Source organism: Roseomonas acroporae, from assembly GCF_023223525.1.
Classification (GTDB): domain Bacteria; phylum Pseudomonadota; class Alphaproteobacteria; order Acetobacterales; family Acetobacteraceae; genus Roseomonas_E; species Roseomonas_E acroporae.
The window spans coordinates 1-84,989 of record NZ_JALPRX010000035.1; the positions used below are offsets into that span (position 1 = coordinate 1).

Sequence of the window (84,989 nt, forward strand, 5' to 3'; positions counted from 1 at the left end):
GGGCGGCGCGTCCGCCGCGGGCAACGGCCCGCCCGCGGCAGGCCACCGTCCCGGGTGGAACGGCTGCCCGTTGCGGGCGGCCTCGAAGGGGCGCCGACCGGCGCCCCCCCCCGGCCCTCGAAGGGGCGCCGGCCGGCGCCCCCGGCCGATGTCAGAGCCCCGCCTGCGACACGAACTTCGGGTTCAGGTACGCCTCGATCGCCTCCGAGCCGCCCTCGGAGCCGTAGCCGCTGTCCTTGACGCCGCCGAACGGCACCTCGGGCAGGGCGAGGCCCATGTGGTTGATCGTCATCATGCCCGTCTCGACCTGGGCCGCGACGGCGTTCGCGGTCTTGGCGGAGCTGGTGTAGGCGTAGGCGGCGAGGCCGTAGGGCAGCCGGTTCGCCTCCGCCACCACCTCGTCGAGGTCGGCGAAGGGCAGCACCATGGCGAGCGGGCCGAACGGCTCCTCGTTCATCATCCGCATCTCGCGGTTGACGCCCGTCACCACGGTCGGCTCGAAGAAGTAGCCCTTGTTGCCGATGCGGTTGCCGCCGGTGCGGACCTCGGCGCCCTTCTGCCGGGCATCGGCGATCAGCGCCTCCATGGCCGGGATCCGGCGCTCGTTGGCGAGCGGGCCCATCGTGACCCCCTCCTCCATGCCGTTGCCGACCTTCACCGCCTTGGCCACGGCGACGAACTTCTCGACGAACTGGTCGTAGGACTTCTGCTGCACCAGGAAGCGGGTCGGCGAGACGCAGACCTGGCCGGCGTTGCGGAACTTCGAGCCGGCGAGCTGCTTCGCGGCGAGGTCGATGTCGGCGTCGTCGAACACGATGGCCGGGGCGTGGCCGCCGAGCTCCATGGTGACGCGCTTCATGTGCTTGCCGGCCAGCGCGGCCAGCATCTTGCCGACCGGGGTGGAGCCGGTGAAGGTCACCTTGCGGATCACCGGATGCGGGATCAGGTACTCGCTGATCTCGGCGGGCACGCCGTAGACCAGGTTGATGGCGCCCGCCGGCACGCCGGCGTCGACGTAGGCGCGGATCAGCTCGGCCGGCGAGGCCGGCGTCTCCTCCGGCGCCTTGACGATGATCGAGCAGCCCGTGGCCATCGCCGCCGAGAGCTTGCGCACCACCTGGTTGACCGGGAAGTTCCACGGCGTGAAGGCCGCGACCGGCCCGACCGGCTCCTTGACCACGAGCTGGTAGACGCCCGGGGCCCGCGCCGGGATCACCCGCCCATAGGCGCGCCGGGCCTCCTCGGCGAACCAGTCGATGACGTCGGCGCCGGCCAGCACCTCCATCCGCGCCTCGGCCACCGGCTTGCCCTGCTCCTGCGTCAGCAGCGGCGCGATGCGGTCGGCGCGCTCGCGCAGCAGGTTGGCGGCCTTGCGCATGATCTTGCTGCGCTCGAAGGCGGAGACGGCGCTCCAGGTGCGGAAGCCCTTCGCCGCCGCCTCCAGCGCCGCGTCGAGGTCGCCGCGCGAGGCGTGGGCGACGGTGCCGATCACCTCCTCGGTGGCCGGGTTGATCACGGGGATGCTGCGGCCGCCCTCGGCCTTGCGCCACTCGCCGTTGATGTGCAGCAGGACGTCTGGATACATGGGTTTCTCCGTCGGTGACGTGGTCGGGGTGCCGCGCGGGGCGGGGCGCCTTCCGGCCCGCCCGCGCGTTATATGCCAGCCACGCTAGCGCGTCGCCCCCGGCTGCCATAGCAGTTCCGTCGCCTCGCCCGCATTCAGCAGCCGGGAAAGCACGAAGAGGTGGTCGGAGAGGCGGTTGAGGTAGTGCAGCACCGCCGGGTTGACCGCCTCCTCGGCGGCCAGCCGCACCACGCGCCGCTCCGCCCGGCGCACCACGGTACGGGCCAGGTGCGCGTGCGCGGCGGCCGGGGTGCCGCCCGGCAGCACGAAGGAGCGCAGCGGCGGCAGCGCCGCGTTCATCGCCGCGATCTCGGCCTCCAGCCGCGCCGACTGCGCGGCCGCGAGTCGCAGCCGATCCCCTCCCAGCCCGGGCACGCAGAGGTCGGCGCCGAGGTCGAACAGGTCGTTCTGGATCCGGGCCAGGCTCTCGTCGGCCAGCCTGCCGTCCGGGCCGGCGACGTGCAGGCGCAGCAGGCCGATGGCGGCGTTCGCCTCGTCCACCTCGCCGATCGCCTCGATGCGCGCCGCGTCCTTGCGCAGCCGGGCGCCGTCGCCGAGCGAGGTCTCGCCGGCATCGCCGCCACGGGTCGTGATCACGTCGAGCTTCACCATGCGGGTCCACCTGTCGGGCGGGGCGGCACCCGGCCCCGCCACCCAGAGCATCTTCAAACCGAGCGAGCTCGCCCGGCGCCTCGGAAAATGCGAAAAACCAAAAGGCTGGAGCCGTTCCGGGCCGGCACGGTCGGGCCGGCACGGCTCCGGCGCGGCCCGCTTCGTCGGCCGGTCCACGGTGCGCGGCATATCGGTATCCATGGCCGCCGCCGCCACCCCCTGCCACCCGACGGGCCCCGTCTCAGCGCCGGCGCGGCACCGGGTCACGGAAGGTGACGGACCAGGTGACGGTGGAGAAGACCGGGCGCCCCTCCCGCAGGCCGGGAACGAAGCGGCAGCGGCGCGCGGCGCGCGAGGCGGCCTCGTCGAGCGCCGGGAAGCCGCTGCTGGCGGTCACGGTGGCGGCGACCACGTGGCCGTCGTCGGCGACGCGCAGGCGCAGGCTGACCGTGCCGGCCTCGCCGCGCTCCTGGCTCTCGGCCGGGTACTGGATCGCCTGGCAGGTGGAATCGCTCAGGCGCGGCGCCACCGTGGCGCCCTCGGCCATGGCGTAGGCGGCGCCGTTCCGGCCCGCCGCATCGCCGCGGCCGCGCCCATCGCCGAGCATGAGCGGCGGCGCGCCGGATCCCCAGGGACTTGCGGGCGGGTTCACCCCGGCGGGTGCCCCAGGGGTCGCCCCAGGGGTCGCCCCAGGGGTCGCTCCAGGGGGCGCGATGGCGGCGGGTCGGGGCGGCGGGGGCGGAGGCGCCGGCGGGGGTGGCAGGGGCAGCGGCTCCTCGGCGGGAGGCCGGGCGGCCTCCGGCCGGCGCGGCGGGGCCGCGGGCGGCGGGAGCGGATCGACCGGGGTCGGAACCGGCGGCACGGCCGCGACCGCAGGATCGTGTGGCGGAGGCGCCGTCTCGCGGGGCGACGGGGACGCTTCCGCGACGACGGGCGGCGCGACGGGAGACGGCGTGGCGGGAGACGGTGCGGCGGGCGGCGCCGCGTCGGCCGTCACCGGGTCCGCCGGGGCCGCGCCGGCCTCCGGTGCGGCCGGCGGCGCGTCCCTGGCCGGGTCGGAGGCGCCTCCCTCGGGCGACGCGTCGGCCCAGATCAGCGCGACGCCCCGGGCCTCGCCGGCCGTCGGTCCGGACTCTCCCGGCGCGAGCAGCGCGGCCGCCAGCAGCGCGCCGTGCAGCAGGAGCGACGCGGCGACGGCGGGGCCACGCCGCCCGCCCGCCCGGCCGGCCGCCCCCCGCCATGCCGCGCCGCGTCCCTCCCGCCCCTGCCCCGCGCCGCCCCCGGAGGGCGGCCGGGGCGACGGCAGGCGGGGCGGATCGCGGCGGCGGCCCCGCCCGTCCGGGCACGCCGGCTCAGCCAAGCGGGCTCAACCGAACTGGCTCACCGGCCGCGCCCCGCCCGGGGCGTGGTCGTGCTTCGCCTTGCCCTCGGGCTCGACATGGATGCCGACGACCACCTTCGGGATGGCGGCGCGCAGCGCGGCCTCGATGCGGTCGCAGATGTCGTGCGCCTCCGTCACCCGCATCTCGCCGGGCACGACGAGGTGGAACTCGACGAAGGTGACCTGCCCGGCATGGCGCGTGCGCAGGTCGTGCGCCTCCAGCGCACCCATGGCGGTGGAGGCGATCAGGCCGCGTATCCGCTCGATCAGCTCGGGCTCGGCCGCCTCGTCCATCAGCCCGCCCACCGAATCGCGCAGCAGCACGCCGCCCGACCACAGGATGTTCAGCGCCGTCAGCGCCGCCAGCAGCGGATCGAGCCAGAGCACGCCGGTCAGCGCCACCAGCCCGACGCCGACGATCACGCCGGCCGAGGTGATCACGTCCGCCTGCAGGTGCTTGGCATCGGCCAGCAGCGCCGGCGAGCGCAGCGCCCGGCCGCGGCGGAACAGCACCCAGGCCCAGACCCCGTTCACCACCGAGGCGACGGCCGAGACGGCGAGGCCCAGCGCCGGCGCGTCCGGCGCGCGCGGCGCCTGGAAGCCGAACCAGGCCTCGCGCAGGATCAGCAGCGCGGCGAGCACGATCAGCACCCCCTCCAGCACCGCCGAGAAGTACTCGGCCTTGGAGTGGCCGTAGGGGTGGTTGGCGTCGGCCGGCCGGCCGGCCAGGATCAGCGCCACCAGCGCCCCGAGCGAGGCGCCGACGTTCACCACGCTCTCCAGCGCGTCGGCGAGCAGCGCCACCGAGCCGGTCAGCCACCAGGCAACGGTCTTCAGCCCCAGCACGCCGAAGGCGACCGCCATGGTCGACCAGGCGGTCCGCACGGCGCGCCCGGTCGCGTCGTTCTTTGCAGCGATCAAGTCCTGTCATCCCCCGTCTGCCGCGCGGGAACCGTTGCCGCCCGCCCGGACTTTGACGCGGCGCCGGTTATCGCGGGCCCCGCCGGGCCGGGAAAGCGCCGGCGACGCACCGCAGACCCGAGGAGCATGCCCGATGCGCCGCCCAAGGCCTATCTTCCGGTCGCCGTCCGCCCCGCGCCGGGCCCTCGCCGGGGTGCCGGCCCCGGCCTTTCCCCCGGCCTTTCCCCTGGCACTCCTCCGGACCTTCCTCGGGATCTTCCTCGGGATCTTCCTCTGGGCCCTCCTGGCCTGCCCCGGCACGGCGCGGGCGCAGGCGGTCATCGAGGACCCGCTGGTGAACGGCCTGCCGGTGGATCGCTGCGGCGACCGCAACGGCCATGCCGACTGCACGCCGGCGGGCGAGGCGCTCGCCGCCGACCGGGTCTGCAACTACTACCGCTACGCCGGCAGCGCCGCCGCGCCGCGCACGGCTCCCTATGGCGGCCCGCTGTACCGCTGGTCCGGCGTGTTCGCGCCGGACGGTCGGGAGATCTGGGGCGCCTTCGCGCAGCGCCACGGCGGCAGCCGGATCGACGCCGTGGCCTGCCGCTGAGCCGCCGCGCCCGCCCGGTCAGACCGAGAAGTACTTGGCGCGCGGGTGGTGCAGCACGATCGCGCTGGTGGACTGCTCCGGGTGGAGCTGCCACTCGTCGGAGATCGAGACGCCGATCCGCTCCGCCCCCAGCAGCCGCAGCAGCGGCACCTGGTCCTCCAGCCTCGGGCAGGCCGGATAGCCAAAGGAGTAGCGGCCGCCGCGATAGCCCTGCTGGAGCATCCGCTCCATGTCGCGGTCGTCCTCGCCGGCGAAGCCCAGCTCGGCGCGGATGCGCTTGTGCGTGTACTCCGCCATCGCCTCGGCCATCTCCACCGAGAGGCCGTGCAGGTAGAGATAGTCCTGGTAGCGGTTCTCCTCGAACCACTCCCGCGCCACGTCCGAGGCCTGCTGCCCGACCGTCACCACCTGCAGCCCGATCACGTCGCGTTCCGCGTCGTCCACGTCGCGCACCAGGTCGGCGATGCACTCGCCGTCCTGCTTCGGCTGGCGCGGCAGGGTGAAGCGGGCGGCCTCCGTGGTGCCGTCCGGCTCGAACAGGATCAGCTCGTTGCCCTGCCCGGCCGCCTTCCAGTAGCCGTAGATCGCCTGCGGCCGCAGGATCTTCTTCTCGTCGGTCAGCGCCAGCATGCGCTTGAGCACCGGGCGCAGCTCCTGCTTCGCCCAGCCGAGGAAATCCTCCAGGCTGCGGCCCTGCTTGCGGAAGCCCCACTGGAATTGATAGAGGCTGCGCTCGTTGATGAAGGGCACGATCGCCTTCGGCGCCGCCTCGATCACCCGCGCCCCCCAGAAGGGCGGCTCGGGCACGGCCACGCCCTGCTCCAGCCTACGACGCCGCTCCTGCGCGTAGTTCACGTCCACCGGCTGGAACGCCTTCGCGTCCGCCTGCCCCAGCGTGCGGGCGGTGTTGCGCGCCTTGCCGGCGCGCTTGCTCTGCAACGCGGCGAGGTAGCCGTCGAAGTCGTTGCCCATCACCCGGTCCATCAGGTGCAGCCCGTCGAAGGCGTCGCGGGCATAGGCGACGCGGCCGCAGCCATAGGCGCGGACGCAGTCGTCCTCGACGTAGTTGCGCGTCAGCGCGGCGCCGCCGAGCAGCACCGGCACCTCGACGCCCTGGCGGCTCATCTCCTCCAGGTTCTCGCGCATCACCACGGTGGACTTCACCAGCAGGCCGGACATGCCGATGGCGTGCGCGTTGTGCTCGCGCACGGCGGCCACCATGTCGGCCAGCGGCACCTTGATGCCGAGATTGACCACGCGGTAGCCGTTGTTGGTCAGGATGATGTCGACGAGGTTCTTGCCGATGTCGTGCACGTCGCCCTTGACCGTGGCGAGCACGATGGTGCCCTTCTCCTGGCCCGCGATCCGCTCCATGTGCGGCTCCAGCCAGGCGACGGCGGCCTTCATCGTCTCGGCCGATTGCAGCACGAAGGGGAGCTGCATCTTGCCGGCGCCGAACAGCTCGCCCACCACCTTCATCCCGTCCAGCAGGATGTTGTTGATGATGTCGAGCGGCCGGTTGCCGTTGGCCATCGCCTCGGCGAGGTCCTCGTCCAGCCCCTTGCGGTCGCCATCGACGATGCGGTCCTTGAGCCGCCCCTCGGCGGTCTCGGCGCGCTTCTTGCCCGCCGTGTCGGCCGCCTTGCGGCCGGCGAACATCTCCAGCAGCCGTTGCAGCGGGTCGTAGCCCTCGCGCCGGCGGTCGTAGATCAGGTCCTCGGCGACCTGCACCTCCTCGGGTGGGATCTGGTGCAGCGGCTTGATCTTGGAGACGTGGACGATCGCCCCGGTCATGCCCGCCTTCACCGCATGGTCGAGGAACACGCTGTTCAGCACGTGCCGCGCCGCCGGGTTGAGGCCGAAGGAGATGTTGGAGAGGCCGAGGATGATCTGGATGTCCGGGAATTCCTCGCGAATCATGCGGATCCCCTCCAGCGTCCACAGCCCGAGCTTGCGGTCGTCCTCGTTGCCGGTCGCGATGGTGAAGGTCAGCGGGTCGATCAGCAGGTCGCTCTGCGGCAGGCCGTGCCGGTTGCAGGCGAAGTCCACCAGGCGGCGCGCGATGCGCATCTTGTCCTCGGCGGTCTTGGCCATGCCCACCTCGTCGATGGTGAGCGCGATCACGGCGGCGCCGAACTTCTTCGCCAGCACCATGCGGTCGGTCGCATGGCCCTCGCCGTCCTCGAAATTGATCGAGTTGATGATCGGCTTGCCGCCATGGCGCTTCAGCGCCGATTCCAGCACCGGCGTCTCGGTAGAATCGATCACCAGCGGCGCGTTGACGCTGCTGGTGAAGCGCGTGACCACCTCGTTCATCTCGGCCAGCTCGTCGCGGCCGACGAAGGCGACGCAGACGTCGAGCGAGTTGGAGCCCTCGCCCACCTGCTCGCGCCCCATGGCGACGCAGCCATCCCAGTCATGCGCCGCCTGCCGCTCGCGCCACGCCTTGGAGCCGTTGGCGTTGCAGCGCTCGCCGATCGAGAAGTAGCTGTTCTCCTGCCGCAGCGGCACGGCGCCGTAGAGGCTGGCCACCGAGGGCACCCAGTGCACCGTGCGCGCCGCCGGCGCCGGGCGGTGGCGCTCGCCGCCGAGGCGGCGCAGCATCGCGTCCAGCCCCTGGATGTGCGGGATCGAGGTGCCGCAGCAGCCGCCGACCAGCCCGACGCCGTCCTCGGTGACGAAGCGCTCCATCCAGCTCGCCATCTCGGCGGCGCCCAGCGGGTAGTGGGTCCTGCCGTCCACCAGCTCCGGCAGGCCGGCATTGGGCTGCACCGAGACGATCCCCGGCCAGTTGCGCGACAGCCAGCGCACGTGCTCGGCCATCTCCTGCGGCCCGGTGGCGCAGTTGAGCCCGAGCAGCGGCACGTCCAGCGCCTGCACCACCGTCGCGGCCGCCGCGATGTCGGGGCCGACCAGCAGCGTGCCGGTGGTCTCCACCGTCACCTGCACGAAGATCGGGATGTCGCTGCCGCGCGCCAGCTTCGCCGCCTTGGCGGCGTTGACCGCGGCCTTGATGAACAGCGTGTCCTGGTTGGTCTCGGTCAGCAGCGCGTCGGCGCCGCCATCGATCAGGCCGAGGCACTGCTCGGTCAGCGCCGCCTCCAGCCGGTCGTACTCGATATGGCCGAGCGAGGGCAGCTTGGTCCCCGGGCCGATATCGCCGATCACCCAGCGGTGGCGGCCGTCGGCGAAGCTCTCCGCCGCCTCGCGCGCCAGCTCCACGGAAAGACGGTTGATCTCGTGCGCGCGGTCGCCCAGCTCGAACTCGTCCAGCGTCACCGGGCTGCCGCCGAAGCTGTTGGTCAGCACCATGTCGGAGCCGGCCTCGTAGTAGCCGCGATGGATCTCGCGCACGAGGTCGGGGCGGGAGAGGTTCAGCACCTCGGTGCAGTTCTCCTTGCCCCAGTAGTCCTTCTCGACGTCGAGCGTCAGCGCCTGCACGCGGCTGCCCATGCCGCCGTCGCAGAGCAGCACGCGGTCGCGCAGCGCATCCAGCAGGTGCGGTCTGGCCATCTCGTCGGTATTCCCTGTCAGACCTTCTCGGCCACCGCCGCCGGCGCCTCGGCGCGTCGGCGTGCCTGCCAGAGACGCACCGGCAGCACGCCGGCGATCTCCTCGACCCCGGCGGGCGCGCAGCCCGCCGCCCCGAACCAGCCGGCCATGGCGGCGTCGTCGAAGCCCGGCCAGCGATGCGCGTGCCGCTCCAGCAGCGCGTGGCCGGCATGCGGCGCCAGATCGACCACCAGCAGCACGCCGCCCGGCCGCAGCACCCGCGCCGCCTCGGCCAGCGCCGCCGCCGGGTCGTCCACGTAGTGCAGCACCATCTGCATGGTGGCGGCGTCGAAGCCGGCATCCGGCAGCGGCAGCCGGTACAGATCGGCCTGCCGCACCGCGCAATTGGCGAGCCCGTGCTCGGCCAGGCGCGCCCGCGCCAGCGCCAGCATCTCGCGGCTGGCATCGACGCCGAGCGCGCTGCCGACGAGCGGCGCCACCAGCTCCAGCAGCCGGCCCGTGCCGGTGCCGATGTCGAGCAGCCGCTCCGTCCCCGCCGGCAGCAGCCGCAGCAGCGCCGCCTCGATCGCGGCGGCGGGCAGTTCCAGCGCCCGCGTCTCGTCCCACTCGGCGCCCTGGCGCTGGAATGCCTCCGAGGCCTCGCGCGCCTTCTCGGCGGCCAGGCGCACGGCCTGCCGGCGGTCGGCGGCGAGCATCGTGTCGTCCTCGGGCAGCCGCGCCAGGATGGTGCGGGCGAGACCGGCCAGGGCGGGCACCTGGAAATAGGCGTTCGCCCCCTCCGGCGTGCGCTCCAGCAGCCCGGCCTCGACCAGCAGCTTGAGATGGCGCGACAGGCGCGGCTGCGACTGGCCGAGCACGGCGCAGAGATCGGTCACGCAGAAGGCGCCGCGGGCGCACAGGGCGAGCAGCCGCAGCCGGGTCGGCTCGGCGGCGGCGCGCAGCTGGGCGACCAATTCTTCCATGGCACCTAGAAGGACATAAACATATCCTTATGTCAAACGGTGCCGCGGGGCCTTGCCGCCTCCGTGCCGCGGCGGGAGAACCAATCATGGCCCTGCGGATCGATGCCCGAATTCCCGTGCAGATCGTCGCCGACCGCGCGGCGCTGCTCGACGCGCTGCGCGCGCATCCCGGCGCCGCCATCCTCGCCGACGCACCGCTCGACCCGGCGCCGGCGGGCGCGGCGACGCTGCTGGTGCTGGACCCCGCCCCGCCCGCCGGCCTTCCGCACCCCGCCGCCTGCGCCTGCTGCACCGGCCGCGGCCCGGCGGCGACGGCGCTGGACCGGCTGTTCCAGGCCCGCGTGCGCGGCCAGGTGCCCTGGTTCACCCGCGTGCTCGCCCTGCTGCCGGACGCCGAGGCCCAGGCGGCGGTCGACCTCGCCCTCTACATGGACCCGCTGGCGTCGAGCCGCTTCCGCCCGGCCTGAGGGCGGCCCCGGGCGCGACCACCCCACGCCGATCGGCCGGACCGCTCCATCCGCCGCGGGGCGGAACGCTACGCCGGGATGGTGCGGTCGCCCTCGCCCAGCGCGCGCTGCATCGTCACCGTGTCCAGCCAGCGGCCGAACTTGAAGCCCACCGACTTCAGCAGCCCGGCCTGCCGGAAGCCCAGCGACAGGTGCAGGCCGATCGAGCCGACATTGTCGGAATCGCCGATCACCGCGAGCATCTGCCGGAAGCCCTGCGCCTCGGCGCGCTCCAGCAGCAGTGCCACCAGCGTCTTGCCGACGCCCTGGCCGCGCACGTCCTCGCGCACGTAAATCGAATCCTCGGCGGCGAACCGGTAGGCGGAGCGGTCGCGGTACTGGCTGTAGTAGGCGAACCCGACCACCTCGGGGCCCGACGGCCCCGGCTCCTCCGCCACCAGCCAGGCCCAGCCGGCGCCCTGCACCTTGCGCAGCCGCGCCGCCATCTCGTCGAGGTCCGGCGGCACCTCCTCGAAGGTGCCGGTGCCGTGCAGCACGTGATGGGCGTAGATGGCGGTCAGGGCCGGCAGATCGGCTTCGACGGCATCGCGGATCGACATGCGGTTCCTGGCCTCGTCTCACGCCGCATCGGACGGCCCGCCGGGGCTGCCCGACGGCGCACCCTCCGGCGTGGCCCCGGCGCGGTCCCCCTGGCGCAGCCCCTCGACACGGCCCGCCGGCGCGCGCCGCTGCTGCACCGTCTCGCGATGCACCCCGTCACGTCCGGGCGGGCCGTCGGGGATCCGCGCCGGCCGGCCCGGCCTGCCGCCGCGGGTCAGCCCCCGACAGGCCACGCAACCTGCTTAGCGTCTCGCGCCCCGCCGGGGCAAGTTCCTCCCGTCGCCGGCCGCCCGCGGCCCCGGGAAGCGGGCGGCCCGGGCGAAGACGGGATTTGCCCATGCCGGCCGCGTGGATCTGACGCGGCGCCGCTGCATTAAGCGCGATGTTGCATCGGGCATTGCGGTGCAGCATTTTGCATCGCCATGAGCTCCGCCCTCTCCTCCCGGCCCGCCCCCGCCAAGACGGCTCCCTTCTTCCAGGAACGGGTGCTCACCGTCCATCACTGGACCGACAAGCTGTTCAGCTTCACCGCGACCCGCGACCCGGCCCTGCGGTTCCAGGCCGGGCAGTTCGTGATGATCGGGCTGGAGGTCGAGGGCAAGCCGCTGCTGCGGGCCTACTCCATCGCCAGCGCGCCCTGGGAGGAGACGCTCGAATTCCTCTCGATCAAGGTGCCGAACGGGCCGCTCACCTCCCGGCTGAAGCTCATCCAGCCGGGCGACACGCTGCTGGTCGGCCGCAAGCCGGTGGGCACGCTGGTGACGGACAGCCTGCTCCCCGGCCGCACCCTCTGGCTGATCGGCACCGGCACCGGCCTCGCGCCCTGGATGAGCCTGATCCGCGAGCCGGACGTGTACGACCGCTTCGAGCGCGTGGTGGTGGTGCACGGCGTGCGCGAGGTGGCCGAGCTGGCCTACCAGGACTACATCACCCGCGAGCTGCCGGCGCACGAGCTGCTGGGCGAGCTGGTGGCGGACAAGCTCCTCTACTACCCGACCGTCACGCGCGAGGCCTTCCGCAACCAGGGCCGGGTGACCGACCTGATCGAGAACGGCAGGCTGTTCGCGGATCTCGGCCTGCCGCCGATCTCGCCCGAGGCCGACCGGGTGATGCTGTGCGGCAGCCCGGCCATGCTCACGGACGTGACCAGGCTGCTGGAGGCGCGCGGCTTCGCCGAGGGCAGCCATGCCGAGCCGGGCCATTACGTGATCGAGAAGGCCTTCGTCGAGAAGTAGCCCCTCCCTGCCGACACCGGCCCCTGCCGACGCCGGCAGGGCCCGGCATCGGCGCAAGGGCGCCGTGGCACGGCCAACGCGATCCTGAACACCCGCCTCCGCCCGCCGGGCCGGCCTCGGCAGCCCCGGAACGACAGCCGGCGAAGCCGGCCCGGCGGCCACGGCACGCCGGAGTCGCCCCACGGCCTGCCCGGATCCCCGCCCGCGGCACGAACTCACGCCGCCGGAGCCGTCCGCCCCCCGGCGCTCCGCCTCAGCCGGCGATCCGCCGCAGCAATTCGCAGAGCTGATGACGCTCCGCCACCGACAGCGGATCGAGCAGGGCGTCGTTGGTCGCGTGGGCCTGGGTGGCGGTGCCCCGCAGCACGGCGCGCCCGGCCGGGGTCAGGCTCAGCACGACCGTGCGGCGATCCATCGGATCGCGGCTCGAATCGACCAGGCCGCGCGCGATCAGCCGCTGCACCACCCCCTGGATGGTGGCCGGGTCCATGGCGACCGAGCGGCCGAGCCGGTTCTGCGTCACCCGCCCGAATTCCTCCAGCTTCAGCAGCGTGGCGAATTGGGGCGGCGTGATCGACACCTCGCCGATCCGCTCCTGGAACAGAGCCAGGTGCCGCTGCTGCGCCCGGCGCAGCAGATGCCCGACCGAATCCTCGAGGCAGTAGTCGATGGCGGCCGAGGTCGGCGTCGCGTTGGTCGCGATCTTCGCCGGGGCTGCCGGGTCGAGCATCGTTCTCATCACCCCCCCTAAATCGTACACGATCCAATTGATCGCGCGTCTCGCCGCGGGCGTCAATGAAACCGTGCCGGCGACATCATCCGGATTGGAATGAATTTCCTTTCGCGGAGGTCATTTTGCTGCAATTTTCGCTTCATAATATCGCCGGAAACGTACCATGTCCTCAAGCCGCACCGCCGCCCTGGCCAGCCCCAAGGGACAGCCCATGACCCGGGAGGAGCGCAAGGTCATCCTGGGCTCCTCCCTCGGCACCGTCTTCGAATGGTACGACTTCTACCTCTACGGCAGCCTCGCCACGCTGATCGGGGCGCAGTTCTTCTCCCAGTATCCGGAGGGGACGCGCAACATCTTCGCGCTCCTCACCTTCGCCGCCGGCTTCCTGGTGCGCCCCTTCGGCGCGCTGGTGTTCGGCCGCCTCGGCGACCTCGTCGGCCGCAAGTACACCTTCCTCGTCACCATCGTGATTATGGGCGCCTCGACCTTCCTGGTCGGCGTCCTGCCCGGCTCCGAGGCGATCGGCATCGCCGCGCCGGTCATCCTGATCGTGCTGCGCTGCCTCCAGGGCCTCGCCCTCGGCGGCGAGTACGGCGGCGCCGCGACCTACGTCGCCGAGCACGCGCCGAACGGCAGGCGCGGCTTCTACACCTCCTTCATCCAGATCACCGCGACGGCGGGCCTGTTCCTGTCGCTGCTGGTGATCCTGGCCACCCGCACCATCATCGGCGAGGCGGACTTCGCCGCCTGGGGCTGGCGCGTGCCCTTCCTGGTCTCGATCCTGCTGCTCGGCATCTCCGTCTGGATCCGCTCGACGCTGAACGAGAGCCCGGCCTTCCGGAAGATGAAGGAGGAGGGCACCCACTCCAAGGCGCCGCTCTCCGAGGCGTTCGGGCAGTGGCGCAACGCGAAATGGGCACTGCTCGCGCTGCTCGGCATGGTCATGGGCCAGGCCGTGGTCTGGTACACGGGCCAGTTCTACGCGCTGTTCTTCCTCGGCTCGATCCTGAAGGTGGACGGCGCCACCACCAACCTGCTGATCGCCTGGTCGCTGCTGCTCGGCTCGGGCGGCTTCGTGCTGTTCGGCTGGCTGTCGGACAAGGTGGGGCGCAAGCCGATCATCCTGGGCGGCTGCCTGATCGCCGCCCTGACCTACTTCCCGCTGTTCAAGCTGCTGACCGCCGAGGCGAACCCGGCGCTGCACCAGGCGCACCAGACCATCCCGGTGCAGGTGGTGGCGGACCGCTCCCTCTGCTCCTTCCAGTTCAACCCGGTCGGCACGGCGCAGTTCACCAGCCCCTGCGACATCGCCAAGGCGGCGCTGGCCCGTGCCGGCGCGATCTACGGCACCGAGGACGCGCCCGCCACCGGCAGTGCCGCCATCCGCGTCGGCGGCACGACGGTGACGGCCCCCGATCTCCGCGCGCTGGAGCCGGCGCAGCGCGCCCCGGCGCTGGCCGCCTTCAATCGTGAGGTGACGGCGGCGCTGACCGCCGCCGGCTATCCGGCGGCGAACAACCCCAGCGTGGTCCGGATGTCGGGGCCGTTCGACGTGTTCCGCGAGCAGCCGGCGGTGATCATCGGCGTGCTGACCATCCTCGTGCTCTACGTCACCATGGTCTACGGCCCGATCGCCGCGGCGCTGGTGGAGCTGTTCCCGACGCGCATCCGCTACACCTCGATGTCGCTGCCCTACCACATCGGCAACGGCTGGTTCGGCGGGCTGCTGCCGGCCACCTCGCTGGCGATGGTGGCGCAGACCGGCGACATCTATTTCGGCCTCTGGTACCCGATCGTGGTGGCGGCGGCGACGGTGGTGATCGGGGCGCTCTTCCTGCCCGAGACCAAGGACCGCGACATCTTCGCCGACGAGCCCGAGGCCCCCGCGGCCCGCGCCGGCGCCGGCCGGGCCAAAATCTGACACCGGCCCGCACGGGTCCCGACCCGTGCGGGCCGGTATCGTGCCCGGGGTTGGCGGGGCGGCCGCGCGCCGATGGGCGGCCCCGCGCGAGCGCCGGTCCGCGAGGCCGGCGGGAGGGATGGCGCAGGGGGTTTCCATGCCGGGAAGGGTCCGGCGCACCGCGCCGGGCGCGCCCCGGGAAGCCGAGCCGAAGATGAGGGAAATATAATCTCCGTTCCGTATCGAATACTGCTAGTGACTCCAGCAACTACGATGGGGGAGTCACGTCTTTTGGCTCAGCAATCAACAGCCTTCCGGGGGGCGAACCCGGCCGGGCCGACTGCCGCGTCCGTGGCGCCGCCCGCCGACGCCCGCGACGGCGATCCCGCCACGGCCGACGCCGTGACGCAGCGCATCCTGCACAGCCCGAGCTTCCAGGAGCTCGTCCGCACCCGCACCCGCTTCGCCTGGACCATGTCCGGCATCATGCTGGCCATCTATCTCGGCTTCATCTTCCTCGTCGCCTTCGCCCAGGGCGTCCTGGCGGTCAAGGTCGGCACCACGACCTCGCTCGGCATCGTGCTCGGCGTGGTGGTGATCCTCGCGGCCTTCGCGCTGACCGGCATCTACGTCCAGCGCGCCAACGGCCGCTTCGACGAGCTCACCCGCCGCGTGCGCCAGGAGGCAGGCCGATGAGCGGCCCGCGACACGCCCCCCCATCGTCCGCCCCCCTGCCGCCCGTCCTCCTGCCGCCCGCTCCCCTGCCGCCCGTCCAGGCAGGCAGCGGCGCGGCGGGCGCGGCGCTGGCGCGCGCGCCCCGCCTGCTTCCCGCCATGGCGGGCCTCGCCGCCTGGGCCGGCGCCACGGCACTCGCCGGCACCGCCCACGCGGCCGACGCGATCAGCGGCGCGGTGCAGCGCCAGCCGCTGAACTGGCCGGCCATCGTCATGTTCTTCCTGTTCGTGCTGCTGACGCTCGGCATCACCTACCGGGCGGCGCGGCAGTCGCGCTCGGCGGCCGACTTCTACGCGGCGGGCGGCGGCATCACCGCCTGGCAGAACAGCCTCGCCATCGCCGGCGACTACATGTCGGCCGCCTCCTTCCTCGGCATCTCGGCCCTGGTCTTCACCAGCGGCTTCGACGGGCTGATCTACTCGATCGGCTTCCTGGTCGGCTGGCCGATCGTGCTGTTCCTGATCGCCGAGCGGCTGCGCAACCTCGGCAAGTTCACCTTCGCCGACGTCGCCTCCTTCCGCCTCGCGCAGACGCCGATCCGCATCCTCTCGGCCGTCGGCACGCTGGTCGTGGTCGCCTTCTACCTGATCGCGCAGATGGTGGGCGCGGGCAAGCTGATCCAGCTGCTGTTCGGCATGGAGTACCTGCACGCCGTCGTCATCGTCGGCGTGCTGATGATCGTCTACGTGGCCTTCGGCGGCATGAAGGCGACGACCTGGGTGCAGATCATCAAGGCCTGCCTGCTGCTCGGCGGCGCCACCTTCATGGCGCTGGCCGTGCTCTGGCACTTCGGCTTCAGCCCGGAGGCGATGTTCGCGAGCGCCGTCGCCACTCACCCGCGCGGCGATTCCATCATGCGCCCCGGCAACCTGGTGGCCGACCCGGTCTCGGCGATCTCGCTCGGCCTCGCGCTGATGTTCGGCACGGCCGGCCTGCCGCACATCCTGATGCGCTTCTTCACCGTCTCGAACGCCCAGGCGGCGAGGAAGTCGGTGTTCTACGCCACCGGCTTCATCGCCTACTTCTACATCCTCACCTTCATCATCGGCTTCGGCGCCGTCAGCTTCCTGATGAACGACCCGACCTACTACAACGTCGGCGCGGACGGGCTGTACAACAAGCTGACCGGCCTGATCGGCGGCACCAACATGGCGGCGGTCCACCTCGCCAACGCCGTCGGCGGCTCGCTCTTCCTCGGCTTCATCTCGGCCGTCGCCTTCGCCACCATCCTCGCCGTGGTGGCGGGGCTGACGCTTTCCGGCGCCTCGGCGGTCAGCCACGACCTCTACGCCTCGGTCTTCGCCCGCGGGCGCACGACGGAGGCGAGCGAGGTGCGGCTGTCCAAGATCTCGGCGGTGGTGATCGGGCTGGTCGCGATCTGGCTGGGCTACATCTTCGAGAACATGAACGTCGCCTTCATGGTGGGCCTCGCCTTCGCGGTGGCGGCGAGCTGCAACTTCCCGGTGCTGCTGATGTCCATCCTGTGGGGCGGCACCACCACCATGGGCGCGCTGCTCGGCGGCCTCTGCGGCCTCGTCAGCGCCGTGGTGATGGTGGTGCTGAGCAAGGCGGTGTGGGTGGACACCTTCCACCACCCGGCGGCCCTGTTCCCCTACGACAACCCGGCCCTGTTCTCGATGCCGATCGCCTTCGTCGGCATCTGGCTGTTCTCGAAGCTCGACACCTCGCGCCGGGCGAAGCTGGAGCAGGCGGCGTTCGACGCGCAGTTCGTGCGCTCGGAAACCGGGATCGGCGCGGCAACGGCGCACCAGCACTGACCCGACGGGGAGGGCTCCGCCCTCCCCGGACCCCCGCTCCGTCATCGGAAAGGGCTCCGCCCTCCCCGTACCCCTCCGGCCAGGAAGGGCGCTGCCCTTCCCGGACCCATCCCGGCAGGAGGGCGAGGCCCTCCTGCACCTCTCTTCGTCCGGGTCCGGGAGGTCGAAGCAGCCCGGATGTCCCTTCCGGAAAGGGGTTTCCAAAGGGGCTTCGCCCTTTGGTGGGGTGCAGGGGCGAAGCCCCTGCCGGGGTCCGGGGCGGAGCCCCGATGCCCGCACGCCGGCCGCGCAACCCCTGCTTGCCCGACCGAATTCCCCCATGCTAGAGGGGCCCGCGGCTCGCCCGCCTTCATCGCAACCGCTCCGGCCCCTTGTTTCGCCGCATCTTCCGCGAGGCGCGGGCAATGCCCAGGCGCGGCGGCATCCGAGGCCACCCCCGTGACCGACCTGCCACCCCTGATCGCCGTGCTGAACGGCCCGAACCTCAACATGCTCGGCACCCGCCAGCCGGAGCTGTACGGCCACGCCACGCTCGACGACATCGAGGCGATGTGCGCCGAGGCGGCCGAGCAGCTCGGCCTCGCCATCGACTTCCGCCAGACCAACGCCGAGGGCGAACTGATCACCTGGGTGCAGGAGTGCCGCGGCCGCGCCGCCGGCATCGTGATCAACGCCGGCGGCTACACCATGACCTCGGTCGCCCTGCTCGACGCGCTGCTGGCGGTGGACATGCCGGTGATCGAGGTGCATCTGACCAACATGCACCGCCGGGAGGGATTCCGGCGGCACAGCTACGTCTCCAGGGCCGCCACCGGGGTGATTTCAGGCCTCGGTCCGGCGGTCTACACCCTCGCCCTGCGGGCCATGGCCGGCCTGATCGCCGAGGACGACGCCTGAAGCGGCCGCCACCCGACAACCCCGTTGGGCGCCGGCCGCTCCGGGCCCTTCTTGTCACGTATTCTCCGAGCCGCGGGGCGCGGACGCCCCGCTCGGGAACGCTCTAGGAACCCGACCAGATGACCAGTGCAATCCAGTTCGATCCGGAGGCGATCCGGGAGCTTGCGCGCATCCTGCGCGAGACCGACCTGACCGAGATCGAGCTGGTGGAGAAGGACAGCCGCATCCGCGTGGCGCGCCAGCACCCGCCCGTGGCCGCGGTCGCCGCCACCCTCCCCGCCGCCGTCGCCGCGGCGGCCCCGCTCGCCGCCGCCGCGCCGGTGGCGGAGCCGGCGGCGCTGGACGCCAAGCATCCCGGCCTCGTCACCTCGCCCATGGTCGGCGTCGCCTACCTCTCGCCCGAGCCCGGCGCCCCCGCCTTCATCCAGCTCGGCGCCCAGGTGACCCAGGGCCAGACCCTGCTGCTGATCGAGGCGATGAAGACCTTCAACCAGATCCGCGCGCCGCGCGCCGGCACCGTCACCCGCATCCTGGTGGAGAACGGCACGCCGGTGGAATTCGGCGAGCCGCTGGTGCTGGTCGAGTAGCGGCGCCACACCCCGCATGTTCGGCAAGGTCCTGATCGCCAACCGTGGCGAGATCGCGCTCCGCGTCCACCGCGCCTGCCAGGAGATGGGCATACGCACCGTCGCCGTGCACTCCACGGCCGACGCCTCCGCCATGCATGTCCGCCTCGCCGACGAGAGCGTGTGCATCGGCCCGCCGGCGGCGCGCGAGAGCTACCTCAACGTCGCCGCCATCCTCTCGGCCGCCACCATCACCGGCGCCGACGCCATCCACCCCGGCTACGGCTTCCTCTCCGAGAACGCCGACTTCGCCGAGATGGTGGAGGCGCACGGCTTCGCCTTCATCGGCCCCACCCCCGCCCATATCCGCATGATGGGCGACAAGATCGCCGCCAAGACCGCGATGCGCGGCCTCGGCGTGCCGCTGGTGCCGGGCTCGGACGGCGCGCTGGCCAGCCTCGAGGAGGCCCGCGCCGTCGCGGCGGCGGTGCAGTACCCGGTGCTGATCAAGGCCGCCGCCGGCGGCGGCGGGCGCGGCATGAAGGTGGCGCGCAGCGAGGAGGAGCTGGAGGAGGCCTGGCGCGTCGCCCGCACCGAGGCCCGCGCCGCCTTCGGCGACGATTCGGTCTACCTCGAGAAGTACCTCGACCGGCCGCGCCACATCGAATTGCAGGTGCTGGCGGACGGCTACGGCAAGGTGGTGCATCTCGGCGAGCGCGACTGCTCGTTGCAGCGCCGCCACCAGAAGCTCGTCGAGGAGGCCGGCTCCCCCGCCCTCTCGCCGATCGAGCGCGACCGGCTCGGCGCGCTGGTGACGGGCGCGCTCGGCAGGCTCGGCTACCGCAACGCCGGCACGCTGGAATTCCTCTGGCAGGACGGCCAGTTCGCCTTCATCGAGATGAACACGCGGCTCCAGGTCGAGCACCCGGTGACCGAGATGATCACCGGCATCGACCTCGTGAAGGAGCAGCTGCGCGTCGCCGCCGGCGAGCCGCTCGGCTACGGGCAGGAGGCGATCCGCTTCCACGGCCACGCCATCGAGTGCCGCATCACCGCCGAGAATTCCGAGACCTTCGCCCCCTCCCCCGGTCGCGTCACCACCTTCCACCCGCCGGGCGGCATGGGGGTGCGGGTCGATTCGGCGCTCTACAGCGGCTACAGCGTGCCGCCGCACTACGACAGCCTGGTGGCCAAGCTCGTGGTCCATGGCGTGACCCGCGCCGAGGCCATCGCCCGCATGCGCCGCGCGCTTTCCGAGATGGTGGTGGACGGCATCGACACGACGCTCGACCTGCACAAGCGAATCGTCGAGGACCCGGAATTCCAGGCCGGCGACTACACCATCCACTGGCTGGAACGCTTCGTCGCCCGCGGCCGGGGCTGATCCCACGCCCCCCGGAACACCCCGGGGGCGACCCCGCGGACGACCCGCTCCGCGCCCGCGGGCGCGGAGGGGCGCCCGCCGCCTTGTTCCCGCCGGCCGCCGGCCAATATCCGGATGACCGGGCCCGCCTCCGGTACGGGCCGACGGACGAAAGCCGACCGAAACCTTCGTCGCGCCATGCTGTGCGGTCCGGGGCAGCCCGGGCCGGCCCGGCCACCGGGGCCCGGCGACACGCGCCTTCCGGGTCGCGGGGCGTCTCCGCCCCGCCTCGAACATGCCTCAGGGGAAGCAGGATCGATGCAGATCGAGCAGAGCACGCTGGACAACGGGCTGCGGGTCGTGTCCGCGCGGCTGCCGGGCTTCCGCTCCGCCGCCGTCGCGGTGTTCGTCCGCGCCGGCTCGCGCAACGAGCAGGCCAGCAACAGCGGCATCGCCCATTTCCTGGAGCACATGGCCTTCAAGGGCACGGCGACGCGCAGCGCGCTGCAGATCGCCTCGGAGATCGAGGTGCTCGGCGCGCACATCAACGCCTACACCTCCGAGGACACGACGGCCTACTACGTCACCGGCCTCGGCAGCACCGTCGCCGCCTCGGTCGCCATCCTCGGCGACGTGCTGACCGCCTCGGTCTACGACCAGAAGGAGGTCGCCACCGAGCGTGGCGTGATCCTGCAGGAGATCAAGGGCTACGCCGACGACCCGATGAGCGTCGCCTCGGACGGGTTCGGCCTCACCGCCTACCCGGACCAGTCGGCCGGCCGCCCGATCATCGGCTCGGCCGAGGTGGTGGCGAACGCGACGCGCGAGGACATGGTCGCCTTCATCCGCGAGAACTACGCCGCCCGCAACATGATCGCCGTCGCGACCGGCGACGTGGAGCACGCCGAGTTCGTCGATCTGGTGGCGAAGCACTTCGCCGCCCTGCCCGCCGACGCGCCGCTGCCCAGGCCCGAGCCCGCCCGCTACGTCGGCGGCCAGCACCGCAACGCCGAGCGCGACTTCGAGCAGGTCAACATCCTGCTCGGCCTGCAATCCGTGCCGGAGACCGACCCCGAGGCGCAGGCGCACCGCCTGCTCGGCTCGGCGCTCGGCGGCGGCATGTCCTCGCCGCTGTTCCAGGAGATCCGCGAGAAGCGCGGCCTCGTCTACATGGTGCACGGCTTCGCCCACAACCAGTCGGACCATGGCGAGCTGGCGGTGATGGCCGGCACCACCGCCGAGCACCTGGAGGACTTCCTCAAGATCGCCTGCGAGCAGCTCGCGAAGGCCGCCGACGAGATCGCCGAGTCCGACCTGATGCGGGCCCGCAACGCCCGCCTCGTCGGCCTCGCCACCGCCCGCGAGCAGCCCTTCCGGGTCGCGCAGAAGCTGGCGCACGGCCTGTTCACCCGCGGCCGCATCGTGACGCCGGAGGAGGAGATGCGGGAGGTGGAGGCGGTGACGCCCGAGCAGGTCAAGGCCGCCGCGCGCAGCGCGATCCGCAGCAACCCCACCGTCTCGCTGGTCGGCCCGGTGCCGGAGCGCGACTATCACGGCATGGTCCGCCAGGCGCTCGGCCGGAACGCCTGAAGCGTCCCCCGCCGGGCCGCACGGTCCGGCGGGCGAACGATGCATCGGCAGTCTCGCAAGCCGGCCGGGGCCGGGGCATAATCCCACCGTGAGCCGACGTTCGATCGAGATCACGCCCGAGCTGATGCTGCGCGCCTACCGGGCGGGCCTGTTCCCGATGGCCGAGAGCCGACGCGGCGACCGGCTCTACTGGCTCGACCCCGAGCATCGCGGCATCATGCCGCTGGACGGCTTCCACCTGCCGCGCCGGCTCCGCCGCACCGTGCTCGGCGACACCTTCGAGGTCACCGCCGACCGCGACTTCGCCGGCATCATCGCCGGCTGCGCCGCCCCCGCGCCGGGCCGTACCGATACCTGGATCAACCCGGAGATCGAGGCGCTGTTCCTGGCCCTGCACCGCATGGGCGCGGCGCACTCGATCGAGGTCTGGCAGGGCGGGATGCTGGTGGGCGGCCTCTACGGCGTGGCGCTGGGCGGCGCCTTCTTCGGCGAGAGCATGTTCAGCCGCGCCCGCGACGCCTCCAAGGTGGCGCTGGTGCACCTCGTGGCGCGGCTGCGCCTGGGCGGCTTCACCCTGCTCGACACGCAATTCCTGACCGAGCACCTGTCGCAATTCGGCACGCTGGAGATCCCGCGCGCCGACTACAAGCGCCGCCTCACCGCCGCCCTGCCGGTGCCGGCGCGCTGGCTCGCGGCGCCGGAGCCGGCCGCGCTGGAGGCGGCGATCCGCGAGCTGCGGGACTGATCAGGCGACGGGATCGGCCGGGCGGTCCCACGGAGAGGCGGCCCGGATCGGCTCTCCCGCCGACGATCCTTCGGCGCGGGTCCGGGGCGGAGCACCGGACGGGTCGGCAGGCGCCGCCGAGGGCGCGATACCCGCCCGCACCAGCCCCGGCATGCGCCGGCCGGCATCGCAGGATCGGCGGGGGCGGAACCGGCGGGGGCGGGGCGCCCGGGACGCTCACTCGCGCCGCAGCACCTTGTCCAGCAGCGCGTCCGCCCAGGGCCTCGAGCGGAATTCCCGGCGCAGCGCCTCCTCGTCGTAGTCGTCGCGCACCCATTCGAGGAAGGGCTTCGGGCCCGCCCGCGTCGCCGCCTCGTAGCGGTCGAGGAAGGCATCCAGCACGCCGGTACGCCCCTGCCGGACATGGCCGTAGCGCAGCGAGAGCTGCGCCCGCGCCTGGGCGAGCGGCCGGCCGCGCAGCAGCAGCCACAGCGCCGCCGCCAGCCCCGCCCGGTCGGCGCCCGACTTGCAGTGCAGCAGCACCGGCTCCTCGACCGCCTCGAAGAGCTCGGCGAGGCGCAGGATGCGGTCGCGGTGCGGCGCGCCGCGGCTCTCGAAGGGGGCGTAGTGGTGTGCGAGGCCGAGCCGCGCCGCCGCCTCGCGGCTCAGCTCCTCGGAGCCGAGGCCGGGGCGGGTGCCGCGCAGGTTGATCACCGTGCGCAGGCCGAGGCGGCGCCGCGCCCGGTCGAGCTGCCAGGGCAGCGGGTGGTTGGAGCGGTAGACCCGGCCGCTCTCGACCACGCCCCAGTTGCGCCAGCCGAGGCGCAGCAGGGCATGGTCGTTGAACAGCGCGTGCAGCCAGGGTCCGGGGCGGGCCATGCGGTGGGGTATGGCGGCGCCGCCGGCGGGGCGCCAGGGGGGTTATGTGACGGGAGGTGGGCGGGGGATGCAGCCGCGGTGCTGCCCCGGCACGGCCACCAGCCGATCAGACGCCGGCTTCCACCACGGCGACGTCCAGCAGCCTCTCGATCACCTCCGGCTCCTGCGCCCCGGCGATGGCGTGGCGGCCCGCCACCACGAAGCAGGGCACGCCGTTGATGCCGAGCCGGTGGGCACGGAGATTCTCGGCGTGGATCGCCTCGACCTCGGCCGAGCTCTGGAGGAAGCGCCGGGTGGCGGTCGGATCGAGCCCGGCATGGGCGCCGAGCACGGTCAGCACGTCGAGGCTGGCCAGGTCGGCCCCCTCCACGAAATAGGCCACGAACAGCGCGTCCACCACCATGTCGGCGAGGCCGTGGCGCGTCGCCAGACGCACCAGCCGGTGCGCGTCGAGGGAGGCGGGGATGCGGCGGATGCGGTCGAAGCGGAAAGGCACGCCCTCGGCCAGGCCCAGCTCCGTGATGGTGGCGTGCAGCCGTCGCGCCCGCTCCTCGCCACCGAACTTGCGCAGCAGGTAGTCGTGGCGCGGCACCCCCTGCTGGGTGATCTCCGGGTTCAGCAGGAAGGGATGCCATTGCAGCTCGACCGCCACGTCGGGCCGCATGCGCAGCGCGCGCTGCAGGCGCCGGATGCCCAGGAAGCACCAGGGGCAGACCAGGTCGAACACGACCTCGACCAGCAGCCTCGCGCGCGGAGGGGACAGCGCGTTCACGGCAGCATGGCTCCGCGGCCGGTGCCGTCCGCGCCCGTCGAGGCCGGCGGCGCGATCTGCTGCCGGCTGCCAGTGGCTGGAAGGATCATGGTGGACGCGCTTCTCCCGCCGCTATCGAAAGGCCATGCGCCGTGGAATGCAAGGACGCAGACGCCGGCCCGGCCCCGGTCCCTGCCCGGCCAACGGCCGCGATTGCCGGGAGAAGGAAGGTAGCCCCGCGAAATCAAGTCGTTGACGGTCCCGGCCAGAAATCCCGACCCGGAACGTCGTCCCGCCGGGCCGGCATGGTATCGGGCGGCCAGCCTCCGCCACGTCGCGCCCGGGGCCTCACGGGGGCGGCCATGCCCCCACGGTGATCCGTCCCCGCGGCGGATCCCGCCCCGATGGCGACGACCCGCCGGCGCCGGGCCTCCCGCCACGGGAGGGGCCGCGGCAGGCAGGCTGTAGCATGTCAGCGACGTATCAGGACGTAGTTGATGGTGAAGCTCAGGGTCGTGCTGGGGTCATGGTTGCCGGGGGGGAAGGGCGGCAGCCGGTTGCCCTGGAACAGCATCAGCGTCGTCAGGTTCAGCGTCGTCGAGATCGAGCGGCGCTCCATCACCGCCGACTGGATGGTCCCGTCGCGCAGCACCACCATGCGGATGGTGACGGGCCCCTCCTCGTCGTTCTCGGCGGCGCGCGGCGGGTAGTAGGCGCGCTGGCGCACCCAGGCGAGCACGGCGGCGCGCCAGTCGCCGCCGGGGTCGGGACCGTCCAACCGCAGCGAGCTGGACTGGTTGGGCGCCGAACGGTCGCGCACCGGGCCCAGCGAGAAGTCCATGCCGCGCCGCTCGTTCTGCAGCCGGCGCGGCGGGCCGTCGCGCATCGGCGGCGGCAGGCTGAGCGACGGGGCGCGCGACAGGTCGAGCGTGCCGGGAAAGGCGGGCCGGGGCGGGCTCGGGCGCGGCGCCGGCTGCGGTCGCGGCTGGGCCTGCGGCGGCGCGGGTGGCGGGATCGGGGGTAGCGGCAGTTCCTCGGCGGGTGGCGCCTCGCTTGGAGGCGGCGGGGGGGGCGGCGGGGGGGGCAGCGGCAGGGGCGTGGGGGCGGGCGGCGCTTCCGGCGGCGGCGGAGCCGGGCGCGGCGGCGGGGGCGGTGCCGGAACGGGCGGGGGCGGCAATGGCAGGGGCGGCGCCGGCGCCGGGGGTGCCGCGACCGGCGGTGCCGGTCGCGGTGGCGCAGGGGGGGGTGGCGCAGGCGGGGGTGGCACAGGCGGGGGCGGTACGGGGACCGGTGGGACCGGCAGCGGCGGCGCGGGCGGGGGTGCCGGCGGCGGGGGCGGCGCGTCCGGCGCGGGGGGCATGGGGGGCGCGGGATTGGGCTCCGACGGCGCCGGTGCCGGTTCCGCGTCCGGCTCGGAAAGCGGCTGGCCGCTCGGCGACGAATCCTCGTAGACGAGCGGCACCGCCACGGGCGGCGGCGATTCCAGGCGCCGCGCCGGCATCCAGAGCAGGAACAGCGCCGCCAGCGCCAGGTGCAGCAGCAGGGAGCCGAGCAGCAGGCGCGGCAGGCGGTTCCGCAGGCGCCGGCGGCGCAGCCAGGGCACGGCGGCGACGGTGAGGGGCGGCGCGGCGCCCGCCTCCCAGGGAGCGACCGGCGGTGGAACGGTCGGGCGGGGCGGCTCCAGCCTGGTTTCCGGCACGTCGGGCTTCACGGCGTGGCGGCGGAGCCGGCGGGGCGATGGGCGGCACGCGGATGGCCCGTCGCGCCGTGCCGCCGCCCGGCCGGGCCGTGGGCCTCGGGAGCGCGGGGGCGGGGCCGGGCCGGCGGCAGGGTGGACAGGCGGCGGTGCGGCATGACGATCGGGCAGGGCTCCGGACGCGCCCCGGGTTTGGAGCGGCTCCGCGCGGGCTGGACCGCCCGGGCGGCGGGTCGCTCGCGCGGCGGCCGGCGCGCTTCCCCCCTGCACGGGAAGCACCGGCCGCGGCGCGACGGCGCGGCTTAGTCGGGAACGGCGCGGCTGCGCAAGCCAAGCTTTCGGCCGCCGGGAGGGGCCGGGCGCGTCCGGCCGGGCCCTGGTCCACGCCGGCCGGCCTGCTGGCCCGGCCGGCAGGTGGCTGATCCGCCACGCGGTCGCGGGGCCGGGCCCATGCGCCCTGCGGACCGGCGGCGGCCGGGGCCGCCGCCGGTCCGTATCGAGCCGTCACACTTTCTTACCGGCCGTCAGGCAGGCCGGCGTCGTGTGGCCGGCATCAGTGCAGCGGCGTCTCGTCGCGGCGGCGGCGGGAGGGCGGCGGCCGCCGCTCGGCCTGCGCCGCCGGCGGCAGCCGCTCCGGCGCCTCGCCGGCGGCATGCGGCGCGGGGTGCATGTCCGGCGCGCTGGCGGCGACCTCGGCCGCGGCGGGCGCGGCCTCGGCGGCGGAGACGCCGGAACCCGCCTTCGCGGCGGCCTCGCGGAAGATGCGCTCCACCGCGTTCAGCCGGGCCTGCGACCGCTCGCCGAGATCGCCCGCCGCCGTGGCGATGCGGTGCACCGCGGCGAGCCGGCGCTCGATCTCCTCGGCCGAGGCCCCGTTCAGCAGCTTCGGCAGCGCCGTCAGCGCCGCCTCGTGGTCGATCAGCAGCATCAGCAGCTGGTCGCGCAGGGTCTGCTTGAAGGCGGCGAGGGAGATGTCGGAGCCTTCCTCCTCCTGCATCCGGCGCAGCATGGTGAAGCTGCGCTCGTCCGTGGTGCGCTCGGCGAGCTGGGCGTAGAGCAGGGCGCGCAGCTCGGCCTCGCGCGGGCCGCCCTCGGCCATGCGGGCGCGCAGCTCGGCGACGCGGTTGGCGATGAAGGCGCGGTGCTCGGGCTCGTCGCCCGGGCGGCGGCGCGGCGGGTCGGCCTCGGGGCCGAGGCCGACCAGCGCCTGAAGCACCGGCAGGCCGTAGAAGCCGAGGAACGTCTTCTCCGCCATCTCGTCGCGCAGGTCGCGGTAGCGGTCGAGCGCCTCCTCGACCCGCTGCGAGAAATTGCCCTCCAGCGTCACGAAGGGGTTGTCCGGGGCGGCCGGCCGGCGATCGGCGCGCACCGCCTCGGCCAGCGGCGCCATGGCCGCGACGAAGGGGTTGCGGTCGGAGAACATGTCGTACTGCACCCGCAGCGGGTGCATGCGCCGGATCCACTCGGCCACCGGCTCGCTCACCATGGCCCGCACGAAGGGCTGGAACAGGGTGCGGTAGATGGCGAGGTTGACGTTGGACAGGCGCGCCGCGGCGGCGAAGCGCTTCTCGTCGTCCTCGCGCGGCTCCACGATCGCCTCGACCTCGTCGATCGAGCGGCGGCCGAAGCGGAGCACGTAGTTGCCGTCCAGCAGCTCGGGGTTCACCTCCTCGCCGGTGCGGGGGGTGATCTCGGTCTCGTAGAGGCCGGGGGGCAGGACGTCGATGAAGTCGATGTTGGAGGCGAACTCCTCGTGCTCCTTGCGCGCCACGCTGCCGGAGACGAAGATCCCGAGATGGCCGATGCTGTCGTGCAGGGCGTAGACGATGGTCTGCCCGTGCGCGCGGATGTCGTTGACGTCCTTGTAGAGGTCGGTGATCCAGCCCAGCGCCTGGGGCGGCGGGGTGATGTTGTCGCCGCGCGAGCAGAACACGATGATCGGCGACTTGATGTTGCGCAGGTCGATGCGGGTGCCGCGCTTGGTCACCAGCTCGGCCGTGGCGAGCTTGTTGCCGACGAACAGGTTGTCGGTGATGTACTGGATCTCGGCCGCGTTCAGCAGCACGTGGCCGGCCCACCACTTCTCGAATTCGAGGTAGCGCGGCGTCTCGGTGTCGATCTTGCTGAACAGGTTGTACTGCTTGGTCCAGAGCGTGTTGGCCGGGTTGAGGTTCTCGAAATTCTCAACCAGCCAGGTGCCGTCGAACAGGCCGGCGCCGAGGTCGCTCGCGAAGGCGGTCATCCAGGTGCCGCCGAGCAGGCCGCCCGAGTAGCGCATCGGGTTCTTACCGCGCCAGCCGGCCCAGTAGGAGAGCGGCGCGCCGGCGATCACGATCGGGCCGAACAGCTCGGGGCGGGTGGCGGCGGTCATCATGAGCTGCCAGCCGGCCTGGCAGTTGCCGATCACCACCGGCTTGCCCTCGGCCATCGGGTGCATGGCGATGACCCGCTCGAGGAAGGCGGCCTCGGCGTCCATCACGTCCTCGACCGTCTGGCCGTGGACCGGGCGGGGCAGGAAGCCGATGAAGTAGCAGGTGTGGCCGGCGCGCAGCGCGGCGCCCACCTCGCTGTCCGGCTTGAAGCCGCCGATGCCGGGGCCGTGACCGGCGCGCGGATCGACCACCACGAAGGGCCGCTTGCGCGGGTCGATCCGGGTGCCCTCGGGGGGCACGACGCGGGTGAGGCTGTAGTTGACCGGCCGGGGCAGGGTGCGGCCGTCGAGGACCATCTCGGCCTCGAAGTGCAGGACGGTCGGCGCCTCCTGCCGCATCCAGGCATGGTACTGGTTGCCGCGCTGGCGCAGCACGTCCAGCATCAGCACGCCGCGTTGCCAGCGATCGACCATGTAGCTGGCCGCGTCGTTCCAAAGGCCGAACCAGCTCGGCCACGCCTCGGGCGGATTTGTCATACCGGTCCGTCTGTCCTGCTTTCCTGGTTGCGGCGGTCCGCCCTGGCGCTCTGCGCCCGGCGCCCTGCGACAGCATTCCCTGGCCGCTTCCCCGACGGGCTGGTCCCATCGGACCGCCCCGTTGGACCGCACGCATGCCACATGCGGCCCACTGTCACCATATAGGGTGTCCGAAGTTTGAATGTCGCCGGTTCAGATATGACACATTCGCGGAAGATTGTCCCGGCCGCCGGGCCGCCGCCGCGCCGCCCTCGGCCGGCGCGGCGCGGCCCCTGCCCGGTGCGCGGCCGCCGGGAGCGGTGGCATGGCCGGCGGCCGGGCGCCGGGAAGCGGGCCGGAGGCGTGGCGTGAGCGTGGAATGGCAGGCCCCCGCCATCGTGCTGGCCGCGCGCCCGCACGGGGAGACGGGCGCGGTGGTCTCGCTGCTGACCGCGGCCCATGGCCGGCATGCCGGCCTGGCGCGCGGCGGCGGCGGCCGGTCCCAGGCGCCGCTCTGGCTGCCGGGCAACCTGGTGGAGGCGCGCTGGTTCGCCCGCCTGCCGGAGCAGCTCGGCAACCTCGGCGGCGAGCTGATCCACCCCGGCGCCGCCCTGGCGATGGACGACCCGCTGGCCCTGTCGCTGCTCGCCGCCGCCTGCGCCCTGGCCGAGGCGGTGCTGCCCGAGCGCGAGCCGCACCCGCGCAGCTTCGAGGGGCTGGTGGCGCTGGTCGCCGGCCTCGCCGCGCCCGATCCGGCGGTGCTGGTGCCGCACTACGTGCGCTGGGAGGCCGAGCTGCTGGCGGAGCTGGGCTACGGCCTCGACCTCGCCCGCTGCGCCGCGACGGGCGGCACCGAGGACCTCGTCTGGGTCTCGCCGCGCTCCGGCCGCGCCGTCTCGGCAGCGGCGGGCGAGCCCTGGCGGGACCGGCTGCTGCCGCTGCCGCGCTTCCTGCTGGGACAGGGCCCCTCGGCGCCGGCGGACTGGCTGGCGGGGCTGCGCCTCACCGGCCATTTCCTGGAGCGCGACGCCTGCGCCAGCCTGCACCGGCCACTGCCGGCGGCGCGCGGGCTGCTGCTCGACCGGGTGGCGGGCCTGGCGGCGCCGGCCATCGGGGAGACGGCCACGGGGGAGAAGGCCGCGGGGGCGGCGGAGCCGGCGTGATCGTGGCGGCAGGCTGCCCGGCAGGCTTCCCGCCAGCCGCCCCGCCAACCGCCCCGGGGGCATCCTTCCCGGGAAGGAAGCTTCCCGGGGCGGCCTGCCGCCGGAGGGTGCGTTGCCGGACCGGCGGCCCTCGGAATTGCCGCGCCGGCCGCCCATCTGGTACAAAACGGGAACTTGATCCCGGCTCCGCCACCGCCTAATCCGGGGACGACCATGCCCGACGACATCAAGACCCCGCCCCCCGCTCCCGGCGCCGGCCCCGAGGGCGGCAACATCAGCGAGACGCGGCTCGCCGACGCGCTGTCCGAGCGCTACCTCGCCTACGCGCTCTCCACCATCATGGCGCGCTCGCTGCCGGACGTGCGGGACGGGCTGAAGCCGGTGCACCGGCGGCTGGTCTACGCGATGCACCAGCTCAAGCTGGACCCGGCGGCGGGGTTCAAGAAGTGCGCCCGCATCGTCGGCGACGTGATGGGCAAGTACCACCCGCACGGCGACGCCTCGATCTACGACGCGCTGGTGCGCCAGGCGCAGGAATTCGCCGCGCGCTACCCGCTGGTCGAGGGGCAGGGCAATTTCGGCAACATCGACGGCGATAACGCCGCGGCGATGCGCTACACCGAGGCGCGCCTCGCCCCCGTCGCGCAGGCGATGCTGGAGGGCATCGACGAGGACGCGATCGACTTCCGCCCGACCTATGACGGCGAGGAGCGCGAGCCGCTGGTGCTGCCGGCGGCCTTCCCGAACCTGCTGGCGAACGGCGCGACGGGCATCGCGGTGGGCATGGCGACCGCGATCCCGCCGCACAACGCGGGCGAGCTCTGCGCGGCGGCGCTGGAGCTGATCCGCAACCCCGCCGCCACCACGGCCGACCTGCTGCGCCACGTCCCCGGCCCCGACTTCCCGACCGGCGGCGTGCTGGTCGAGCCCGCCGAATCCATCGCCGAGGCCTACGGGACCGGGCGCGGCGGCTTCCGCGTCCGCGCCCGCTGGGCGAGGGAGGACGGCAAGCACGGCACCTGGCAGCTCGTCGTCACCGAGATCCCCTACCAGGTGCAGAAGGCGAAGCTGGTCGAGCAGATCGCCCAGCTGCTGGAGGAGAGGAAGCTGCCGCTGCTCGGCGACGTACGCGACGAGAGCACCGACGTGGTGCGCCTCGTGCTGGAGCCGAAGTCGCGCGCCGTCGATCCGGCGATGCTGATGGAGACGCTGTTCCGCGCGACGGCGCTGGAGCAGCGCATCCCGCTCAACATGAACGTGCTGGACGCCGACCGCACGCCGCGCGTGATGGGGCTCGTCGCCGTGCTGCGCGCCTGGCTCGACCACCGCCACGTGGTGCTGGTGCGGCGCAGCGAGCACCGCCTCGCGCAGATCGCGCGGCGGCTGGAGATCCTGGACGGCTACCTGATCGTCTACCTCAACCTCGACGAGGTGATCCGCATCGTCCGCGAGGAGGACCAGCCGAAGCCCGCGCTGATGCGCGCCTTCGAGGGGCTGACCGAGGTGCAGGCCGAGGCGATCCTCAACATGCGGCTGCGCTCGCTGCGCCGGCTGGAGGAGATGGAGATCCGGCGGGAGCACAAGGGGCTGACCGCCGAGCAGAAGAAGCTCCAGGGCCTGCTGGGGAGCGAGCGGAAGCGCTGGGACAGCATCGCGGCCGAGCTGGAGCGGACGCGGGAGAAATTCGGCTCGGGCCCGCTCGGCGCGCGCCGCACCGAGACCGGGGGCGCGGTGCCCGCCGTGGTGGTGCAGGAGCACGCCTTCGTCGAGCGCGAGCCGATCACCGTGATCCTCTCCGAGAAGGGCTGGATCCGCGCGGTGAAGGGGCATCTGGCGCCGGAGGCCGAGGCCGGGCTGAAGTTCAAGGAGGGCGACCGCCTCTCCGCCCTGCTGCACGCCGAGACGACGGACCGCATCGCCCTGTTCGCCACCAACGGCCGCTTCTACACGCTGAAGGCCGATGCCATCCCGCGCGGCCGCGGCGACGGCCAGCCGGTGCGGCTGATGCTGGAGCTGGGCAACGAGGACGAGGTGGTCAGCCTGTTCGTCTGGCGCGAGGGGCTGAAATTCCTGCTCGCGAGCAGCGACGGGCGCGGCTTCGTGGCGCGCAGCGAGGATCTCGTGACGGATCGCCGCGCCGGCAAGCAGGTGCTGGTGGTGGAGGGCGGCGCCGAGGCGGCGATCTGCACCGCGGCCGAGGGCGACAGCGTCGCGGTGGTCGGCGAGAACCGCCGGCTGCTGGTCTTCCCGCTGGAGCAGGTGCCGGAGATGGCGCGCGGCCGCGGCGTGCAGCTGCAGGCCTACAAGGAGGGCGGGCTCGCCGACGCCAAGGTGTTCGCCCGCGCCGAGGGGCTGAGCTGGCGGCTGGGCGACCGGGTGCGGGTGGAGACGGACCTTCGCCCCTGGCGCGCCAACCGGGCCGGGGCCGGCAAGGCGCCGCCCAACGGCTTCCCCCGGTCGAACCGCTTCGGCGAATAGGCGGCCGGGCCCGCGCCCCCCTGTCCCGCCGGGCTGGCCCCGTCAGCCGGGCCCGGGCCGGGCCCGCCGGACGGCCCCCGCCGACGCGGCGTCCAGCCGACCAGCGCCCGGCCGCGCGTGTCGGGGACGGCCCCGCCCGCGCCGACGTGGCGTCCAGTGTCGCATTTCTGCCCCGGATCCGGGCGCCCGCCCCGCCGCGCCCGCGGATCTGCCCGCAATTCCGGCTGCCAAGCCGGAAGCGCTGTGGCATTGTTCGCTTGCACAGCATATCGGGCCGGCGATGGCGGAACCTGCCTACGATCTGATCGGATCTGCCCCACCCGGCCTGCCCGGTGGGCCGGGTCCGGCCGGGGGGCGGGGTCGCGATCGGGGCCCGTGCCCACGCCCGTGCCCCCGGGGGACGCGTGGCGCGACGGGGGGACCGACATGACGGCATCGAATTCCATCGTCGTGGTCCGGCAGGGCGACGCGTCGTGGCAGGAAGCCGCGGTGGGCTGGATCGACCTGACGGAGCGCAATCCCTGGCTGGTGCTGCGGGACGTGCGCAACGAGCTGATCTCCGCCGTCGCGACACGCCGGGAATACGGCGTCGCCATCGACGCGAAGCGCTGGGTCGTGGACCCGGAAGCGACCGCGGCGCTGCTCATCGAGCTCGCGCGCAACCGCGGCGTGGCGCCGCTGCCGGCGGTCAGCACGTTGAAGCGCCGGGTGATGCAGGTGGTGGAGTAGTACCCGCCCGGGACGCGGCCCTCCGTCCATCCGTTCCAGGCCTTCGATCCGATGCCTGTCCCGAGCCGCCAGGCAGGCACGCCCGGCCGGAAAATGTGCCGAATCAACGGGCTGGAGCCGCACCAGTCTGATGCAGCCAGGCTGGAACGGCTCAGCCTTCTGGTTTTTCGCATTTCCTGGGTCGCTGGGTGAGTACACCCAGCCTGGAAATGCTCTAGAGCCGATCCAGCCTGACTGTATCAGGCCGGAACGGCTCTAGCCTTTGATTTTTCGCATTTTCCGAGCCGCTGAGCGAGGACGCTCAGCTTGAAAATGCTCTAGGCACCGCAGTCGCGGCGGACATAGCCGGCCGCCCGGTCCGCCGCCGCATCCGCACGGTTCGCCAGCGCCGCCGATTGCCGCGCATTCGTGCCGCCATACGGGGCCCAGCCGGCCGCCGAGGCGTTCGCCGCGCCGGCGTCGCGTGCCGCCGAGGCCGCCTCGGCGCGGGCCTGCATGCAGTAGGTGTCGCCCGGCGCTCCCGCCCAGGGCGGCTGGTAGGCGCCGCAGCCCGCGAGCGTGGTGCCGGTGACGAGGAGAAGGGCGGCGGCGGGACGCATGGACGCATTCCTGAAAGGCCCGCCGATAGCGCACGACCGGTGACGAGGGTTCCCGGACCGGGGGCCGCCGGCCCGTGGCAGCGGCGGCCCCGCCGCCCCGGCCCGGACGACGCGCGCCGCCGCCCCCGCGTCAGGCGGCCGGCACGGCGTCCGCCGGCTGCCGCAATGCCGCCAGCAGCGCATCGTGCAGCGCCGCCGCCGCGAGCGGCCGCCTGGCGCCGCCGCCGCGCCGGTCGCTGCGCCAGATCAGGTAGTCGGTGTCGCGGCCGAGCGTCTCCGGCAGGCCGGGCAGGGCCGGCAGGTGGTCGCCGTAGAGGCAGAGCACCACCGGCCGCGCCGCGCGCCGCGCCGCCGCCGCCACGATCCCCAGCATCGCGTCCGCGTCGGCGAGGTGGCGCAGGTAGGTCCCGCGCGGGTCCGCCCCCGGCCAGGGGCCGTGCGCCTGCATGGTGACGGCGAACAGGAATTGCGGCGCCGGGGCGCGGAGCAGCGCCGCGAGGCGCTCGCCCAGCGCCGCGTCCGCGACGTAGCGGCCGACGCGATCGGCGCCGGGGAAATCGGCCTCGGACTCGAAGCGTTCGAAGCCGAGCGCCGGCATCACCCGGTCACGGGCGAAGAAGCGCGGATCGTGCGGGTGCAGGAAGGTGGCGGAGTGGCCGCGCGCCCGCAGAGTCCAGGCGAGCGAGCGGACCGGCCGGCGGGCGAAGCGGAAATAGGGGTTGAAGCGATCGAGCCCGAGCGCGGCGTCGGGAATTCCGGTCAGCACCGCGAACTCGGCCCGCATCGTGTTGGCGCCGAAGCCGGCCACGGCCAGCGGGCCCCGCTGGAGCGACGACGCGCCGAGCGACGCCCAGTGCGGCAGCAGGTCGCCATGCCCGAGCCGGGCGGCGTCGAGGAAGGATTCCGACTGGATCAGCACCAGGTGCGGCGCGGCCCCGTCCCGCGCGGGGTCGGGCCGCGCGACCGCCGGAGCGGCGGGCCGGCCCGCGCGCGTCGGCGGCGGCCCGGGCGGCACGCGGTCGCGTCGCCCCGGCCGCTCCGCCGCGGCGCAGGCCGTCCAGGCGACGAGCGTGGCGAGCGGCCCGAGTCGGCGCTGGTCGGCGGCGGGATCGGCCACCGCCCCGCCATCCGGCATGAGGCGCCGCACGAGCGCCGCCGGCGGCCGCAGCACCAGCCGCCAGCCGAGCGCCGCGCCGATCAGCGCGAGTCCGCGCCGCGCCGCGCCGAGCCCGGCGGCCGGCTCGGCCAGCAGCAGGGCCAGGGCCGCGAGCCCGCCCAGGAGCAGCGCGCCGGGGATCAGGCGGCCGCCGGCGAAGGGCAGGTAGAGGTGGGGATGGCGCGCCACCAGCGGCAGCATGAGCGCGTCGGAGAACAGCAGCGGCTCGCGCAGCACCCGCCGCTTCGCCGCGTCCACCACCATCAGCGCCACCACGGGCGCGGCCGCGCCGAGGCCGGCGAACAGGGGCCGGTCCGTCGCCGCGAGCAGCAGCAGCCAGGCGGCGGCGGGGCCGGCGAGTTCCGCCGGCAGGCCCGGCAGCAGCCGGCGCGCGCCCAGGGCAAGCCGCCAGCCGGCCAGGGGCAGCAGCGGCAGCGCGGCGCCGAGCAGGAGGCGGAAGGTCAGCATGTCGCGACGGGCGGGACGCCGGGCAGGGCACCGGACCGGACGGCAGGCCCCTGCCCCGTCCGGCTTCGGCGCGGCCCCGGATCCCGCGCGAGTGGCCGGCGGCGGGATGGCCGGGGTTCTCCCGTGCCGGGAAGGAAGGGCGGCGGGCGCGATGCGGGGCCTCGTGCCAGGTCCCTGACGCTCCCGGCGCGGAAAAGACCCGCCAGACCGACCCGCAGGCCTCTCAAACAGGCTGTCAGGCGATCGCCGCCATCGGCACCGCGCTCGCCAGCAGCCGCGCCGCCGGGGCCTCCGCTTCCAGCCGCTCCACCGCCGCCGCCACGCCGAGAGCGATTCCCGGCTCGCTGAAGAAGCCGCCGGGGATCAGGCAGCGGGCCACCAGAACGCGCAGGAAGGCGTCCAGCAGGGCGGGATCCGGGGCGGTGCCGCCGGTCCAGAAGCCGTCCAGCCCGGACCCGTCGTCCTGCCAGGTCAGGCCGGGCAGGTCGTAGATCGCCTTGCCGAGCACCGCCACCGGCCGCCCGGCCGTCAGCGCCTGCAGGCCGGCCGTGCTGTTGACCGTCACCACGGCGCGGCAGGCGTCGAGCAGCGGCCCGAAGGGCGCCTCGGCCACGTAGTCCACCCGGTCCGCCACGCCGTTCGCGCGCGCGGCGCGCCGGATCGCCTGCCCCCAGGGGATCAGCCCGTTGTCGAGCGGATGGCCCTTGATGACCAGCCGCGTGCCGGCGGGCGCCGCGCGCGCGAAGGAGGCGACCACGTCGCCGACCGCCTCGCGCACCGAGGCGAAGGGGGAATGCTCGCGGATCTGGTAGTCGCCCTCGAGCTGCAGCGGGAACAGGTGGAACGGCGCGCCGGCCGCCAGCCGCCGCACCGCCCGCCCGGATGCCGCCTGCCGCACCGGCCGGCGCAGGCCGCGCAGCGCCCAGCCGAGATACTCCTGCGCCGGCCGCCAGGGGCGGTGCGTCTCCCAGTGCGGGAAGCGCCAGCGCCCCAGGCCGCAGGCGAGGTTGTAGCGGATGTCGTCCAGGGCGCGCCGGCGGAAGCTCGCCGGCACCAGCCGCGGCGACGGCAGGGGCGGCAGGGCGGCGGCCTCGGCGCGGAACCAGGCGGGGTCGCGCGGCAGCCGGGAGAGGGCGTTCACCCCGTCCCGCTCCAGCGTGATCCAGCCGGGGCGGAGATAGGCCTCCTCGAAGACGTGCACCGCGACGCCGCGGGCCCGCGCGGCCGCGATGGCGGCCCGGTGCGCCGGCCGGCAGTCGCCGAACAGGACGAGGTCGGTGACGCCGCGCCGGACCAGCAGCGAGTCGACCGCGGCGGGCCATTCCGCCGCGGCGCCGCGATAGTCCACCGTGCCCGGGCGCGGCCAGAACAGCCGGTCGCCGCCGTTCAGGTTGATGCGGTGGACGGCGTGGCCGCGGGCGGCGAGCGCGTCGCCGAGGCGGACGAAGAAGGGCGTGGCGAGGTTCTGCAGGAACAGGAAGGAACGGTCCGTGGGCGGGGTGAAATCGCCGTCCCTCATGCCGCCGCCCCCTCGTGATCACCCGGAACAACCCGGCCGACGGGCCGCGTAACACGATTCTTCGCCGCGATGCAGCACGAAAGCCGCGACGGTGCGGCGGGGAGGCCCGCAGGCGCCCCGGCCGGTGCAGCGGTGCAACACCACCGGGGCGGCAACCCCTGGTCGCGGCGCCCGGCCACGCCTCCGACGGCGCCCTCGGCGGCGCCCGGCCGTGCCCCCGGATCAGGCGCGCGGCGCGGCGCCCCGCAGCCCGGCCAGGGCCAGCGCGAATCGCTGCTGCCACCGCCAGAGCGGCGCCGCCCGGACCGGCCGCCAGGCCTCCGGCTGGGCGATGCGCTCCAGGATCACCTCGACCGGACAGGGCAGCTCCGTGACCGGATCGACGTAGCGCGGGTAGAGGATCAGCGTGCCGGCCAGCAATTCCAGCAGCCCCAGCCGCCGTCCCCGGCGTGGGAAGCCCGCGGGCGGCACGCGGTCCTCGGTGAGGCCCCAGCCGGCGTAGAAGGGCAGCCCGTAGGTGGCGACGCGCCGCCCGCGCAGCAGCGCCTCGAAGCCGCTCAGCGAGGAGATGGTGTGCACCTCGTCCACCGCGTCGAGCAGCGCGGCCATCGGCACCCTGTCCAGCACCCGGTCGGCAAGCCGCAGCGCCGCCCCGGGCGGCACCCGGCCGAGGCGCTGGCCGGCCTCGACGTCCGGGTGCGGCTTGTAGAGCAGGAAGGCGTCCGGCGCGGCGGCGCGCACCGCCTCCAGCAGGGCGAGGTTGGTGCGCACGGGCGCGCCGCCCCGGCGGATGGCGGCATCGTCCTCGACCTGCCCCGGCACCAGCACGATCCGCCGCCCCGGCGGCGCGCCGAGCGGCGGCAGCGTGCCGCCGAGGTTGTACTTGGTCACCCCCCGCGCCACGAGCGAATCGCGCAGCGCCGCCGCCCGGCGCAGCAGCGCCGCGTCGAAGCGGGCGGTGGCCAGCAGGGTCTCGAGGTCGCTCGGGCCCGAGGGATCGTAGTGGACCCCGCTCGCATCCACCGCCAGCGAGGCGCCCGGCATGAAAGCGGCGCCGAGGCCGGCGGAGCGGACGAAGCCGTCCTCCACCCGCAGCAGCGGCGTGCCGGCCGCGGCGGCGCCGGCTTCGAGCCCGGCCGGCATCCGCGTCGCCCAGACCGCGACGGCGCCGCCCCGCCGGCGCGCCTCGGCCAACGCCGCGGCGGCGTCGCGCCGGAAGGGCGGCGGCCCGGCCTCGGTGGCGAAGGCGGCGGCGATGCGCCGGCGCTTCCAGAAGGTCATGCCGCAGCAGACGGCGACGCGGCGGTTGGCCGCCTCGACGCGCCGCCATTCCGCGAGCTGCGCGACGGCCTCGGCGAGCGTCCAGGGGCGGCCGCAGGGCTGGCCGGAGAAGGGATCGGCGCAGCGCGTGGCGGCGGCGAGGGCGGCGAACAGGGCCTCGGCATCGCGCCGCGCCGCCCGCCGCGGCAGGCCCGGCGCGTCGATGGTGGCGCCCCGTCCGGTCCAGGGCGCGTCGGCGTGGGCGTGCACCGGCACCCCGGCGGCCAGCGCCGCCAGCGCGGTGTCGTCGGCATCGGCCAGGTGCAGCGCGGCGGCACCCTCGACCAGCGCCCAGGGCGCCCAGGCCCCGTCCTCCGGCGCCTCGAGCCGGCCGATGCCCGCCGGCAGCGCGGCGAAGGCCGGGGCAGCGCCGCGCGGCGCCCGCGGCGAGCGCGCGACCAGCACCGGCCGTCCCGCCGCCGCCGCCTGCACGGCGCGCAGCAGCGCCGCCGGGTCCGGCACGGGGCGGCAGGGATCGAGCAGCAGCACCGCGCCGGCCGCCACGGCGCCCGGATCGGGCCAGCCGGCGGCGCCGCCGACCCGCCCCTGCCGGAGCGCCGCCATCAGCGCGGCGCCGTCGGCGCGCGCGGCCGGCTCGGCGCCCGCCGCATGGTCCAGCGCCAGCGCCAGCGGGTCCGCGCCCGCCGGCGCGGCGAGCAGCGCCACGGGCAGGGCGCGGCCGGCGAAGCGGGTGGGCTGCCAGGGGCCGGGGGCGAGACGCAGGCCGGCGGCGCCGGCGCGGCGCAGCCGCCGCGCCTCCCCCGGCGTGCCGGCCAGCACCGCGAATTCGGCGCCCGCCGGCGGATGCCGCACCGCCTCCGCCGCCAGCACCGCCCTGCCCGGCCAGAAGCCGGCCAGGTGCGGCAGGGCGCGCCGCGTGGGCGCGGCGGCGAGCAGGGGAGGAGCCGGATGGGTGCTCATCCGGCCCCGCCGTCCGGCGCGGGGAAGGCGGGGATGCGGCGTCGGCTCGCGGTCATGGGCTCCCGGCCCCGGTGTCCGTGGGGCGAAGGCTGCCGGCACGGGCCGGCGCGGCCGCGGGGCGCGGCTCCGCCGGTCGGCCTCGTCATAGGGAGGGCCCGCCACGCTGTCACGTCCCCTGGGCACGCTCCCTGGGCACGCCCCCTGGGCCCGCCACGCTGTCACGCCCCCTGGGGAAGAGGGGGCCGCGCCGGGTCCGCCGCCGCCCGGCGCGCCGGTTCCTGCTGCGACGCGACAGAGGTTTTGCTCCCGGCACGCCGAGCCGCTAGATTGCCCGGCATGAGGAAAGCGATCTCGCCGGCGGAGCGCGGGCGGACCATGCCGATCCCGGCGCGCCCCCGGGAACGCGCCGCCCCGCCGCGCCCCGGCGGTCCGGAGAGCCCGCCCCGCTCCGGCCATTCCCGCCCCGGCCATTCCCGTCCCGCCCATTCCCGCCCCGCCGGGATCGCGCTGCTCGCCGCCGGCCTGCTGCTCGCCGGCTGCGACGGCATGCCTTCGCTGCCCGGCCTCAATTTCGGCGGCGGCGGCGCGGCGGCCCCGGAGGCGCCGGTAACCCCCACCGACCCGGTGGCCGCCTTCGCCGCCAGCGCCACGCCGGGGCAGCAGGGCGCGGTGGTGCTGGAGAACGGGGCGCGCGTGCCGGTCCGCCTGCAGCGCGCCTACGCCGCGGCGAGCGGGCGCGAGTGCCGCGAGGTGCTGGTGGGCGGCCTGAACGGCGAATCCCGGCTGGTCTGCCGCCTGGGCGGCACCTGGGTGGCGGCGCGGCCGCTCATGCTCGGGCGCAGCGCCCGCTCATGAGCGGCGCCGCATCGCAGCGCGGCTTCGCCGGCGCGCTGCAGGTGCAGGGACGCGTCATCGGCGCCCTGCTGATGCGCGAGCTGCACACCCGCTTCGGCCGCGAGAACCTCGGCTACGTCTGGCTGTTCGCCGAGCCGGCGATGCTCGGCTTCGCGGTCACCTCGCTGCACCTCATCACCGAGGCGCACCTGCCGAACGGCATCCCGCCGCTCGCCTTCTACCTGATCGGCTACATCCCCTTCTACATGCTGCGCGCAATCATCAACCGCGCCGCCTCGACGATCGATTCCAACCGCACCCTGCTCTACCACCGGCAGGTCACGCTCAGCGACATGCTGGTCGCCCGCACGCTGCTGGAGGGCGCCGCCTGCCTCGTGGTCACGGCGGTCGCCACCCTCTGGTCCGGCGTGGTGGGCGACGGCTGGCCGGAAGACCCGATGAAGATGGTCTACGGCATCGTCCTGATGGTCTGGTGGTCGCACGGCATCGCCATGCTGGTGGCGGCGGGCAGCGCGCTGACCGAGCTGGTGGACCGCTTCGTCCACCCGGCGGTCTACATCTTCATGCCGCTCTCGGGCGCCTTCTTCATGAAGGACTGGATGGGGCCGACCGTGGCCTGGATCCTGTGGTTCAACCCGGTCGTGCAGATGTACGAGATGATCCGCGACGGCCAGTTCGGCGAGCGCATCTTCACGGACTACGACGTCGGCTACATGCTCGCGCACAACGTGGCGCTCACCCTGCTCGGCCTCGCCGCGCTGCGCGCCGTGCGCGGGAAGCTGGTCGGATGATGCGCCTGCTGCGCCGCCCCGGCGCCCTCCCCGGCGCCCTCCCCGGGGACCGTCCCGGCGCGCCCGCCCGGCGCGCCGCGGCCCGCGCCGCGCCGGCCTGCGCGGTCGAGCTGGAAGGCGTCGGCAAGACCTACCGCGTGCACGGCCGCGACCGGACGGTGCTGAGCGACGTCAACGCGCGCTTCCTGCGCGGCCAGGCGGTCGGCATCCTCGGGCGCAACGGCGCCGGCAAGTCCACCCTCACCCGCGTCATCACCGGCGTCGAGCACCCGACCCGCGGCCGCGTGCGGCGGCACCTCAGCGTCTCCTGGCCGCTCGGCTTCTCGGGCGCGGTGCAGGCCAGCCTGACGGGCGCCGACAACACGCGCTTCATCGCCCGCATCTACGGCGCGCCGGTGGAGCGCACCCTCGGCCTCGTCGAGGAATTCGCCGAGCTGAAGGAATACTTCCGCCTGCCGGTCAAGACCTACTCCTCCGGCATGATGGCGCGGCTCAGCTTCGCCCTCTCGCTGGCGGTGGACTTCGACTGCTACGTGGTGGACGAGGTCATCGCCGTCGGCGACGCGCGCTTCGTCGAGCGCTGCCGCAACGCGCTGCTCGAACGCCGCCAGCGCTCCACCCTGCTGATGGTGTCGCACCAGGTCGAGACGATCCGGGCCTACTGCGATTCCGGCGCCGTCCTTCACGATGGAACCCTGACCGTCCATGAAGATCTGGAAGAAGCCATCGCCCATTACCACCGCCTTTGAGCGGGGGCGGTACCAGGAGCCGGCCGACCAGATCTCGGTCTGGGAGCCCGCGCCCGCCGGCGCCCGCCGCGCCCGGCCGAAGGCCCGGCGCGGCGCGCTGCGCGCCCTGATCGGGCGCTACCGGCACTTCCTGCTGCTGGTGGTGCTGCCGACGGCGCTCGCCGCAGTCTACTTCGTCGGCGTCGCCGCCGACCAGTACGTCTCCGAGGCGCGCTACCTGGTGCGCGGGCGGCAGGGCGGCGGCGGCTCGGCGCTCACCGCGCTGCTTCCCGGCATGACCGTCGGCCCGGCGCGGGAGGACGCGCAGGGCGTGCGCGACTTCATCCAGTCCCACGACGCCGTGGCGCGGCTGCGCGAGAGGATCGACCTCGTCGACATGTTCCGCCGCCCCGAGGCGGACCCGCTCAGCCGCCTCTGGTACGCCGATCCGAGCGCCGAGGAGCTGCTGAAGTTCTTCCGCGGCCAGGTGACCGCCTCCTTCGACGCCACGGACGGCATCACCACGCTGCGCGTGCGCGCCTTCCGCCCCGAGGATGCGAGGGCGATCGCCGACGAGCTGCTGCGCCAGTCCGAGGCGCTGGTGAACCGCTTCAGCGAGCGCGCCCAGGCCGACACGCTGCGCGTCGCGCGCGACGAGGTCGCCCGCGCCGAGGCCCGCGTGCTCGCCGCGCGCGAGGCGATCACCCAGTTCCGCCGGCGCGAGCAGGCGGTCGACCCGCAGCGCTCGGCGGTGATCGCGCTCGACACGATCGGCCGGCTGGAGGCGCAGCTCGTGCAGGCGCGCGCCGACCTGCAGGAGAAGTCGGCCTACCTGCGCGCCGACAACCCGCAGATCGCGCAGTTGCGCAACCGGGTGGACGCGCTGACCCGGCAGGTCAGCGACGAGCGCGCCCGCCTGACCACGGGCGACGCCACCCTGGCGCAGCAGATCGCCTCGTACGAGCGCCTGATCCTGGAACGCGAGTTCGCCGACCGGCAGCTCGCCTCCGCCACCACCTCGGCCGAGGCCTCGCGCATGGAGGCGCAGCGCCAGCAGCTCTTCCTCGTGCGCGTCGTCGAGCCGAACACCGCCGAGGAGGCGCTGTACCCGCGCCGGATCTTCATCCTGCTCAGCATCTTCGTGGCGCTGAGCGTCGCCTACGGCGTGGGCTGGCTGATCGTCGCGGGCGTGCGCGAGCACGCGCTCTGAGAGCATTTCCAGGCCGGGTGTACTCGCCCGGCGACCCGGAAAATGCGCAAAACCAGAAGGCTGGAGCCGTTCCGGCCTGACACGGTCAGGCCGGAACGGCCCTGGACGACGCGCCGCGCGGGCCGACATCGCCTGCGCGGGAGCGGCCGGATGCGACGCCGCCGGCCGCAACGGCCCCGCGCCGGATCGCGCGCCGAACCGGGCCGCGCCGCCCCGCGCGGTGGAATCCATCTCCCGGCATGCGTGGCAGGACGCAGACACCCCGCGGGAAATCGACGCGCCGGCGCGGCATCCGGGCGGAATGGGGCTTGAGTGGGCTGCGGCTTGGCGGAATGACGGCTGCCGGATCGGTGCGCCGCCAGATCGGGGCCGGATCGGGGGAGCCTTGCGGGAGGGTGTTGCACGCATGCCAGTGAACGGGAACCGGGGACGCGGCCGGCTGCGGACCGAGGGCGGCCTCGCCCTCCTGCTGCTCGCCGCCACCGGCCTGTCGGCCGGGCTGCCGCCCCTGCTGCTGCCCCTGGCGGCCTCGGCGCAGACGCTCGGCACGCCGGCGCCACTGGACCTGCCGCTGCAATCGCTGCAGCCGCAGCAGGGCGGCGCGGCCGGCACGCGCGTGCAGGACCTGCTGACGCCGCAGCGCCCCGTGGCGCGCCCGGGCGAGGCGACCGAATCGGAGGGCGGCGCCATCGCCGCCGGGCCGCTCGGCGACCGGGACCGCCAGGGCGGCCCCGCCACGGCGGTGTTCGGCGCCAGCCTGTTCACCGGCCAGCCCACCACCACCAGCGACGCGCCGAACCCCTCCTACATCCTCGCCCCGGGCGACCGGGTGAGCGTGCGGGTCTGGGGCGGCGTCGAGGCCGAGACGGTGGCCGTGGTCGACCCCGACGGCAACCTGTTCCTGCCGCAGATCGGCCCGATCCGCCTCGCCGGCGCCCGCGCCGGCGACCTGCAGCGCATCGTCGAGAACGAGGTGCGGCGCATCTACACCAGCCAGGTGCAGGTCTACGCCGTGCTGCTCTCCACCCACCGCATCGGCGTGTACGTGACCGGCTTCGTGCGCCGCCCCGGCCGCTACGGCGGCGCCGCCTCGGATTCGGTGCTCGACTTCCTGGTCCGCTCGGGCGGCGTCGATCCGGGGCGCGGCTCCTTCCGCGACATCACGGTGCAGCGCAACGGCCGCGCCGTGACCACGATCGACCTCTACGGCTTCCTGCTCAACGGCCGGCTGCCGCCGATCTCGCTGCAGGAGGGCGACACCATCCTGGTGAACCGCCAGCGCGCCATGGTCGGGGCCGATGGCGCGGTGCGCAACAACTTCCTGTTCGAGGTCTCCGGCCGCGGCCAGGTCGGGCGGGAGCTGCTGGACCTGGCGCGCCCCCTCCCCGCCGCCACCAACGCCATCGTGCGCGGCACGCGCGGCGGCGCGCCCTACTCGCGCTACGCGACGCTGACCGAGCTGGCCAGCGTCGCCCTGCAGGACCAGGACACCGTCACCTTCATCACCGACGCGCCGGCGCAGACCGTGCGCGTGATGGTGGAGGGCAGCCGGATCGGCCCCTCCGTGCTGGTGGCCGACCGCGACATCCGGCTCTGCCAGCTCCTCGACCACATCGCGGTCGATCCCGGCCTCGCCGACACGCGCTCGGTGTTCCTGCTGCGCCCGCGCCTGGCCGAGCAGCAGCGGCGCTCGATCAACGAGGCGCTGGACCGGCTGGAGCGGCAGCTCTTCCTCGCCGTCTCGGCCACGACCGGCGTCGCGGAGATCCGCGCGAGCGAGGCGCAGCTCGTCGCCTCCTACATCCAGCGCGGCCGGCGCACCCGGCCGGACGGGCGCCTCGTCGTCACCGACCGGCAGGGCCGCTGCGCCGACATCCGCATGGAGGAGGGCGACACCGTCGTCATCCCCGAGCTCTCCTCCACCGTGCTGGTGGCGGGCGAGGTGGCGACGCCGCAGGCCGTGGTGTGGCGGCCGAACATGTCGATCAGCGACTACATCAATGCCGTGGGCGGCTACTCGTCGCGCGGCACCGCCTCGCAGCTCATGATCCGCCACGCCAACGGCGAGATCGAGCTCGATCCGCGCAACCCGCCGCGCGCCGGCGACGAGCTGATCGCGCTGCCGCGCCTCGATCCCAAGGTCTTCCAGATCACCCGCGACGTGCTCGGCCTGTTCGCGCAGGTGGCCTCCTCGGCCGCGACCGCGCTCTACCTGACGCGCTGACGGCCGGCGGGGCCGCGGGGCCCCGCCCGCGGCCGCCGCCGGCGCGGATGCCATCCGCCCCGCCGCGGGGCGCGCCCGGCCCGACGGCCCGCTCGGCGGCCCTGGCGTGAAACCGCGCCGGACGCCGCCTCGCCGGCCGGCCGTCACACCGGCACCGCGAAGGAGGCGCCACGATGCGGCACGCCGCGGCGATACCGGCGGACTGCCGACCCTGCCCGCCGCGATCATGCTCTCCGGCATTCCCTGACGGCGGCCGCGCCGGTTCGTCCGCGGCCGGCCGGACGCACCCGCCCGGCGCGTCAGAGCGCCGGGTCGCCGGTCGATTCCCGGCGCCGCTTCGCCTCCCGTGCCGCCGAGGGCGGCAGGCCGAGCCGGTCGGCGCGCCGCTGCAGCCGCGCCAGCGCTGGCTCGCTCGACAGGGGCGCCTTGGCCGGAAGCTCGCAGCGTTCGCCGCGCGCCGCCCGCAGCCCGGCATAGGCCCGGGTGAATTCGGCGCCGAGCAGGAAGATCTGCGCCGAGTAGTAGATCCAGATCAGGATGATCACCAGCGCCCCGGCCGCGCCGTAGGAGGAGGCGACGGTGCTGCTGCCCAGGTACAGCCCGATCAGGTACTTGCCGAACACGAAGAGCAGCGTGGTCACGACGGCGCCGATGCCCACGTCCCGCCACTCCAGGTCGCAGTCCGGCAGCACCTTGTAGATCGCGGCGATCAGCATGGTGATGAGCACGAAGGAGACCACCATGTTGGCCAGTCGCAGCAGCAGCGCGGTCTCGGGCAGGTAGACGCTCATGTAGTTGCCGAGCGCCGTCAGCGCCGCGCTGATCACCAGCGAGACCAGCAGCAGGAAGCCGAGCGCGGCGACGAGGCCGAGGCTGACCGCGCGCGCGCGCAGCAGCCGCGCCACCGTGTCCCCCTTCGGGCTGGCCCGCCAGATCACGTTGAGGCTGGCCTGCATCTCGCCGAACACGCCGCTGGCCGTCACGACCAGGATCACCACGCCGACCAGGCTGGCGGCGATGCCGGAGTTGCGGTCGGAGGCGCTGCGGATGAGGTTCTGCAGCAGCTCCGCGCTCTGCTCGCCCATCAGCCCGCTGAGCTGGTGGACGATCGCCCCGGTGGCGGCCGCCTCGCCGAAGGCGAGACCGGCGATGGCGATCACGATGATGAGGACCGGTGCGAGCGAGGTGACGACGTAGTAGGCGATCGCCGCGCCGCGGCTCAGCGCCTCGTCCTCGATGAAGCCCACCACGGTCTGCTTCAGCAGCCGCCACGCATTGCCAAGCATCCTGCGGTTCCAGCCGGTCGGAGGTTGCGTGATGAACGAGCCGCGATCCGCGAAGGTTGCGCCGGCCGTTCCTCTCCCGCCGCTTTCCCGCCGCCCCGTGCCGGCGGTGGGGCGGGATGGCGAACCCGGCCCGGGCCGGCGCGTTCCGACTCGCCGCCCGCCCCGCCCAGGTGCGGCGGCGCGGCCGGGAGGGAATCGTATCATGACGGCAACGGGCACGCTCCGCTACGGCGCGCTCTCGGACCGCACCGTGCATCTCTGCGTCGACATGCAGAACCTGTTCGCGGAGCGGACGGAATGGCACACGCCCTGGATGGCGCGGGTGCTGCCGGTGCTCCTGCGCCTCGCCCGGGCACGCCCCGCCGACACGGTCTTCACCCGCTTCATCCCGCCCGCCAGCGCCGACGAGATGCGGGGTAGCTGGCGGCGCTACTACGAACGCTGGGCGGCGATCACGCGCGACCGGCTGGCGCCGCGCCTGCTGGAGCTCGTGCCGCCCCTCGCGGCGCTGGTGCCCCCCGCGCTGGTGATCGACAAGCGGACCTACTCGCCCTGGACCCAGCCGGAGCTGCGGCAGGCGCTGGAGGCGCGCGGCTGCGACACGCTGGTGATCTCCGGCGCCGAGACCGATGTCTGCGTGCTCGCCGCCGTGCTCGGGGCCGTGGACCACGGCTACCGGGTGGTACTGGCGACGGACGCCCTGTGCTCCTCCTCGGACCGCACCCACGACGCGCTGCTGGGCCTCTACAACGAGCGCTACAGCCAGCAGATCGAGGCCGTGCCGACCGGCGTGATCCTGGAGGCCTGGCACTGACGACGGCGCGGCCGGCATCGGCGTCCACGGTCATGCCGGCGCGGAGTGGCAGCGGCGCCGCCCGGTTCCCCGCCGCGTCGCCGGTGAGGACCGGCGGGTCCGCCGCGTCCTGCCGGCAGAGCGACGCCGGCGCGCTGGCCTTCGGCCCCGCCCGTCTCAGCCTCGGCAGCCTCCACGGCATGACGCCCGGCAACCCCTTCCCGATGACCCCGGCCGGGCAGCCGACGGCCTCCGGCATCCATGCCCATTCCATCATCCCCGGGCTCGGCGACGGGCCGCTGGAGACGCGCGGCGACGGCATGGTACGCTGCGCCGGTGCGCATCTCGATCACGTGGAATCCGGGCCGGTCGTCCGTTCCGGCCATTCCGTGCAATCGAACCCCGCCGCCATCGAGGAGGTCCGCCGCATCCCGCCGCGGCAGCTCGCCGGGCCCTGCCCGCGAGGCGAATGCCGTCCCCCGGCGGGCATCCGGGGGCAGGTCGCGCTCACGACGGTCCGGTAGCCCCGAACCGGCCCTGCCACTGCCCTCGACGGACGGCCGGAATCGCGGCACGGCACCAGGATGACCCTGCTGTTCCGCCTTCTGCGCGGCCTGATCGTGTTCGGGGCGGCCGTCTGGGGCGCCCTGGCGCTGCATTTCGACGGACCCGACCCGGTCTGGCTGCGCGAGGCGCTGGCGGTCGGCTATGCCGTGCTGATGGCGCTCGCCGGCCTCGCCCGGCCGGCGGCGGCCGGCAGCCTCGCCCGCGCCGCCCTGTTCGGCGGCGTGCTGGCCTGGTGGCTGTCGATCACCCCCTCCAACGACCGCGACTGGGCGCCGGAATACGCGCGGCTGCCCGCCGTCACGCGCGAGGGCAGCCGCGTCACCATCCGCGGCATACGCGACTTCGCCTATCACGGCAGCGAGGCGGCCGCGACGCCGCGCTGGTACGATGCGACCTACGATCTCGACGAGCTGGAGTCGCTCGACCTCGTCAGCTCCTACTGGGCAGGCGATGCCATCGCCCACATCCTCGTCAGCTTCGGCTTCCGCGACGGCAGGCATCTCGCCGTCTCGATCGAGACGCGGCGGGAGCGGGGCGAGGGCTACTCGACGCTCGCCGGCTTCTTCCGGCAGTACGAGCTGATCTACGTCGTGGCCGACGAGCGTGACCTGATCGGTCTGCGCACCGACATACGCCACGAGCGCGTCTACCTCTACCGGGTCCACCTTCCGCCCGAGGCGCTGCGCGCGCTGTTCCTGAGCTATCTCGACCGGATCGAGGCGCTGCGGACGCGGCCGGAATTCTACAACACGCTGACCGACAACTGCACCACCAACATCCTTGCCCACGCCAACACCGTGGCGCCCGGCATCGCCTACAGCTGGAAGGTGCTGGCGAGCGGCCATGCCGCCGAGTACGCCCACGATCTCGGCCTGCTCGACAGCGGCATGCCCTTCGAGGCACTGCGCCGCGAGAGCCGCGTGCGGCGGCCCGACGGCGCCGTCATCGGGCCGGACTATTCCGCCGCGATCCGGCGCGGCCTGCCGTGACGGCGGCGGGCGGGCAGGCCGTCCCGGCAGAGGGCGGTGCCCGCCCCCCTCCCCCTGACGCGCCCCCTGTCGCGAAAAGCCTCTCCCCGCTGCCGGCGACGGGAACGGGGACCCGCCGCAACCCGCCCCGGCCGGACGGCGTTGGCCGCGCGGAACGGAGGAATGCCGTCATGAGCGAATCCATACGCAACACCGACCCGGGCGCGGGCACCTCGCTCGGCGAGGCCGACACGCCGCCGCTGGAGCGCGCCGAGGCCGACATCGAACGCGTGACGGAGAGCAGCGGCGACACGCTGAACGAGGACGACGGCGAGGAACGCGCCGCCGGCACGGTGGAATCGCCGATCCCGCCCGATCCCGGCCCCTCCGGCGACCGGCACGAGGAAGGCGCCCGGCGCGGCGGGCCGATCGACGTGACGCCGACGCGCGAGGGCGGCAGCATCGAGTAGCCGGGGACACGGCGCCGGGGCGGACCACCGCGCCCCGGCCGCCTCCCCCGTGTAACCCCCCTGGGTATCCCCTGGGCGCCCCCCTACGCGCCTCCCCCCTGGGCGCTTCGCCAAGGCGTCACCACCGTCGGCGCGTGGAACGGGATAGCCTGCGCCGTCGGCGGACCGTCCGGACGGAGCGGCCGGCCCCCACCGGCACCCCACCCGGCCCCCAACCGGCACGAGGAGTCCGGCCGCGATGACCGAGGACCGCAGCCACCACACCACCATCGGCAACCACCGCCTGCGGCCCGAGACGCTGATGCTCGGCTACGGCTACGACCCGGCGCTCTCCGAGGGCGCGGTGAAGCCGCCGGTGTTCCTGACCTCCACCTTCGTGTTCCGCTCCGCCGAGGAGGGGCGCGACTACTTCGACGTGGTGGCCGGCCGCAAGGAGGCGCCGGCGGGCGGCGCGGGCCTGGTCTACTCCCGCTTCAACCAGCCCAACGGCGAGATCGTCGAGGACCGGCTGGCCGTGTTCGAGGGCGGCGAGACGGCGCTGCTCTTCTCCTCCGGCATGGCGGCGATCGCCACCACCATCCTCGCCTATGCCCGCCCCGGCGACGTGATCCTGCACAGCCAGCCGCTCTACGGCGGCACCGAGACGCTGCTCGCCCGCACCTTCGCCCAGTACGGCATCGGCGCCGTGGGCTTCGCCGAGGGGCTGGACCCGGCCGCCGTCGAGGCGGCGGCGGACCGCGCCCTGGTCCAGGCGAGCAACCGGGGCCGCGTCAGCCTCGTGCTGGTGGAGACGCCCTCGAACCCGCTCAACACGCTGGTCGACCTCGCCCTGGTGCACGCCGCCGCCGACCGCATCGCGGCGCGGCAGGGGCACCGGCCGATGCTGCTCTGCGACAACACCATGCTCGGCCCGGTGTTCCAGCACCCGCTGCGCCACGGCATGGACATCGTGCTCTATTCGCTCACCAAGTATGTCGGCGGGCACAGCGACCTGATCGGCGGCGCCGCGATCGGCGCGCGCGACACGCTGCGCCCGGTCCGCCTGCTGCGCGGCGCCATCGGCACGCAGCTCGACCCGCATTCCTGCTGGATGCTCGGCCGCTCCATGGAAACGCTGGCGCTGCGCATGCGCGCGGCCGCCGGCAACGCCGACGCGGTGGCCGAATTCCTCGCCGCGCACCCGCACGTCGCCGCCGTGCACGCGCTCGGGCACCAGCCCGAGGGCAGCGCGGCACGCCGCGTCTACGACGCGCAGTGCTCCGGCCCCGGCTCCACCTTCAGCATCGAGCTGACCGGCGGCCAGCCGGAGGCCTTCCGCATGCTCAACGCGCTGCGCGTGTTCAAGCTGGCGGTCAGCCTGGGCGGCACGGAGTCGCTCGCCAGCCACCCGGCCTCCACCACCCATTCCGGCGTGCCGGCCGAGGTGCGGGCGCGGATCGGCGTGACCGACGGGCTGATCCGCCTCAGCATCGGCATCGAGCACCCGGACGACCTGATCGCCGACCTCGCCCAGGCGCTGGCGACGCTGGACTGACACGGCCGGCGGGATCGCCCGCCCGACGGATCGGGGCCCCGAAGGGGACCCCGGGCCGGCCAACGGGCACCGCCGTGATACGATGCCGGCGTGCGGGAAGGAGCGGCCGCCTTGTTCATGCGCGACGGCGTGCGTTTCGAGGGCCTCCGCGTCGCGACGATCGAGGATGGCGGCATCCCGATCGAGCTGATCCGGACCGCGCTGAGCGACGCGGAGATCTGGGACCGCGCCCGCGGCGGCCGGCAGGCCCCGCTCTACGCCGCCGGGCGGGACGCCGGACGGGCCGAGGGGCGGGCCGACGGGCAGGAGTGACGCGGACGCCGCGCTACAGCAGCTTCTCGATGGCGCCGGCCAGCGCCTCGGGCTTGTCGGCGGGCGCGTAGCGGCGCACCGGCGCGCCCAGGCGGTCCACCAGGAACTTCGTGAAGTTCCACTTGATCGCCTCGGTGCCGAACACGCCGCGCCGCGCATGCCGCAGGAAGACGAAGAGCGGGTGCGCGTCCGGCCCGTTCACCTCCACCTTGGCGAAGATCGGGAAGGTGATGTGGTAGCGCGTCTCGCAGAATTGCGCGATCTCGCCCGCCTCGCCCGGCTCCTGCCGGCCGAACTGGTTGCAGGGAAAGCCCAGCACCGCGAAGCCGCGGTCGCGGTAGCGCTCGTGCAGCGCCTCCAGCCCCGCGTATTGCGGCGTGAAGCCGCACTTGCTGGCCGTGTTGACGATCAGCAGCACCCTGCCGCGATACTCGTCGAGGCCGATCTCGCGACCATCCAGGAGGCGGGCGGAGAAATCGTGGACGCTCGGCATGGTCGGCAACGCACCTTTCCCGCTGGGGCGCCGGCGTCGCCCGCATCCGCGCGGCCGGGCCGCGCGGCGCACGGACCCGGCCTGTGCCGGGCCCGACGCGCCGGGAGCCCGACGTGACGACGCGTCAGGAGGCGGCGGGCGCCACCGGCGTGCCGCCATGCGTCAGCACGCCCGGCGCCGAGAGCGCCTCCTGCAGCTTCTGCTCCTTCTCCGGCGAGAGCGAGGTGCGCAGCACCCGGCCATGCACGCCCTGAAGCTCGGCCAGCACCTTCTCCGGCTGCACCTTGCGCAGCAGCACGAACAGGGCGGAGCTGTTCGGCGCGATGGTGCTGCCGAGCTCCTTGATGAACTTGTCGTCGATGCCGTAGTCGGCGAGCGAGCCCGAGAGCGCGCCCATGCCGGCGCCCAGCGCGCCGCCCACCGCCATGCCGGCGAGCGGGTTGAGGAACAGCAGCCCCACCAGCCCGCCCCACAGCATGCCGGACATGCCGCCCGAGGTCGCGCCGATCGTGGTCAGGTTGATGCTCTGCTTGAGGTGCACCACCCCCGCCGCGTCGCGCACCACCACGACCGCGTCCTCGAGGTCGATCAGGTACTCCTTGCGCATCTCGGTGAGCTTGAGCAGGACGCTGTCGGCTTCGGTCGGGCTGTCGAAGGCGACCGCGATCAGGTCTGACATGGGTCTCTTCCCTTGCATTGCACGGTCCGACCGCCGGCCTCCCCGCCAGCCGGACGGATGGCGTGGCCGGGGCGACGCCGGTCAGCGTGCTTATTACGCGCCGCCGCGGAGGATGTCAGCAGCCGGCCGGACGCCCGGCGCCGGCGCCTCAGTCGGCCACCTCGTAGCCCTCCCCCGCCACCGCCGCCGCCACCGCCGCGCGCGGCAGCGTCGTCTCCGCCCGGACCTTGCCGGCGGCAAGGTCCACCGTCACGGCGGCGCCCGGGTCGCGCTCGCGGATCGCCTGCGTCACGGCCCTGACACAATGCGCGCAGCTCATGCCGCGCACCTCCAGCTCGATCGTCATCGTCATTCCTCCTCTCGGTTCCACGCCGCGCCGCGGCGCGGCCGCCCCGGTTCGGTCAACCCCCGGCACCGTCGCCCCAATTCTGTCATCCCGGTTCTGTCGCGCCGGTTCGATCACGCCGGTTCGATCGTCCCGTTTCGCTCGCCCGATGCGCGGTCCGGCCCCGCCCGGGGTCACGTGCCGCAGCAGTCCGGCGGCGCGGGGGCCTCGCCCGGCATCCGCCCGGTCTCCAGCTCGTCCAGGATCGGGCAGTCCGGCCGGCCGTCGCCGTGGCAGTGCGCGGCGAGGTGGCGCAGGCTGCGCGCCATCGCCTGCAGCGCCGCCGCCTTCTCCTCCAGCGCCGCCACGTGGTCGAGCGCCAGCCGCTTCACCTCGGCCGAGGCGCGGCGCCGGTCGCGCCACAGCGCCAGCAGGCGGCGCACGTCCTCCATCGGAAAGCCCAGCTCGCGCGCATGGCGGATGAAGCGCAGCACGGCGATCTCGGGCTCGGCATAGACGCGGTAGCCGTTCTCCAGCCGCCGCGGATGCAGCAGCCCGATCGACTCGTAGTGGCGCACCATCTTGGCCGACACGCCCGCGCGTCCCGCCGCCTCGCCGATGTTCATGCCCCGCCCTCCTCCGTCGCCCCGGGCGCCGGCCCCGGGCCTGCCGCCGCCGGAGCCGCCGGCCGCCAGCGCGCCAGCAGCAGCGCGTTGCCCAGCACCGAGACCGAGGAGAGCGCCATCGCCGCCCCCGCCAGCACCGGAGAGAGCAGCCCGAACGCCGCCAGCGGCACGCCGACCAGGTTGTAGGCGAAGGCCCAGCCGAGATTCTGCCGGATCTTGCCCCAGGTCCGGCGCGAGACGTCGAGCGCCGCCGGCACCAGCGCCGGGTCGCCGCGCAGCAGCGTCACCGCCGCCGCCTGCATGGCGATGTCGGTCCCCGTGCCCATGGCGATGCCGAGATCCGCCGCCGCCAGCGCCGGCGCGTCGTTGACGCCGTCGCCCACCATCGCCACGCGCAGGCCCTGCGCCCGCCATGCCGTCAGCCGCGCCGCCTTGTCGGCCGGCAGCAGCGGCGCCGCCACCTCGTCGATGCCCAGCGCGGCCGCCACCGCCCCCGCCGCCGCCGCGCCGTCGCCCGACAGCATGGCGGTGCGCAGGCCGAGCCGGTGCAGCCCCTCGACCGCCGCCCGCGCCCCCGGCCGCGGCGCGTCCTCGAAGGCGAACAGCGCCAGCACGCGATGCGTCGCCGGCTCGATCAGCCAGGCCAGCGTGCGCCCCTTCGCATCCTCCTCCGCCGCCGCCCCGGCCAGTACGCCGGCCTCGGCGCCGCTCTCGGCCAGCAGGCGCGGGCTGCCGAGGGCGAGACGGCGCCCCGCCACGACTCCCTGCACGCCGCGCCCCGGCAGCGCCGTGAAATCCTCCGCCGCCGGAAAGGCCGATGGCGCCGCAGCCCCGCGCGCCTCGCCCGGTCCCTCCCGCCCAGCCTCCGGCGGCGCCTCCCGCGCCGCCGCCAGCACGGCCCGCGCCAGCGGGTGCTCGCTGCCGGCCTGCAGGCTCGCCGCCAGACGCAGCGCCTCCGCCCGGCCCACGCCCTCGGCCACATGCAGCGCGGCGAGGCGCGGCCGCCCCTCCGTCAGCGTCCCGGTCTTGTCGAACGCCACCAGCCCGATCCCCTGCGCCCGCTCGATCGCCTCGGCGTCGCGCAGCAGGATGCCGGCCCGCGCCGCCGCCCCGGTGCCGGCCATGATCGCGGCCGGCGTGGCGAGCCCGAGCGCGCAGGGGCAGGCGATCACCAGCACCGCCACCGCGTGCAGCACCGCCGCCTCCACTACCGCGCCCGCCAGCAGCCAGCCCGCCAGGGTGACGAGCGCGATCCCCACCACCACCGGCACGAACACCGCGCTCACCCGGTCCACCAGCTTCTGCACCGGCGCGCGGCTCGCCTGCGCCGCCTCCACCAGCGCCGCGACGCGCGCCAGCGCCGTCTCGCGCCCCACCGCCGTCGCCTCGATCACCAGCCGCCCGTCCAGCGCCACCGTGCCGGTGGCGACGTGCCCGCCCGGCTCCCGGTCCACGGCGCGGCTCTCGCCGGTCAGCGCGCTCTCGTCCACCCCGGCGCGGCCTTCCACCACGGTGCCGTCCACCGGGATGCGCTCGCCCGGGCGCACCACCACGCGGTCGCCCCGCCGCAGCAGCGCCGCCGGCACCTCCACCTCGGCGCCCCCCTCGATCCGCCGCGCCGTGCGCGGGCGCAGCGCCAGCAGGGCGTGGATCGCCGCCCCCGTGGCCCGCTTCGCCCGCGCCTCCAGGAAGCGGCCGACCAGCACGAAGGCGATCACCACCGCGCTCGCCTCGAAGTACAGATGGTGCGCGTGGCCGACCCCGTGCCGCAGCAGCAGCACGGTGGAGAGCGCCCAGGCCGCCGTGCTGCCGATCGCCACCAGCAGGTCCATGTTCCCGGTGCCCGCCCGCAACGCCGCCCAGCCGGCGCGGTAGAAGCGCGCGCCCAGCCAGAACTGCACCGGCGTCGCCAGCACGAACTGTACCCACGGGTGCGGCATCCAGTCCCGCCCGAACGCCATGCCGAGCATGCCCACGAGGAACGGCGCCGCCAGCAGCAGCGCCAGCACCATGTCGCGCCCTTCGCGACCCAGGCCCCAGCCGGTTCCCCAGCCCTCCGCCCGGCCCGCCGCCGGCGCCTCGGCCTCGTCCAGCCCGCGCACCGAATAGCCGGCCCGCTCCACCGCCGCCGCCAGGGTTTCGACCGCCGTGCCCGCCACCACGCGCAGGTGCGCCCGCTCCGTGGCGAGGTTCACCGACGCCTCCAGCACCCCCGGCACCCGGCGCAGCGCCCGCTCCACCCGCCCGACGCAGCTCGCGCAGGTCATGCCGCCGATGGCGAGGTCGAGCGTCTCCTCCGGCACGCCGTACCCGGCCTTCTCCACCGCCCGCACCAGGTCCGGCAGCGCGGCGGTGCCGCTCACCTCGGCGCGCTCGCTGGCGAGGTTCACGCTGGCGCCGGTGACGCCCGGCACCTTCCCGAGCGCCCGGCCGACCCGGCCGGCGCAGCTCGCGCAGGTCATGCCGGCGATCGGCAGGGAAAGGGCTTCGGTGGCGAGCGGGGCTTCGGGCATGGCGTGGGACCTCTGCCCGCCCATGTGGGGGTTCCCATCATGGGAAGGTCAAGGGGAGTGGGTGTTCCATCCACACCGCGCGGGCAACGGGGCGCCGCCCCGTCACCGTCCCCGTTCAGCCGTAAACCGTCCCCTGGCGCGGCGTTCCCGGCGATCCGCGCTACGCCCCGCGCACCCGCAGCCGGTAGAGCCGCGTCGGCCATTCCAGCCGCGATTCCCCGCCATTCAGCATCGGCGTCCAGCCGAGCTGGGCGATGGGCAGCCAGAGCCAGCCATCCAGCGTCAGCCAGGGCGCGTCGGCCCAGCGCAGGCGCGGATCGACGAAGATCGTCTCCATGCGCCCCTCGGGCGAGACGCGCCGGATGGAGCGGTCGTTGACGGCATTGAGGTAGAGGTTGCCGTCGGCGTCGATCGCCGAGCCGCTCAGCGCCGGGGTGTCGACCCAGGGCCGGAGCTGCTCGGCGAGCTGCCCGGGCTCGACGGCGGGATCGGTGAGGTAGCGGGTCTCGATCCGCGCCATGCCGCCGTTGAGCGGCTGGATGTAGAACCAGCGCCCGTCCGGCGAGACCTCCAGCTGGTTGGCGTTGGTGCCGAAGGGCGCGCCGCTGGCGGTGCGGACCACCCGGCCGTCGATCTGCACCGTGCGCTGCGGGTCCATCACCAGCAGCGGGTGGCGCACCAGCAGCCGCCGCAGCCGGCCGCTGGCCAGGTCCAGCATCACGATCGAGCCGACCCCGCTCTCCGACACGTAGGCGTGGCCGCCATGGAAGCGGATGTCGTTGGGCGCGGCGCGCGGGTCGTCCAGCACCTGGTCGAGGGAATGCACCGCCTTGGCCTCGCCGCTGGCGATGTCGAACACCACGAGCTTGGAGCCGCCGGGCAGGCGCTGGCCGCCGAGCGGGGCGCCGGAATCGACGACCCACAGCTCGTCGCCCGCCGGGTTCACGCGCACGGCGTTGACGCTGACCAGCGCCTTGGCCGGGTCGCCGCCGGGCGCCCAGCGGTTCCAGCCATTGCCGGGGAAGGGACGCAGAGCGCCGTCGCGGCCGACCTCGCCGGCGCCGGCGGCCGGGCCGATCCAGTTGGGCAGGGCGACGAAGATCCGGCCCTGCGGCGTGAGCGTGACGCCGTTCCAGAGGATGTTGTCGCTGTGCGCCATCTCCTCCAGCGGACCGGGCAGCCGGCCCGGCTGCTGCGCCATCGCGCGGCCGCCGAGGCCCGGTGCCGCGCCACCCGCGAGGCCGCCCAGCAGCCCGCCCAGAATCAGCCCGCGCCTGTCGGGTCCCGTCATGTCCTTTCTCCTCCCGTCCCGTCCGGCCGCGGCCGTGGGGTTCGGCGCGCATCCTGCCGGCTCCGGCGCGGCGAGACGAGCCCGCAGGGGCGGACGGACCGGCCATGGCGGGGGCGCGAACCCATGGGTGCCGCGCCCGGGCGCCGCGACGGGCCGGGCGGGCCTGCCGGCCCGGGGCGATGCGGGGGAGCATGGCCGCACGGGGTCGGCTGGGCGCGCCCGGTCCCTGCCCGTGGCGCCACGCCGGCCGCCTCTCCCACTTCCCCGCGCGCGGCGCGCGCCCCATCCTGCCGCCATGCCAAGCCGCCCCAGCCCCCGCCCCCACGCCTGATGGACGAGCTCGCCGGCCTCGACCTCAACCTGCTGCGCGTCTTCGACGCGGTGGCGCGCGAGCGGCACGTCACCCGCGCCGCCGAGCGGCTGCACCTCTCCCAGCCCGCCGTCTCCAACGCCCTCGCCCGACTGCGCCAGATCCTCGGCGACGAGCTGTTCCTGCGCCGCCCCGGCGGGGTGGAACCCACCGCCCTCGCCCGCAGCCTGGCCGGCCCGGTGGCCGAGGCGCTGGACCGGCTCTCCCAGGCGCTGGCCATCCACGCCCCGTTCGACCCGGCCGCGAGCCGCCGCGTCTTCACCGTGGCGATGAGCGAGTACGCCGAGGCGGTGCTGGCGCCGCCGCTGATCGCCCGCCTCGCCCGCGAGGCGCCCGGCTGCCTGCTGACCCTGCGCCACGCCGACCGCACCAACTACGAGGTGCTGCTCGCCGCCGACCGCGCCGAGATGGCCGTCGCCGTGATCCTGGAGGAGCCGCCCGCCCTCTACACGCGGCTGCACCTGCTGCCCGAGGCGTTCTGCACCCTGATGCGCCCCGGCCACCCGCTCGCCGCCGCGCCGCTGACTCTGGACGGCTTCCTCTCCGTCCCGCACCTGCTGCACTCGCCCAACGGCTCGCGCGAGGGCGCGCTGGACGAGGCGCTGGCGGCCGAGGGCCGGGCGCGCCGCCTCGGGGCGGTGGTCGCGCATTTCTGCGCCGTGCCGGAGATCCTGCTCGGCACGGACATGCTCATCTCCGTCTCGGGCCGGCTGGCGACGCGCCTCGCCGCCGCCTACGGGCTGGTCATGCGGCCCGTGCCGCTGCCGATCGTCCACACCCGCCAGTCGCTGGTGTTCCACCGCCGCTTCGAGAGCGATGCCGGCCATGCCTGGCTGCGCCGGCTGATCCTGGCGGTGGCGCGGGAGGTGGGCACGGAGACGCCAGGCCCGGAAGCCGGGTGAGCGGGCCGCCCGCCGCCCGGCCCCCGGCCCGACCTGCGGCTCCATCCCCGGAATGCCGCCCAGCCCCTTGTTCCGTCGCCATTTCCAGGCGCCCCGGGCGTTTCCCCCCGGCCCCGAACGCCGCTAGTCTCGCCCGATGAATCGCGCCGATGCCGCCCGCGCACGCAGCCGCGAGGCGACCGGCCGCAGCAGATCCCGCAAGACCGCCCCCGCCGCGCGCCGCGCCGGTGCCGCGCCGCCGCCACGCCCCGCCGGCCGGCCGCCGCGGCACTGGTCGCTGCGCCTGCTCGGCCTGCTGGTCGTCATCGGCATCTGGGGCATGGTGGCGCTCGCCGTCGTGCTGCTCTGGTTCGCGCACGACCTGCCGCGCCCCGAGGCGGCGCTGGCCGCGACGCGCCGCCCCTCGGTCACGCTGCTCGCCGCCGACGGCCGGATGCTCGCCACCTTCGGCGACCTCTACGGCGACCCGGTGCATCTGCGCGACCTGCCGCCCTACGTGCCCGCCGCGCTGCTCTCGGTGGAGGACCGTCGCTTCCGCGCGCATCCGGGCGTGGACCCGATCGGGCTGCTGCGCGCCGCCTGGGCGAATTTCCGCGCCGGCCGCGTCGTGCAGGGCGGCTCCACCCTCACCCAGCAGCTCGCCAAGAACCTGTTCCTCAGCCCCGAGCGCAACCTGCGCCGCAAGGTGCAGGAGGCGATCCTGGCGCTCTGGCTGGAATGGCGCTTCAGCAAGGACGAGCTGTTGGAGATCTACCTCAACCGCGTCTATCTCGGCGCCGGCGCCTACGGGGTGGACGCGGCGGCGCGGCTCTACTTCGGCGTGCCGGCGCGCCGGCTCTCGCTGTGGCAGGCGGCGATGCTGGCCGGGCTGCCCAAGGCCCCCTCGCGCCTCAACCCGCGCGCCTCGCCGGACGCGGCGCTCGACCGCACCTTCACCGTGCTCCAGGCCATGGTGGCGAACGGCGCCCTCACCGCGCGCCAGGCCGCCGACGAGTCCGACCGCATCCGCCTGCCGCCGCCGCCGAGCCGCGAGGCCGGCTGGTTCGCCGACTGGGTGCAGGAGGACCTGCCGGAGCTCACCGCCGCCGGCCGCCTGCCGGGCGACGCCGACCTCGTGCTGCGCACCACGCTCGACAGCCGCCTCCAGGCGGCGGTGGAATCCCGCCTCGCCACGCTGCTCGCCGGCCCGGGCGCGCGGGCCGGGGTGACGCAGGGTGCCGTGGTGGCGATCGACGCCGGCTCGGGCGCGGTGCGCGCCATGGCGGGCGGGCGCGACTACCGCAGCTCGCCCTTCAACCGCGCCACCGAGGCGCTGCGCCAGCCCGGCTCCGCCTTCAAGCCCTTCGCCTACCTCGCGGCGCTGGAGCACGGGCAGCGGCCCGATTCCACCGTGGCGGACACGCCGCTGACCATCGGCAACTGGTCCCCCGGCAACGGCGCCTGGCGCGCGCGCGGCGAGGTGACGCTGGAGGACGCGCTGGCCTACAGCGTCAACACCGCCGCCGTGCGGGTGATGAACGATGCCGGCGGCTGGCGCGCGGCGACCGCGGCGGCGGGCCGGCTCGGCCTCTCCGGCCGCTGGCCGCGCGACGCCTCGCTGGCCCTCGGCACGGGCGAGGTGACGCCGCTGGCGCTGACCGCCGCCTACGCCGCCTTCGCCAATGGCGGCATGCGGGTGACGCCCTACGGCCTCGCCGAGGCACGGATCGGCGGACAGGGCGGGGGCCAGGGCGGCAGCCGCGCCGTCGCGCTGCCGCACGCCATGCCGGAGCGCGCCGTCGCGCCCGAGCACGCCGGCGCCATGCGGCGGATGCTGGAGGCGGTGGTGGCGCGCGGCACCGGCCGCGCCGCGGCGCTGCCCGGCGGCCAGCTCTTCGGCCGGCCGGTCGGCGGCAAGACCGGCACGACGCAGGAGTTCCGCGATGCCTGGTTCGTCGGCTTCATCGACGGGGCCGGCAGCGCCGACCCGCTGGTGCTCGGCGTCTGGCTCGGCAACGACGACGCGACGCCGATGGACGGGGTGGCCGGCGGCACCCTGCCGGCACGGCTGTTCCGCGAGATCCTGGAAGCGGCCGGCCCGGGGCGGCGCTGATCCCGTCCCCGGCCCTGCACCGCCCCCGGCCCTGCACCGTGCCCGGCCGGCCCCCGCCCCGGGCCGGGGCGGCGGGCCAGCCGCGGCCTCCTCGCGGCGCGGCGCGCGGCCATGCCCCGGGCGGGCAGGCCCGGAGTGCCCATCACGTGGAACCCGGATGCCTTCCGGACGATGGATGACCGCCCCGCTGGCCACGACCTGGGCTTGCCGCAGAAACCGGCCTAGTCTTGCCGACAGCGGAACCAATTCGCCGGCCTCCGGCGAGGGGCGACGTCGGCGCGGGCTGTCCGCGCCAGGGCGGGAGCGGGAACAGGCAGGCCATGACCAGACCGGCAAGCCAGGAAGCCGAGCCGCATGCGGCCCGCATGCGGTTGGTCGCCAGCCTGGCCCCGCCCGTGCAGCACGGCCTGAACAACCTGCTGATGGTGGTCTACGCCAACCTCGACGCGCTGGGCCGCAGCATCCCGGAGGGAACGTCGCGCCGGCAGCTCGAACGCATCGAGATGGCGGCCAGGCGGCTCGAGAGCCTGACGCGCGCCATCCTCTCCGTCTCCCGGCGCGGTGTCCCGGACATGGTGTCGATGGCGCCGGACGGCGTGCTGAACGGGCTTTCGCCGCTGCTGGAGCTGACTCTCTCCACGCGCCTGGAACTCGCCACCTCGCCCTGCCCGCCGGTCCGGCTGGACCGGGCGGCGCTGGAATACGCGCTGCTGACCCTGGCGCAGGAGGCGGCGGCGCGGCTCCCGCGGCAGGGCCGGCTGTCGCTGGTCCTCCGCAACCTGCCCGAGGAGCACGCGGTCGAGCTGTGCGTGACCGAGCTCGGCCAGCCGGACGAGGGAGAGGCCGCCCCGCGCGCTCCCTCGGTGGTGGCGGCGCTGCGGGCCCTGGCGCTGGAGGGCGATGGCAGCCTGACGGTCGAGGACGGCCCGGCCGGCCGGCTGCGGCTGCGGCTGCCCCACGCGCCGGCCTGAGCCGCCGGTGAGCGGCGGCCGGCCCGCGCGCGTCATGCCGCCCCGCCGCCGCCTCCCGACGCGCCGCGCGGCGCTGCCGATCCTTCCCTTCCTGCTCTCCGGCCTCCTCGCGCCCGCCGGCAACGCCCGGGCACAGCCGGCGCCGATCCGGGTCGGCTCCAAGAACTTCACCGAGCAATTCGTGGTCGCCGAGATCTACGCGCAGGCGCTGGAGGCGGCGGGGGCGCGGGTGGAGCGCCGGCTGAACCTCGGCGGCACGCTGATCGCCCAGCGCGCGCTGGAATCGGGGCAGATCGACCTCTATCCCGAATACACCGGCACGGCGCTGACGGTGGTGCTGCGGCGCCCGGTGGAGCCGGGCGCGGGCGCCGACCGCCCCGCCCTGCTGCGCCGCCTGCGCGAATTCTACGAGCGGCAATTCGGCGCCACCTGGCTCGATCCCTCGGGCATCGACAACGGCAACGTGCTGCTGGTGCGGCCGGCGCTGGCGCAACGCCTCGGGCTGCGGACGCTCTCCGACCTCGCCGCCGTCTCCGCCGGCCTCACCCTCGCCGCCGGCAACGAGTTCGCCGACCGCGCCGACGGGCTGCCCGGCCTCGAACGGGTCTACGGCATGCGCTTCGCGTACTTCCGGCAATTCGCGGCGCTCGGGCTGCGCTACGCGGCGCTGCGGCACGGGCAGGCGGACGTGGTGAACGGCTACGCCACCGACTGGCAGATCGCCGCCGACGGGCTGCTCGCGCTGGAGGACGACCGCCACCTGTTCCCGCCCTACGACCTCGCCCCCGTGGTGCGCCTCGACGCGCTGGCGCGCTTCCCGCCGCTGCGCGGCCGCCTCGACGCGGTGAACGCCCGGCTCGACACGGCGGGCATGCGCGCGCTGAACCGTGCCGTGGAGTACGACGGCGACGAGCCGGCCGACGTCGCGCGGCGCTTCCTGCGCGAGCAGGGCCTCACGCGGGAGCGCGGGAATTGAGATGGACGGCGCGGCATCTCGACACGATCGGCTACGCGCTGCTCGACCACGTGCTGCTGGTGCTGGCGGCGATCGCCGCGGCGGCGCTGCTGGCGCTGCCGCTCGGGCTGCTGGTGGCGCACCGGCCGCTGCTGCGCGCCGCCATGCTCGGCGGCGCCGGCGTGCTGTACAGCATCCCCACCCTCGCCCTGTTCGCGCTGCTGCTGCCGGTGCTCGGGCTCGGCTTCGTGCCGGTGGTGGTCGGGCTCGCCAGCTACGCGCTGCCGGTGCTGCTGCGCGCCCTGCTCGCCGGGCTCGACTCCGTGCCGGCGCCGGTGCGCGAGGCGGCGGACGGCATGGGGCTGCGGCCGGGGCAGCGGCTGCGGCAGGTGGAATTGCCGCTCGCCCTGCCGGTGCTGATCGGCGGGCTGCGCGTCGCCGCGGTGACGCTGATCTCGGCCGCGACGGTCGGCGCCTACGTCAACGCGGGCGGGCTCGGCACGCTGATCCTGACCGGGCTCGACCAGGACCACACCGAGAAGATCCTGGTCGGCGCCGCGCTGGTCTCGCTGCTGGCGCTGGCCGCCGATCGCGGCCTGCGCGCGCTGGAGCGGCGGCTCGGCGACCGCGCCGGGCTGCGGGCGGCGCCGTGAGGCCGGCCCGTGCCGCCCTCGCCCCGGCCTCGCCGGCCGGGCCGCATCGCCGACGCGGATCGGCGGCCATGCGGGACGGCGTGGGACGCGCGGCGGCGGCGCGATGAGCACGCTCGCCGCCCTGCCCGGCTGGGTCCTCGACCACCACGCCGCCGTGCTGCTGGCGCTGGGCGAGCACGTGCAACTCTCGCTCGCCGCGCTGCTGGCCGGCGGCGGCGCGGCGGTGCTGCTCGGCCTGCTCGGCGCGGGCAGGCCGCGGCTGGCCGAGGCCACCATCACCCTGGCGGGCGTGCTGCGCACCCTGCCCAGCCTCGCCGTGCTGGCGGCGCTGCTGCCGCTGCTCGGCGTCGGCTTCGCGCCTTCCTTCGTGGCGCTGTCGATCCTGGCGGTGCCGCCGGTGCTGGTGGGCCTCGTCACCGGGCTGCGACTCGCCGACCCGGCCGCGCTGGACGCCGCCGCCGGCATGGGGATGACGCGCACGCAGCGCCTGTTCCGCGTCTCGCTGCCGCTCGCGGCGCCGCTGCTGCTGGAGGGGTTCCGCACGGCCTCGGTGCAGGTGGTCTCGGGGGCTGCGCTCGCCTCCTTCATCGGCGGCGGCGGCCTCGGCGACCTGGTGACGGCGGGAGTCGCGCTGCTCGACCTGCCGCGCCTGCTCACCGGCGCCATCGCCATCGCGCTGCTGGCGCTGCTGGCCGATCTCGGCCTCGGCCTGCTGGCGCGCCGGGTGGCGCCATGAACGCGGCCGCGACGCCGATGATCGAGACGGAACGCCTCGGCAAGACCTGGCCCGGCGCCACGCGGCCGGCGGTGGACGGGGTGAGCCTGCGCGTGGCGCGCGGCACGTGCTGCGCGCTGATCGGCCCCTCCGGCTGCGGCAAGACCACGCTGCTGCGCATGCTGAACCGGCTGGTGGAACCGGACACCGGCGCGATCCGCCTCGACGGCGCCGACGCGCTGCGCGCCGACCCGGTGCGGCTGCGTCGGGGCATCGGCTACGTGATCCAGAACGTCGGCCTGTTCCCGCACCGGGACGTCGCCGCCAACATCGCCACCGTGCCGCGCCTGCTGGGCTGGAAGCGCGCGCGCATCGAGGCGCGCGTGGACGCGGTGCTGTCGCTGGTCGGGCTCGACCCCGCCGAGTACCGCCACCGCAACCCGCGCCAGCTTTCCGGCGGCCAGGCGCAGCGCGTCGGCGTCGCCCGCGCCCTCGCCGCCGACCCGCCCGTGCTGCTGATGGACGAGCCCTTCGGCGCCGTCGATCCGCTGCAACGGGCGCGCCTGCAGGTCGAGCTGCTGCGGCTGCTGCGCGAGCTGGGCAAGACCGTGGTGATCGTGACGCACGACGTGGAGGAGGCGGTGCTGCTCGGCGACAGCGTGGCGGTGATGCGCGACGGCAGGCTGGTGCAGCACGCCCCGCCCGCCGCGCTGCTGGCCGCCCCGGCCGACGACTTCGTGGCCGCCTTCCTCGGCGCCGACCGGCTGCTCAAGCGACTCGCCCTGCTGCCGGCCGAGGCGGCGATCGCCGACCCACCCCCGCCGCCCGACACCCTTTCCCCTGGCACTCATCCTCCTGGCGCCCATCCCTCTGGCGCCCTGCCCATCGGCGCCAGCCTGCGCGACGCGCTGGCCGCGATGCTGGAACGCGACGCGCGCGCGCTGCCGCTCGCCGGCGGCGGCGTGGTGACGCTGGAGTCGCTGTTCGCGGCGGCACGGGCGGCGCCGGCGGCCGGCCCGCCCGACGGCCGGCCGGCGAGCGCGACGCCGGGCATGGCCGGCGGCGCGGCTTTGGATTAAGCCGCTGCGCATGCGACGCGGCCTGCGCCTGATCCCGCTCCTGCTGCTCCTGGCCGCCTGCGCCGCGCCGCCCGGCGGGACGCGCGTGGCGCGGCTGGAGGAGCCGCCGCTTCCCTACCCGCCCTCCGTGCGCGAGCGCATGCTGCGCATCGCCCGGGCGGAATGGGAGGAGTGGGGCCGCGTCACCATCGACCCGCGCCTGCCGCCGCGCGGCGCCGACGACGGCGCCTTCCCGGCGGAGACCGCGCCCGACAATTTCCCGCGCGTGCTCGCCTACTGGCGCGCCGTGCCGGACGACGAGGGCGCCATCGCCCGCAACCGCGGCCTGTACGCGGCGGCGCTGGCCGATCCCGCCGGCCCGCGCCTGCTGTGGCGCGACCCGGCCTGGTCGGCCGCCTTCATCTCCTTCGTGCTGCGCAACGCCGGCGTCGACGCGCGCGAATTCCCCTCGTCGGCCGCGCACAGCTTCTACATCGACGCGCTGATCGCCGATGCCGCGCGCTACCCCGCCGCCGCCCCCTTCGTGCCGCACGCGCCCGGGGAATACGCGCCGCAGGTGGGCGACCTCGTCTGCGGCGACCGTTCGCCGCGCCCGCTGCGCCACTGGACCGAGCGCGCGGCCGAGGCCGGCCGCTTCCGCCCCATGCACTGCGACATCGTGGTCGAGACGCCGCGTACCGCGACGGGAGGCGAGGCGCGGGCGATCGGCGGCAACGTGCGCGACACGGTGGCGCTGACCCGCTTCCCTACCGACGCCGCCGGCCTGCTGCTGCCGCGCCGCGCCGGGGCGGCCCCGTGGCTCGTCGTGTTCGAGAACCGGCTGGGCCGGCTGCCGCCATGGCCCGCCGCGCCGTTGGCGGTGCCCGCCGATCCCCCCTCCCTTCCCCCGACCGAAACCGGATCCCCCCTCTCATGACCGACCTGTTCGCGCCCCTCGCCCTGCGCGGCGTCACGCTGCGCAACCGCATCGGCATCTCGCCGATGTGCATGTACTCCTGCGCCGACGACGGGCTGCCGACCGAGTGGCACCTGATCCATCTCGGCTCGCGTGCCGCCGGCGGCGCCGGGCTGGTGCTGACCGAGGCGACGGCGGTGACGCCGGAAGGTCGAATCTCGCCCTACGACCTCGGCCTGTGGTCGGATTCGCAGGTCGCGGCGCATGCGCGGCTGGCCCGGGCCGTCGCGTGCTGCGGCGCGGTGCCGGGGATGCAGATCTCCCATGCCGGCCGCAAGGCGTCGCGCGTGGCGCCGTGGATGGGCCACCATGCGGCGACTCCCGGCTGGACGCCGCTCAGCCCCAGCGCCGCCGCCTTCGGCGACTACGCCATGCCGGAGGCGATGGACGAGGCCGCGATCGAGGCCACCATCGCCGACTTCGTGGCGACCGCGCGCCGCGCGCTGGAGGCGGGCTACCAGGTGCTGGAGCTGCACGCGGCGCACGGCTACCTGCTGCACCAGTTCCTCTCGCCGCTCAGCAACCGCCGCAACGACCGCTGGGGCGGCGACTTCGAGGGCCGCGCCCGGCTGCCGCTGGAGGTCGTCCGCGCCGTGCGCGCCGCGATCCCGGATTCGGTGCCGCTGCTGGTGCGCGTCTCGCACACCGACTGGGTGGCGGGCGGCTGGGACACGGAGGAGACGGTGGAGCTGTCCCGCCGCCTCAAGGCGCTCGGCGTGGACATGATGGACGTGTCCTCGGGCGGGCTCGACCCGGCGCAGAAGATCCCGGTCGGGCCCGGCTACCAGGTGCCCGGCGCCGCCGCCGTGCGCGCGGGCGCCGCGATCCCCGTCGCGGCGGTCGGGCTGATCACCGAGCCGGCGCAGGCCCAGGCCGTGCTGGCGGAGGGCAGGGCGGACCTGGTGCTGCTCGCCCGCGCCTCGCTGCGCGACGCGTACTGGCCGCTGCACGCGGCGGCGGCACTCGGTCGCACCGAGGCGGTGGCCGCGCCGCCGCAGTACGAGCGGGGCTGGAGCACGCTGGGGAAGATGGGTCTGGCGACGGCGCTGGAGGCGCCGATGCCGCCGCTCGGCTGAGGTTCGACCACCCTTTTCGGGGAAGGCCCTGCCTTCCCCTGACCCCATCCGCCCTCTGGAGAAGGCTCCGCCTTCCCCAGACCCCATCCGCCAGAAGGGCGAGGCCCTCCTGGACCTCTCTTCGTTTGGCCCCGGGTGTCGGAACGGCCGGGGAGTCTTTTCCGAATGGGGTTTCCAAAGGGGCTTCGCCCTTTGGTGGGAGGGGTGCAGGGGAGGGCAACGCCCTCTCCTGCCTCGGGGCGGCGCCCCGATCCCCTCATGCCGGCCGCAACGCCCTCAGCGGCACATCAGCACCGGGATGTCCGCGTTCTCCAGCACGTGCCGCGTCACGCCGCCCAGGATGAGCTGGCGCAGCCGCGAATGGCTGTAGGCCCCCATGGTCAGCAGGTCCGCGCCGAAGTCGCGCGCGGCGCCGAGCAGCCCGGCGCCGACCTCGCGCGTCACCGGCTTGAAGGGGATGATCTCCGCCTCGATCTCGTGCCAGCGCAGATAGGTGCGGATGCCCTCGGCGGTGGGGCCGCGCCGCTGGTAGTCGTCCGAGGCCAGGATGCGCACCGCCTCGGCCTGGTGCAGCCAGGGCAGCGCGGCGGCGACGGCGGCGGCGCTCTCGGCGGTGCCGTTCCAGGCGACGCAGGCGCGCGTGCCCATGCTCCGCGGCGCCTCGCGCGGGGCGATCAGCACCGGCCGGCCGCTGTCGAACAGCACGGCGTGCAGCGCGTCGGAGGAGGAGACGTCCTCGCCCGCCTCCGGGTGCGGCAGCACGGCGAGGTCGTAGAGGCGCGACTGCTGCGCCACCACGTCCTCCTCGCGCCCGGCGATGGATTCGAAGGAGAAGGTCGGGCCGTGCGCCTTGATCGCGGTCTCGGCGGAGTTGGCCAGCGTGATGCCGCCCTCCTCGCCGGTGAAGCGCTCGAACAGCGCGCGCACGCGGCTGGCGCGGTCGCCGCTCTCGCGCTCCGTCGCCGCCATCATCTCCTCGATCATCGCGCCCGACAGCCCCTCGCCGGCCAGCGGCGCCACGTCGCGCGCGTCCACGCGCACGTGCAGGCAGTGGACGTGGGCGTTCCAGATGCGCGCCACCATGACGGCGGTGCGCATCGCCGCCTCGCCGGCAGCGGTGCCGGTGAGCGGCAGCAGCACTCGACGATAAGCCATGTCCGCGTCTCCCTGGTGTCCTGTCCGCGTCGTTCGCCCGGAACGGCGCGGGCAGGCGGCCCCCCGAAAGCGAAGGCCGGTATCCCGTTCCCCGTGGCCGAGGGGCCATGGCGGCGGGACGCCGGCGCGTCGCGCGCAGACTAGCACAACGGCGTGAGGGATTTGGCAAGTGCCTTGCGCGCCGCCGGCAGCGGATCCTCCGACGCATCCAGGCGTATCCAATCCGCCATCGGGCCGGGATCGCGCCGCGCGGCGCGTTCGAGCACCGCGACCGTCGCGTCCGAGGCGTCGTTGCGGCGCGCCGTTATGCGGCGGCGCAGCACGTCGAGCGGCGCCTCCAGCCAGAAGCCGACGAAGGGAACGCCGGCCGCGCGCGCGGCCTCGGCGATTCCGGCGCGGTGCGCGGGATCGAGGAACACCGCGTCCGCCACCACCGCGTGCCCCGCCCGCGCCGCCTCGCGCGCGGCGGCGAAGAATTCGGCGTAGACGGCGGCGCTCTCGGCTTCCGCGTAGGCGGTGTCCGGCAGCCTTTCCTCCGGCGCCACGCCCTGGCGGCGCTTGCGGATCTCGTCCGTGCGCAGCAGCAGCGCGCCGGGCGCCGCGCCGAGCGCGGGGGCCAGGGCACGGGCGAGGCGGCTCTTGCCGGTGCCCTGCAGCCCGCCCACCGCGACGACGAGCGCGGGCAGCGGCCGCAGGTACGAATCGGCGGCGTCGAGGTAGCGCAGCGCCGCCGCGCCGTCGCCGCGCGCGCCCTCCACATGCGCGCGCACCATGGCGCGCACGGAAAGCCAGAGCGGCAGCGCCGGCAGCATCCCGGCATCGCCGGTGCGCGCGAGGTAGCGGTTCAGCACCCGGTTCGCCGCCGCGCGGCCGGGCCGGCGCGCCAGGTCCATCAGCAGGAAGGCGAGGTCGTAGCCCGTGTCGATGCGGGCATAGTCCTCGTCGAATTCCAGCGCGTCGAACGGCGTCGGCTTCCCCTGCCAGAGGCAGAGATTGCCGAGATGCAGGTCGCCGTGGCAGCGCCGCACCCGTCCCTTGGCGGCGCGCGCGGCGAGCAGCGGGGCGAGCCGCGCGCAGGCCGCCCGTGCCGCCGCCAGCCAGTCGTCGCAGCGCTGGCCGGGCAGCGCCGCCGCGCGCGCCGCGCGCGCATTGCCGGCGATGACGGCCTGCATCGCGGCGACGACGTCGACGTCGCGCAGCGGCGGCAGCGCCGCGTGCATGGCGGCGACGGCGTCGCCGAGCGCATCGAGCAGCGCCGCGTCGAGCGCGCCGCGCGCGGCCATCGCGTCGAGGAAGTCGCCCGGCGGCACGGGCGCCATGCGCAGCACCCAGTCCAGCGCGCCGTCCGCCGCACCTGCGGGCGGGGCCGCCTCCGCGTCGTCCGGCGGCAGCGGCGCGCCGAGGACGAGCGCCCCGGCCGCGTCGCGGCGCACGGGCACCACGTCGCGGTAGAGGTCCGGCGCGAAGGCGCGGTTGAGCGTCAGCTCGCGGCAGCAGAAGCGGCGGCGCGCCGCGAGCGTGCTGAAGTCGAGGAAGTCGAGCCGCACCGCCTTCTTCAGCTTCAGCGCCGCGTCGCGGCCGACATACACCGCCGAGACGTGCGTCTCGATCGGCGCGCCGCCGGTCAGGCGCGCGAGCAGCGCCGCGACCTCGGCCTGCGAGGGGGGGATTGCCATGGCCGGATTCAGGCCGCGCGGCGGAGGTTGCCGATGCCCGGGCAACCGCCGCTCGGGGGAGAGGCGCTCAGGGGAACAGCACCTCGGTGCGCCAGCCCGCGGCCAGCCGGTGGAATACCTGCCTTTCATGCAACCGGAAGGGCATGTCGCGCCAGAATTCCAGGCGCTGCGGCAGCAGGCGGAAGCCGGACCAGTGCGCCGGGCGCGGCACGGATTCCTCGGGGAAGCGGGCCTCCATCTCGGCGACCGCCGCCTCCAGCTCGGCGCGCGAGGTGAGCGGCCGCGACTGGCGCGAGGCCCAGGCGCCGATGCGCGAGCCGCGCGGGCGCGAGGCGTAGTAGGCATCCGCCTCGTCGGGCGTCACCGCCTCCACCGGCCCCTCGATCCGCACCTGCCGGCGCAGGCTCTTCCAGTGGAAGCAGAGGGCCGCGTTCGGGTTGGCGGCCAGCTCCTCGCCCTTGCGGCTCTCCAGGTTGGTGTAGAAGACGAAGCCGCGCGCATCGAGGCCCTTGAGCAGCACCATCCGCGCCGAGGGCCGCCCCTCGGCATCCACGGTGGCGAGGCACATGGCGTTGGGATCGTTCGGCTCGCCCGCCGCGGCCTCGGCCATCCAGGCCTCGAACAGGGCGAGCGGGTCGCCCGGGGAGGCGGTTGCGGGCGACGCGGGATCGGTGGCGTGGTCCATGTGCAATCTCCGTCCAGTCTCTCGGGCCGGTCGCCGGGATCAATCCCCGGCATCAACCCGCCATCGGCCCCTTGGCATCGGCCCTCCGGCTCCTGCCCCCGGCATCAATTCCTCCGGGGCCATCCTCGGGAACCGGGCGCCGGGGCGCGGCATCGCCGGGCCAGGGCAAAGGACGGGCCGGGGTTCGGCGGCCGCGCGGGACTGCCGCGGCTGCGGCCTTCCTTCCGCGAGGCACCCGGCCGCGCGACCGGGCCCAAGCTCCGCCCCTCACCCTCTTGCCCCTTGCCGGAGCGCAAGCGGTGTGCCACCACGCGATCCCTCTCGCAACGAGCCGGTGGTCAATCCAGCCTATGTCAGAACCCACCCCGCCCGCGATCCCCACCGGTACGCTCATGGCGGGCAAGCGTGGCCTGGTGATGGGCGTCGCCAACGACCGTTCCATCGCCTGGGGCATCGCGCGCGCCTGCGCCGCCCAGGGTGCCGAGGTCGCCTTCACCTACCAGGGCGAGGCGCTGGAGAAGCGCGTCCGCCCGCTGGCCGACGGCATCGGCAGCCGCCACGTCCTGCCCTGCGACGTGACCGACGATGCCAGCGTGGACGCCGCCTTCAGGGTGCTCGAGGACGACTGGGGCGGGCTCGACTTCCTGGTCCACGCCATCGGCTTCGCCGACAAGCAGTACCTGCGCGGCCGCTACCTCGACACGCCGCGCGACGCCTTCCTGCAGGCGCTCGACATCTCCTGCTACTCCTTCGTCTCGGTGGCGCAGCGCGCCGTGCCGCTGATGAAGGCCGGCGGCTCGCTGCTCACCATGAGCTATCTCGGCGCCGAGCGGGTGACGCCGCACTACAACGTCATGGGCGTCGCCAAGGCGGCGCTGGAGGCGAGCGTGCGCTACCTCGCCGCCGACCTCGGCGGCCAGGGCATCCGCGTCAACGCGATCAGCGCCGGGCCGATCAAGACGCTCGCCGCCTCGGGCATCGGCGACTTCCGCTACATCCTGAGGTGGAACCAGCTCAACAGCCCGCTCAAGCGCAACGTCTCCATCGAGGAGGTGGGCGGCGCCGGCCTCTACCTGCTCTCCGACCTCGGCGCCGGCGTCACCGGCGAGGTCCATCACGTGGACAGCGGCTACCACATCGTCGGCATGAAGGCGGTGGACGCGCCGGACATCGCGGTGGCCAAGGACTGAACGGCGCGCGGCCGCCGGGGCGGCCGCGTGCCTCCGGCGGCCATCGGGCCCGTCGCGGCCACGCCGATCCGGCCCCGCCGGCGCCGGGCAGGGTAGGCATGGGTTCGGGCCGGCACGGGTTCGGTTCTGCAACGTGATCTTGCATCGTTGCGCCTGTTGCGGTTGTATCCGCCGCCGGCGGTCGCCCGGCAGCGACGGGCGGCAGGCCGGGCGGTAGCCCCGCGAAGCCTCCCGGCACGCCGATGCGGCGGACCGGCCGTGACAGTTGACGAGGAGCGCCGGCCGTCTGGCCCGGCGGGCCTCGTCACGGGCGGCGGCCCGCCACAAGGCCGAACGGCCGCAGAGGCGCGCGGCGGGCCGCCCGACGGCTCAGCGCCACGGAGGAGACCACGATGTACGCAGGCTCGTACCGTCAAGGCAGCGCCAACGGCCTTCCCGGAGGTGCCCGGGGCAGCGCCACGGCGCTCCGCCTCGTGGGTTCCGAGGCGGCCGACCCCACCCTTGCCGCGATCGAGGCGGAGCTGACCGACGCGTGGCGGCGCTTCCGCGAGGCGGGCGTGCGGGGCGTCTTCGGCGAGATGCTTGCGGCCGAACTGCACGCCTCGTCGCTGGCCGAGGCGCTGGGCGCGCTGTTCGAGGCACGCGGCCTGGATGCCGGCGCGGCGGCGCTGGCGGCGGCCGAGTGCCGCCGCCAGGGCATGCGGGACGCCGGCTGAGCCGACCCGGGTTCCCTGCCCGAACTCCCGGCCCCCTGCCCCGGCCCCTTCCCGGCGATCGCCGCGGCGCGCCGGCACGGCTCAGCGCCAGGCGGGCCGCTCGGGCAGGGACGGCGTGCCGCCCTGGCCGGGCAGCACGATCTGCGGCAGGATCGGCGGCAGGGGCTGGCGCGGCGCGAGGTCGGCCGGCGCCGGCTGGCAGGACGGCCGCAGGATGCCGCAATCCCAGCGCCAGCGATCCGGCTGGCCGCTGAGGCTGCCGCCGCGCTCGAAGCCGCAGACGCATTGCCGGCCGCCGAGGCAGGCGGCGATGCCGTCGCGCAGCGCGTTGCAGACCGGCATGGGCGGCGCGCCCGGCGGATAGGCCTCGCCGCCGATGACCTGCGCCGGCGCCGGCCGCGCCAGGGCGAGGACGGCCAGCGTCGCCAGGGCGAGGTGCAGCAGGAGCTTCAGGGCGCGCATGGCCCGGCAGCCTGGGCGGAATTGGTGCAGGAAGGGTTGACGGCACGGCACCGCCGCCCCGAGGAGTAGCCGCCCAAGGAGTAGCGCATGTCGCACAACAGCTTCGGGCACCTCTTCCGCGTCACCACCTGGGGCGAGAGCCATGGCCCGGCGATCGGCGGGGTGGTGGATGGCTGCCCGCCGCGCCTGCCGCTCGCCGAGGCGGACATCCAGCCCTTCCTGGACCGCCGGCGCCCCGGCGCCTCGAAATTCGTCACGCAGCGGCAGGAGCCGGACCAGGTCCGCATCCTCTCCGGCGTGTTCGAGGGGCTGACCACGGGCACGCCGATCTCGCTGCTGATCGAGAACCAGGACCAGCGCTCGAAGGACTACGGCGAGATCAGGGACCGCTTCCGCCCCGGCCATGCCGACCTCGCCTACGAGCTGAAATACGGCATCCGCGACCATCGCGGCGGCGGCCGCTCCTCGGCGCGCGAGACGGCGATGCGCGTCGCCGCCGGCGCCGTGGCGCGGCGCGTGCTCGGCCCGGGCGTGACGATCCGCGGCGCGCTGGTGGCGATGGGCGGCGACGCGGTGGACCGCGCCGATTGGGACTGGTCGGCGGTGGACGAGAACGCCTTCTTCTGCCCCGACCGCGCCGCCGCCGCCCGCTGGGAGGAGCAATTGCTCGCCCTGCGCAGGAGCGGCTCCTCGGTGGGCGCCGTGATCGAGGTGGTGGCGGAGGGCCTGCCGCCCGGGCTCGGCGCGCCGGTCTACGGCAAGCTCGACGCCGACATCGCCGCCGCGCTGATGAGCATCAACGCCGTGAAGGGCGTCGAGATCGGCGACGGCTTCGCCGCGGCCGCGCTGACCGGCGAGCGGAACGCCGACGAGATGCGCATGCGCGACGGGCGGGTGGAATTCCAGTCCAACCATGCGGGCGGGGTGCTGGGCGGCATCTCCACCGGCCAGCCGGTGGTGGCGCGCTTCGCGGTCAAGCCCACCTCCTCGATCCTGACGCCGCGCGCCTCGGTGGACCGCTTCGGCGAGGAGGTGGAGGTGCTGACCAAGGGCCGGCACGACCCCTGCGTCGGCATCCGCGCCGTGCCGGTGGGCGAGGCGATGCTGGCCTGCGTGCTGGCCGACCACCTGCTGCGCCACCGCGCGCAGAACCCGGACGCGCCGGAGGTGGCGCGGCTGCCGCGCAACTGATCCCGGCGCCCCCCGGCTTCCGCGCCCCCGGCTTCCACACCCCCGGCTTCCACACCCCGGCCCCGCGCGGCCTCGGCGCGCGGCCGCCCCACCAGCCCCGCGCGCGATGCCGGCCCGCACAGATCGGGATTCGCGCGGGCCGGCATCACCTATTCGTGCGCCATCCTTCCGTCGGGTGTCGTGACCTTCCGCACGGCGCCCCTGCCGGCGGCCGCCATGCTGGGCCGGTGGCCGTCATGGCGCCGGGCGGGCAACCCGATCGGTGCTCGGCGGCATCCCCTCCGCGGCCATGCGCCGTTCCCGCCCGGCGGCGGGGACATTGCCAGAGGGGGACATTGCCAGAGGCGGAACGCTGCGCCATGCCGGATGCCCCGCGCTTCAGCAGCCTGCTCGGCGAGATCTACGAGGCCGCACGCGACCCGGCACGCTGGGAGGCGACGCTCACCGCCGCCGCCGACTACATCGGCGCCTCCGGCGGCATGATCGCCTACATCGACCCGCAGGGGCCGGGAAGCTTCCTCGTCCCGGGCCGGCTGCGGGAGGACCTGAGCACGCTCTACCTGCGCCGGCACACGCGCAATCCCTTCAGCGAGGCTCTCGCCCGGATGCCGCCCGGGCAACCCTACCTGGCGAGCGGGCTGGTCGATGCGCGGGCGCTGCGCGGCAGCGCCTTCCATGCCGACATCCTGGCGCCCCAGGGCATCGTCGACGTGGTCTCGTCGGTCTACGCCGACTTCCTGCGGGAAGGGCTGGGCGGCTTCGGCTTCACCCTGACGGAGCGCGGCCGCGACGACGCGGCGGGGGCGCTGGACCGGTTCCGGCGCGTGCTGCCGCATCTCGAACGCGCCCTGGACCTGTCGCGCCGGCTGGGCCGGCAGGCCGCCGCCACGCAATGCGCGGCGGTGCTGGAGGCGCTGCCCGGCGCCGCCTTCGGGCTGGATGCGCGCGGCCGCGTGGCGGTGCTCAACCATCCGGCCGAGGCGCTGCTGCGGGAGGGCGACGGCCTGGCGCTCGACCGCCGCGACGGCCACCGGCTGCTGGCCGCGAGGCCGGCCGAGACGCGGCGGCTCGCGCACGCCATCGCGGCCGCGCTCGTCACGGCCGGCGGCCCGGGGGACGGGCCGGGCGAGGATGCGGGCGGGTATCTGCGCATCACCCGCCCCTCCGGCCGCCCGCCGCTGCTGCTGCTGCTGGCGCCGCTGCCCGCCCCGCCCGAGCGGGCATCGGGGAGCACCCTGCGGGACTGGGCGGGGCCGGTGCGCTGCCTCGCGCTCGCCTTCGATCCCGCGACGCTGCCGGCGCCGCCCGCCGCGCTGCTGGCCGGCGCCTTCGCCCTGACCGGCGCCGAGGCGCGGGTCGCCGTGCTGGTCGGGCTGGGTCTCGGCGTGCCCGAGGCCGCCGCCCGGCTCGGCCTGTCGGCCGGGACGGTGCGCACGCACCTGCACCGCTGCTACGACAAGACCGGCGTGCGCTCGCAGTCGGGCATCGCCCGGCTGGTCACCGCCCTGACGACGCTTCCGGGCGCGGCGCGTCGGTCGTTCTGATCGCCGCCTCGAACGCCGCGCCGAGGAAGGACACGACCCGCCCGGTGGCGTTCATCGCCACCGCGTCGTCGACCACGACGGCCAGCCGCCCCGCCCCGGCATCCGTCGCCGGCAGCGCCGCGGGCGGTGCCCGCCACACCAGGCCCATGTCCCAGCCGTAGCCGGCCTGCGCGTAGCGGTGCAGCTGCGTCCGGGCCCGGTGCTCCGGCGGCATGGCCTGCAGCAGCGCGTCGCAGTCGCCCTCCCGGTCGCGGCTGTCGCGGCCGCCGGCCAGGATCTGCTCCGGCGCCGCCGTCCAGGGGCCGGGCGCGGCCAGGCCTTCCGCCCGCAGCGCCCCGCAGCCCGGATAGAGGGCCGCGTGGGCGGCGAAGCGCGGGCCGTCCGCGCCGAGCTCCGAGGCCGCCAGCCGCTCCAGGGCGGCGAGCAGCGCGGCGCGGCCGCCATCGCCGAGCCCGACCACGGCGACGCGGCGCAGGTCGATGCGCGGATCGCCGCTGAGCGCCTCCAGGATGGCGAGGAGCTGGCGCGCGCCCAGTTCCTGACCCTCCGTGCCCGTGCCGCCGCCGGACGGCGGCGCCACGCCGTCGGCGGAGAGGCGCAGCAGATCCGGTTGCAGCGTCACCCAGCCCATCTGGCCGATCGACCGCGCCAGGTGCTCCGTGCGCCCATCCGGGCCGAGCTGGTCGTGCAGCACGATCACCGCCGGCCTCGGCCCCGCATCGGCGGGCCAGGTCACCAGCAGGGGAACGAGCTGGAAGGTGGAATCGGCGAGGAACAGGCTCAGCATCATCACCTCGCTGCGCTGCTCCCCGACCGGGTCGTCCGCCGGCGCCTCGGCGGCGGGCAGGGCGCCGGGCGCGGCGAGAAGCAGCGGGGCGAGCAGGAGGGCCGCGCGCGGCAGCGAGGCACGGCTTCGGGAAGCGCGCATCGTAGGGTCTCCGTCCCGTGGCAGGTCACGACGCCACCCAGACTTCCACCGTATCGATGCCGGCACGTCCCCCGATCGGAGGAGGCGCTTCCCGCGCCCCGGATCGAGAGAGGCGCTTCCCGCGCCCTGGATCGAGGGAGGCGCTTCCCGCGCCTCGGGAAGCCGTGCCTGCCTCCCGCCGGGCGCCCCGCCTCCTCCCCGCGCCGCCCCGGCGGCCGCACGGGACCGGCATCCGCCCCGGCTTGCCGCCGCCCCCTGCGCGGCAGCGGCCGGGGCCCGCCGCCGGCCGTCGTCAGCGCGGCGTCAGCGTCTCCTCGCCCAGCCCCGTGCCATGGCTCCACACGCCGCGCAGGCGTCCGTCGGGCAGGATGCGGAACACCGCGATGCCGGTGACCGGGGTGCCGTCCTTCTCGCCCGGCGCGTAGAAGGAGGCCGAGAACAGCTCGCCCGTCACCAGCCCGACCCCGCTCACCGTGCTGCCCTGCGGGTTCACCCAGAGCACCCGCCAGACGCCGTCGGGGCCGACCTGGAGCTGCGCCGTGCCGGCATAGCCGTTGCCCTCCGGGTCGGTGCCTTCCACCGCGTAGGTGCCGGCGCGCAGGGCCTGGGCCAGCGCCGGCGACGCCCGGAGCACCGGCAGCAGCAGGAGCACCGGCAGCAGCACAGGCAGCAGCGCCACCGCCAGCCATCCCGTCCGGCCAAGCCGCATCGGCCCACCCTCCGCCATCCGTGCCGCCGCCGTCGCCCGGCCCGCGCGGCGATGCCGCCGGATGGTGCCCGGACCGACCCGTTACGGGCAAGGAATCCCCGCCTTGCCGACCGTTCCGGCACGGCCCATCTTCCGCCGACAGACGTAGGGGAGGCGATCCATGATCCCGCTGCCGGAGCCCAAGCCCGACATCCTCGCCCGGCGCGACGAGATCGTCGCGGCGCTGCGCGCGATCGTCCCCGGCAGCGCCCTGGGGGGCGGCCTCGGCGAGGGGGTCATCAGCGAGCCGCTGCGCCTCAAGCCCTACGAGACGGACGGGCTTTCCGCCTACCGCCAGCCGCCGCTCGCCGTGGTGCTGCCGACCAGCACCGAGCAGGTCGCCGCCATCCTGCGCTACTGCCACCGCAACGGCATCCGCGTGGTGCCGCGCGGCGCCGGCACCAGCCTCTCGGGCGGCGCCCTGCCGCTGGCGGACGCGGTGGTGATCGGGCTGATGCGGATGAACCGCATCCTGGAGATCGACTACGACGACCGGCTCGCCGTGGTGGAGGCGGGCGTCACCAACCTCGGCATCACCAAGGCGGTGGAGGGCGACGGCTTCTTCTACGCCCCCGATCCCTCCTCGCAGCTCGCCTGCATGATCGGCGGCAACGTGATGATGAACTCGGGCGGCGCGCACTGCCTGAAGTACGGCGTCACCGCCAACAACCTGCTCGGCGTGAAGCTCGTCACCATCGAGGGCGAGGTGATCGGGATCGGCGGCAGCCATCTCGACGCCGCCGGCTACGACTGGCTCGGCCTGATCACCGGCTCCGAGGGGCAGCTCGGCATCGTCACCGAGGTGACGGTGCGGCTGCTGCACGCGGCCGAGGGCGCGCGCGCCATGCTGGTGGCGTTCAAGGCGAACGAGATCGCCGGCCAGGCGGTGGACGCGATCATCGCCTCGGGCATCATCCCGGTGGCGCTGGAGTTCATGGACCGCCCGGCGATCCATGCCTGCGAGGCCTTCGCCCATGCCGGCTACCCGCTGGAGGCCGAGGCGATGCTGATCATCGAGGTGGAGGGCTGCGCCGCCGAGCAGGACGCCCGCCTCGGCGAGATCCGCGCCATCTGCGAGCGCTTCGACCCGATCTCGGTGCGCGTCGCGCAGACCGCCGAGGAATCGCTCGCCATCTGGAAGGGCCGCAAGGGCGCCTTCGGCGCGGTGGGCCGCATCAGCCCGGACTACCTGTGCATGGACGGCACCATCCCGACCTCGACGCTGCCCGAGGTGCTGCGCCGCATGGGCGAGATGAGCGACCGTTACGGCCTCAAGGTCGCCAACATCTTCCACGCCGGCGACGGCAACCTGCACCCGCTCATCATGTTCGACGCCAACGACCCGGAGAGCTTCCGGCGCGCCGAGGAATTCGGCGCCGACATCCTGAAGCTCTGCGTCGAGGTCGGCGGCTGCCTGACCGGCGAGCACGGCGTCGGCGTCGAGAAGCGGGACCTGATGGGCGTTCAGTTCGCCCCGCACGAGCTGGACCAGCAGCGCCGCATCAAGTCCGCCTTCGACCCGCAATGGCTGCTCAACCCGGCCAAGGTGTTCCCGCTCGACGGGCTGCCGGAGGCGGCACTCGCCCGCGCGCCCGCCCGCGCCGCGGCGCGGGCCGCCTGAGGGTGCGCCGACCCGGAATGCGCCGAAGCACGGAACGCGCCGCATGACCGACGGCCTCCTCTCGCCGGCCACGGAATCCGAGCTGGCCGGCATCCTGCGCCGCGCCACCGCCGGCGGCGAGCCGCTCGCCATCGAGGGCAACGGCACCAAGCGCGCCCTACTGCGCCCGGTGCAGGCGGCGCGCACGCTGACGGTGCGCCACCTCACCGGCATCACCCTGTACCGGCCGCAGGAGCTGATCCTCTCGGCCCGCGCCGGCACGCCGCTGCCCGAGATCGAGGCGGCGCTGGCCGAGAAGGGCCAGTACCTGATCGCCGAGCCGCCCGACACCACGGCGCTGTTCGAGGCGGAAGCGGCGGAGACGCGGCCGGCCACCATCGGCGGCGTCGTCGCCTGCAACCTCTCCGGCCCGCGCCGCATCAGCGCCGGCGCCATGCGCGACCACGTGATGGGCGTGCGGCTGGTGAACGGCCAGGGCGAGGTGGTGCATTCCGGCGGCCGGGTGCTGAAGAACGTCACCGGGCTCGACCTGTGCAAGCTGCTCACCGGCAGCTACGGCACGCTCGGCGTGCTGACCGAGGTGACGCTGAAGGTGCTGCCGGCGCCGCCGGATTCCGCCACCGTCGCCGTCTCGGTCCGCGACCTCGCCGCCGGGGTGCGCGTGCTCTCGGCCGGGCTCGGCAGCCCGTTCGGGCCGAGCGGCGCCGCGCTGCTGCCTGGCGGCGCGCCGGAGCTCGGGCTGCAGGGCCCGACGGCGCTGCTGCGCCTCGAGGATTTTTCCGACTCCGTCCGCTACCGCGCGGAATCGCTGGCGGCGCGGCTCGGGCGCGAAGGCGACGTGACGCTGCTGGAGGCGGCACGCAGCGTGCCGCTCTGGCGCGCCGTGCGCGACGCGGCGCCGCTCGGCGCGCTGCCGGAGGAGGCGATCTGGCGCGTCTCGGTGCGCCCGAGCGCGGCGCCCGGCGTCGCCGCCTCGCTCTCGCGCGCCTTCGACGCGAAGCTGCTGCTGGACTGGGGCGGCGGGCTGCTCTGGATCGCCGGCCCCGCCGAGGCCGCGACGCACGCGGCGGTGATGGCGGCGGCGCGCGCGGCGGGCGGCACCTGGACGCTGTTCCGTGGCCCGGACGGGCTGCGCGCGTCGAGCGAGGTGCTGCCGCCGGAGCCGGCGCCGCTCGCCGCCATCTCGGCGCGGGTGAAGGCGGCGCTCGATCCGCGCGGCGTGCTCAACCCGGGGCGGATGCACGCCGGCCTGTAGGCCGGCCCGGCGCGGCCGCGCCGCCTCCCCCTGGACCGGCATGGTCCCGGGGCGGGCGGCCGGAGCGGCGCCCCGGCCTCGCCACCCGCCGCGCGGGGCGGCAGCGTGACTTGCGACCGACTCAACGAAAGGCCAGCGGGGAAAGGCAGGCGGGGGATGCAGACCAACTTCACGGCGGAGCAGCTCAAGGACCCCGACACCAGGGTCTCCAACACCATCCTGCGCACCTGCGTGCATTGCGGCTTCTGCACCGCCACCTGCCCCACCTTCGCGCTGCTCGGCGACGAGCTCGACAGCCCGCGCGGGCGCATCTACCTCATCAAGGACATGCTGGAGAGCGGCCGCCCCGCCACGGAGGAGGTGGTGCGGCACGTCGACCGCTGCCTCTCCTGCCTCTCCTGCATGACCACCTGCCCCTCCGGCGTGAACTACATGCACCTGGTGGACCACGCCCGCCGCTACATCGAGGAGACCTACACGCGCCCGCTGCCCGAGCGGGCGCTGCGCTGGGTGCTCGCGCGCGTGCTGCCGCATCCCGGGCGCTTCCGGCTGGCGCTGCGGGCGGCCCGGTTCGGCAAGTCGCTGCGCGGGCTGCTGCCGAGGCGCGGCACCACCGGGCAGCGCCTGCACGCCATGCTCGACCTCGCCCCCGACGCGCTGCCGCCGGAAAGCCCGGCCCAGGCGCCGCAGGTGCACCGGGCGGCCGAGGGACCCTGGGGCGAGCGGCGCGGCCGCGTCGCGCTGCTCACCGGCTGCGCGCAGAAGGTGCTCGCCCCCTCGATCAACGAGGCGACGATCCGGCTGCTGACGCGCATGGGCATCGAGGTGGTGGTGACCGCCGGCCAGGGCTGCTGCGGCGCGCTGACCCACCACATGGGCCAGCACGACCCCGCCATGGCCGCCGCCCGCGCCAACATCGCCGCCTGGAGCGCCGAGATCGAGGGCGAAGGGCTGGACGCGATCGTGGTCAACGCCTCCGGCTGCGGCACCACGGTGAAGGATTACGGCTTCATGTTCCGCGACGAGCCGGCGCCCTGGCGCGACCGCGCCGTGGAGGTCTCGGCCCGCGCCCTCGACATCTCCGAGGTGCTGACCCGCTTCGACTACGCGCCGTCGCGGGAGTCGCCCGGCCTCGTCGTCGCCTACCACGCCGCCTGCTCGCTCCAGCACGGGCAGAAGATCACCGCCGAGCCGAAGGCGCTGCTGCGCACCGCCGGCTTCACGGTGAAGGAGGCGGCGGAATCGCATCTCTGCTGCGGCTCGGCCGGCGTCTACAACATCGTCCAGCCGGAGATCGCGGGGCGGCTGCGCGAGCGCAAGCTGGAGAACATCGCCCGCACCCGCGCCGACCTGATCGCCGCCGGCAACATCGGCTGCCTCACCCAGCTCGCGGGCGGGCTGCCGGTGGTGCACACGGTCGAGCTGCTCGACTGGATGGCGGGCGGGCCGGAACCGCCGGCGGTCGGCGCGGCCAGGGCGCGCCAGGGGGCCGGCGCGGCGGCCTGACGGCGCCGGGCGCTCCCGTGTCCTGCGGGTCGGGCGTCGCACCCGGCCCGCAGGCGCCCCCTCACCCGCCCAGCGCCACCGCCCCCCAGCCCAGCAGCAGCGCCGCCAGGACGCCCGGCCAGAGCAGCCGCCACACCGGGCCGGGCCGCGTGCCCTCGCCCTGCACCGCGCAGACCATCGCGGTGACGGCGAGGCTCATCCCGGCCGTGGCGGCGGTGGTGAACACCTGCACCGTCGGCGCCAGCAGCGCCGGCAGGCCGGCGGCGCGGCCCAGCTCCGCCTGCACCGGCATCAGCGCCGCGTTGCCGCTCACCGCGCTGCCGGTGAGGAAGCCCGCCAGCAGCCCGAGCGGCGCGACCGCGTAGGCCGCGAGCCCGCCCAGCCCCCCGGCCGCCGCATGGGCGAGATTGCCCGCCACGCCGCTGCCCGCCAGCAGCCGCGCCAGCACCACGTAGAGCGCCATCGCCAGCGCCGGCCGCCCGGCCCGGCGCAGTGCCGCCGCCGCCCGCGTCGCCGGCACCCGACGCCACGCCAGCAGCAGCGCCGAGACCACGAACAGCACGGCGGCCACATGCGTCAGCGGCAGCGCCGGCAGGTCCTCCCAGGGGCGCGCCGAGGGCGGCGTCGGCCAGGCGCGCGCCGCGAACAGCGCCGCCACCAGCAGCGCGTAGGGCGAGGCGGCGCGCAGCCGGCCGCGCCACGCGGCGGCATCGGCCGGCGGGTCGAGCCGCCACAGCGCCCAGAGCAGCGGCGGCGCCGTGGCGACGATCCCCGCCAGCTCGTAGGGCAGCACCGCGTGCGACAGGATCAGCAGCGCGCCGACGCAGGCGGCCAGCGCCGCCGGCACCATCGCGTCGCGCATCCCCAGCGGCACGCCGGCGGCCAGGACGAGGCGCAGGAACACCGGCACCAGCAGCAGCAGCCAGGCGGCGCTGAGATGGGCGACCTCGGTGGCCAGCGCCTGCACCGGCAGGTGGCTCAGCGCGGCGGCGACGGCGGTGCCCGGCCCCAGCGCGCCCCAGGGCACCAGCACCTGCGACTGCAGCGCCAGCGCCACCCCCGCCGCGCCGCCGATGCCCATGCGCCGCAGTGTCGCCAGCGCGAACACCGCGCCGACGCCGAAGCCGGTGACGCATTCGAGGAAGGTGCCGGCCAGCAGCGTGCCCGCGTAGAGGCGCAGCGGCGTGGCCGGCAGCCGCTCCGCCTCGCCCGGCCGCGTCACCGCCGCCTGGAACAGCAGCCCGCCCGCCACCACCGCAATCGGCTGCGCCGCGAGCCAGAGGCCACGCATCGCCTCGCGCAGCAGCAGCCCGGCGGCGTCCGCGCCGGGCGGCAGCGCCGCGAGCGCGGCGGGCACGGCGGCGAGGATGGCGACGGCGCAGGCGGGGATGGGGCCGACGCGGCCGGCGGCGAGCAGGCCGACCAGCAGCAGCAGCGGCGCGGCCTGGAGCAGGAGGTTCATGCGGGGGATGTCATCCGTGGAGGGCGGCAGGGCGCGCAAACGCCCTTTCGGGGAAGGCGCCGCCTTCCCCGGACCCCATCCGGCAGGAGGGCGAGACCCTCCTGCACCTCTATTCGTTCGGAGCCCGGGTGTCGAAACCGCCCGGGTGCCTTTCCGAACGGGGTTTCCAAAGGGGCTTCGCCCTTTGGTGGGAGGGGGTGCGGGGGAGGGCGAGGCCCTTCCCCGCCGCGCCCGGCCCTCAGCCCTCCCGCAGCAGCTTCGCGTCGGTCCGCGCCTGCAACGCCTCGAAGGTCAGCCCCGGCACCATCTCGCGCACCACGAAGCCGCGCTCGGTCACGTCCAGCACGGCGAGGTTGGTGTAGACGCGCCGCACCGCCCCCACCGCCGTCAGCGGGTAGGAGCAGCGGCGCACCACGCGGGGCCGGCCGTCCTTGGTGACGTGGTCCATCACCGCCCAGAGCCGCTTCGCCCCCACGGCGAGGTCCATCGCGCCGCCCACCGCCGGCGCCCGCTCGCCCGCCGAGGTGGCCCAGTTCGCGATGTCGCCGTTCTCCGCCACCTCGTAGGCGCCGAGGACGCAGAGATCGAGGTGCCCGCCGCGGATCATCGCGAAGCTGTCGGCGTGATGCACGTAGGAGCCGCCGGTGCGCAGCGTGATGTGCTGCTTGCCGGCGTTGATGAGCCACGGGTTGACGTGCTCCGGGTCGGGCGCCGGCCCCATGCCGAGCACGCCGTTCTCGGAGTGGAAGATCACCTCGCGCTCGGGCGGCACGTAGTCGGCGACCAGCGTCGGCATGCCGATGCCGAGGTTGCAGTACCAGCCCTCCGGTATGTCCTGCGCGACCCGCGCGGCGAGGGCGCGGCGCTCCAGCGGCGCGAAGCCGGCGGGAGCCTCGGTGATGGTGGTGTCGGGCATCCTTGCCTCCCTGCTCAGGCGGCCTGCGCCGCGCCGGCGGCGTAGGGGACGTGGACGACGCGGTTGACGAAGATGCCGGGCGTCACGATCGCGTTCGGGTCGAGCTCGCCCAGCTCCACGAGGTGCTGCGTCTGCACGATGGTCAGGGCCGAGGCCATGGCCATGATCGGGTTGAAGTTGCGCGCGCTGTCGCGGAAGGTGAGGTTGCCCCAGCGGTCGGCCTGCCACGCCTCGACCAGCGCCACGTCGCCGTGCAGGGCCTTCTCCATCACGCAGAGCTTGCCGTCGATCTCCAGCGTCGGCTTGCCCTCGGCCAGCAGCGTGCCGACGGCGGTGGGCGTGTAGAAGGCCGGGATGCCGGCGCCGGCGGCGCGGATGCGCTCGGCCAGCGTGCCCTGCGGCACGATCTCGAGGCCGATCTTCCCCTCGCGGTAGCGGTTCTCGAACGCCTTGGAGGTGCTGGAGCGCGGGAAGGAGCAGATCATCTTCGCCACGCGGCCCAGCTCGATCAGCTTCGACAGGCCGTAGCCGTCCACCGCGCCGGCGTTGTTGGCGACGATGACGAGGTCGCGCGCGCCCTGCTCGATCAGCCCGTCCAACAGCGTATCGGGCTGGCCCACCGCGCCGAAACCGCCCAGCAGGATGGTGGAGCCGTCCCTGACGCCTTCCAGCGCCTCCGCGACCGAGCGGACGATCTTGTTGATCACGCGTTCCTCTCCTGCCAATGCCGATTGGCCGGAGAGTGCCATGGCGCGGCATCGCGCGGAAGCGGCCGCACCGGGCGATCGATCCCGTCGGGAGCGTCCCCGGCGGCGCCGGGTTCAGCCCTGCCCGACGCGCGGGGCGCCGACCCAGCGCGCCACCTCCTGCAGCGACATCGGGCGGCCGAGATGGTAGCCCTGCAGGCCCGGGCAGCCGAGCGACTGGAGGACGCCGAGATCCGCGGCCGTCTCCACGCCTTCCGCCACCACGTCCATGCCGAGCGAGCGGCCGATCTGCAGGATGGCCTGCACCATCACCTGGTCGTTGGTCGAGGTGGCGATGCACGACACGAAGCAGCGGTCGATCTTGATGCGGTCGACCCGCATCTGCCGCAGCGCCGCAAGCGAGGAATAGCCGACCCCGAAATCATCGAGCGCCACCCGCACGCCGGCCGCCGACAGGGCCGCCAGCGGCGCCTTCGCGATCCGCAGGTCGAGCATGGTCTCCTCGGTGATCTCGATCTCCAGCAGCGCCGGCGGCAGTCCGTACGCGGCGAGCGTCTCCAGCACGATATCGTCGATGGCGAGCTGCGACAGCTCGCGCGGCGAGACGTTCATCGCCACCGGCACGTCGTCGAGGCCGAGCTCCCGCAGCGTCCGCAGCATCGTGCAGACCCGCTCCAGGATGTAGCGCAGCAGCGTGTCGGACAGGCCCGAGGCGGCCGCCGTGGCGACGATGTCGGGCGGCGGGATGAGGCCGTGGCGGGGATGCCGCCAGCGCAGCAGCGCCTCGAAGCTCTCCACCGTGCGGCCATCCCCGCGGAAGATCGGCTGGAACCAGACCGTCACCGCGCCCGCTTCCAGCGCGCCGGCGAGGTCGCGCTCGACGTCGCGGCCCCTCTCCAGCGTCTCGTTCAGCGCGGCGTCGAACAGGCAGTAGCGGTTGCGGCCTCTGCTCTTGGCCGCGTAGAGTGCGGCGTCGACCCGGCTCAGCAGCTCCGTGACCTCATGACCGGCATCCGGCCGCGGCGCCGCGGCCCG

At 74.8% G+C, this 84,989-nt stretch carries 74 protein-coding genes; 41 read left to right on the forward strand and 33 right to left on the reverse strand.

Translation table 11 applies throughout. From position 1 onward, the window contains the following. Window positions 1-151: 151 nt before the first annotated feature. The 4 genes from M0638_RS09240 to M0638_RS09255 all read right to left on the reverse strand — a co-directional run bounded on the left by M0638_RS09240 (window position 152) and on the right by M0638_RS09255 (window position 4,538). Complete coding sequence (locus M0638_RS09240) at window positions 152-1,585, reverse strand: NAD-dependent succinate-semialdehyde dehydrogenase (RefSeq protein WP_248666690.1); 1,434 nt, start codon at window positions 1,583-1,585, stop codon at window positions 152-154. Between the two features lie 84 nt (window positions 1,586-1,669). Then, window positions 1,670-2,236 carry a cob(I)yrinic acid a,c-diamide adenosyltransferase gene (locus M0638_RS09245; protein ID WP_248666691.1) on the reverse strand — a complete coding sequence of 189 codons (567 nt, stop codon included), beginning with the start codon at window positions 2,234-2,236 and terminating at the stop codon, window positions 1,670-1,672. Window positions 2,237-2,477: 241 nt separating this feature from the next. Beyond that, window positions 2,478-2,843: an energy transducer TonB gene (locus tag M0638_RS09250; protein WP_248666692.1), complete on the reverse strand. Its 366-nt coding sequence runs from the start codon at window positions 2,841-2,843 to the stop codon at window positions 2,478-2,480. Between the two features lie 759 nt (window positions 2,844-3,602). Further along, a complete protein-coding gene (locus M0638_RS09255) occupies window positions 3,603-4,538 on the reverse strand; it encodes a cation diffusion facilitator family transporter (RefSeq protein ID WP_282571927.1) in 936 nt (311 codons plus the stop codon). A gap of 133 nt (window positions 4,539-4,671) precedes the next feature. Here M0638_RS09255 and M0638_RS09260 point away from each other — a divergent pair, with 133 nt between their 5' ends. Continuing rightward, window positions 4,672-5,130 carry a hypothetical protein gene (locus tag M0638_RS09260; RefSeq protein ID WP_248666693.1) on the forward strand — a complete coding sequence of 153 codons (459 nt, stop codon included), beginning with the start codon at window positions 4,672-4,674 and terminating at the stop codon, window positions 5,128-5,130. 18 nt (window positions 5,131-5,148) lie between these two features. On the opposite strand, the gene metH is transcribed toward M0638_RS09260, so the two are convergent. Beyond that, complete coding sequence (gene metH, locus M0638_RS09265) at window positions 5,149-8,643, reverse strand: methionine synthase (RefSeq protein WP_248666694.1); 3,495 nt, start codon at window positions 8,641-8,643, stop codon at window positions 5,149-5,151. 17 nt (window positions 8,644-8,660) lie between these two features. Next, window positions 8,661-9,605: an ArsR/SmtB family transcription factor gene (locus M0638_RS09270; RefSeq protein WP_248666695.1), complete on the reverse strand. Its 945-nt coding sequence runs from the start codon at window positions 9,603-9,605 to the stop codon at window positions 8,661-8,663. A gap of 86 nt (window positions 9,606-9,691) precedes the next feature. Between M0638_RS09270 and M0638_RS09275 the strand changes: the two genes are divergently transcribed. Further along, window positions 9,692-10,072: a hypothetical protein gene (locus M0638_RS09275; protein WP_248666696.1), complete on the forward strand. Its 381-nt coding sequence runs from the start codon at window positions 9,692-9,694 to the stop codon at window positions 10,070-10,072. A gap of 68 nt (window positions 10,073-10,140) precedes the next feature. Here the strand turns inward: M0638_RS09275 and M0638_RS09280 are convergent, their stop codons facing one another. Then, window positions 10,141-10,671, reverse strand: coding sequence for a GNAT family N-acetyltransferase (locus tag M0638_RS09280; protein ID WP_248666697.1), 531 nt, complete (start codon window positions 10,669-10,671; stop codon window positions 10,141-10,143). 423 nt (window positions 10,672-11,094) lie between these two features. On the opposite strand from M0638_RS09280, the gene M0638_RS09285 reads away from it, so the two are divergent. Continuing rightward, entirely contained in the window at window positions 11,095-11,907 is an 813-nt protein-coding gene (locus tag M0638_RS09285) for a ferredoxin--NADP reductase (RefSeq protein WP_248666698.1), read from the forward strand. A gap of 253 nt (window positions 11,908-12,160) precedes the next feature. Here M0638_RS09285 and M0638_RS09290 read toward each other — a convergent pair whose 3' ends face one another. After that, a complete protein-coding gene (locus M0638_RS09290) occupies window positions 12,161-12,646 on the reverse strand; it encodes a MarR family winged helix-turn-helix transcriptional regulator (RefSeq protein ID WP_248666758.1) in 486 nt (161 codons plus the stop codon). Window positions 12,647-12,803: 157 nt separating this feature from the next. Between M0638_RS09290 and M0638_RS09295 the strand changes: the two genes are divergently transcribed. The 8 genes from M0638_RS09295 (at window position 12,804) to aat (ending at window position 22,214) form a co-directional block, all read left to right on the forward strand. Beyond that, window positions 12,804-14,561 carry an MFS transporter gene (locus M0638_RS09295; RefSeq protein WP_248666699.1) on the forward strand — a complete coding sequence of 586 codons (1,758 nt, stop codon included), beginning with the start codon at window positions 12,804-12,806 and terminating at the stop codon, window positions 14,559-14,561. A gap of 330 nt (window positions 14,562-14,891) precedes the next feature. Further along, window positions 14,892-15,236 (forward strand): DUF485 domain-containing protein, encoded by a 345-nt coding sequence (locus M0638_RS09300; protein ID WP_248666700.1) that lies wholly within the window; start codon window positions 14,892-14,894, stop codon window positions 15,234-15,236. Further along, window positions 15,233-17,053 carry a cation acetate symporter gene (locus M0638_RS09305; RefSeq protein ID WP_456316030.1) on the forward strand — a complete coding sequence of 607 codons (1,821 nt, stop codon included), beginning with the start codon at window positions 15,233-15,235 and terminating at the stop codon, window positions 17,051-17,053. Before M0638_RS09300 ends, M0638_RS09305 begins: the two co-directional genes overlap by 4 nt. Before the next feature lie 438 nt (window positions 17,054-17,491). Further along, window positions 17,492-17,950, forward strand: coding sequence for a type II 3-dehydroquinate dehydratase (gene aroQ / locus M0638_RS09310; RefSeq protein ID WP_408903240.1), 459 nt, complete (start codon window positions 17,492-17,494; stop codon window positions 17,948-17,950). Window positions 17,951-18,069: 119 nt separating this feature from the next. Next, on the forward strand, window positions 18,070-18,537 hold the full coding sequence (accB, locus tag M0638_RS09315; protein ID WP_248666701.1) for an acetyl-CoA carboxylase biotin carboxyl carrier protein: 468 nt from the start codon (window positions 18,070-18,072) through the stop codon (window positions 18,535-18,537). 16 nt (window positions 18,538-18,553) lie between these two features. Beyond that, a complete protein-coding gene (gene accC, locus M0638_RS09320) occupies window positions 18,554-19,900 on the forward strand; it encodes an acetyl-CoA carboxylase biotin carboxylase subunit (RefSeq protein ID WP_248666702.1) in 1,347 nt (448 codons plus the stop codon). A gap of 297 nt (window positions 19,901-20,197) precedes the next feature. After that, a complete protein-coding gene (locus tag M0638_RS09325; RefSeq protein WP_248666703.1) occupies window positions 20,198-21,469 on the forward strand; it encodes a M16 family metallopeptidase in 1,272 nt (423 codons plus the stop codon). 124 nt (window positions 21,470-21,593) lie between these two features. Then, a complete protein-coding gene (aat, locus tag M0638_RS09330; RefSeq protein WP_248666761.1) occupies window positions 21,594-22,214 on the forward strand; it encodes a leucyl/phenylalanyl-tRNA--protein transferase in 621 nt (206 codons plus the stop codon). 216 nt (window positions 22,215-22,430) lie between these two features. Here aat and M0638_RS09335 read toward each other — a convergent pair whose 3' ends face one another. The 4 genes from M0638_RS09335 to M0638_RS09350 all read right to left on the reverse strand — a co-directional run bounded on the left by M0638_RS09335 (window position 22,431) and on the right by M0638_RS09350 (window position 28,427). After that, window positions 22,431-23,072, reverse strand: a complete 642-nt coding sequence (locus M0638_RS09335) for a tyrosine-protein phosphatase (RefSeq protein WP_248666704.1) — start codon at window positions 23,070-23,072, stop codon at window positions 22,431-22,433. Between the two features lie 106 nt (window positions 23,073-23,178). Beyond that, on the reverse strand, window positions 23,179-23,844 hold the full coding sequence (locus M0638_RS09340; RefSeq protein WP_248666705.1) for a DsbA family oxidoreductase: 666 nt from the start codon (window positions 23,842-23,844) through the stop codon (window positions 23,179-23,181). A gap of 451 nt (window positions 23,845-24,295) precedes the next feature. Then, window positions 24,296-24,709 carry a TonB family protein gene (locus M0638_RS09345; RefSeq protein ID WP_248666706.1) on the reverse strand — a complete coding sequence of 138 codons (414 nt, stop codon included), beginning with the start codon at window positions 24,707-24,709 and terminating at the stop codon, window positions 24,296-24,298. A gap of 1,363 nt (window positions 24,710-26,072) precedes the next feature. Beyond that, the gene (locus tag M0638_RS09350; RefSeq protein WP_248666707.1) at window positions 26,073-28,427 is read right to left on the reverse strand and encodes a DUF3141 domain-containing protein; all 2,355 of its coding nucleotides are present in this window, start codon (window positions 28,425-28,427) and stop codon (window positions 26,073-26,075) included. A 353-nt stretch (window positions 28,428-28,780) separates the two neighbouring features. Between M0638_RS09350 and recO the strand changes: the two genes are divergently transcribed. The 3 genes from recO (at window position 28,781) to M0638_RS09365 (ending at window position 32,776) form a co-directional block, all read left to right on the forward strand. Further along, window positions 28,781-29,569: a DNA repair protein RecO gene (recO, locus tag M0638_RS09355; protein ID WP_248666762.1), complete on the forward strand. Its 789-nt coding sequence runs from the start codon at window positions 28,781-28,783 to the stop codon at window positions 29,567-29,569. Window positions 29,570-29,782: 213 nt separating this feature from the next. Then, the gene (parC, locus tag M0638_RS09360; RefSeq protein ID WP_248666708.1) at window positions 29,783-32,047 is read left to right on the forward strand and encodes a DNA topoisomerase IV subunit A; all 2,265 of its coding nucleotides are present in this window, start codon (window positions 29,783-29,785) and stop codon (window positions 32,045-32,047) included. Between the two features lie 426 nt (window positions 32,048-32,473). Next, window positions 32,474-32,776 (forward strand): hypothetical protein, encoded by a 303-nt coding sequence (locus M0638_RS09365; RefSeq protein ID WP_248666709.1) that lies wholly within the window; start codon window positions 32,474-32,476, stop codon window positions 32,774-32,776. A gap of 317 nt (window positions 32,777-33,093) precedes the next feature. On the opposite strand, the gene M0638_RS09370 is transcribed toward M0638_RS09365, so the two are convergent. The 4 genes from M0638_RS09370 to M0638_RS09385 form a co-directional block, all read right to left on the reverse strand. Further along, window positions 33,094-33,375, reverse strand: a complete 282-nt coding sequence (locus tag M0638_RS09370; protein WP_248666710.1) for a hypothetical protein — start codon at window positions 33,373-33,375, stop codon at window positions 33,094-33,096. Window positions 33,376-33,505: 130 nt separating this feature from the next. Continuing rightward, the gene (locus M0638_RS09375; RefSeq protein WP_248666711.1) at window positions 33,506-34,999 is read right to left on the reverse strand and encodes an LTA synthase family protein; all 1,494 of its coding nucleotides are present in this window, start codon (window positions 34,997-34,999) and stop codon (window positions 33,506-33,508) included. A 235-nt stretch (window positions 35,000-35,234) separates the two neighbouring features. Next, window positions 35,235-36,518, reverse strand: a complete 1,284-nt coding sequence (locus M0638_RS09380) for a capsule biosynthesis protein (RefSeq protein WP_248666712.1) — start codon at window positions 36,516-36,518, stop codon at window positions 35,235-35,237. 222 nt (window positions 36,519-36,740) lie between these two features. Continuing rightward, window positions 36,741-38,759, reverse strand: a complete 2,019-nt coding sequence (locus M0638_RS09385) for a capsular polysaccharide export protein, LipB/KpsS family (RefSeq protein WP_248666713.1) — start codon at window positions 38,757-38,759, stop codon at window positions 36,741-36,743. 336 nt (window positions 38,760-39,095) lie between these two features. On the opposite strand from M0638_RS09385, the gene M0638_RS09390 reads away from it, so the two are divergent. From M0638_RS09390 to M0638_RS09410, 5 genes are all read left to right on the forward strand, one after another. Beyond that, window positions 39,096-39,614 carry a DVU3141 family protein gene (locus M0638_RS09390; protein WP_248666714.1) on the forward strand — a complete coding sequence of 173 codons (519 nt, stop codon included), beginning with the start codon at window positions 39,096-39,098 and terminating at the stop codon, window positions 39,612-39,614. Further along, complete coding sequence (locus M0638_RS09395) at window positions 39,611-40,405, forward strand: ABC transporter permease (protein WP_248666715.1); 795 nt, start codon at window positions 39,611-39,613, stop codon at window positions 40,403-40,405. Before M0638_RS09390 ends, M0638_RS09395 begins: the two co-directional genes overlap by 4 nt. Further along, on the forward strand, window positions 40,402-41,154 hold the full coding sequence (locus M0638_RS09400) for an ABC transporter ATP-binding protein (RefSeq protein WP_248666716.1): 753 nt from the start codon (window positions 40,402-40,404) through the stop codon (window positions 41,152-41,154). The genes M0638_RS09395 and M0638_RS09400 overlap by 4 nt, the downstream gene beginning before the upstream one ends. Continuing rightward, window positions 41,111-42,343 carry a capsule biosynthesis protein gene (locus M0638_RS09405; protein WP_248666717.1) on the forward strand — a complete coding sequence of 411 codons (1,233 nt, stop codon included), beginning with the start codon at window positions 41,111-41,113 and terminating at the stop codon, window positions 42,341-42,343. The genes M0638_RS09400 and M0638_RS09405 overlap by 44 nt, the downstream gene beginning before the upstream one ends. 406 nt (window positions 42,344-42,749) lie before the next feature. After that, window positions 42,750-44,567, forward strand: coding sequence for a polysaccharide biosynthesis/export family protein (locus tag M0638_RS09410; RefSeq protein ID WP_248666718.1), 1,818 nt, complete (start codon window positions 42,750-42,752; stop codon window positions 44,565-44,567). Between the two features lie 299 nt (window positions 44,568-44,866). Here M0638_RS09410 and M0638_RS09415 read toward each other — a convergent pair whose 3' ends face one another. Continuing rightward, window positions 44,867-45,853, reverse strand: coding sequence for a YihY/virulence factor BrkB family protein (locus M0638_RS09415; RefSeq protein ID WP_248666719.1), 987 nt, complete (start codon window positions 45,851-45,853; stop codon window positions 44,867-44,869). A 202-nt stretch (window positions 45,854-46,055) separates the two neighbouring features. Here M0638_RS09415 and M0638_RS09420 point away from each other — a divergent pair, with 202 nt between their 5' ends. From M0638_RS09420 to M0638_RS09445, 6 genes are all read left to right on the forward strand, one after another. Further along, window positions 46,056-46,667 carry a cysteine hydrolase family protein gene (locus M0638_RS09420; protein WP_248666720.1) on the forward strand — a complete coding sequence of 204 codons (612 nt, stop codon included), beginning with the start codon at window positions 46,056-46,058 and terminating at the stop codon, window positions 46,665-46,667. Between the two features lie 32 nt (window positions 46,668-46,699). Then, window positions 46,700-47,170 carry a hypothetical protein gene (locus M0638_RS09425; protein ID WP_248666721.1) on the forward strand — a complete coding sequence of 157 codons (471 nt, stop codon included), beginning with the start codon at window positions 46,700-46,702 and terminating at the stop codon, window positions 47,168-47,170. A gap of 60 nt (window positions 47,171-47,230) precedes the next feature. Continuing rightward, window positions 47,231-48,202: an Lnb N-terminal periplasmic domain-containing protein gene (locus M0638_RS09430; protein WP_248666722.1), complete on the forward strand. Its 972-nt coding sequence runs from the start codon at window positions 47,231-47,233 to the stop codon at window positions 48,200-48,202. A gap of 170 nt (window positions 48,203-48,372) precedes the next feature. Then, window positions 48,373-48,651 carry a hypothetical protein gene (locus M0638_RS09435; RefSeq protein ID WP_248666723.1) on the forward strand — a complete coding sequence of 93 codons (279 nt, stop codon included), beginning with the start codon at window positions 48,373-48,375 and terminating at the stop codon, window positions 48,649-48,651. A 238-nt stretch (window positions 48,652-48,889) separates the two neighbouring features. After that, window positions 48,890-50,185 (forward strand): cystathionine gamma-synthase family protein, encoded by a 1,296-nt coding sequence (locus M0638_RS09440; RefSeq protein ID WP_248666724.1) that lies wholly within the window; start codon window positions 48,890-48,892, stop codon window positions 50,183-50,185. A 111-nt stretch (window positions 50,186-50,296) separates the two neighbouring features. Then, window positions 50,297-50,497, forward strand: a complete 201-nt coding sequence (locus tag M0638_RS09445) for a hypothetical protein (protein ID WP_248666725.1) — start codon at window positions 50,297-50,299, stop codon at window positions 50,495-50,497. A 13-nt stretch (window positions 50,498-50,510) separates the two neighbouring features. Here M0638_RS09445 and M0638_RS09450 read toward each other — a convergent pair whose 3' ends face one another. The 6 genes from M0638_RS09450 to M0638_RS09475 form a co-directional block, all read right to left on the reverse strand. Then, window positions 50,511-50,990: a glutathione peroxidase gene (locus tag M0638_RS09450; RefSeq protein ID WP_248666763.1), complete on the reverse strand. Its 480-nt coding sequence runs from the start codon at window positions 50,988-50,990 to the stop codon at window positions 50,511-50,513. 124 nt (window positions 50,991-51,114) lie between these two features. Next, window positions 51,115-51,669: a DUF1269 domain-containing protein gene (locus tag M0638_RS09455; protein WP_248666726.1), complete on the reverse strand. Its 555-nt coding sequence runs from the start codon at window positions 51,667-51,669 to the stop codon at window positions 51,115-51,117. A gap of 148 nt (window positions 51,670-51,817) precedes the next feature. After that, on the reverse strand, window positions 51,818-52,015 hold the full coding sequence (locus M0638_RS09460; RefSeq protein WP_345893013.1) for a heavy-metal-associated domain-containing protein: 198 nt from the start codon (window positions 52,013-52,015) through the stop codon (window positions 51,818-51,820). A gap of 173 nt (window positions 52,016-52,188) precedes the next feature. Continuing rightward, a complete protein-coding gene (gene cueR, locus M0638_RS09465; RefSeq protein WP_248666728.1) occupies window positions 52,189-52,620 on the reverse strand; it encodes a Cu(I)-responsive transcriptional regulator in 432 nt (143 codons plus the stop codon). Then, window positions 52,617-55,133, reverse strand: coding sequence for a heavy metal translocating P-type ATPase (locus tag M0638_RS09470; RefSeq protein ID WP_248666729.1), 2,517 nt, complete (start codon window positions 55,131-55,133; stop codon window positions 52,617-52,619). Before M0638_RS09470 ends, cueR begins: the two co-directional genes overlap by 4 nt. 160 nt (window positions 55,134-55,293) lie before the next feature. After that, complete coding sequence (locus tag M0638_RS09475) at window positions 55,294-56,424, reverse strand: SMP-30/gluconolactonase/LRE family protein (protein WP_248666730.1); 1,131 nt, start codon at window positions 56,422-56,424, stop codon at window positions 55,294-55,296. Window positions 56,425-56,754: 330 nt separating this feature from the next. On the opposite strand from M0638_RS09475, the gene M0638_RS09480 reads away from it, so the two are divergent. The 9 genes from M0638_RS09480 (at window position 56,755) to M0638_RS09520 (ending at window position 66,192) form a co-directional block, all read left to right on the forward strand. Continuing rightward, window positions 56,755-57,696 (forward strand): LysR family transcriptional regulator, encoded by a 942-nt coding sequence (locus tag M0638_RS09480; RefSeq protein ID WP_248666731.1) that lies wholly within the window; start codon window positions 56,755-56,757, stop codon window positions 57,694-57,696. A 136-nt stretch (window positions 57,697-57,832) separates the two neighbouring features. Then, on the forward strand, window positions 57,833-59,788 hold the full coding sequence (locus M0638_RS09485; RefSeq protein ID WP_248666732.1) for a transglycosylase domain-containing protein: 1,956 nt from the start codon (window positions 57,833-57,835) through the stop codon (window positions 59,786-59,788). A 320-nt stretch (window positions 59,789-60,108) separates the two neighbouring features. After that, window positions 60,109-60,759 (forward strand): nitrogen regulation protein NR(II), encoded by a 651-nt coding sequence (locus M0638_RS09490; RefSeq protein WP_248666733.1) that lies wholly within the window; start codon window positions 60,109-60,111, stop codon window positions 60,757-60,759. Between the two features lie 7 nt (window positions 60,760-60,766). Further along, complete coding sequence (locus M0638_RS09495) at window positions 60,767-61,735, forward strand: glycine betaine ABC transporter substrate-binding protein (RefSeq protein ID WP_248666734.1); 969 nt, start codon at window positions 60,767-60,769, stop codon at window positions 61,733-61,735. Further along, a complete protein-coding gene (locus tag M0638_RS09500) occupies window positions 61,732-62,367 on the forward strand; it encodes an ABC transporter permease (protein WP_248666735.1) in 636 nt (211 codons plus the stop codon). Before M0638_RS09495 ends, M0638_RS09500 begins: the two co-directional genes overlap by 4 nt. Window positions 62,368-62,470: 103 nt before the next feature. Further along, window positions 62,471-63,103, forward strand: a complete 633-nt coding sequence (locus M0638_RS09505; protein ID WP_248666736.1) for an ABC transporter permease subunit — start codon at window positions 62,471-62,473, stop codon at window positions 63,101-63,103. Then, window positions 63,100-64,161 (forward strand): ABC transporter ATP-binding protein, encoded by a 1,062-nt coding sequence (locus M0638_RS09510; protein ID WP_248666737.1) that lies wholly within the window; start codon window positions 63,100-63,102, stop codon window positions 64,159-64,161. The genes M0638_RS09505 and M0638_RS09510 overlap by 4 nt, the downstream gene beginning before the upstream one ends. Window positions 64,162-64,171: 10 nt before the next feature. Continuing rightward, the gene (locus M0638_RS09515) at window positions 64,172-65,077 is read left to right on the forward strand and encodes a DUF2272 domain-containing protein (protein WP_248666738.1); all 906 of its coding nucleotides are present in this window, start codon (window positions 64,172-64,174) and stop codon (window positions 65,075-65,077) included. Continuing rightward, window positions 65,074-66,192 carry an NADH:flavin oxidoreductase/NADH oxidase gene (locus M0638_RS09520; protein WP_248666739.1) on the forward strand — a complete coding sequence of 373 codons (1,119 nt, stop codon included), beginning with the start codon at window positions 65,074-65,076 and terminating at the stop codon, window positions 66,190-66,192. Before M0638_RS09515 ends, M0638_RS09520 begins: the two co-directional genes overlap by 4 nt. A 276-nt stretch (window positions 66,193-66,468) precedes the next feature. Here the strand turns inward: M0638_RS09520 and M0638_RS09525 are convergent, their stop codons facing one another. The 3 genes from M0638_RS09525 to pdxH all read right to left on the reverse strand — a co-directional run bounded on the left by M0638_RS09525 (window position 66,469) and on the right by pdxH (window position 69,708). After that, window positions 66,469-67,347 carry a universal stress protein gene (locus tag M0638_RS09525; RefSeq protein WP_248666740.1) on the reverse strand — a complete coding sequence of 293 codons (879 nt, stop codon included), beginning with the start codon at window positions 67,345-67,347 and terminating at the stop codon, window positions 66,469-66,471. A 140-nt stretch (window positions 67,348-67,487) separates the two neighbouring features. Beyond that, window positions 67,488-69,023 carry a bifunctional aminoglycoside phosphotransferase/ATP-binding protein gene (locus M0638_RS09530; protein WP_248666741.1) on the reverse strand — a complete coding sequence of 512 codons (1,536 nt, stop codon included), beginning with the start codon at window positions 69,021-69,023 and terminating at the stop codon, window positions 67,488-67,490. Window positions 69,024-69,090: 67 nt separating this feature from the next. Then, a complete protein-coding gene (gene pdxH / locus M0638_RS09535; RefSeq protein ID WP_248666742.1) occupies window positions 69,091-69,708 on the reverse strand; it encodes a pyridoxamine 5'-phosphate oxidase in 618 nt (205 codons plus the stop codon). 350 nt (window positions 69,709-70,058) lie between these two features. On the opposite strand from pdxH, the gene fabI reads away from it, so the two are divergent. Both fabI and M0638_RS09545 read left to right on the forward strand, forming a co-directional pair. Then, a complete protein-coding gene (gene fabI, locus M0638_RS09540) occupies window positions 70,059-70,898 on the forward strand; it encodes an enoyl-ACP reductase FabI (protein ID WP_248666743.1) in 840 nt (279 codons plus the stop codon). A 392-nt stretch (window positions 70,899-71,290) separates the two neighbouring features. Beyond that, a complete protein-coding gene (locus tag M0638_RS09545) occupies window positions 71,291-71,614 on the forward strand; it encodes a hypothetical protein (RefSeq protein WP_248666744.1) in 324 nt (107 codons plus the stop codon). An 81-nt stretch (window positions 71,615-71,695) separates the two neighbouring features. On the opposite strand, the gene M0638_RS09550 is transcribed toward M0638_RS09545, so the two are convergent. Beyond that, the gene (locus tag M0638_RS09550) at window positions 71,696-72,076 is read right to left on the reverse strand and encodes a hypothetical protein (RefSeq protein WP_248666745.1); all 381 of its coding nucleotides are present in this window, start codon (window positions 72,074-72,076) and stop codon (window positions 71,696-71,698) included. Window positions 72,077-72,163: 87 nt separating this feature from the next. On the opposite strand from M0638_RS09550, the gene aroC reads away from it, so the two are divergent. Both aroC and M0638_RS09560 read left to right on the forward strand, forming a co-directional pair. Beyond that, entirely contained in the window at window positions 72,164-73,267 is a 1,104-nt protein-coding gene (gene aroC, locus M0638_RS09555; RefSeq protein ID WP_248666746.1) for a chorismate synthase, read from the forward strand. A gap of 359 nt (window positions 73,268-73,626) precedes the next feature. Beyond that, complete coding sequence (locus M0638_RS09560; RefSeq protein ID WP_248666747.1) at window positions 73,627-74,811, forward strand: helix-turn-helix transcriptional regulator; 1,185 nt, start codon at window positions 73,627-73,629, stop codon at window positions 74,809-74,811. Here the strand turns inward: M0638_RS09560 and M0638_RS09565 are convergent. Together M0638_RS09565 and M0638_RS09570 are read right to left on the reverse strand one after the other, a co-directional pair. Beyond that, complete coding sequence (locus M0638_RS09565; RefSeq protein ID WP_248666748.1) at window positions 74,765-75,739, reverse strand: dienelactone hydrolase family protein; 975 nt, start codon at window positions 75,737-75,739, stop codon at window positions 74,765-74,767. The two genes, M0638_RS09560 and M0638_RS09565, sit on opposite strands and share 47 nt — an antisense overlap. A 292-nt stretch (window positions 75,740-76,031) precedes the next feature. Further along, the gene (locus M0638_RS09570; RefSeq protein WP_248666749.1) at window positions 76,032-76,418 is read right to left on the reverse strand and encodes a hypothetical protein; all 387 of its coding nucleotides are present in this window, start codon (window positions 76,416-76,418) and stop codon (window positions 76,032-76,034) included. A 190-nt stretch (window positions 76,419-76,608) separates the two neighbouring features. On the opposite strand from M0638_RS09570, the gene M0638_RS09575 reads away from it, so the two are divergent. From M0638_RS09575 to glcF, 3 genes are all read left to right on the forward strand, one after another. Then, on the forward strand, window positions 76,609-78,108 hold the full coding sequence (locus M0638_RS09575; RefSeq protein WP_248666750.1) for an FAD-linked oxidase C-terminal domain-containing protein: 1,500 nt from the start codon (window positions 76,609-76,611) through the stop codon (window positions 78,106-78,108). 43 nt (window positions 78,109-78,151) lie between these two features. Then, window positions 78,152-79,363 carry a glycolate oxidase subunit GlcE gene (glcE, locus tag M0638_RS09580; RefSeq protein WP_248666751.1) on the forward strand — a complete coding sequence of 404 codons (1,212 nt, stop codon included), beginning with the start codon at window positions 78,152-78,154 and terminating at the stop codon, window positions 79,361-79,363. A gap of 156 nt (window positions 79,364-79,519) precedes the next feature. Further along, a complete protein-coding gene (glcF, locus tag M0638_RS09585) occupies window positions 79,520-80,869 on the forward strand; it encodes a glycolate oxidase subunit GlcF (RefSeq protein ID WP_248666752.1) in 1,350 nt (449 codons plus the stop codon). Window positions 80,870-80,930: 61 nt separating this feature from the next. Here glcF and M0638_RS09590 read toward each other — a convergent pair whose 3' ends face one another. The 4 genes from M0638_RS09590 to M0638_RS09605 all read right to left on the reverse strand — a co-directional run. Further along, window positions 80,931-82,331, reverse strand: a complete 1,401-nt coding sequence (locus tag M0638_RS09590) for an L-lactate permease (RefSeq protein WP_248666753.1) — start codon at window positions 82,329-82,331, stop codon at window positions 80,931-80,933. A 238-nt stretch (window positions 82,332-82,569) separates the two neighbouring features. Next, complete coding sequence (locus tag M0638_RS09595) at window positions 82,570-83,247, reverse strand: 3-oxoacid CoA-transferase subunit B (protein ID WP_248666754.1); 678 nt, start codon at window positions 83,245-83,247, stop codon at window positions 82,570-82,572. Between the two features lie 14 nt (window positions 83,248-83,261). After that, window positions 83,262-83,954, reverse strand: coding sequence for a 3-oxoacid CoA-transferase subunit A (locus tag M0638_RS09600; RefSeq protein ID WP_248666755.1), 693 nt, complete (start codon window positions 83,952-83,954; stop codon window positions 83,262-83,264). A gap of 114 nt (window positions 83,955-84,068) precedes the next feature. Beyond that, window positions 84,069-84,989, reverse strand: a 921-nt coding sequence (locus tag M0638_RS09605; protein WP_248666756.1) for a putative bifunctional diguanylate cyclase/phosphodiesterase, incomplete at its 5' end; no start/stop codon positions are given.

What these genes read in the sequence shown, in the direction of transcription:
- M0638_RS09595 (WP_248666754.1), bottom strand. Translation starts at nt 83,247, where the DNA reads ATGCCCGACACCACCATCACCGAGGCTCCCGCCGGCTTCGCGCCGCTG.
- M0638_RS09475 (WP_248666730.1), bottom strand. Translation starts at nt 56,424, where the DNA reads ATGACGGGACCCGACAGGCGCGGGCTGATTCTGGGCGGGCTGCTGGGC.
- M0638_RS09575 (WP_248666750.1), top strand. Translation starts at nt 76,609, where the DNA reads ATGATCCCGCTGCCGGAGCCCAAGCCCGACATCCTCGCCCGGCGCGAC.
- M0638_RS09565 (WP_248666748.1), bottom strand. Translation starts at nt 75,739, where the DNA reads ATGCGCGCTTCCCGAAGCCGTGCCTCGCTGCCGCGCGCGGCCCTCCTG.
- M0638_RS09450 (WP_248666763.1), bottom strand. Translation starts at nt 50,990, where the DNA reads ATGCCGAGCGTCCACGATTTCTCCGCCCGCCTCCTGGATGGTCGCGAG.
- M0638_RS09520 (WP_248666739.1), top strand. Translation starts at nt 65,074, where the DNA reads ATGACCGACCTGTTCGCGCCCCTCGCCCTGCGCGGCGTCACGCTGCGC.
- M0638_RS09240 (WP_248666690.1), bottom strand. Translation starts at nt 1,585, where the DNA reads ATGTATCCAGACGTCCTGCTGCACATCAACGGCGAGTGGCGCAAGGCC.
- M0638_RS09380 (WP_248666712.1), bottom strand. Translation starts at nt 36,518, where the DNA reads ATGAGGGACGGCGATTTCACCCCGCCCACGGACCGTTCCTTCCTGTTC.
- M0638_RS09460 (WP_345893013.1), bottom strand. Translation starts at nt 52,015, where the DNA reads ATGACGATCGAGCTGGAGGTGCGCGGCATGAGCTGCGCGCATTGTGTC.
- M0638_RS09260 (WP_248666693.1), top strand. Translation starts at nt 4,672, where the DNA reads ATGCGCCGCCCAAGGCCTATCTTCCGGTCGCCGTCCGCCCCGCGCCGG.
- M0638_RS09270 (WP_248666695.1), bottom strand. Translation starts at nt 9,605, where the DNA reads ATGGAAGAATTGGTCGCCCAGCTGCGCGCCGCCGCCGAGCCGACCCGG.
- M0638_RS09560 (WP_248666747.1), top strand. Translation starts at nt 73,627, where the DNA reads ATGCCGGATGCCCCGCGCTTCAGCAGCCTGCTCGGCGAGATCTACGAG.
- M0638_RS09345 (WP_248666706.1), bottom strand. Translation starts at nt 24,709, where the DNA reads ATGCGCGACGGCCCGCCGCGCCGGCTGCAGAACGAGCGGCGCGGCATG.
- M0638_RS09430 (WP_248666722.1), top strand. Translation starts at nt 47,231, where the DNA reads ATGACCCTGCTGTTCCGCCTTCTGCGCGGCCTGATCGTGTTCGGGGCG.
- M0638_RS09490 (WP_248666733.1), top strand. Translation starts at nt 60,109, where the DNA reads ATGACCAGACCGGCAAGCCAGGAAGCCGAGCCGCATGCGGCCCGCATG.
- M0638_RS09590 (WP_248666753.1), bottom strand. Translation starts at nt 82,331, where the DNA reads ATGAACCTCCTGCTCCAGGCCGCGCCGCTGCTGCTGCTGGTCGGCCTG.
- parC (WP_248666708.1), top strand. Translation starts at nt 29,783, where the DNA reads ATGCCCGACGACATCAAGACCCCGCCCCCCGCTCCCGGCGCCGGCCCC.
- M0638_RS09485 (WP_248666732.1), top strand. Translation starts at nt 57,833, where the DNA reads ATGAATCGCGCCGATGCCGCCCGCGCACGCAGCCGCGAGGCGACCGGC.
- M0638_RS09295 (WP_248666699.1), top strand. Translation starts at nt 12,804, where the DNA reads ATGTCCTCAAGCCGCACCGCCGCCCTGGCCAGCCCCAAGGGACAGCCC.
- glcF (WP_248666752.1), top strand. Translation starts at nt 79,520, where the DNA reads ATGCAGACCAACTTCACGGCGGAGCAGCTCAAGGACCCCGACACCAGG.
- glcE (WP_248666751.1), top strand. Translation starts at nt 78,152, where the DNA reads ATGACCGACGGCCTCCTCTCGCCGGCCACGGAATCCGAGCTGGCCGGC.
- M0638_RS09370 (WP_248666710.1), bottom strand. Translation starts at nt 33,375, where the DNA reads ATGCGTCCCGCCGCCGCCCTTCTCCTCGTCACCGGCACCACGCTCGCG.
- M0638_RS09480 (WP_248666731.1), top strand. Translation starts at nt 56,755, where the DNA reads ATGGACGAGCTCGCCGGCCTCGACCTCAACCTGCTGCGCGTCTTCGAC.
- M0638_RS09390 (WP_248666714.1), top strand. Translation starts at nt 39,096, where the DNA reads ATGAGGAAAGCGATCTCGCCGGCGGAGCGCGGGCGGACCATGCCGATC.
- M0638_RS09350 (WP_248666707.1), bottom strand. Translation starts at nt 28,427, where the DNA reads ATGACAAATCCGCCCGAGGCGTGGCCGAGCTGGTTCGGCCTTTGGAAC.
- aat (WP_248666761.1), top strand. Translation starts at nt 21,594, where the DNA reads ATGCTGCGCGCCTACCGGGCGGGCCTGTTCCCGATGGCCGAGAGCCGA.
- M0638_RS09420 (WP_248666720.1), top strand. Translation starts at nt 46,056, where the DNA reads ATGACGGCAACGGGCACGCTCCGCTACGGCGCGCTCTCGGACCGCACC.
- M0638_RS09290 (WP_248666758.1), bottom strand. Translation starts at nt 12,646, where the DNA reads ATGAGAACGATGCTCGACCCGGCAGCCCCGGCGAAGATCGCGACCAAC.
- M0638_RS09245 (WP_248666691.1), bottom strand. Translation starts at nt 2,236, where the DNA reads ATGGTGAAGCTCGACGTGATCACGACCCGTGGCGGCGATGCCGGCGAG.
- M0638_RS09305 (WP_456316030.1), top strand. Translation starts at nt 15,233, where the DNA reads ATGAGCGGCCCGCGACACGCCCCCCCATCGTCCGCCCCCCTGCCGCCC.
- M0638_RS09325 (WP_248666703.1), top strand. Translation starts at nt 20,198, where the DNA reads ATGCAGATCGAGCAGAGCACGCTGGACAACGGGCTGCGGGTCGTGTCC.
- M0638_RS09385 (WP_248666713.1), bottom strand. Translation starts at nt 38,759, where the DNA reads ATGAGCACCCATCCGGCTCCTCCCCTGCTCGCCGCCGCGCCCACGCGG.
- M0638_RS09335 (WP_248666704.1), bottom strand. Translation starts at nt 23,072, where the DNA reads ATGGCCCGCCCCGGACCCTGGCTGCACGCGCTGTTCAACGACCATGCC.
- M0638_RS09410 (WP_248666718.1), top strand. Translation starts at nt 42,750, where the DNA reads ATGCCAGTGAACGGGAACCGGGGACGCGGCCGGCTGCGGACCGAGGGC.
- M0638_RS09285 (WP_248666698.1), top strand. Translation starts at nt 11,095, where the DNA reads ATGAGCTCCGCCCTCTCCTCCCGGCCCGCCCCCGCCAAGACGGCTCCC.
- fabI (WP_248666743.1), top strand. Translation starts at nt 70,059, where the DNA reads ATGTCAGAACCCACCCCGCCCGCGATCCCCACCGGTACGCTCATGGCG.
- aroC (WP_248666746.1), top strand. Translation starts at nt 72,164, where the DNA reads ATGTCGCACAACAGCTTCGGGCACCTCTTCCGCGTCACCACCTGGGGC.
- M0638_RS09250 (WP_248666692.1), bottom strand. Translation starts at nt 2,843, where the DNA reads ATGCTCGGCGATGGGCGCGGCCGCGGCGATGCGGCGGGCCGGAACGGC.
- M0638_RS09435 (WP_248666723.1), top strand. Translation starts at nt 48,373, where the DNA reads ATGAGCGAATCCATACGCAACACCGACCCGGGCGCGGGCACCTCGCTC.
- M0638_RS09375 (WP_248666711.1), bottom strand. Translation starts at nt 34,999, where the DNA reads ATGCTGACCTTCCGCCTCCTGCTCGGCGCCGCGCTGCCGCTGCTGCCC.
- M0638_RS09510 (WP_248666737.1), top strand. Translation starts at nt 63,100, where the DNA reads ATGAACGCGGCCGCGACGCCGATGATCGAGACGGAACGCCTCGGCAAG.
- M0638_RS09525 (WP_248666740.1), bottom strand. Translation starts at nt 67,347, where the DNA reads ATGGCTTATCGTCGAGTGCTGCTGCCGCTCACCGGCACCGCTGCCGGC.
- M0638_RS09400 (WP_248666716.1), top strand. Translation starts at nt 40,402, where the DNA reads ATGATGCGCCTGCTGCGCCGCCCCGGCGCCCTCCCCGGCGCCCTCCCC.
- M0638_RS09405 (WP_248666717.1), top strand. Translation starts at nt 41,111, where the DNA reads ATGAAGATCTGGAAGAAGCCATCGCCCATTACCACCGCCTTTGAGCGG.
- M0638_RS09425 (WP_248666721.1), top strand. Translation starts at nt 46,700, where the DNA reads ATGCCGGCGCGGAGTGGCAGCGGCGCCGCCCGGTTCCCCGCCGCGTCG.
- M0638_RS09395 (WP_248666715.1), top strand. Translation starts at nt 39,611, where the DNA reads ATGAGCGGCGCCGCATCGCAGCGCGGCTTCGCCGGCGCGCTGCAGGTG.
- M0638_RS09280 (WP_248666697.1), bottom strand. Translation starts at nt 10,671, where the DNA reads ATGTCGATCCGCGATGCCGTCGAAGCCGATCTGCCGGCCCTGACCGCC.
- pdxH (WP_248666742.1), bottom strand. Translation starts at nt 69,708, where the DNA reads ATGGACCACGCCACCGATCCCGCGTCGCCCGCAACCGCCTCCCCGGGC.
- M0638_RS09545 (WP_248666744.1), top strand. Translation starts at nt 71,291, where the DNA reads ATGTACGCAGGCTCGTACCGTCAAGGCAGCGCCAACGGCCTTCCCGGA.
- cueR (WP_248666728.1), bottom strand. Translation starts at nt 52,620, where the DNA reads ATGAACATCGGCGAGGCGGCGGGACGCGCGGGCGTGTCGGCCAAGATG.
- M0638_RS09530 (WP_248666741.1), bottom strand. Translation starts at nt 69,023, where the DNA reads ATGGCAATCCCCCCCTCGCAGGCCGAGGTCGCGGCGCTGCTCGCGCGC.
- metH (WP_248666694.1), bottom strand. Translation starts at nt 8,643, where the DNA reads ATGGCCAGACCGCACCTGCTGGATGCGCTGCGCGACCGCGTGCTGCTC.
- M0638_RS09550 (WP_248666745.1), bottom strand. Translation starts at nt 72,076, where the DNA reads ATGCGCGCCCTGAAGCTCCTGCTGCACCTCGCCCTGGCGACGCTGGCC.
- M0638_RS09440 (WP_248666724.1), top strand. Translation starts at nt 48,890, where the DNA reads ATGACCGAGGACCGCAGCCACCACACCACCATCGGCAACCACCGCCTG.
- M0638_RS09455 (WP_248666726.1), bottom strand. Translation starts at nt 51,669, where the DNA reads ATGTCAGACCTGATCGCGGTCGCCTTCGACAGCCCGACCGAAGCCGAC.
- M0638_RS09365 (WP_248666709.1), top strand. Translation starts at nt 32,474, where the DNA reads ATGACGGCATCGAATTCCATCGTCGTGGTCCGGCAGGGCGACGCGTCG.
- M0638_RS09275 (WP_248666696.1), top strand. Translation starts at nt 9,692, where the DNA reads ATGGCCCTGCGGATCGATGCCCGAATTCCCGTGCAGATCGTCGCCGAC.
- accC (WP_248666702.1), top strand. Translation starts at nt 18,554, where the DNA reads ATGTTCGGCAAGGTCCTGATCGCCAACCGTGGCGAGATCGCGCTCCGC.
- M0638_RS09505 (WP_248666736.1), top strand. Translation starts at nt 62,471, where the DNA reads ATGAGCACGCTCGCCGCCCTGCCCGGCTGGGTCCTCGACCACCACGCC.
- M0638_RS09470 (WP_248666729.1), bottom strand. Translation starts at nt 55,133, where the DNA reads ATGCCCGAAGCCCCGCTCGCCACCGAAGCCCTTTCCCTGCCGATCGCC.
- accB (WP_248666701.1), top strand. Translation starts at nt 18,070, where the DNA reads ATGACCAGTGCAATCCAGTTCGATCCGGAGGCGATCCGGGAGCTTGCG.
- M0638_RS09515 (WP_248666738.1), top strand. Translation starts at nt 64,172, where the DNA reads ATGCGACGCGGCCTGCGCCTGATCCCGCTCCTGCTGCTCCTGGCCGCC.
- M0638_RS09415 (WP_248666719.1), bottom strand. Translation starts at nt 45,853, where the DNA reads ATGCTTGGCAATGCGTGGCGGCTGCTGAAGCAGACCGTGGTGGGCTTC.